Raw genomic sequence first — 115,343 nt, forward strand, 5'->3', positions numbered from 1 at the left:
GAAGAAGAGGACGATGACTGACCAGAAGCTCACCGCGACACCCGGCCAGACCGTCGGACCGTTCTACGGCTATGCCATGCCATGGCCTGGCGACAACGAAATCGTTCCTCCAGCAAAAGCCGAAGCAGTCCAGCTCCACGGCTATATCTACGACGGGGCGGGTGCGCCCGTCCCCGATGCGATCCTCGAGATCTGGCAGCCCGATGGCAACGGCAACGTCTCCCGCAATTCGGGCTCCCTGCGCCGTGACGGATTCACCTTCACCGGTTTCGGCCGCAATGAGGTCGACCCGGAGGGCCGATACGTCTTCTCCACCCTCAACCCAGGGGCGACCGAGGCAGGCAAGGCACCGTTCATCAGCGTCGTCATCTTCGCCCGTGGACTGCTGAACAGGCTGTTCACCAGGATCTATCTCCCCGAGGACACCGAGGCTCTGGCGGCCGACCCGCTGCTGTCCTCCCTCGATGCGACAGAGCGGGACCGTCTCATCGCGACTCGCGGGGCTGACGGATCGCTGCGTTTCGACATACGGTTGCAGGGTGAGAACGAGACCCCATTCCTGCGGTTCCCCAGCCACGAAGACTGACAGGACTCACGAAGACCGAGTCACCGCTGCCGCCACCGGAGAGGACACACAATGACTGACACCGCTGCCCATACGCGCCTCCTGTTCGCCCCGGGCGACCTGCGAGGCGCCGAGGCCATCGACGATGTCGCCCTCGTGTCTGCACTCGGCGATGTGGAGTCGGCGTGGATCAATGCTCAGGCACATGCCGGGCTGATCTCCTCCGATGACCGCGCCGAGGCGGTGGAGGGCATCGAAGCCACCACACGGTCGCTGCTCTCCGACTCCGCCGAACTCGAGACACTGGCCGCTGACGCCGAATCCGGCGGCAACCCGGTCATTCCGTTCCTCAAGACCGTGCGCACACGACTCGGTCCGGATGCGTCCCGCGCATTGCACAAGGGCCTGACCAGCCAGGACGTCATGGATTCGGCGCTAGGGCTGCTCATGGCCCGAGTCGCCCGCCAGACTCATGCACGCCTCGACGTCATCGCCGAGGTGCTCGTCGGGCTCTCCGAGGATCATGCCTCGACCGTGTGCTTGGCTCGCACCCTGACTCAACCGGCGCTGCCGACGACCTTCGGGCTCAAGATCGCCTCCTGGGCCGCCGAGGTCCACGAGGTCCAGAGCCTGACCCCGCGCATCGACTACGTGCAGGTCGGAGGAGCCGCGGGCACTCGAGCCGCGATCCGCGAGTTCGCGGGAGCCCAGACCGAGGCGCTGCTGCGCGAATTCCATGTGCAGCTGCGCGGACCCGACGCCGCACTCACCAGCATTCCCGCGCCCTGGCACACCGACCGCGTACGGGTCCTCAACTGGGCCTCTCACCTCACCCAATGTGTGACTGTCGGGGCCTCAATCGCCCGAGATGTCCTCATCGGCACCCGCCCGGAGGTCGGCGAACTGAACCTGGCTGCGACCGGTGGGTCCTCGGCGATGCCGCAGAAGCTCAACCCCACCTCGGCGGTGCTGCTTCACCGCAACGGCATGCGCGCTCCCGGGCTCATGGCCACACTGACCTCGACCGCGGCCGAGGCGATCGAGGAGCGCTCCGACGGAGCCTGGCACGCCGAATGGCCTGCCCTCTCCGAGCTCATGGGCCTGGCCGTGTCCTCCCTCATCATGCTCCAGACGATGGTCGAAGGACTGAGCGTCAAGCCTGATGCGATGCGCAAGAACGTGGACGCAGCCAGCCCCGGCATCTTTGCCGAACGCCTCAACACCGCCTTCGGCGACCGGCTGACGAAGACTCAGGTTCAGGACATCATCGCCCCTGGTGGTGACCCTGTGGCCGCGCTCAAAGCAGCCCTGGGCCAGAACCCGGATGCTGAGGACGATGCCTCGGCCGACGAATTGGAGAGCTTCTTCTCTCCGGAGAACTACCTCGGCGACGCCGAAGACATCCGACAGACCATCATTGCCGCCATCAACGGACCCGAGCCCGTATCGCCGGGGCTCCTCCCCTTCGCCTCAAGAAAGTGACCTGACGTGGAACTCACCGCAACCGTCCTTGCCGCACCGACCGCCCCTGCCACAGCGAACCCGCGCGTCCTCGTCGTCCTGCCCTCACTGGGCACATCGGTGAGCGCGCTGTGGCAGACGGCTGCCACCCACCTCGGCGGCGTGGATCCTGAGACGACGGTCATCGGCATCGACCTGCCCGGCCACGGCCGCTCGACGCCGGTCAACGTCCCCGCGGGCACGTCCGAGGTGCCCAGACTGACGATGAGCGACCTCGCCGAGGCGGTCCTGACCACCATCGACCGAGTCCTTCCCGACGTGGCCGGTTCTGCTGCTGCCCGCATCAGCCTGGCCGGTGACTCGATCGGCGGCGCGATCACCCTGCAGCTGGCCCTCGACCACGGTGATCGCTTCGATCGTGCCGCCGTATTCTGCACCGGAGCCAAGATCGGTGAGGTCAGCGGTTGGGAGGAACGCGCGGAGGTCGTCGCCACCTCGGGCACACCCACACAGGTCATCGGTTCGGCCCAGCGCTGGTTCGGTGAGGGCTTCATGGATCGCGAGCCCGATGCTTCGGCTGCCCTGCTGCACTCGCTGCAGGACGCGGACCGCTTCTCCTATGCCGCGCTCTGCCACGCACTGGCCTCCTTCGACGTCCGCTCGCGCCTATCGGAGATCACCCTGCCGGTTCTCGCCGTCGCCGGGTCCGAGGATCAACCGACCCCACCGACCAAACTCGCGGAGATCGCCAACGGCATCTCCGGTGCCCTCCTCGAGGTCATCGAGGGCGCCGCCCACCTCGTGCCTGCCGAAGCGCCGGCGGTCGCCGCGGGTCTGCTCCACGACTTCCTGCATGGAAACGGCACGGGCGGAAACACTGCGAACACTCAGGGCTCGGACGCCGCCTCGGCGGACCTGCCCACTGCCTCCGGTCCACGTGAAGCCAGCCGGGACGAGGTGCGCGAGGCCGGAATGACCGTGCGCCGCCAGGTCCTCTCCGATGCTCACGTCGACCGCGCGAATGCGAAGGTCGATGACTTCACCGCCGACTTCCAGGACCTCATCACCCGCTACGCCTGGGGTGAGATCTGGACCCGCCCGGGCCTCGAGAAGCGCATGCGATCAGCGATCACACTGACCGCGATGATCGCCGGCGGCCACGAGGCCGAGCTCGCGATGCACGTCAAGGCCGCAGTGCGCAACGGGTTGAGCCGCGACGAGATCAAGGAAGTCCTCCTCCAATCCGCCATCTACTGCTCCGTTCCCAGTGCGAACACCGCATTCTCCGTGGCTTCGCAGGCATTGGCAGAGATGGACGAAGAAGGCTGACGCTGTTCGAATCGTCACATTGCGTCTGCGGGGCTATCGGTGGCCGTCGATGGGCAATAGGCTTGTTCGGTTGCAGTGAATCGCCCGCGTGAGTCTCCGACCTCGGGCGTCACAGCGGTCCAGATCATTCACTTCGCCCGAAGGAACTCCATGAGCGACGCTCCGGTGCCACGCCGCGTCTACAAGTTCGCCGTCTTCGCCTTAGCGATCGGCGCATTTGCCATCGGTGTGACCGAGTTCGCCACGATGGGCCTGCTGCCCCATATCGCGCGCGAACTCGGCATCACCGTGCCCCAGGCCGGCCACGCCGTGTCGTTCTACGCCATCGGCGTCGTCGTCGGGGCACCACTGATCACCACGATCGCTGCGCACATGGACCGCAAGAACCTGCTGCTGGGCCTCATGGGTCTCTTCGCCCTCGGCAACGTCGCCTCGATGCTCGCACCCGACGCGACCCTGTTCAATATTGCGCGCTTCGCCAGCGGACTGCCCCACGGCGCCTACCTGGGCATCGGCGCCATCGTCGCCTCCTCGCTCGTGCCCCCGAACCGCCGCGGGCGAGCGATGGCACGCGTGATGTTGGGTCTGACGATCGCTAACATCGTCGGCGTCCCCATCGCCACGGCCCTTGGCAACATGCTCGGCTGGCGCAGCGCCTACGCCCTCGTCGCCGCTCTCGGCATCCTCACCGTCATCATGGTCGCCGTCGGCGTACCCCGCGTGAAGCTTCGCGGCGTGCCCTCGGCTCGCGGTGAGATGAAGGCCCTGGCCCGACCGCAGATCATCCTCACCCTCGTTGCCGGCTCCGTCGGCTTCGGCGGCATGTTCGCCGTCTACACCTACATCGCCCCGACCATGACCGACGTCGCCGGCGTCCCGGAGGTCGCGATCCCCTGGGTTCTCGCCGTCTACGGACTCGGCATGACCGCCGGCTCCCTCATCGCCGGGCCCCTCGTCGACAAGTCCATCGAACGCTCTGGCATCGGCGGCATGATCCTCTCCGCCATCGTGCTCTCCGCGTTCGGCGCCTTCACCCAGATCCCGGCCGTCGCGATCATCGCTCTCTTCCTCATCGGCATCGCCGGCTCGATGATCACGACCGCGCTGCAGATGCGCCTGCTGCGCGACTCCCACGACGCACCGAGCCTGTCAGCGGCCATGAACCATGCCGCGTTCAATCTCGCCAACGCCCTCGGCGCCTGGCTCGGCGGCATCGTCATCACCGCGGGCCTGGGCTACCGCGCCCCGGCCTGGGTGGGCGTGGGCCTGTGTCTGCTCGGGCTCATCGTCCTCGTCATCGCGATCTCCCTCCGCCGAGGCGGCACGACGAACCGCTCGACCGTCGAGCTCTGAGGCCGGCTTCACGTCCTGGCGTGACGTGGGGTCTGAGTCGTGCAGATCACTCGGACGTACAAGTAATCTCAACTTCTGGTACCTTCGGGTCGCATTGTGTGAGACAAGAGTAGTGTCTAGCAGTCGCCTTTCACGCCTGTGTCCGGCGACTTTCATCTGACACGAGCACCATCCCGCCCGTGCCTTCGTATCTCGACAACAGCGGAGCACAAAAGAACATGTCCACCGATACACAGCCGGGAAACCCGAGCGCTCAGCCGGGCCCGGAGTCCGAATCCGATGTCATCGCAGCGACTCGGAAGAACAACACCCGGGGCAAGGTTCTCACCGCCTCGATGGTCGGCACCACGATCGAATTCTTCGACTTCTATGCCTATGCGACCGCCTCGTCGCTGGTGTTCCCTGCCCTCTTCTTCCCCAATCAGACGTCGACGACCCAGCTGCTGAGCTCCTTCGCGATCTTCGGCGTCGCCTTCGTCGCCCGACCCCTGGGTTCCATCATCTTCGGCCACTTCGGCGACCGCATCGGCCGCAAGAAGACACTCATCGCGTCCCTGCTCATCATGGGCATCGGCACCTTCCTCATCGGCCTCCTCCCGACCGCGAGCACTCCGGGCTGGATCGTCCTGGCCCCACTGCTCCTCGTCCTCCTGCGCTTCTGCCAGGGCGTCGGACTCGGCGGCGAATGGTCGGGTGCGGCTTTGCTGGCCACCGAGAACGCGCCGAAGGGCAAACGTGCCATCTGGGGAACCTTCCCGCAGCTGGGCGCCCCTGTCGGCTTCATCATCGCCAACCTGCTCTTCGTCGGCCTCAACAAGTGGACATCCCCCGAGGCGTTCCTCGCCTGGGGCTGGCGCATCCCCTTCCTGCTCTCGGCGCTCCTCGTCGCCGTCGGCCTCTACGTTCGCATGTCCCTCATGGAGACTCCCGCCTTCCAGCTGGTCGCCCAGAAGCAGCAGATCTCCAAGGCCCCGCTCGCTGCCGTCTTCAAGACGAGCTGGAAGCCGCTGATCCTCGGCACCTTCATCATGTTCGCGACCTACGTGATCTTCTACTTCATGACCGCGTTCACCCTCACCTACGGCACCTCACCAGCCACCACCGGTCAGGCGAAGACCGCCGCCGAGGCTGCCGGCACGAGCTTCGATCCCGCCGGATTCGTCGCTGGGCTGGGATATACGAAGAGTGAGTTCCTCACCTACCTCATCATCGGCGTCGTCTTCTTCGGCATCTTCACCGTGGTCTCCGGACCGCTGGCCGAAAAGCTGGGGCGACGCACGATGCTCATGGGGGTCACGGTTCTCATCGCCGCCTATGGCCTCGTCGTCAATGTCCTCTTCAATGCAGGAACCCCAGGCGTCATCATCGCCCTGATCGTCGGCTTCATCCTCATGGGACTGACATTCGGTCCGATGGCCGCGTACCTGCCGGAGCTGTTCCCTGCCAATGTGCGCTACACGGGCTCAGCGATCTCCTACAACATGTCCAGCGTCATCGGTGCGGGTCCGGCGCCGTTCGTCATGGTGGCCCTGTGGCAGGCCGAAGGCGGAACGATCTTCTACTGCGGCCTCTACATCATCGGTGCGGCGATCCTCACGCTCATCGCCCTGTTCCTGGCCAAGGACACCTCTGACCTCGACATGGAAGCTCAGCTGAGCTGAGACCTCATGCCCTAGGATCGAGACGAAGGCAACCGATCCTGGGGAGGACGACCATGGCACTTTCACCGCAGCTGAGGCCCTTGATCGGCACTTGGCGGGGCCCGGGATCGGGCCACTACCCTACGATCGACCCGTTCAACTACAGCGAAGAACTGATCTTCCGCGACGTCGCCAAGCCCTTCCTGGTCTATCAGCAGCGCACCTGGTCACCCGACGGACGGCCCCTGCACATGGAAACGGGGTTCCTGCGCAGCCCCACGCCCTCGACCGTCGAACTCGTGCTGGCCCAACCGACCGGGCACGCCGAACTGGCCGAAGGAACCCTGACTGCAGCTGAGAACGGACTGGTTCTCGAGCTGCAGTCACCGCAGGTCCTCGTGGCAGCCTCGGCGAAACCCGTTGCAGCAACCGCTCGAACCTACCGTCTGGTGAAGAATCAGCTGTCGGTCGACTTCTCAATGGCCGCAGTTGGTGCGGCCATGACTCATCACCTTCATTCGGACCTCATCAGGGCCGAAGACTGACGCTGCCCCAGGCTGATACGGAATTTCAACACTACGATTTGGCAACGACCGCCTCGGCGAGGCTCCGTTCGTCATGCGTGTGATGCAAGACACGGTACGATTCCTTTCAGACGTTGCTCGGACTTTTCCCGCGCGAGCGACACTTTTCTATGACATCGATGTCACTGACTCTCCTGGAGGAACTATGAAACGACGCTTGACTCTGGCCACGGTGGCCGTCGGCGCCATGCTCGCTCTGTCCGCGTGCGGCGGCGGAGGCGAATCAGAGCCGGCAGCGACCGGCGAAGGTGGAGTTCCTCTGGTCAAAGAGGGCAAACTGACGACCTGCACCCACCTGTCCTACCAGCCCTTCCAGTTCGAGAAGGACGGCGAGGTGGTCGGATTCGACGTCGACATCGTCGATGCCGTGGCGAAGAAGCTCGGCGTGGAGCAGGAGATCATCAACACCTCGTTCGAGACGATCACCTCAGGCGCGGAATTCAACCAGCAGAAGTGCGATGTCGCGGCAGCCGCGACGACGATCACTCCCGAGCGTCAAGAGGCCACTGACTTCTCAGAGGGGTACTTCGCTGCCAACCAGGCGATTCTGACCAAGGGCGACAAGAAGGCAGAAGACGAGGCAGCGCTCAAGGGCTTCAAGATCGCGGCCCAGGCCGGCACCACGGGACTCGAGTACGCAACCGAGAACTTCAAGGACTCGGAAGTCATCACCTACGAGGACCTGCCGCTGTCCCTCGAAGCGCTCAAGACCGGACAGGTCGACGCCGTGATCAATGACAACGGCGTGCTCTACAACTACAACACCGAGAACAAGGGCTTCGCGATCGGCTTCGATATCAAGACCGATGAGCACTACGGCATCAGCATGAAAAAGGGCAACACCCAGATGAAGAAGGCCGTGGACGACACTCTCAAGGAGATCAAGGACAACGGCGAGTACGACAAGATCTACAAGAAGTGGTTCGGCGAAGCTCCCAAATAGAGATCGCTGACCGGGCGGTCGGCCACGACTTTCACGTCTGGGCCGGCCGCCCGTTGACCTGAGCAGACTCGGCACACCACGCCACCATCGTTGAAGGACTCACCCATGTCACCAACACCCGCGACCGGAGGCAACGGCCCAACCGGCCCCGCAGTCCCTCTCGCCACTGCCACCCCCAAGGCCAAGATGAGCAAGCGTCAGAAGGCCAAGCTCTCCCGTGGCATCCAATACGCGATCCTCATCCTCATAGCCGTCGTCATCGCGCTCGTCGCCGACTGGCCGACGCTCATCGATTCCTTCGGCCGGGTCGACATCGCCGTCGACATGTTTCCTGAGGTCATCACCGGTGCGCTGAAGAACACCGTTATCTTCACGGCCCTCGGCTTCGTCCTCGGGCTGGCCATCGCTCTCGTCGTCGCCCTCATGCGGCTGTCCTCGGTCGGCGTCTATCGCTGGCTCGCGACGATCTACATCGAATTCTTCCGCGGACTGCCGGCTCTCGTCGTCTTCCTCGTCATGGGATTCGGGCTTCCCGTCGCGTTCCCCGGTTTCCTACTCCCCCAGCTGGTCATCATCATGATCGCCCTCGGCCTCGTGTCCTCGGCGTACATGGCGGAGACCATCCGCGCCGGCATTCAAGCGGTGCCCAAGGGACAGGTCGAGGCAGCACGCTCGCTGGGCATGTCGTCCTCGCGAGCGATGATCACGATCGTGCTGCCCCAGGCGATGCGCATCATCCTCCCGCCGCTGACCAATGAACTCATCCTGCTCACGAAGGATTCCTCACTGGCCTACATCCTCGGGTCCTCGGTCGACGGGCGCGAACTCGCGGCACTCGGTCGAGCCGAGATCGTCAACACAGCCAACCTCACCCCGTTCATCGTCATCGCGGTCTGCTATCTCATCATCACGATCCCGCTGTCGTATCTCTCACGTGTCCTCGAACGCAAATACGGTTCCGCCGAGCCAGGAGCGAAGTAATGTCCAGATCAGCCACCACCTCGGCGCGGGAGACCGCGACTCCGATCATCGCGATTCGGAACCTCAAGAAGAGCTTCGGGTCCAACCAGGTCCTCACGGACATCAACCTCGACGTCGACAAGGGCGAAGTCGTCTGCGTCATCGGCCCCTCGGGTTCCGGCAAGTCGACGATGCTGCGCTGCATCAACACGCTCGAGACCCCGACTGGCGGCTCGATCGTCGTCGACGGCATGGACATGATGGACCTCGATCTCGACATCGATGCCGCGCGCACCCGCATCGGCATGGTGTTCCAATCCTTCAACCTCTTCGGCCACCTCACCGTGCGAGAGAACCTCACCATCGCCCAGACCAAGGTCCTGGGGCGCTCGAAGGCTGAGGCGAACACCGTCGCCGAGGCGAACCTGGCGAAGGTGGGACTGTCTGAGAAGATCGATGCCAAGCCCTCGTCCCTGTCCGGGGGCCAGCAGCAGCGAGTGGCGATTGCGAGGGCCCTGAGCATGGACCCCGATGTGATGCTCTTCGACGAGCCCACATCGGCACTCGATCCAGAGACCGTGGGCGATGTCCTCCAGGTCATGCGCAACCTCGCCGAGGCGGGCATGACGATGGTCGTCGTCACGCATGAGATGGAGTTCGCCCGGCAGGTCGCCGACCGCGTCCTGTTCATGGACGGCGGGTACGTCGTCGAGTCCGGACCCGCCAGGGAGGTCATCGGCAACCCGCAGGAGCAGCGGACGAAGGACTTCCTCGCCCGCGTCCTCAATCCCGGGCAGCTGGGGTAGGGGCGCCTGCCCCAGCCTGGGGCGCCTGCCTCACCAGTCCTCCGCGTCGGCTGCACACTCGTCTCGAAGCTTGATGAGAAAGCCGCATCGTCCTTGTTGGGCGATCTCGCCATGCTGGTTGTACAGGGTGAACTGCCGGTCGAGGAATCCCTTGTCCTCGGCCGAGACCAGCCGCTTACCGAGGATCTCCATCTCCATGGTCACCGTGTCTCCGATGTGGAGCGGGCGCTTGAACTTCCAGTCGTCGATGCCGGTCATCGCGATCGCGGAACTGGTGAACCAGCCGGCCCGGTCCATCAGCCCGGTAATCACCGCGATCCCCAGTACTCCGTGGAGGAGCCGACCACCGCCTGCCTCCATGTACTCGGCGTCGGAGTGCACCTGGTTCCAGTCGCCGGAGACCATGGAGAACAGTGTGAGGTCGGCCTCCGAGAGAGTTCGTGAGGAGGACCGATAGATCTGGCCGACGTCCATGTCCTCGAAGTAGAGGCTGTGATCGGTGGAGATGGACCTGCCCAGGGACGGTCCGGACTGCGCGGGATCTTGCGTCATTGCCGACTCCTTCGTTCTTCTGGGCCGGAACGGTCCTTTGCGGACCCCCTATTGCCAGCCCTCATGTGACCTGCCATACTCACTATACAAGAACGAACGTTCTTCCCTGCTCAAAGGAGAGTGCTATGGCCTCAACAATCGAACCACCCGTCGACCGATCTGGGCCTGACGCCGTCGATCTTGACCTCCCTGAGGAGAGCAAGATGACGAAGCTGGCGAGTGCCTCGGTCCTCGCCACAGCCCTCGAATGGTTCGACTTCCTCATCTACTCCACCGCCTCGGCGCTGGTGTTCGGGCACATCTTCTTCCCCTCCCTCGACGGCGCATTGGGCACCATCGCCTCGTTCGGCACCCTCGCCGTGGGCTTCATCGCACGACCAGTCGGCGGCATCATCGCCGGAGCACTCGGCGATCGCTTCGGACGCAAGGGACCCCTTGTCGCTTCCATGGTCATCATGGGCCTCGCGACGGCTTCCATCGGCATGCTGCCCGGGTACGACACCATCGGCATCTGGGCACCCATCCTGCTCATCACCGCACGCCTGATCCAGGGACTTGGAGTCGGCGCCCAGTGGGGCGGCGCGACACTGCTGCTGACCGAGCACTCCCCCATCAAGCGTCGCGGCTTCTACGGCTCCCTCGTTCAGCTCGGCACCGTCGCAGGCATCATCATCGGCAATGCCTTCTTCCTCTGCATCCTGCTCTTCGTCGATGAAGAGGCCTTCATCGCATGGGGCTGGCGTGTGCCTTTCCTCTCCGGACTCCTTCTCGTCGCGGTCGGCATCTTCGTTCAGATGAAGATCGAAGAGACTCCGGTCTTCAAATCGATGCAGGCCAAGGCCCAGGCCGCGACCGCCGGCAAGGAGATGCCCAAGGTGTCACTGCTGGGCGCCGTGCGCAGGTACTGGCGTCAGATCCTCCAGGCAGCTGGAGCATTCTTCGTCGTCAACGGCACCTTCTACGTCATGATCTCCGGCATGCTCTCCTACGGAACGGCCAACGTCGGTCTTTCACAGACGACGATGATCATGATCGTCTGCCTCGCCGTTGCCACTCAGATCTTCACGATCCCCTACTTCGGGGCCTGGTCGGACCGCCACGGCCGGCGAAAGATCTTCCTTGTGGGCACAGTGCTCATGGCAGTCTGGGCATTCCCGTTCTTCTGGCTCGTCGACACCGGCAATCCTGTCCTCGTCGGTCTGTCTCTCATCGTCGGTCTCACACTGCATGCAATGATGTTCGGCCCGCAGGCGGCACTGTTCGCGGAGATGTTCCCCGCCGACGTTCGCTACTTCGGAGCCTCTCTCGGGTTCCAACTCGCCAGTGTCTTCGCCGGTGGACTCGCACCCATGATCATGGTCTCCCTCATCGAGTTCACAGGCACCTCGGCGAGCGTATCGGCCTACATCATCGTCATGGCCATCATCACCTTCATCGCCGTCTACACGATCAAGGAGCGCTTCCAGGCCAACCTGCACGAGACGACTCGTGACATCGAGGAGCGCGAAGCTTCGGAAGCAGCAGGTGTCGAACATGTCTGAGCACAATGCAGCACTCGAGGAGCGCATCGCCCGCCTCGAGGACATCCAGGCGATCGGACAGCTTCGCGCCCGCTACTGCCAGGCTCTCGATGACGGACACTGGAATGCTCTGGCCGACACATTCACCGAAGACGGGGCATTCGTCGGACTCTCGACCGCCCGCGGTCGAGAGGAGATGCTCGAGTTCTTCCCGAAGCTCAATTCGACGACCGTGACCTCGTGGTGGCACTTCAGCTCGAACGAAACCGTCGACCTCGACGGCGACTTCGCCACCGGCACGACCTGGCTGCTCCAGCCCTGCGTCGTCGAGGGCGAATCGCAGTTGGCCGCGGGTCGCTACGCCGACACGATGGTCCGCACCGCAGAGGGGTGGCGCTTCGCCGAACGCAGAGTTTCGTTCTTCTTCTGGTCCTCGCTCGAAGCCGGATGGGACGCAGCGCGGTTCTCATTCCCGCCCGCCAGCGGGGCCTCTGATGCGCGCACCATGGAACGAGTCGATCGTGGCCAGTCAGTCTGAGGTCTGCTACGGACTACCGACCGGCGCTGTCCGGTCGGTTCGCAGCACGCACGAGGCCGAACACCAGGTCGACCTGGAGATCGGCGAGTTCGACGGGCGAAAGTCTGCCGTCTGGCCGGTACCACGTGGACATCGAGTTGCACAGAGTCACAACACCCCGTGTGGCCGAGCCGATGTTGCGCACATCGCAGGCTCCGGCATCGAGGCCCTCGGCAATGGCGGTACGGAAGACCTTCTCCGTCCGATCACGCTGAGTAACCACCTCGGCGCGGTTCTCGCCTTCGAGGTAACGGAACTCGGTGATGCCCACCACCGAGGCGCGCGGCTTCTCCACGATGAAATCGACGTAGGCCCGCACTGCCGCATCAAGCCTGGCCAACGGCGCTTCACCGGCCGCAGTCACTGCCGCCTCGAGGGAGTCGGCGAGCGTGCGGGCAGTGTCCTCGAGGACGACCTCAAGGATCTCGCTCTTCGAACCGAAGTAGTTGTAGAGGTTCGACAGCGAGGTCCCGGCTGCCTTCGCGATCTCACGCGTCGACGCCCCGTGGAAACCCTTCGCTGCGAGCACTTCGAGCGCCGCATCGACGACCGTTTCGCGGTCGATGAAACGTGGCGCAGCCCGCCGCCTGCCTGACTTGTCCACATGTTCGTCCATTGCCACCAATCTTCTCATAAGCCCCCTCGGAAGGAATCTCAATGACACCGCCGCTCGCACCCGGACAGCGATTGCTCGCTGCCGCCCCCACTCTCGCACCGGGTTCGACATTGGCCTTGGCTGACGCTGTGGCGACTGCGCTTCGCACCGAGATCATCGACGCCTCCGACCTGGTCTCAGCGGACTTGGTCTCCGCACACCTCGAGCTGAAGGGGCCTATCGCCGAATCCCTGACACCGACGGCGGTCGTCACAGCGATCCTGTCCGATCGGGACGCAGGTGTGCGCGCCGAGGTGACTGCCTTCCTCGACGATGGCACCGGGGCCACTGCCGTCCTGCGGTTGGCCTTCACCGGCACGATGCCCGACACCTGGGCCCTCGACCGTTCCGGTTCCTTCTCCGGCCTGCTGTGCCCCGGCAGCAGGGAGTGGAACGCCGAGCTCCACCGTCGGCTGCGCGAGGACGAGTCGTTCGCCCGCCTCATCGAGTCCTACGACGGAACGATAGGGATCTCGATCGGCGGCCGCCCTGTGCACATCCGCTGCTACCGCGGCCAGGTCCTCGAGGTCGTGGCCCGCGCGATCAAGGGTGCCGATTTCGTCCTCGACATCCCCGGCGAGGTCTTCATCGATCTCATGACTTCGGGCGACAACAGCTTCATGGAGACCGCCATGTTGGGGAAGATGCGATCGGCAGGATCCGGCTACGAATACCTGCGCATGACAAGCGCGCTCATCCGCATCATCGACAACGCCCGCGCCCTCGCCGGCACCGCCGGATACGTCGGCGCACACACGACTTCCATCGAGACCCAGCAGGTGGCCTGATATGACAACACTGACCGAAACCACACAGCCAACCGACCCCACCGCCTCAACAGTGACCACGCTGCGTGCGCACCAGCTCGTCATCGACGGCCGCCTCGCCTTCGTCGAAGACTGGGGCGACATCCACGCGACCCCGCTGCTGGCTCTGCATACCGCCGGTCAGAGCGGCGTCCAGTACGCTCACGTCGCCGCCGATCTCGCGGCACTGGGCTACCGCGTCATCGTCCCCGACTTCCCCGGCCACGGACGCAGCGAACCCGCTGCTCACGGACCGGTGACCGACCTCGGCGAATATGCCCGATTCGCACTCACCGTCCTCGATCAGCTGGGCATCGACCGCTTCGTCGCCGTCGGATGTTCCATCGGCGGGAAGATCACGATCGACCTCGCTGTGCGGGCAGGGTCCCGCATCCGGGCCGCGGTCGCGATGGCCGCCGGGGCCAGCGGTGGCCACGTCTCCATCCGGGGACTGACCCGCGAACTCAACGACATCTCGACGCCCTCGCGAAGCGACCGCACCTACTGGGGCACACGCGCCGTCGTCGGCTCCGCCGTCAGCGAGGAACGTCGTTCGATCATCGCCCGCATGCACTGCCGCGAAGATCCCATCATCTCGAACTCGGACCTCATCGGTTGGGGCCGTCACGATGTCAGCGCAGGATTGCCCGACATCGCATGCCCCACGATCCTCGTCGCCGGTGAGGATGATCTCTGGATCGACGCCGAGGCGATCCGCCGTGATGCTGTGTCCATCCCTCGAGGATCGTTCACGTTCCTTCCCGGGATCGGGCATTATCCGATGGAGGAGATGTCTGATTTCGCCAGCCAGGTCGACGCATGGGTGCGCACCCTGGAAGCCAGTGACGAAGGAACGGAGACCACCCGATCATGACCGCACAGCCCAGCACTCTCTACGGCCATCTGAAGACGTGGGTCGAAACCGATCCGCAGCGACTGGCCCTCATCGACCCGGTGCCTGCCAGCGCTCAGACCGGCGGCCTCGACCACGGACACGTCCGTGTCAGGGTTGCCGATCTTCTGGCTCGTGCGAACCAGTTCGCCACCCTCCTCACCGAGCATGAAGTCGGCGAAGGCGACTGCGTGGCCGTCTGGCTGCCCAGTTGGGCAGACTCCTACGCCTGGCAGTTCGCGGCCTCGGCCCGCGGAGCCCACGTCATCGGCGTCAATACCCGCTACAACGTCGCCGAGGTCGGACATGTACTTAGCAGGGCACGGCCCAAACTCCTCGTGATGGCTCACGGATTCCGCGGCATCGACTTCCTCGCCACTGCGACGAAGGCCGTCGCCGAATCGCAGGACGACGCACCCACGGTTGCCGTCTGGGCCGTGCCGGGGGCATCGGAGGAACCTGTTGCTGCCGACTATGACCTCGGTTCAGGTGCAGTGGTCGTACCTGGCCTCGGTGCCACCACCTCGGCGCCGGAGCTGTCGGCTGTCGAACCCAGCGCGGACCGGCTGTCGGTCGCGTTCACGACCTCGGGGTCGACGGGCATGCCGAAGCTGGCCGCCCACAAAGAGACCGCTGTCGTCTCCCATTCGCAGCACGTGGCCTCGCGCGTGGGATTCGAGCCCGGCGACGTCCTCGTCGAGCCGCTGCCCTACTCCGGTGTCTTCGGATACTCGGCGGGCATGGGTGCGCTCTTCGGCGGTGCCGCGGTCCTCCTCCATCCCGTCTTCGACGAGCAGGAACTCGTGTCGGCCTGGGGCCACTTCAACGGCTCGCACTTCGTCGGCGCCGACGACATGCTCTCGCGGGTACGCCGTGTATGCGAAGAGACCGACACGACGATCGGCTCGTGGAAGTGGGCCGGCGTGGCCGACTTCCAGGGTATGTCCGCAGACATCGCGAAATGGGCCGCCGAAGAATTCGGAACACGGACCGTCGGCGTCTACGGCTCCTCCGAAGTCTTCGCCCTCACCTCGTTCTGGCCCGTCGACACTGCCGAGGAGCTTCGCTACTCCGGTGGTGGACGACTGACCGATCCCGCATACGAGTACCGCATCGTCGATCCGCTCTCAAACCTCGACGTCCCCGAAGGGTCAGAGGGCGAAGTACAGCTGCGCGGAGCGAACATCGTCGACAGATACCTCGGTGACAAGGGTGAAGGCGCCAAGAACTTCACAACCGACGACTGGTTCGCCACCGGCGACCTCGGCCGCGCTCAGGGACCCGACTCCTTCGAATACGTGTGCCGCATGGGCGACGTCATCCGTCTGCGCGGATTCCTCGTCGACCCGGCCGAGATCGAACTCCACCTCATCACCCACCCCGAGGTCGAGATCGTCAAGGTCGTCGGGCGCAACAGTGAAGCGGGAGCGCCTGAGGTGGTCGCCTTCGTCCAGCCCGTGCAGGGCACGAATCCGGATCCAGCGGAGATCAGGGCGTACTGCAAGGAGCGCTTGGCCAGCTTCAAGATTCCCACCGAGGTTCGCCTCGTCGAGACCATGCCCGTGACCGCCGGAACCAACGGGTCGAAGATCAAGGCAGCCGTCCTGCGCGAATGGGCGGCCAAGCCGCTCGGGACGCAGAAGTGACTTCAAAGCGAGGAGATACACCATGACGCACAAACCCAGGCCCAGGCCGAACACCCCGCACTTCATGACCGAGGACAGGCTCGAGATCCAGGCCTTGGCTCGCGAGTTCGCCCGCGACGTCGTCCTGCCGCTGGCCAATGAGCTTGACCCCATCGAAGGCCAGTTCCCCGATTGGTTCGTGTCTCAGATGGCCGACATGGGGTTCTTCGGCATTTTGATTCCCGAAGAATACGGCGGCCTGGGACTCGGCGTCTTCGAGTACTGCCTCGTCGCCGAGGAACTCTCCCGTGCCTGGATGTCCGTGGGTGGACTGCTGGCTCGGGGCAACGGGATGGGCGGTGGCTTCTCACCCGAACAGGAAGCCAGGCTGCTGCCGAAGGTCGCCACAGGTGAGTATTTGGGTGCCTTCGCCCTGTCCGAGGCTGAAGCGGGATCCGATGTCGCCAATATTCGGTGCAAGGCCAGTCGTGCCGAGGACGGTGGTTGGGTCATCAATGGCACGAAGATGTGGTGCACGTTTGCTGATCAGGCTGACTATGTGATTCTCTTTGCCCGCACCTCGACCGATGAGGCCAAGCGCCATCGCGGGATCTCGGCGTTCCTCGTTGAGAAGAATCGGGGTGAGTTCCCTGAGGGTATGTCGGGGACTGCGGTGAAGAAGATCGGGTACTTCGGATGGAAGACCTGGGATCTGGCCTTCGACGACTTCCACCTGCCCGCCGAAGCACTGCTGGGTGAGGAAGATCGGGGCTTCTACCAGGCGGTGTCGGGTCTTGAAGTGGGGCGTGCGCATACGGCGGCTCGCTCGATCGGTTTGGCGCAGGCGGCACTTGAGGACTCGATCGCGTATCTCAAGCAGCGGGTCCAGTTCGGCCACCCCTTGGCTGAGTTCCAGCATCTGCGGTTCAAGGTCGCTGACATGGCCGCCCAGATCGAGGCGTCCCGGGCACTGATGTATCACGTGTGCACGCAGATCGATTCTGGTGCACGCTGTGACAAGGAAGCCGCCATGGTCAAATACTTGGCCGCGGAGATGGCGGAGAAGGTCACTTCTGAGGCTGTCCAGATCCATGGTGGTGCCGGGTACACGAAGGACTTCGCGGTGGAGCGTCACTGGCGTGATGCCCGGTTGACGAAGATCTTCGAGGGCTCCTCTGAGATCCAGATGCGCATCATCTCCGATGAACTGTTAGGACGTTGAGCCACCCCTATTGAGACGCTGAGACCCACCAACCCTTCCGAGGAGGAAGAATGTCGAAGAACATCGTCATCTGTGAACCCGTGAGATCTGCCGTCGGCGGATTCGGCGGCCAATTCAAGAATCTGCCACCAGAGGAGCTTGGCCGTCAGGTCCTCGAGGCTCTCATCACGAAGTCCGGGCTGAACGTCGACGTCGTCGACGATGTCATCCTCGGCAACTGCTATCCCACGATGGAGGCCCCGGCCATCGGCCGCGTTGTCGCCCTCGACGCCGGACTGCCGATCACCACACCCGGCCGTCAGATCGACCGTCGCTGCGGATCCGGCCTTCAGGCCATCGCCGACGGCCATGCGATGATCAACGCCGGATTCGCCGACCTCGTCATCGCCGGCGGCGTCGAGACCATGAGCCGCGGTGCCTTCTTCAACGAAGAGATCCGCTGGGGAGTCAAGGGCTCCGGTATCGACCTCAAAGACAGCCTGGCCCGTGGCCGAGTCACCGCAGGCGGCACGAACTACCCGGTCCCCGGCGGGATGATCGAGACCGCAGAGAATCTGCGTGCCGAATACAGCATCAGCCGCCAGGAGCAGGACGAATTCGCCGTCGCCTCGCACCAGAAGGCAGCCAAGGCCCGTGACACCGGCCGCTTCGACGACGAGATCGCACCGATCACGATCCCGGCGACCCGGAAGGCCCCGGAGCAGGTCATCACGACCGACGAACACATCCGCCCGAACGCGAACGTCGAATCGCTGGCCAAGCTGCGCCCGATCCTCGGGTCCTCAGACGCCGAGGCGACCGTGACGGCTGGCAACGCCTCCGGTCAGAACGACGGAGCCGCACTGTGCATCATCACCACCGAGGAGAAGGCTCGTGAACTCGGGCTGCGCATCTTCGCCCGGATGGTCGGCTGGGCCGTCGCAGGCGTTCCGCCCAAGACGATGGGAATCGGTCCCGTGCCGGCAGTGGCCAAGGCACTCGAACGCGCCGAGCTGAGTCTCGCCGACATGGACCTCATCGAACTCAATGAGGCTTTCGCAGCCCAGGCGCTGGCTTGCACCCGCGAGTGGAAGCTGAGTGAGTCCGACTTCGCTGAACGCCTCAACGTCAACGGCTCCGGAATCTCACTGGGACACCCGGTCGGCGCAACCGGCGGTCGGATTCTGGCCACCATGCTCCACGAGCTGAAGCGCCGCGATTCGCACTATGGCATCGAGACCATGTGCATCGGCGGCGGCCAGGGCATGGCAGCAGTCTTCGAGAACCTCGCGAGCTGAGCGCCGGTCGGCGCGGCTGAAGACCTGCCGCGCACCGGCCGAGCATCGACAGCACACCTGAGCGTCGAGAGTCGACTCCCTGAAGTCTGCTCTCGGGGCTCAGCTGTACTCTCGACGAGGCGCCCGGGGCCAGGCGTGTGGACGTTCGCCTACTTCTTCGACTCGAGTACGTCCTTCGGAAGGATGACACGGTAGCCCAGCCGGGCGTCGTAGCCGTGGATCTCCCTGGTGTCGAGGGCGGACATGAAGTCGAGCACCTCGGCGGTGATGATCTGACCGGGCACGAGTACGGGGAATCCCGGCGGGTAGGGTGTGACGAACCCGGCAGAGACCGGCTGATCTCCTGATTCGACCCGCCGGCTCAACTCCTCCGGGAGGACGTGTTCGATGTTCCACCGGCGCAGCCCGGCGTAGTAAGCGGTGCGCAGATCACCGTCGGGCAGCTGCCTCGACGGATCCGCAGCCGGTACCTCGGCGGCGTATTCCGGGGCGAAGGCGCTGAAGTCCGGCAGCGGCGGCATGATCTCGGCCGGCTCCTCGAGGGAGTATTCGGCCTGGAGTTCGTGTGGGTCGTTGAACTTCTCAGCCATCTTGACGAGGACCTCGATGAGGTAGGCCACGGCCGACCGAGACGTGCCGATGTTCGTCATGAACAGCACCGTGTTGCGGCTCGTCTTGTTGACCTGGATGCCGTAGCGGTCCATGAGGAAGTCGTGTTTGAAGGTGTCCCCGTCGACTCCGGTGCCGCTGATCTCGATGGTGATACGGCTGGGATCGACGACGAACTCGTCGGTCGTCCACGCATGCCAGAACGTTGCCAGACCATCGCGCAGAGGCATCGTACGCTCGGTCTGCCGGTACTCCTCGGGGATGAGGTCGGCCGCGGTGAGCACCCGGAAGGTCTTCTTCAGCAGCGGATGGCGCGAGACGGCGGAGGCCAGGCTCATCGCCAGGTCCAGCTGCTTCTGCACGAGGGCGAAGCCCTCCATCTCGACCTGCCGGCGCCCCAAGTCCAAGGACGCGAGGATCTGGTAGTTCGGCGAGGTCGAGGTGTGCGTCATGTACGCCTCGTGGAACGAGTCCTCCGCTCCGTGGGAGAACTCCTGGTCGTAGACGTGGATCATCGACCCCTGCCGCAGCGAGGTCAGCGTCTTGTGCGTCGACTGGGTCGCATACACGCGCAGAACCGCGTCCGGCGGCGGCAGCAGCGACTCGTTCAGCCACACCTCGTCGGGGGCGGGCTCACCGGTCTCTGCATCGAAGAGACGCTCACGCTGCTCGCGATACGCCCTGCCATGGGCGTCGGTGTCGAGGATCGCTTCGAGCCGCTCGGCGGCGACCATGGCGGTGCGCTTGCGGGTGACCGGGTGGAACCGGGCGAAGGCGAACCACGCCTCGTCCCAGAGGAAGACGAGGTCGGGCTTGATCGCCAGGCATTCGGCCATGACCTTCTCCGGATCGTAGACGATCCCGTCGAAGGTGCAGTTGGTCAGCGTGATCATCCGGACCTCATCGAGGCGGCCGGCGGCCCGGTAGTCGAGCAGGAGCTGCTTGATCCGGTTCAGCGGCACCGCGCCGTAGAAGGCGACGTCGTTGAGCGGGTACGCTTCGAGGTAGGCGGTCCTGGCGCCCGTGAGCATGAGCGCATGGTGGTGCGACTTGTGGCAGTTGCGGTCGACCATGACGACCTCGTCGGGTGAGACGACGGCCTGGTGGACGATCTTGTTCGCCGTCGAGGTCCCGTTCGTCACGAAGTAGGTCCGCTTCGCGCCGAAGGCCCTGGCCGCCAGGGACTGCGCCTTCTTGATCGTGCCGACCGGCGCCAGCAGGGAGTCCAGCTCACCCGAGGTGGCACTGGTCTCTGCCAGCAGCAGGTTGAGGCCGTAGAAGTCGACGAAGTCACTGATCCACTTCGATCCCACGACCGAGCCGCCACGGGAGACGGGCAGGGCGTGGAAGACACCGGCCGGGCGGCGCGCGTGCTCCCTGATCGCGGTGAAGAACGGGGTGTCATAGAGGTGCTGGACGCGGCGCAGCAGGGACAGGTGGAGCTCGAACTGGTCCTCACGGCGGAAGACACGACGGAACCGATGGGTCAGGGCTCCGGCCAGGCTCTCGATGTGGGCACCGGCCATGAGGTAGAGGTCGAGCTCCGGGCGCAGACCGGCCAGAGTGTCTGCCAGTCGCAGCACTCGACGGACCGAATTGAGCGGACTCATCGGCATCGTCGGCGAGTCGGTTGTTCCCTGATGGGCCAGCTCGACGGCGCTGCGCAGATCGCGGCTGAGCACCTGTCGGGTCCGGTCGGTGAAGCCGGGGCGGATGACGCAGGCGAGCAGGTTCGGGTTCGTCAGCGCCGCCGCGACTGCATCGTCGGCGGTGGGGACGATGACGTAGTCGTAGATGAACTGGTCGGAGGAGTGGCGCAGCTTGAGCAGGTCGGTATGCAGCTCATCCCGGCCGCCCTCTGTGGTCTCATCGACGATGAGGACCTCGAAGCGGGGGCGCGAATCCTGGCGGTCCTTGTGCTCTGCGCGCTCGTCCTCGGTGAGGTCATCCTCGGCGACGTCGGGGACTGTGGTTCCGCGCAGGCGATTGACGGCACGCGTGATCATGTCATGGGCCTTGTCGAACTCACCGTTGGAGAGCAGCTCGGCGATGTCCTCGACGTAGCGCTGCCCGAAGCCGCCCCAGTACAGTTCGATCGTCTTCAGCGACCGCAGCGAACGCCAGACCTCACCGTCGGCGGCGATCATCGAGAAGTCCCCGCCGCTGATGGCCAGACGTTTGATCGCGAACTTCAGGTACTCCCAGGCATCCGAGCGCAGACGCCAGGTGCTCGCAGGCATTCCCGGATCGCGTTCGAGCTGCGACTTCTTCGGCCGAGACCGGAATCCCGTCTCTGTGGATCCCCCAGACGAGTGAGAGTCCAACCGTTTCCGGGGCGTCCCTCCGGCCGCTGCCGGTCCAGGCATGAATGATGCCTGTCCCGAGTGTTCGTCGGAGCCGATGCCGGTCATACTTGAGCCTCCTGGCGATGAAGTATCTCGATGTCGAGCGATCCCCTGCGGAATCCGTTGTGCCAAGATCATACGGCGTTGCATGACCGAATGTTCAACAGCCCACCCACATGAGACAAAAGAATGATAAGCATGAAGTCATGGACAACTCCGCGCCCCTTTCCGCCGGCCATCTCCTCGTCAAGGAGCTCGAAGCCCACGGCGTCCAGCGTGCCTACCTGGTCCCCGGCGAGTCCTATCTCGACGTGCTCGACGGCCTCCACGACTCGACCATCGCCCCCATCGTCTGCCGCCAAGAGGGCGGGGCCGGCTACATGGCGGTGGCCGAGGGACGCATGACCGGCATTCCCGGAATCGCCATGGTCACCCGCGGTCCCGGTGCCTCGAACGTCATGGTCTCCGTCCACACCGCCTACCAGGATGCGACGCCGCTCGTCGTGTTCGTCGGCCTCATCCCCACCGCCCAGCGAGGTCGCGAGTCCTTCCAGGAATTCGATCTGGGCGGTTGGTTCTCGACGACGGCCAAGAAGGTCCTGACCCTCGATGACCCGGACAAGGCCGCCGAGGTGGTCGCCGATGCCATGCACACCGCCGTGACCGGCAGGCCGGGTCCCGTCGTCGTGGGCCTGCCCGAGGAGGTGCTCGTCCAGACCAGCGGCGGTCGAGTTCTCGCCCCGCGCACACACGGTTCCGCCGCACCGTATGCCGGCGATGTCACCGAGCTGCGGGCCCGCATCCTCCAGGCCGATTCTCCTGTGCTCATCATCGGCGGCGAGGACTGGTCGCCGGCCACCTCCCGCAGGATCGCCCAATGGTCGCGCGATCGCGGCCTCGGCGTGATCGGCACCTTCCGTGCCTATGACGGCATCGACCACGACAGCCCCAACTTCCTCGGCATGCTCGGCTTCGGCGCTTCTGCGGTGGCCAAGAGAACCTTCGCTTCAGCCGACCTGCATATCTTCCTCGGCTGTGTCCGCACCGATGTGGCCACCGATTCGTTCACGATCGGCACCGAGGCCAAGACTGTCGTCATCGGCCCCGACCCGGACGCCCATGGACACTTCGGCAGCCTCGACCAGCACATCGTCACCTCGGTCAACCGCTTCGCCCAGGCCCTGTTCACCGAGGACGGTTCGCGTGCCTATTCGGTCTCCTCGGACGGGTCCATCGATGAACCCGCTGTCGGCGATGAACACCTGAGCGGCAACGATGAGCCCGTGCCGCTTCCGGACTGGATCCGCGATGCCCGCGCCGAACTCGAGGAATGGAGGGTGCCGGTCACCACCTCGGCGAGCTCTAGCTCTGATGATGCCGGTGACGGCTTCGTCGACATGGATGAGGCATTCGTCCATGTCAAGGAGCTGCTGCCGGACAACGCGATCATCACCTACGGGGCCGGGAATTTCTCGGGCTGGGCCACCAGGTTCCTGCCCACGCACGGGTTCCCCTCGGCGCTGGGACCGCGCAACGGCTCGATGGGCTTCGGGCTCCCGGCCGCCGTTGCCGCCGGTCTCGTCCATCCCGAGCGGCCCGTGTTCTGCATCGCCGGAGACGGAGACTTCCTCATGAACGGCCAGGAGCTCGCCACAGCCGCACAGTACGGGGTGAACCTCACCGTCGTCGTCAACGACAACTCGGTCTACGGCACGATCCGCGGCCACCAGGACCGCGAGTATCCGGGTCGCGCAACGGGAACTGCCCTGTCCAGTCCCGACTTTGCGGCCCTGGCCACGGCCTTCGGCGGTATGGGACTGACGGTCGAACGCACCGCTGACTTCCGGGACGCCTTCGAGAAGGCCCTGGCTCATGAGGGTCCAGCCCTCGTCCGCTGCCTCACGGATCCCGCGATCCGCGGTGCCCGGGTGTGAGCGGGCCGATGCGCACCCTCCCACCGGCTGCACAGCCACGGACCCAACGGTTGGTGACTTCTCGTCGAAAATTCGCCTCGGATCGACCAGAAGTGACCAACTGTTGGGCGCTCGGACCGCGTTCCGAGTTCTCCGAGGCCGCGACGACCTCGGTCTCCGCGAAATCACACGCTCTCTCGCTGTAGCCGATTCCCACGCTCCAACTGATTCTCACGCTGCAAAGGTGACTGACATGAACATCGACGCGATCTTCACCGATCTTGATGCCCATACGCTCGACCCGGCACGTCCGCGGGCGAAGAAGATCGGCGTCTTCGCCGGGCGCATCATCGGCTTCGACGAGGAACTCGACGGCGTCACCGCAGATCGGGTCGAATCGCTGGGCGGGGCCACCGTGCTTCCTGGCTTCAACGACGTCCACTGCCACACCGCATGGTTCGGACTCACCCTGGCATCCATCGACGTCACAGCGCTGCCCGGCGGTCTGCCCGATGTCTATGCTGCGCTCGAGAAAGCGGCCGCGACGACACCGGCCGGCGAGTGGATCAACGCCACCGGCTACGCCCACCGTGACTACGACGGACAGTACCCGGAGCTCTCCCGCCTCGACGAGATCACCGGCGACCGGCCTCTGTTCATGCGGCAGACCTCTGGGCATGCCGCGCTCGTCAACACCGAGGCGATGAAGCGAGCGGGGATCCTCGACCCCGGCTTCAGCGACCCCGTGGGCGGCAAGGTCGTCACCGATGCGGCGGGTCACCCCACAGGTCTGGTCGAAGAGACCGCGCAGGGCCTCGTCCAGGACCTCATCCGCCCCTATTCGCTTGACACGATCGTCGAGGCCATCGACCTTGCGACTGCCTACTACGCAAAGGAGGGCATCACATCCTTCGGTGACTGCGGCGTCGCCTACGGGTGGATCGGGCACTCCCCCATCGAGGTCAGCGCCTACCTGCGTGCTCGCGAAGAGGGCAAGCTGCGTGCCCGCGCCCAGCTCCTGCCGCAGGCCGATGGTCTCCACGAGATCGCAGCGAATTCCGCCGACGGCTTCGGCATCGGACTCGATGCGGGAGTGCGCACCGGCCTCGGCGATGACCTCGTCTCGCTGGGACCCGTCAAGTTCTTCATGGACGGGGCGCTGAGCGGCGAGACCGCGGCTCTCCGGGAGAACTACGAGGGCAAGGACCATCCCGGCTATCTGCAGGACGACGCCGAGGTGCTGCGCAGGCAGATCCTGGACACCTACGCCTCCGGGTGGTCCGTCGCGGTCCATGCGATCGGCGATGCGGCCGTGGATGCTGCGGTGGCCAACATCGTCGACGCCCAGGCCAAGTATGGTCGCCGGGCCGTTCCCAACCGGATCGAGCACGCTGCCCTCGTCCATGATGAGCACCTGTCCACCTTGGCCGACAACGGTATCGTCGTGACCCCGCAGTCAGCGTTCGCCGAAGGTATCGGCGACGGAATGAACGCCTCACTGGGACCTGCACGCCGCTCACTGATCTACCGCGCGAAGTCCTTCCTCAACGCCGGCGTGCTCCTGGCAGGCAGCTCGGATCGCCCTTGCGCCGACGGCAATGCGCTGCGCGGCATCGAAGCCTTTGTGACCAGGAAGACCCGCGACGGCGACATCATGGGCTCGGCCGAGGAATGCCTGAGCGCCGATGAGGCGATCGCCGCCTACACCTCGGTCGCGGCCGAGGCCTCCGGACATGGCGCAGACAAGGGAACCCTCTCACGCGGGAAGCTCGCGGACTTCGTGGCCCTCGATGCCCACCCCTCCGAGGTCGAACCCGAGCAGATCTCACAGATCACGGTCCGCGCCACCGTCCTCGGCGGAGATTTCACCCACGACGCCCGCTAAACCTCCCCGACGTCACTAATAGCGCCCGGCGCCGGGGGTATTCAGTGACGTCGGGGAGGTTTAGCGGGAGAAGTCGAGGTCGGTGAGGACCTTCTCGAAGACGCCCAGGCCGGTCTCGAGGTCCTCTTCGCTGATGTTGATCGGCGGGACGACGTGGAGGCGGTGGTAGTTGCTGAAAGGCACGACGCCGTGTTCCTTGAGTGCGGCAACCACCGAGGCGACTTCGGGCGAGCCCCCACCGTAGGGCGCCAGCGGTTCGCGGGATTCCTTGTCCCAGACCAGTTCGATCGCCCAGAAGGCGCCGACTCCGCGGACTTCGCCGACGTGCTTCGAGTTCTCGGCTATCTGGCGCAGCCGTGGCCCGATGATCTCCTCGCCGATACGTCTGGCGTGCTCCATCATGCCCTCTTCGTCCATCGCCTTCATCGTGGCCACCGCTGCTGCGCAGGCCAGCGGGTGGCCGGAGTAGGTGAGCCCGCCGGGGTAAGCCTTCTGTGCGAATGAACCATAGATCGCATCGTCCATGATCACCCCTCCCAAGGGCACGTAGCCGGAGTTCACGCCCTTGGCGAAGGTGATGATGTCGGGCACCACGTCGAAGTGCTCGAAGGCGAACCATCTGCCGGTGCGACCGAACCCGGCCATCACCTCGTCGGCGATGTAGATGATGTCGTGCTTGTCGCACAGCGCACGGACGCCGCGCATGTAGTCGCTGCCCGGGAGCATGATGCCTGCTGTGCCCGGAATTGTCTCGAGGATGATTGCGGCGATCGTCGACGGCCCCTCGAGTTCGATGGTGCGCTCGAGGTGCCGCAGCGCCCGCTCGGTCTCCTCCGCCTCTGTGGTGGCAGAGAACTCGGACCGGTAGAGGAAGGGCCCGAAGAAGTGGACGACACCTGAGTCACCGCGATCATTCGACCAGCGACGCGGGTCGCCGGTGACGTTGACGGCGGTCTCGGTGCCGCCGTGATACGAGCGATAGCGGGAGAGGACCTTATGCTTGCCCGTGTGCAGCCGGGCCATGCGGATCGCGTGCTCGTTCGCGTCGGCTCCGCCGTTGGTGAAGAACACATGGTCGAGTCCGACCGGGGTGCGATCGGTGATGAGGCGGGCGGCCTCCGAACGAGCGCCGTTGACATGGGCGGGACTGATCGTGCACAGCAGGTCCGCCTGATCCTTGATGGCCTGGACGACCTTCGGATGCTGGTGCCCGATGTTGGTGTTGACCAGCTGGGAGGAGAAGTCGAGGAATGACTGCCCCTGGCCGTCGATGATGGTCGATCCCTGCGCACGGGAGACGGTCATCGGCTCAAGCAGCTCCTGCGCCGACCAGGAGTGGAAGACGTGCGCCCGATCGAGCTCGTAGGCCCTGGCGGATTCGTCCTTGATCGCTGAGATGTCTGCCTCGCTGAGCTGCTGCACAACGCATCACCCTTTCACCATTGTTCAGGTTCGTCCGATCATCGTAGATCAGATTCCGGTGAAACGGTCCGCGTCCGTGGTTTTCGGTAGAGTGACCGGCATGCCTTACCGCACGCTCGCCGCCGTGTCCGAAGCCGAGATCGAGATCAAGAAGTCACGCTTCATCGGATTCCTCGCACCGGTCGCCGATGAGGCAGAGGCCAGGGAGGTCATCGCCGAGCGCCGCAGCGCCCATCCGAAGGCGCGCCATCATTGCACCGCGTTCGTCCTCGATCCGGATTCGCGCACGCAGCGCTTCAGCGATGACGGCGAACCGGCAGGAGCGGCAGGGGCACCGATCCTCGACGTCGTCTCCGGTCACCAGCTGACGTTCGTCGTTGCGGTCGTGACCAGGTACTTCGGGGGAACTCTGCTGGGTGCGGGAGGACTCGTCCGCGCCTACGGCCAGGCCACCTCGGCGGCATTGGAGACGGCACGCGTGGTGACCAAACATGAGCTGGTGCCTGTGCGCGCCGAGGTCGACTATGCCCAGGCCAATGCCCTGGACCGGGCGGCCGGGAACAGAGGATGGACGACGCGGTCGCGCTACGGTGCCGCCGTCGTCATCGACATGATGGTCCCCGTCGCCGAGGTGGACGCGGCCCTGGCGATCTACGCAGACGTCACCGCAGGGCAGGCAGAGCCCGCCGTCGGTGACGTCGAATGGACGTGATCAGTGCTGGACTGATCAGTCCAGGGCTGCGATCTTTCCGACCTGTGCATTGGTCAGCATGACGAGATCTTCGGGACGGATTTCGATCTCGAGGCCGCGACGACCTGCGGAGACGAAGACCGAGGAGTGCTCGAGTGCGGTGCGGTCGATGACGACCGGCACAGCATGGCGCTGCCCGAACGGGGAGACCCCGCCGACCGGGTAGCCGGTGCGACGCTCGGTCTCGGCCACGCCAGCCAGCTGAGCCTTCTTCGCTCCGCGTGCGGAGGCGAGGCCCTTGAGGTCGAGCTGCCCGGACACGGGAACCAGGGCGGTGACGGGTGCGCCGTCGACCTGGATCATGAGGGTCTTGAATACTTGGTCCGAGCCCACGCCGAGCTTGTCGGCTGCTTCGGTTCCGTAACGGCGTGTGCTCGGATCGTGATCGAAGCTGTGCAGGGTGTAATCGATGCCTGCCAGGTTGAGCACACGGACGGCCGGGGTAGCCGCGCTTGTCGGTTTGGATGCCACTGTCATAAAGGGGTCGTGCCTCCTGCCCGTAAATCTGCGAGGACACGCGGAGCATTTCTGCCCAGGGCATTCGCCCCTGTGTTCCCGCGTCGATACGGACGGAATGTTGTATCGAGTGCTGATGGGTACCCGCCCACAATAAGCGAAGTCCCGGCCCGAGCGCCAATCAATGACGGTTGCTGAAGAGTCAGATACCACCTACGACCTGGGGTGACGCCGGCGTTCACGGTCAACTGCGGAGGTTGTACAGCTCAGCCCCAGCCGATCTCGTGGAGCCGTTCGTCATCTATTCCGTAGAAGTGTGCGATCTCGTGGACGATGGTGATGACGATCTCGCTCCGCAGGTGGTCTCGGTCTTCTGCGAAGGCAATGAGGTTGTCGCGGTAGAGGAAGATATTGTCCGGCAGCTCGAGTCCGGAGATGCCGCGCTCCCCCACCGGCGTTCCGTCATAGAGGCCCAGCAGATGTGTATTGCCATCCTCAGGCCGGTCCTCGACGAAAAGAGCGACATTGTCGAGCTCATCGGTCACGCCCGCTGGAAGCTGGTCGAGTGCCTCGTCAAGGATCGCTTCGAACTCTTCTTCACTGAGGTCTTCCATGCCCACCAGCCTAACGGGACGATCTCAGAAGGGACTGTGGGCCGCTGTCCCGCGGGCCTCAAACCTTTGTCCTCCATGCCCTCTCGCGGAGCCCGGAAACAGTGTGACCGAGGACACGGGTTGCCGGTTTGCACTCTTCGAAATGGTTGGGATAAGCTTAACGTCGTTGCCCCGGGGAATCCGAGGTCAACCTGGGCCCCCATCGTCTAGAGGCCTAGGACACCGCCCTTTCACGGCGGCGACACGGGTTCGAATCCCGTTGGGGGTACGGTGTAGGATTGTAAAGTCCGACATCGGATCAGATGCAACATAGTAAGGCCCTGTAGCGCAGTTGGTTAGCGCGCCGCCCTGTCACGGCGGAGGTCGCCGGTTCGAGTCCGGTCAGGGTCGCGGAGCACGAGGCTCTTCTTCGGAAGGGCCTTTGTTTCTCTCAACATACTTGACGTATGTTTGCGGCCTGGCTCTGTAGCTCAGTTGGTAGAGCGTTCGACTGAAAATCGAAAGGTCACCGGATCGACGCCGGTCGGAGCCACCACACAAGAGAACCCCCGGATTTCCTCAGAAATCCGGGGGTTCTCTGCGATTCCGGGCTCAGCCTTCTGCGAGCACCGGCCGGGAGTCCCCGGGCACCTGCTGCCGATGGCGCGGAGGAAGAATTCTGCCGCGACGATGGGCTGTGACGATGAAGATGGCACCGGCAAGCGTACAGAGGGCAATGGAGAACACGCTGCCTTCGGGACCGAAGTCTCCCCCGGTGATGAGCACCGGTCCAGACATCGTTGCATCCAACAGTCCCTGCGGCGTGTTGGCTCCGGATACCTCAGTGCTGAAGATTCCACCGGCAGCCATGTTCCACCCGAAATGCAGACCGATAGGCACCCACAGTCGTCTCGTCGCCATGTATGCGGCAGTGAGCATGAAGCCGGCCTCGACCGCGATGGCGATCGCACCGAAGAAGGAGGCGTTGGGGTTGAGCAGGTGCATGAGGCCGAACACCAGACCGGTGACCGCCATGGCGATCCATGAGCCTGTCCGCTCTTCGATGACCCGGAACAGGACACCTCGAAAGATCACTTCCTCAGTGACTGCGACTGCTGCCATGAACCCGAGCAATCCCAGCAGTGCCCCCGGGGATCCGAGGCCGTCGACGGTGTATCCGCCGAGGAGCGCAATGATCACGATGACGAGAGAGAACAGGCCGATGCCGATGAGCGCTCCGAGGCCGAGCGACCGGGCTGCGCCTGCGTGGGACACCTCGGTGACAGTGCGATTCTCCGTGCGCGAAACGACTGCGTGATAGACAACGAGCGTCAGGGTCGCAGTGATGAGCCCGGCCACCAGGGCCAGCACCCCATTCCCTCCGACGAAATCTGTGGCGACGCTTCCGAGGACGGTGACTGCCACGACGGCGATGAGCTGTTTGATGAAACGCACGATACTGACTCCATTCGCAGGATGACCGGAAGCGTCTGCCTCGGCCATCCACGACGGTAGAGGGCACCCGTCCGGGCCGACATCACTCCTGAGAGTGAAAACGGATGCGACCAACTGGTTACGTATCGGTAACCATGGCATGTAATGTGATGTCTGCAACTGGGTTCCCAATCGAACCATGCGCTCAGACTCACGATGCAAAGGAGCAGACATATGACCCGCGGTACCCAAATCAGAGGTGCACGAGTACTGATCACCGGTGCAGGCAGCGGCATCGGACGCCTGATGGCTCTGGACGCTGCGGCACGTGGAGCCGCAGAGATTCTCATCTGGGACCTCTCTGCCGAGACCGGTCAGGCCGTTCGCGATGAACTCGTGGCAACCGGAGCGAAAGCCCGTTCATTTGCAGTCAACGTGGGCGACTCCAGCCAGGTCACAGCTGCCGCAGAGGAAACCGGACCGATCGACGTCCTCATCAACTGCGCGGGAATCGTCACCGGCAAGAAGCTGCTGGAAGCCGATGAGGACGCAGTTCGACGCGTCTACGACGTCAATGTCTTCGCCCTGTATTGGACGACACGTGCCTTCCTGCCTGGAATGATCGAACGGAACCGCGGCAGCGTGGTCACCATCGCCAGCGCCGCTGGCCTCACCGGTGTGGCCAAGCAGACCGACTACTCGGCCAGCAAGTTCGCAGCTCTGGGCTTCACCGAGTCCCTGCGCAACGAACTGCGCACCGACGGCAGCAAGGTCGGAACTCTCGTCGTGTGTCCCTTCTACATCAACACAGGCATGTTCGAGGGTGTCACGACGAAGTTCCCCCGTCTCCTGCCCATCCTCGAGGAGAACTACGTCGCCACCAAGGTCATCGACTCCATCGAAGCCGGACGTGAGCAGCTGATTATGCCCGCCCTGGTCCGTCTGCTGCCAAGTCTGCGTTTGCTGCCGACACGGGCATTCGACCGAACCTTGGACTTCCTCGGCGTCAACAAGACCATGGAGCACTTCACCGGCCGTCGTCCCGTGGCCGCGGAACCCAACACTGCCTCGCCGGCTGCGGAGCTCAATTCTGCCGACCCCGCCGCTGCCAGGGGCTGACGAGGGACACGAGCTCCTCCTTTCCTCGTCCGCACCCAGCCTGGGTGACAATGAGAGGAGGAGCATCGACGCGGAGTTCACAGGCGCACTGAGGCCGCTGAGAAGGAGGACGCTATGCCCCTCACCGATCTGGTCCTCGAAGGCGGAGGAGCAAAACTTCCCGGGCTCGTCGGCGCTGTCAATGCGCTGACCTCGGCCGACTACTCCATCCACCGCATCGCGGGAACCTCAGCCGGCGCGATCGTTGGCGCGTTGGCCACCGCGGGCATTCCACCTGAGCGCCTCACCGAGACGATCCTCGGCAAAGACTTCACCGACTTCGAGGACCTCAGCCCCGCCTTCCGATTCACGCCATGGCTCGGAAAGGTCCAGGGGCTGCTGTTCCACAAGGGAATGTACCTCGGCACTGCCCTCCACGACTTCCTTGACGATATCCTCACCGCACAGGGCATCCGCACATGGGCAGACCTCCGCCTGCACGACCCGGAAAGTGCCTTGCCTCCCGAACGGCAGTACCGCCTCGTCGTCATCGTCTCGGATGTCTCCCGCGGTCGAATGCTGCGTCTGCCCTGGGACTACCGCCCGGCGCTCGGCGTCGACCCGGACTCGCAGTCCGTCGCGGACGCTGTCTGCGCCTCGGCGGCGATGCCGTTCTACTTCCGACCCAGATCACTGCCGGCCGATCGCCGCATCGCCGGCGGCTCATCGGTGCTCGGCTCGGACGGGGGCCTGCTGTCGAACTTCCCCGTCGACCTCTTCGACCGAAAGGATCAGCGACCAGCGCGCTGGCCGACTCTGGGAGTGATGCTGTCAGCCAGGACGACGGCAGGCGCACAATGGCGACCGAATGCGAACACCTACCAATACGCCGTTTCTCTCCTGTCGACCATGATCAATGCCCACGACCGACGCCACATCGACGAACCTTCGATCACCGAGCGGACGATCTTCGTCGACACCGACCGCCACAGCAGCACCGATTTCGCCCTGTCACGGGGGGACAAACTCGACCTCATCGACTCGGGGGCGAACGCGGCTCGATCATTCCTCAAACGCTGGGACTGGCTTGAATGGAAGGAGCACCACGGGCGCCGATGAGCTGCGGCGCCTTTGAGCCGCCGCACCACAGGTATCGCCATGGACCCTATCGGCAAGGCCGAGCTCGCGTGCAACAATGTCCGTGAGAGTTATACTGATCGACCACACGCGAAGGAGAGATCATGAGCGACAATCCCAACGAACCGACGCAGTGGCAGGACGACCTGGAGGTCGAGGACCCGACGCTCGACGAGCCCACCGCTGATGACTTGGACGACCCAGAGCTCAACGCGGCTGAGGCCGACGCCCTCGACGTCGACAGTGATCTCGACGCTTCGTCCGCTCCCTCTGTCGAACCCGGCGCCGAAGGTCCGGAAGGAACCGGCATCGAAGGCGCCGATAACGAGCTGTTGGATGCCAAAGACATGGAATCGGGAAATGCAGCGCCCGACATACCGGACGAATTCTCCACCGATTCCTCACCTGCAGCCGAACAGGGGAACCGGCGCAGCGATCACATGGTCTCCGAGGACCACGACGATGCAGAGGTAGCCGAACTTTCCGGTGATGACCTCGATGTCGACGCACTCGCCGACGATGGGATCGAGCAACGGGGTCTATGAGTCCACGTCCGAGACCGCGAAATATGACAGGACGTTCGCGGTCTGTGCCGGGCGGCCAGAAGCCAGGCCTTCCAAGGACTGCAGAGCCATAGACACCGCAGTTCGATAGAGCAGCGACCCCGTGCTGATCCTCGCTACGCCCACGTCGGCCAACTGCTCAAGTGAGAAGCGAGGACTGGCGAGGACGTTGACCGGCAGCGGGCAGGCATCGACGATGCCGGCGATGACGTTCAGTTCGAGATCGCCGGGAACGAAGATCCCATCGGCTCCGGAATCAACGTAGCGCCGCATCCGGTCGAGGGTATCGCCGAGGTTGTCCTGCCCTGTCCAATAGGTGTCGATCCGAGCATTGACGAAGAGATCCGGAAATTCGTCCTTGATCGCGTTCACCTTGCCAGCAAGCGCCACCGCGGGGAGGAGTCGACCGCGAGCAGAATCCTCGATGTTGATGCCGTCGACGGCGAGGACACCCTCAGATGAGGCACGATGTCCACCCGGTGCAACCGCCGGGGCAGGCAGACTCGGGAAACTCCTTCGCAGAATATCGACGACGCCCTTCGGATCGTCGCTGTACCCATCTTCGAAGTCGCAGGTGAGCAGGCCCTCTGGCAGTGCTCGCCGCATGTTCGCGATGAGAGCGGCCATCGCAGTCAGAGTCTCGCGGTCCTCATCGGCGGCGCCGATGCCGGCCGCCACACCGAGACTGGTCGTGCCGACGGCAGGGTGACCAGCCTCGGCGAACAATCGGGCACTCGCCACATCCCAGGCGCAGGGCAGAATGAATGGCTCCCCCGGGCGGTGCAGACGGTGGAAGGTAGGGATCGGTGCGGACGGTGTGCTCATAGCTGTGTCACCTCTGTGATCAGGATCCAGTCGAGACGCTCCCGGCCGGCAGGTGTGAGTTTGAGAGCTCGACTGCTCGGTCGGCGCGTGATCCACGTGCGGTCGAGAAAGTCGCGGCACAGTTCGTCTCCGAGCCACCCGCCGAGGTGGGTCCGTCGTTCCGTCCAATCGAGGCAGCGGCGTGTGACCGGACGGGCAGATGTCGTTGTGGTCGGCACATCGATGCCCCACGCCTCCGCGATTGCCTCCCTACCGGAATCGGTCACGGTCACCGCCTCGTCGATCCACCCGTGTGCGCTCAGGGCTGCGAACAATCGGACGCCGAGCTTTCCTGCGATATGCCGGTAACAGGTCCTCGCCTCGAGGAGGTGACGGTCACGGGTCTTCGCAACCAGAGACGAGGCCGATTCGACCCGCTGGCTTGCGAGGGCTCCGGTGTGCTCGAGCCAATCGGCGATATCTGCCGAGGCGAGCTGGACATAACGGTGCCGACCCTGTCGGCGCTCCGCCAGGACTCCGCGGTCGATGAGGATGCTGACATGTTCCGAGGTCGACGACATCGGCAGCCCGAGTGCACGGGACAACTCGGTCAGCGTCCAGGCTCTGCCGTCGAGGACGCAGGTGCAGATCATCACTCGTGTGGGCTCGGCGATGGCCGATGCGAGTGCGGCGATGTCCGGCGCCGCTTCCTGGTGTGCCCTGCTCATGCCTCCATGCTAGGACTCCAACGGTTCGGGCAGTGCCGAAGTGACCTCGCGCTGTGGCATATGGTGGACAACGATGACAGAGACAGCGGATGTGAGGGGGCAGTCATGACAGACATGACGGTGGACGACTCGGCGGCAGACCGCCTGGAATCCGCACTGTCGGGACGAATCGACCGGTCGGCCATGGACACCGTCGCAAATCTCGCACACCAGGTCTCCCTCCCTGAGCTCACCCGGCTCGTCCACACGACGACCCCGCTGCAGTCGGCGGTCCTGTTCCGAGTACTGGACAAGGACGGGGCCCTGGCGGTGTTCGAGAATCTGACGCCGAGCTATCAGGCGGACCTGATCCAGAACCTCCGCGAACCCGAGATCGCCGATATCGTCGAGGGCCTGGACCCCGACGACCGTGCCGAACTCTTCGGTGAGCTTCCGGCCAATGTCACCCGACGGCTCATGAGCGGACTCGACGCCGAGGAACGGGAGATGACGACGGCCGTTCTCGGGTATCCGAAGTCGGCGATCGGCCGCTACATGTCCCCTGAGGTGCTCAGCCTCCACGAGGATTGGACGGCCGCCGAGGCGATGGAGGTCGTTCACTCCCGCATCGACGGACCCGAAACCGTCTACCTGCTGCCGGTGGTCGGCCCTGGCCGTGTGCTCCTCGGCGTCGTGTCGCTGCGCAATCTCATCGCCGCCGACGAGTCGACGGTCATCAGTGAAATCGTCCGCGATTCCATCAGCACCCATGCGCTCACCGACCGTGAGGAGGCATCCCGCCAGTTCCTCTCGCACCGGCTCATCGCGATGCCGGTTGTCGACGAGGAGGAACGGCTCGTGGGCATCTTGACGATGGACGATGTCCTCGACATCGTCGACGAGGAGGACGCGGAGGACATCGCTCGGTCCAGCGGTTCCGAACCCCTCGACCGTTCTTACCTGTCGAGCACCATCGTGCGCCTGGTCAGGAGCCGCATCGTCTGGCTGCTCGTCCTCGCAGTCTCCGCGATCCTCACCGTCCAGGTCCTCGAAGTGTATGAGGACCGGCTCGATCAGGTCGTCATCCTGGCCCTGTTCATCCCCCTGCTGACCGGCACGGGCGGCAACACCGGCAACCAGGCCGCGACGACAGTGACCCGGGCGCTGGCCGTCGGCGAGGTGAGGGTCCGCGATCTCGGCCGGGTCATCTGGAGGGAGCTGCGAGTCGGCGCACTGCTGGGAGCCGTTCTCGGCCTGTTGGGCTTCCTCGTCGCCGGCCTCGTCTACGGGTGGGCGATCGGCCTGGTCATCGGGCTCACCCTGCTGTCCGTGTGCATCATGGCCGCGACCGTAGGCGGACTGATGCCAATCATCGCGAAGAGGGTGGGCGCGGACCCTGCCGTGTTCTCCAACCCCTTCATCTCCACGTTCTGCGATGCCACTGGCCTCATCCTCTACTTCTCGATCGCGACGGCGGTGCTGGGTCTGAGCTGACTCGCAATCCTCGCTGACGCCCGAGGGCTCAGGCCGACCACGCCTCCCACAGCCGGGCGTAGCGGCCGCCCTGGGCGACGAGTTCCTCGTGTGGGCCCTCTTCGACGATCTGTCCGTGCTCCATGACGAGCACGCGATCAGCGGTCTCGGCCTGACTGAGGCGGTGGGCGACGACGAGGGCTCCGCGCCCGGCAAGTGCGGCCCTGGCCGACTGCTCGAGGGTATGGGCTCCGGCGGATCCCGCCTCGGCGGTGGCCTCGTCGAGGATTGCGAAGTCCGGATTCGCCAGTACAAGACGGGCGAGGGCGATCGTCTGCTCCTGCACCGCGCTCAGACGGGTTCCGCCGTCACCGACCTCGGTGTCGGAACCGTGTGCAAGTTCGCTCACCCAATCGGCTCCCACCATGTCCAAGGCCGCAGCGACCTGTTCGTCCGATGCGTCAGGGACGGGCAGGGCGACGTTGTCGCGCAGGGTGCCGTTGAAGGTATGGACCTCCTGGGCGACCATCGTGATGTGCGAGCGCAGCACGAATTCGGGCAGCGCGGTCAGAGGAGCCACCGACTGTTCATTTTCGGTGCGCTCTTTCGCCGAGGAGGCTGTGCCGGATTCGAGTCGCGCCGAACCGTGCGTGGGTGCGGAGAGTCCGGCCGCGATCCGTGCCAGCGTGGACTTCCCGGCCCCGGTGGTGCCGACGACGGCGACGACTTCGCCCGGCTCCAGTCGCAGATTCACGCCCTTGAGGACGTGGTTGCTCGATTCCGGATCCTCGTCGTAGGTGAACCACAGGTCTTCCAACACCACTGCGGGCCGGTCGATGCTGATGTCGGTCGTCCGCCTCGGCGAGCTGGCGGCTTCGTCGATGACGCCGACCATGCGGGTCAGCGAGGCACCCGCGGATTGGATCTGGTCGAAAAGGCCGACTAGGGCGCCGATGGGATTGAACAGGCGGTGGAAGACCAGGGCCGCGGTGGTCACGGCGCCTGCGGTCGTCTCGCCGGCGAAGACCAGGACGAATCCGGCGATGAGGAGCAGGGAGAGTACGACAGCCTCGGCGCGGTTATTGCGCGAGAAGGCGCGGGTGAGGAAGCTGAACACTCCGATCGACAGGTCCCTGGCCTGCCCGGAGGCCGAGTCGATACGAGCCAGCTCTCCTGACTCAGCTCGGTAGGCACGCAGGGTCTGTGCTCCTGTGAGCCCGCCCAGCAGCCGACCGGCGCGACGGCCGAACGCCGCCCGCTCCTCCTTGTAGATCGGCTCCGACCTTGGCAGATACCAGCGCAGGGTGAGCCAGTACATCGGCAGTGCAACGAGGCCCACCAGTCCCAGTCGCCAGTCGATCGCGCCCAGGCCCACGGCGGAGACGATGACGATGAGAAGTGATTCGACGACGAGTGGCAGTACCTGCGCGGCCGCCTCGCTGATCTTGCGGGAATCGTCGGCGACGCGGGAGACCAGGTCGCCGGTGCCAGTCTTCTCGATGCGCTGGGAATCCAGTCTGAGCGCGGACTCGACGACCTGAGTGCGCAGCTCGGCGACGACGGGCATGGCGATATGGGCCAATGACCAAGCGCTGACCCACGTGCCCAGTGCCATGACGATGCCGGCGGCCGCAACAGCGATCGCGCAGATCCAGACGAGATCCGAGCCGGCGCCGGTGGGCAGTTCGTCGACGAGGCGGCCGATCGCCCAGGGCCCGACGAGCCCGGCACCGGCGTTTGCCAGACCCGAGACGGCGAGCACAACAAGCCATCCGGTTCGCGCCCGCAACAGCGGTGCCAGGTGGGAGAAGGAGCGTCGCCTCGAGGCGATCGACAGAGTAGCGGGCGCGGGGGACGCGGTCATCGGGTCACCGCCTGACGGTAGGACTCTGCGGCCGCTGACTCCGCTGCGAGGAGTTCGGCGTGACCGCCGATGAGAACCTGTCCGTTCGCAGGGACGAAGACAACCGTGTCAGCGGCTGCCAAGAATGCCGGAGAGCTGGTGACGATGACGGTGGCAGCCGATCGGCTGGCTCGACGCAGATCGCTCACTCCGCTCGAGATGCGTGCCTCGGTGACGGCGTCGACGGCGGTGGTGGGTTCGTGGAGGACGAGGATGCTCGGGTCGGCGTTCAGCGCTCGGGCAAGGGCCACGCGCTGCCGTTGGCCGCCCGAGAGGTTGCCGCCGAGTTCCTGGATTCGGTGGTCGAGTCCCCCGTCGACGAGTCCGAGGAGTTCGTCGACCCCCGATGCGAGGAGCACCTCTGCGGGGACGGGGTGGTCGGTCGTGCCGACGACCATGGTGATGTTGGAGCGGATCGTGCCCTCGAAGAGGTCGACGGTGTGGGGCGAGACGATCATCTGGTCGGGACTCGTTCCGCGGGCATGGGATGCCAGCGCTGCGAGGAGTGCCGTCGTCGGCTCGGCGCGCTCGGTGACGATGCACGTCAGCGAGCCGAAGTCGGTTGTAAAGTCGACGCTGCGGTGCTCGCCGACTGCCCAATCGCGGACGTCGACCGCGGTGTCGCCGATGTGGATCCTTGTCGGCCTCCCGCCTCGGTGTGGGGCGCTGTTGTCGGATTCTGTCTCGTCGGATTCTGTCTCAGCGGCTGCGTCGGTCGAGGTGAGTGCCGTGGCCGAGGGAACAGCCTCGGAGGAGTCGATGTCGGTCAGGAGCCTGGCGATCCTGCCTGCCGCGCCGTGCGATTGGGCGAAGAGGCCGACGATGTCGGCGAGCGCGCGCATCGGCTCGGTGAGGAATGCGGTCATACCGAGGATTCCGATGAGTGCACCGACGCTCATCTGCCCTTCGACGAGCCGCAGGCTTGCGACGACGAGGACGACCGCGAGCACCATCGACATCACGAGAGCACCCAAGCCTGCGAGTCGGCCTGTTCTCTCACCGGTGGCGATGCCGGCTGTCGCGGCCTCGTCGGAGGTCTTCTCATAGCGGCGCACGGCCCAGGGCTCACCGCCCATGGCCTTGATCACGCGCAGTCCGTGCATGAGGTCGGATGCGGAACGACCGGCTCCGGCGACTGCTTCGAGCTGGGTTGCGGCCTTCGCAGACACGGAACGGCTGGGAAGGGCGACGATGAGCAGCCCGAAGGGTACGGCGATGAGGACGACGAGCCCGGTCACTGGGTCAGCGACGAGGAGGAATACTGCGGCAGTCACCATGCCCAGCACCGAAGCGATGCCGCGCCCGGCCTGGGCGAAGGACTGAGCTGCGGTGTCGGCGTCTGCCGAAGCGATCGAGAGGACCTCACCGGAGGCTCGGTCGGGTGGAAGGCTCGCCGAGGTGAGCGCGGCGTGGGTGATCTCGACGCGAAGGGCATGGGCTTCGTGTTCACGGGCGGAGTTGCAGAAGCGGGAGCCGAAACGATACCCGAGGCTGAGCACCGTGAACAGCAGTCCGATGCCGATGATCGAGACCGCGAGCATCGGAAGGGAGCGCGGGATGATCGCGACGTCGACGACGATTCCGATGGCGACGGGCACGAGCGCCTCACAGACCTGCCACAACGACAGGGTGATGGCTCCGGGCACGAGCAGCGCGAGTCGACGCCGGGCGGCCCTGCGCAGCAGCATCGAACCTGATGAGGGAGTCTTCGGCACGAAGGCTACCCTAACATTTTGCGAGGAGCCATGAACGGCTTGCTTGGGCTTACGATTGCCTTATGGGCAATAGGCTCGATGACAACATCTCCTCAGCGGCGAACCGCACCATCGTCGTCACCGGTGGCAACAGCGGAATCGGTCGGGCAACAGCGTCCATGCTGGCGGGCATGGATGCTCAAGTGGTGCTTGCCGTTCGCAACTTGGACAAGGGACGAGCTGCAGCTGACGCGATGCGTGGGACCGTCGACGTACGACATCTCGACCTCGCCGATCTCGCCTCGGTGCGCGCCTTCGCTGAGGAATTCACAGAGCCCATAGACATCCTCATCAACAATGCGGGGATCATGGCCCCGCCCTTGGGTCACACCGCCGACGGGTTCGAATCTCAGTTCGGCACGAACCACCTCGGCCATTTCGCCCTGACCAACCTGTTGCTTCCCCAGATCCGAGATCGGGTAGTCACCATCTCTTCGATCGGGCATCGGATGGGGACAATCGACTTCGATGACCTCAATTGGGAACGCAGACCGTATAAGCCGATGGCGGCCTACGGGCAGTCGAAGCTCGCCAACCTTCTCTTCACCTCCGAACTCCAGCGACGGCTCACCGAGGTGTCCTCCTCCGTCATCGCGGCCGCGGCCCATCCGGGCCTGGCGGCGACGAACCTCTACCGGCTGCAGGGAAACCGAACGCTCGCATCCGTCACCGAGGCCCTGATCGGTCTGATCTCGCAGAACGAGCAGCAAGGTGCTGTGCCGACATTGTGCGCAGCCACAGCCGACATCCCAGGCAACAGCTATGTCGGCCCACGCCGATTCAAGGAGACTTTCGGACAGCCGAAACTCGTCGGCCGCTCAGCTGCAGCCAAGGACGCCGAAGTTGCCCGACGTCTGTGGACGGTGTCGGAGGAGCTGACAGGGGTCGGGTTCCCGCTTTAGGTCGTGTGGTTCGTTGCGTGCCGCTTTTTCAGCACCCCATCCACTTGCCTCAGCGGCCTACCGAAACGCCTGTTCACCTGTGATGTGACGACCCAGAATCAGAGTGTGCACCTCATCCGTGCCTTCGTAGGTGCGCACCGATTCGAGGTTGTTGGCGTGGCGCAGCGGTGAGTATTCGAGCGTGATGCCGTTGCCGCCGAGCATGGACCTGGCCTCCCTGCAGATGGCGATCGCCTCACGGCAGTTGTTGAGCTTGCCGACCGAGATCTGGATCGGGTCGAGCGTGCCCGCGTCTTTGAGTCGCCCAGTCTGCACGGCCACGAGGATGCCCTTCTGGATCTCGAGGACCATATTCACCAGCTTCTGCTGGGTGATCTGATAGCCGGAGAGAGGTTTGTCGAACTGCATCCTCTCCTGCGCATACTTCAGAGCCACCTCATAGGAGTCACGGGCCGCACCCATCACACCCCACATGATTCCGTAGCGGGCTTCGTTGAGGCAGGAGAAGGGCCCCTTAAGGCCTTTTGCTTCGGGAAGGACCGCCTCGGCGGGAAGTTGGACGTCTTCGAGGGCGATGTCGCATTGGATGGAGGCTCGCATGGAGAGCTTCTGTTCGATCGGAGTCGCGGAGAATCCGGCAGTGTCGGTGGGGACGAGGAAGCCGCGGATACCGTCGTCGGCGGCGGCCCAGATGACCGCGATGTCGGCGATGGAGGCCAGGCCGATCCAGCGTTTGGCTCCTTTGAGGGTCCACGTGCCATCATCATTGCGTACTGCTGTGGTGGCCATCGATCCTGGGTCGGACCCGGCAGTGGGCTCGGTCAGGCCGAAGCAGCCGATGATCTCACCCTTGGCCATGCCCGGCAGGTAACGATTCTTCTGCTCTTCGGAGCCGAATTTGTGGATCGCGGACATGGCCAGGGATCCCTGCACGGACACGAAGGTCCGCAGTCCCGAGTCACCTGCTTCGAGCTCCATGGCCGCGAGACCGTATTCGACGGCGGATCGCCCCGGGCAGCCGTAGCCGTGCAGGTGCATGCCCAACAGTCCGAGGTCGCCCATCTCGGCCACGATCTCTCGGGGGAAGACGGCGTTCTCATACCAGTCGGCGATGTTCGGACGGAAACGCTCATCGACGAAGGCCCGCACCTTGTCGCGAAGTTCGATCTCGGACCTGCTGAAGAGTCCTTCGAGGTTGAGGAGGTCGGACTTGTCGAGGTCGGCGGCATCGTGCGCGGTGGCGGTCGTAGTCATTTCAGTCTCCTGTGGTGGCTGGGTGTGGGTGGACGGCGCCGCCGAGGATCTCGTGAGTATCTGCGCCGAGCTCCGGTGGCGCGGAACGCACGGGTGGCCGGACTCCGTTGAAGTTGACGGGGAAGGCCACCTGTCGCATCGGTCCGGCGGTGGGGTGCTCGACGGTCTGGACCATTCCCAGGGCCTCGGTCTGCGGATCGGCATAGACCTCGTCGAGGTGTTTGATCGGCGCAGCAGGAATTCCGGAGGTCGAGAACAGTGCACACCAATGGTCGACGGTATTCGTGCGCAGGGTGCGGGAGAGTTCCTCGTTGAGGTATTCGCGGTTCTCGACTCGACCGCGGTTGGCCGACAAGCGTTCGTCACCGCCGAGATCCGGCCGGTCGATGGCGGTGCAGAGGCTCCGCCACAGGGAATCGTTGCCGATTGCGATGACGAAGTAGTCATCGGCGGCAGGATAAGCCTGGTAGGGCACGAGGTTGGGGTGACCGGAACCCAGAGCGTGCGGGCGTTGGCCGTCGGCGAAGTAGTTCGTCGCCCAGTTCACGTGCAGCGCCAGCTGCCCTTCGTAGAGCGAAGTCGTCAGGTATTGGCCCTTGCCTGTTCGGCTGCGTTCGAAGAGCGCGGAGACGATGCCGATGATGCCGAACAGTCCCGCACCCAGGTCGCCCATCGCGAACCCGGCCTTCATCGGCGGTCCCCCTGCTTCTCCTGTCAGGGACATGAGCCCGCCGCGGGCCTGAGCGACCATGTCGTAGCCGGGTTCATCGCGCATCGGGCCGTGGTCCCCGTAGGCGGAGATGTGGAGGATGACGAGGTGTGGGAACTCCGCCGAGAGCTCCTTGTAGTCGAAGATCGTCTGCAGGGAGCTGCCGGGCCTGAAATTCTCGACGAGGACATCGGCCTCGGCTAACAGATCGTGGACCTGTGCCTGTCCACGGTCGGATTTGAGGTCGATCGTCACGGACTTCTTGCTGTGGTTGGCGGCGTGGAAGTAGGTGGCATCGGCGCCGACCATCGGCGGGCCCCAGGCTCGGGTCGGGTCTCCCCCATCAGGGTGCTCAACCTTGATCACCTCGGCACCGAGGTCGGCCAGTGACATCGTGGCATAGGGTCCGGCGAGGATCTTCGAGAGATCGATGACGCGCACGCCGGCGAGTGGTCCTTCGAAACTCCCGCCTGCCGCAGTGCTCGCATCGGGAGTGGATTCTGTTTCTGTGGTTCTCACGACTTGCTCCGGTGTTGTGCGTGGTTTCAGGCCACGGGTGCGGGTGTTGGGGCGACGTCGACTCGCATAGCGTCGCGGGGCACGGTCTTGCCATCGACGATGTCCTCGAAGTGGGACAGGGTGTCGACCACGGTGTGCTCATCGCCTGTGATGTTGCTGCCGATGAAGGTCCTGGCGACGAGCAGCTTTCGGAAGTTGGCATCGCAGGTGACTTCGGCATCGGCCTGTTCGAGCAGCAGGGACGCCATGATCAGCTGTGCCAGATCGTCGGCAAAGCCGCCGATGAGAGCCTCGCCCGCATCGGCCTCGGCATTCAGAATCGCGTCACCGCGATCGGCGATCGCGCTCCATCTGTTCAGAATCTCACGGATCTCAGGGCCCGCCTCGGCGAGGTTGATGGTGTTCAGCTTCTGCGTCATCGTCTCAGCCAGGAGCCTGTGGGTGTTCTGTTTGCGCATGCACCGCAGGACGTCGAGGGCGATGACGTTGCTCGAGCCCTCCCAGATCGAGCCCAGGTGGGAGTCGCGGACGAGGCGGGCATCGGGGAATTCCTCGATGTAGCCGCGACCGCCGCGGACCTCCATCGCCTCACCGGTGACGAACCGGGCGCGTTTGCAGATGTAATGCTTGGCCAGCGGGGTGAGTGCGCGGATCTGCGCGGCCGCATCCGCATCCCCGCCGTCGGCTCGTTGCAGCATGTCACCGCAGTAGAAGACGAGACCCAGTGCGGCCTCGGCTTCGGCCTGCAGCGGCAGGAGCGTCATACGCATCAAGGGTGCCTCGACGAGCGCCTTGCCGAAGACTACGCGCTGGCGGGCGTGGGCGAGCGCTTCGTTGATCGACCGGCGCATGAGGGCGGTGGCGCGCATCGCGTTGGACAGTCGGGAGGTGTTGACCATCTCCGCCATCTGTCGAAATCCGCGTTCAAGTTCGCCGACCTGAATGGCATAGGCACCGTTGAGGGTGACCTCGCCGCTGGGCATGGACCTGGTGCCGAGCTTGTCCTTGAGCCTGTCGATGACATAGGAGTTCTTCGTCCCGTCCGGACGGTGCTTGGGCAGCATGAACAGTCCGACTCCACGTGTGGTGTCATCGCCGCCGGGGAATCTGGCGAGGGTGAGGATGATGTCGGCGTCCGGGTTCGAGGCGAACCACTTGCGGCCGGACAGGGCCCAGTTCTCGCCGTCAAGTTCGGCCACGGTCGAAGTCTGAGCGATGTCGGTGCCGGCATGGATCTCGGTCATGAACATCGCACCGGTGAACCGACGCTCGGGGTCGGTCGAGATGAGACGATCAATCGCCTCGGCGATCTGCTCGCCTTCCCCGAACTTCCGCAGGGTCCGCGCCGCGGCGTCGGTCATCGACACCGGGCAGGCGAGGCCGAACTCGGCTTGGACGAATACGTAGGAGAGTATGTATTTGACCAGGTGAGGTGGTACGTCTGCCCAGCCGTGGAGGCCTCTGTGTGAGAGTGCGGAAAGTCCGTACTCTTCGTAGGCGGCCTTCTGCAGCTCCAGGTAGCTGTGGTGGTAGTCGATCATGTCGACGCGATCGCCCTCGCGGTTGAACTGCGCCAGCGTCGGCGGGTTCTTGTCTGCGACGTCTGCCAGTGGGGCGAGACGCTGTGCAGCGTCGGCGCCAAGTGCAGTGAGTACCGGGGCCAGCAGCTCCTGATCGCTCGTGTCGAGGTAGGACTCGATGAGGGGCCGCAGAGCGGGATCGAGGTCGATGTAGTTCATGGTTCCTTACTGTTCCACTTGTATTACACGGTGTCCAAGACGTAATTTCATGTGTATTAATTGGAGTTCTTTATTAATACTTAGCTGTCTGCGGAGACGGCCGAACAACAACGAAAGCGGGCACCATGGAGCTACGGCATTTCTCGGCTTTCCTCGCCGTGGCACAGGAGCTGCACTTCGGACGGGCGGCGGAGACACTGCACATCGCGCAGCCGGCCTTGAGCCAGATGATTCGCGCCCTCGAGAAGGACCTCGACGTGGCGCTGTTCGAACGGACAACGCGCCGGGTGCGACTGACTTCTTCAGGTGAGGCGCTGCTCGAGCCCGCTCGCGCGATCCAAGCCCAGGTTGAAGGTGCGCGACGTATCGCTCGCGCTGCCAAGGAAGGCGAGGTCGGCCGGGTGCGGATCGGGTTCGGCGGCACGAGCGGCTATTCGATCCTGTCCCTGCTCGCCCGGGAGGTCGCGCACCGACAACCCGGCATCAGCCTGGAGATGCACCCACAGACGTATTCCGGTGAGTCGGCCTTGGCCGTTCGCGACGGGACCATGGACATGGGGATCATCTCCCCGCCAGCACCAGCGGGCATCGCCGTGCACGTCATCCGGCAGGAGCGGGTCATGGTCGCAGTCCCCACCAGCCACGAACTCGCCGGGGCTAAGAGCGTATCAATGGCGGATCTGAAGGAGCAGCCATTCATCACCTACGCGCCCTCGCACGGTTCGCAGGTGCGGGAGGCGATGATGCGCCTGGCCGATCAGGCCGGCTATCTTCCGCACATCGCGCAGGAGGCGCCGGATCCGTACAGCCTGCTCGCACTTGTGGGAGCGCAGGTCGGGATCGCAATCGTCGTCGAGTCCTCGAATCACATCCGCATCGACGGGGTCACCTATGTTCGCCTCGCCGAGGGTGGGGATGCGTTCACCCTCGCGCTGGGATGGCGCCGCAACAATCCCTCGAAGGCCCTGGCTCGGGTAGTCGAGATCGTGCAGGAGATCATCCCCGCGGCGCGCACCTCCCGCTAAAACTCCCCGACGTCACTAAAACTCCCCGGCGCCACGCGTATTTAGTGACGTCGGGGAGGTTTAGTGGGGCGCGGACTACCAGCTGATCACGTGGGGAACGCTGACGTGCTTGAGGCCCTCGAGGCCGAACTCGAGGCCGAAGCCGGACTTCTTCACACCGCCGAAGGGAATCCGCGGGTCCACGGCGCCGTGTTTGTTGATCCACGTCGATCCTGCCTCCAAGCGGGCTGCGACCTTCTTGCATTCCTCAAGGTCACTGCCCCAGACCGAGGAGCCGAGGCCGACCTCGAGCTCGTTGGCCCACCCGATGGCCTGTTCCAGGTCTGTGTACCTGATGATCGGCAGGACAGGTCCGAACTGTTCTTCGGCGACCAAGGGGTTGTTGTTGTCGATATCTGCCACGAGCGTGGTCGGATAGAAGTATCCGGGCTGATCGGCAGCGGGGTCACCTCCGGTGAGGACTCGAGCTCCACCGTCCTTCGCCGCCTGGACGAGCTTGGCGACGATATCGTACTGCTGTCTGTTCTGCAGCGGCCCGAGCACGTTCTCCTCTTCGAGGCCCACTCCCATCGGTGACTGCTTGGCCACCTCGACGAGGGCATCGCAGACCTGGTCGTAGAGGGAGTCGGGCACGTAGAGGCGCTTCATCGCTGCACAGGTCTGACCGGTGTTGATGAATGCACCCCAGAACAGGTCGCCGGCGATGGCCGCGGGATCGGCGTTCTCGAGCACGATTCCCGCGTCGTTGCCGCCCAGTTCCAAGGTCAGCCGGGCCAGAGTATCGGCCGCCGAGGCCATGATCGCCTGGCCAGTCTTCGTCGAACCGGTGAACATGATCTTGTCGACATCGGTGTGGGAGGTCAATGCTGCACCGACGTCGCCACCGCCGGGAACCACGGTCAGCACATCGGCGGGAAGGACCTGATTGACCACCGCGACCAGTGCCTGCACCGACAGCGGCGTGTATTCGGAGGGCTTGAGCACTACGGTGTTGCCCATCTTCAGCGAGGGCGCGAACTGCCAGACCGAGATCATCATGGGCCAGTTCCAGGGCCCGACGGCGCCGATGACGCCCACCGGTGCGTAGTGAAGTTCGGCGTGGGTCTCCTCATCGTCGACGAGAGTTTCGGCGTCGAGCTCGAAGGCAGCATTCGCCCGCAGCCACGCAGCGCAGGCACCCACTTCGAAGCGGGCATTGGGTCCGTTGAGCGGCTTGCCCTGCTCACGTGAGAGCAGTTCTGCCAGGGCTTCGGCGGAGGCTTCGATCGCGTCGGCGGCCTGATTCAACAGGCCGCTGCGTTCCTGCGAGGTCCGCGCTGCCCAATCGGACTGGACCCTGCGGGCGGCAGCCACAGCGGTGTCGATGTCGGCGGGGCTGCCCTCACGGGTGCGGCCGACAACCTCGCCTGTGGCGGGGTCGAGCAGCTCACGACCGCTCGGGTCCTCGATGGACGACAGCAGTCCTGCGTAAGTGGTGACGTCGGTGCTCATGATTCTCCCTTTCTGGAGGTTGACTTGGCTGATCTCGGTGGTTGTCGATGGTTCATGGGGCGGATCGGCAGGGTCTTCATCCCAGGCTTCCACCAGTGCCGATGCCTGCATAGAGCTGCGGGCGACTCGACCTCAGGACGAGGGCCCAGATGGTGCCGAAGATCCCGGGCACAAGCACGATGGCCGGCAGCAGCCAGGAGAGCACCGAGGCGCCCTCGAGGCCGATGAGGACGTTGAAGTTGATGACGATGGCTACGAAGAGAACGATCAGTCCGATGGCGGAGAGCCCAGGTGCGATCACGCGCGTCCACAGTGGGTAGTCGCTCGAATGCGACCGTAGGAATCCGACGACGGCCAACGCCGTGAGCGCCATGAGGAGGACAAGGCCGAAGGCGCCCATATTCGTCAGCCAGGTGAAGAGGGTGACGACCGGAAAGAGCGGGTCGTCACTGCCGGAGCCGACGATGGCGAAGATGATGATGACGATGAGAGCGAGTCCCGACTGGGCCAGAGAGCCGGCGACTGGAGCACCGGTACGCCGCGAAGTCGTGGCCAGGATCGTCGGCAGCACCCGATCGCGGCCCAAGGCGAAGAAGTAGCGCGAGACGATGTTGTGGAAGGCCACGAGCGCGGCCAGCAGCGAGGTGAGGAAGAGCAGGTTCGACAGGTCGACGAACCAGACCGGGGTATGTTCGCTAAGGAAGACGAACATCAGGTCGGGACCGAACTCCTGGGAGCGTCTGACGACGTTCGAGGCGCCTTCACCCACGGTCATCGCCCAGGCTGAGAGGGCGTAGAAGACGGCGATGATGCTCACTGCGATGATCGTCGCTCGTCCGGCCGTGCGCTTAGGGTCCTTGACCTCTTCGTTGTAGATCGCGCCCGACTCGAAGCCCATGAACGCCGCGATCGAGAACGCCAGCGCGGCCCCGACTCCGGGAGCGAAGAGCTGGTCGGGCAGCAGCCCGTCGGCAGTGATGCCTTCGGGGCTGTGGGCGAATCCGATGACGTCGAAGACGATGACGATGAGGAATTCGGTGCCGACGATGATGCCGAGGACCTTCGCGGAGAAGTCGACGCGGCTGATGCCCATGAGACCGACGATCACCCAGGCGATGAGCGCGCAGATCCACCAGGCCGCCTGCAGACCGAACAGCGAATCGAGGAAGGAGGAGAAGACGAAGCCGAACATTCCGGCGATGCCGATCTGCATCGAGTTGTAGGCGACCAGCGCGGTGATGGCAGCGCCCATCCCGACGGGTTTGCCCAGACCTTTGGCGATGTAGGCGAAGAAGGCACCGGCATTGTGCACGTGCCGGCTCATCGCTGCGTAGCCGATGGCGAAGAGAATGAGAATGACGCCGAGGACGATGAAGGACAATGGGATGCCGAGCAGTCCGGTGACCGCAAAGTTGCTGGGGACGCCGCCGGCAACCACGGTCAGCGGCGCCGAGGCGGCAATGATCATGAAGACGAGAGCGAGAGTGCCGATGCGGCGGGAGTCGAGTCCCGAACTGATCGGTTGATGGGATGCGCTGTCAGGTTCGCTGCCAGTGCCGAGATTCACGCCCATGTGATCCCCCTTGCGATAGTGGCTGTATCGTCAGGTTCTCTCATCAGCCTTGCCAGTGTCTTGGCTCTGGAAGCAGGCCTCTTGACTTTCGGCGCAGAGAAAGCCGCGTCGCGGATTGCTCGAGTCAGCGCAATGCGCTGCGGCGGAACTGCGCCGGAGGCGATCCCACCAGGCTGCGGAAGAGTCGGGAGAAATGGGCAGGGTCGCTCAGGCCCCACCGAGCTCCGATCGCTGCCACGGGAACCTGCGACTTCTGCGGATCGGCGAGGTCTTGTCGGCAGGCCGCGATTCGGCGACGACGGATTTCCCCGGACACCGTCTCCCCGCTGCCCTCGAATACCTGATGCAGTGTGCGTACCGACATGAAATGAGCGGCGGCGATCGTTGAGGGTGTCAGCTGCGGGTCGGCGAGATTGGCGTCGATATAGGAGGTGACCTCCGTCCAAAGTCGCTGCCTCTCCCCCGGTGCATCTTCTGACTCTGCGAGCTCATCGGCCATGACGGTGGTGAGCAGGTCGACGACGTTTCCGGCCAACCTGATTCCGATGGACCGGTTGAGTGTGGGCAGCATGGCTCCCGCTTGCGTGATGATCTGCGTGGCAACGGCGCCGAGCTGATGATCGGCGCCGATCGAGGTGGCCGTGAGCTGACCTACGGTGTCGGTGGGCAGGTTCACCCGCGATTGCGGGAACATCATCACGTAGGACGAGAAGTCGCAGTCGAAGCTCAGGGTATAGGGACGCGAGGTGTCGTAGATCGCCAAGGAACCGGGTGCCAGAGACACTTCTCGACCATCTTGGATGAGCAGTCCATGCCCGTTGAGCTGGAGCGAGACCTTGTAATAGTTCGTCGACGAGCCCACCTTGAGCCCACCCGCGTCGCTGGGCCCGGTTGCGTTGCTGAGTGAATCCGCCCCGATGAGCTCAGGGGTTCGCAGCACAGCATGAGGGTTGGCGCTGATGTGGGACATGACGACGGAGTCATAATCGCGGGCGCTGATCGCTCCCCTGAATCCGCCGCGGCGCGCAGGCTCGGTGTCCAGTGGCACGAACGAGTCCGAGACGAGGGCTTGCCACCCGTCGAAATCAGAGGCTGTGCTCTCAAGTAACATCTTCGTCCTTCTCAGAAACATCCGACGACCGACTGCTGTGTCGACGGTCACTTGGCGCCACTCTATCCCCAACCACGCGGGGAGTCACGGCTTCCCAGGCATTTACCGACCACATGGTCATGATTACGTGGAAAGTTGCGCAACCACATGGTCGAGCTGCCTGCGAAAGCCTGCGAAGTCGAACGATTCGCCTCCGATGATGGCTGCGGTCTGGGCACCGAGCAGATACGTGAGGAGAACATCGGCTGCAGTCTCAAGCTCGACCTCGGCGGCCAATTCTTCATCGTCGTCGGCCTGGCGAAGCCAGCCTCGGATCCAGGTCCGCCACTGAGCCATGGTCTCGCGGGTGGTCCGGGCATGATCGGGACTCTGGGCCACCTCGGCGAGGAATGAGAGAACGACGCGGGCCTCATCGTGAAGCTCGGGCGTGACCGGGAGGACTTCATTCGCGAAGGCCCGCAGGGCAGCGAGACCACGCAGGTGGGAGGTGGAGAGCTCGACGCGGCGGTTCGTGGCTTCGTAGACGAAGAGGTAGGTAGCGGCCAGCAGGTCCGATTTGGAGGCGAAATAGGACTTGATCACCCCATTGGCGAATCCGGACTCCGCGGCGATGTCACGCATCGTCGCTCCGGCCAGCCCCTGGTCGACGATGATGCGCAGGGTCGCTTCGACGAGCTCGCGCCGACGCTGATCGTGATCGACGATCTTAGGCATTCTTCCTCCGGTCCCGGCCTTGACTTTATTTTCTACAAGCGTAGGTTATTAAGTGAATCAGCACACATCAATGACGTTGCGAAGGTGCACACATGTCTTGCCATTCCACTCCCGCCGATCCCTCCACACCGACCGCGCTCACACCGTTTTCACTCCCGACCGAGGCAGAGATCGCGACCGTGACCTCGGTGCTGCGCGAAGCCGGGCACTTCCCTACCGAGGCGCGCCTGTCCTACGTCGGGCTGCTCGATCCTGTGCGCGGTCACGCGCGCACCGTTGCGGAGGCGGACCGCCGTTTCCGTGCCCTCGTCATCGACAAGTCCGCTGGCACATCCCGCGACATCATCGTGTCCGCAACACATGCCCGAATCGATTCCGTCGCCGAGGTGGATTCGACGGCCGAAGGTGAGTTCCCGGTCATGGAAGAGGAGTTCGAGATCGTCGAGAACGTCCTAGCCGCGGATCCGAAGTGGCAGCAGATCCTCGCCCGTCGTGGCCTGCCGATCGAACAGGTTCGGGTCGCACCGCTATCGGCCGGTGTCTTCGAATACCCTGAGGAGTCGGGGCGCAGGATCCTGCGAGGGCTCGCCTTCCTCCAACCGCACGAGACCGATTCGGCCTGGGCGCATCCGATCGACGGCCTCGTCGCGTACGTCGATGTGACCAACCGGACCGTCGATCAGATCCTCGACCTCGAGGATGTTCCGGTTCCCGCCGAGCACGGAAACTACACAGATCCGGAGCTCACCGGCCCGGTGCGCACCACGCAGAAGCCGATCGAGATCACTCAGCCGGAAGGGCCGAGCTTCACCCTCTCAGAGGGCAACCACATCGAATGGGAGAAGTGGTCATTCGACGTCGGCTTCGACATGCGCGAAGGCCTCATCCTGCACAACATCGCCTTCAAAGACGGCGAGGCCAGCCGCACGATCCTCGACCGGGCCGCGATTGCAGAGATGGTCGTGCCCTATGGTGACCCGTCCCCGGTGCGGTCCTGGCAGAACTACTTCGACACGGGTGAATACCTCGTCGGGCAGTGGGCGAACTCGCTCGAGCTGGGCTGCGACTGCCTCGGCGACATCACTTACCTGTCCCCGTGGGTGGCGAACAACCTCGGCGAACCCCGGCAGATCAAGAACGGCATCTGCATGCACGAGGAGGACGCCTCGATCCTGGCCAAGCATTCGGATCTGTGGTCGGGAGTGGACTACACCCGGCGCAACCGGAGGTTCGTCGTCTCCTTCTTCACCACTGTCGGCAATTACGACTACGGCTTCTACTGGTACCTCTACCTCGACGGCACGATCGAGTTCGAGGCCAAGGCCACCGGGGTGGTCTTCACCTCGGCGCTGCCGAACGGATCAAGCGACTTCGCCTCAGAGATCGCACCCGGCCTGGGTGCACCGTTCCATCAGCATCTGTTCGGGGCGCGTCTCGACTTCGCCCTCGACGGCGGCAGATGCCGGGTCGAAGAGGAGGACGTCGTGCGCCTGCCGGTCTCGGAATCCAATCCGCGCGGCAATGCCTTCAGCCGCAAACGCACCGTACTGGGTACGGAACTGGCCGCCAAGCGCGACGCAGATCAGTCGAAGGCTCGGACCTGGGTGGTGACGAACCCGGACTCGGCCAACCGCCTCGGCGAACCCGTGGGTTACAAGCTCCACCCCACGGGACTGCCGACCTTGCTTGCGGCCGAGGACTCATCGATCCACAAGCGGGCGACGTTCGCATCAAAGGCCCTATGGGTCTCGCAGTATCACGAGGACGAGCGCTATCCGACCGGCGACTTCCCGAACCAGCATCCCGGTCACGCAGGGCTGCCCGCATGGACCGCCGCCGATCGCAGCGTCGACGGTGAGGACATCGTGGTGTGGCACAGCTTCGGCCTCACGCACTTCCCCCGGGTCGAGGACTGGCCGATCATGCCCGTGGACACCGTCGGGTTCAAGCTGCGCCCTGAGGGATTCTTCGACCGCTCCCCCGTCCTCGACGTCCCCGCTCCGGAGCCCGGTAGACACTGCGGAGGATCCGACGGAGGCTGCTGCGAGAGCTGAAGCTCTCACTCACGACTGCGGCTTCAGAGGTGCGCAGCGCGCAGAGAGCGCAAACGGTCCTCAAGACTGCCGGGGCCCTCGGCGGCGAACGCGGGAGCATTCCCGGCACGCTGATCCCTTCATCGCTGCCTGCGACCAGTTCCCGAAACGAACGACGATCGCGCATCGCGATATCGCGCAGAATCAACAGACTCCACTGGTCTCCGAGCATCTCCAAAGCGCGGTTGATCGGACAATTCGATGGTGGGGTGGTGAGCATGGGAACTCCGAATCACGCTGATCGAAAGTTTCGCCGAGGTGGGGTGAACTTGATTTTCCACGCAGTTCGGCCCCCTCGGCTTGCCAGTTCGCGCACAGTTGCGACCAGGCTGTGTCGCGACCCGAGTCGTGTCACTAGCCTGTCGACATGACCACACTCATCGTCACCAACGGCCCCATCTACACCAGCGACCCCGAACGCCCATGGGCCGAAGCCTTCTCTGTCGAAGACGGCAGGATCGGCACGGTCGGAACCCTCGACGAGGTTCGTTCATCGGTGACCGCCGACGCCGGGGTCGTCGATCTCAATGGTCGGTTCGCCATGCCCGGTCTGGTCGACGTCCACGCTCACCTCGGCCTCGGCGGGCGCCAGCTCGCATTCGAACTCCAGGTGCTGCCCAGCGACGATGTCGCCGCGATTGCGGCAAAAGTCAGACAGTGGCGAGCGGAGCTTGAGCCCGGCCAATGGGTGGTCGGCGGAATCGTCGGCTCAACTGTCATGGACGATCTCACCCACCAGGATCTACTGACCCTCGATGACGCGGCAGAAGGGCATCCCGTACTGCTGCGCGATGACACGATGCACAACCGATGGGTGAACTCGGCCGCGTTCGAGATCCTCGGCATCACCGAGGGGTCACCGAATCCAGAGGGCGGAACGTATGTCCGGGACAGCGACGGTCTGCTCAATGGCGTCCTCACCGAGCTGGCCTGCAGCGCAGCCGAGGCCGCGGTGCTGGAGTCGATCGGCGACGTCGCGAACTTCCATGCACGGGCTATCGGCACTGCGGTGCAGACTCTCAATTCGTTCGGAGTCACTGCTGTACAGGAATCTGCAACGATGGACTACGCACTGACAACGCTGCGCGTCCTCGACGAAGCCGGAGAACTGACCGCCCATGTGGTGGCCTCGATGCCTGCACAGCCTTTTCTGGAAGAGGGCATCACCGGCGAAGAACTCTATCGGGTCGGAGACGCGAACCACACGGCTCATCTGCATCCGACCTTCGCCAAATACGTGCTCGACGGCGTTCCGATGACTCGCACCGCGGCACTGCTCACTCCGTACCAGTGCCACCACCCCGGAGATGATCCGACCTTCACCGGAGAACCGCTGTGGGGCCGCGAAGAGCTCGTCGCTTCGCTGCTCTCTCTGGCCGACCGTGGCCTCAGCGCGAAGCTGCATGCCACCGGCGATGGTGCTGTCCGGTTGATCCTCGACGCCGTGGAGACCGTGAGACGTGAACGGGGCTGGAAGACGAAGTTCCACATTGCACACGTGGAGTATGTCCACGACGATGATCTGGCTCGTTTTGCCGAGCTGCAGGTTGTCCCCGACGCGTCTCCGTACCTGTGGTTCCCCTCGGTGATGCAAGAATCGATGGCCAAGCAGGTGTCGGCAGAGACCTTCGAACGTTCCTGGCCGCTGCGTCGGCTCATCGACTCCGGCGCACAGGTCTCCTGTGGTTCAGACTGGCCCTGCGCTGCTCCGACTCCGGATCCGTGGACCGGGCTGGCAACCCTGATCACCCGAGCCAACCCGGACCCTGCGGTGACAGGAGAACTCAACCCCGGCGAGGCGCTCTCCGTCGAACAGGCGATCTCAGCATTCACCCGCAACCCGGCTCACGCAATGGGCTTGGGTGAGGTCACCGGAATGCTGCGCCCCGGAATGTCCGCCGACTTCATCGTCCTGGACCGGAACCTGTTCTCCGCCGACCCTGCCCATCTGCATGAGACCACGGTCCTCACAACCTATTTCGAGGGTCGCCTGGTTCACCAAACGTGAGCCTCAGAGTTCGCGGAAGAAATCATCCGTGGTTGCGTTGGGGTGCTTCGCCAAGGGCGTGACCTTGACGTTCATATAGGCGAACATCGGGAAGCCCTGAAACGTCGCGTGCAGGAAGTCGAGGTCATCGACCTCGTACATCGAGTAGTTCGAGTATTCCCCAACCACGCGCCAGATGCCCTTCATGATTCCGCGTTCCTGAAGATCGGCAGAATAGGCCTTCTCCCTGACCTGGAAATCGGCTTTGGTCTCGTCGGTCATCGATTCGGGGAATACGACGTCCATGCGTGCCAAGAAAAGCATGTGTTCCTCCTGCCCTGCGGGTCAGAGCTGCGCTGAGTGAGTGGATGTTCCGAACGCCACTATAGGTGCTCACGGCAGAAGGCGGTGAGGGCGTCCGCGCTTCGCGGTCCGAATTGACCCTCCGCGCACACGCAGTGTCCCGGCTTGCCTGTGCGCGCAGAGTTCCGCTCCGCCCCCTGTTGCGGCGTGAGGCAGGTCTCTATTCTGACATCATGAATACCACCGCAGCAGGCAACGCAGTCAGCCCTACAGGTTCGATCACCGAGCACAGCGAGACCTTCCCGACCGACCTGCCCGACGAACGCTTCGACTATGTCGTAGTCGGTGCCGGATCTGCCGGGTGCGTGATCACCCGCAGACTCATCGATGCGGGCAAGAAGGTCTGCCTCATCGAGGCCGGCGGAGATGAGACGAACCCGAACATCGATCACCTCAACACCCTCGGTCTGATCTGGCATTCGAAACAGGACTGGGACTACTACACGACCCCACAGCCGGCGGCCATGAATCGCAAGATCCACCTGCCCCGCGGAAAGGTCCTCGGCGGATCGAACGCACTCAATGCGGTGATCTGGGTTCGCGGCGATGCCTGGGACTACGAGCAGTGGGTGGAATCGGGCTGCCCTGGCTGGTCCTGGGACGAAGTCCTGCCCGTGTTCAAGGCCATCGAGAACTATGACGGCGAACTCACGGACAATCGGGGCACGGACGGGCCTATGGACGTGCGCATCGGCTACGAGCGCAATCCCATCCAGGAGGACATGGTCACCGCCGGTGAGCAGACCGGTCTGAGCTACAACCCGGACTACAACTCCGGCAGCGTCGAGGGCATCTCCCGGATCCAGCTCAATGTCCGCGACGGCAAGCGATTGAACACCTGGCGCGCCTACCTCAAGCCCTGCCTCGGCGATGGGAATCTCACGATCCTGACGTCGACGCACGCACGTCGGCTCCTCGCCGACGACAAGCAGATCACGGGAGTCGAGGTGGACTTCCGCGGCCGTGTCGGCACGATCACCGCCGAAGAGGTCATCCTCACGTCCGGTGCGCTGGCCTCACCGGAGCTGCTCCTGCGTTCGGGAATCGGCCCTGCCGAAGAGCTGCGCGAGGTCGAAGTCGATCCGATCCACGACCTGCCAGGGGTGGGCAAGAACCTCCAGGATCATTGGCTCTCCCCGGTCATCTTCACCACCGGATCCGAGCCCGTGCCGATGGGTGAGGTCGCCCCCGCCGAGGTGCATCTGTTCTGGAAATCGAAGCCTGACCTTCCGGTGCCCGACACCCAACCCCTGTTCTTCTCGGTACCGATGTATGCCCAGGATTCCGCGCCGAATGTGCAGTCGGGTCCGGACAACGCGTTCACCCTCCAAGGTGGGATCGTTCGTCCCGAGTCCCGTGGCGAGGTCACGCTCAGCGGACCGAATCCGCAGGACCCGACGCTGGTCAACCCGAATGTGCTGGCCGAGCAGGCCGATGTCGACGCCCTCGTGGCTTCGGTGAAGCAGTGCCGGGAGATCGGACGCGCCGAGGCGCTGGCAGCGTGGGAGCCGACCGAGATCTTCCCCGGCCCCGAGGTCGCCGATGAGGATCTCGAAGACTATGTCCGAGGATCTGTGGTGACCTACCACCACCAGGTCGGGACCTGCCGAATGGGCCAGGACGAAACCGCCGTCGTCGATCCGCAGTCGTTCAAGGTCCACGGGCTGGCCGGCCTGCGGATCGCCGACGCTTCGATCATGCCGCAGGTGCCCACCGGCAACACGAATGCGCCCACGATCATGATCGCCGAACGTGCTGCCGCCGCACTGATCGGCTCCACGGTCGAGGGAATCACTGCGCCAGGACAGTAGCGGATAGGCACGTACGCCCTCCTCGCGTTGCGGCTCGGATAGGATGAACGTCCGAGGCCGTCGAGGAGGGCAGACGCGTGAGCAGCAACGAAACCAACCCCGCGCCCAAGCCCGGCCGCGGAGTCCGATCCCAGACGCTGGAGCGAGCCCTCGATGCTCTCCAGCTCCTTGCTGATGGACGACAGCGCACCAGCAGGGAACTCGCCGCGGAGCTCGACCTGCACAGGTCCATCGTCTATCGAATTCTGCGCACGCTGGAGGACTATTCTCTCGTCACGCGCAACGAAGACGGGCGGTTCCGGGTCGGACTGGGCATGACTGCCCTGGCAAAATCTGGAATCGGCGACGTCGAAATGGAAATCGCGGCGGTCCTGCAGGAACTGTCGAATGTCACCTCGGCGACGGCGATCTTCTGCGCGCGACAGCGCAATGATGCCGTCGTCCTGTCATCGACCCGACCGGGGCAGAGCCCGGCCTCTGTCGCTGTGCGAACGGGCAGTCGCTTCCCAGTGGACAACAGCGCGCCCGGCCTGGCGATCCTGTCCCTGCAGGAGCACAGTGAGCACGATGTCGATGAGGTGGCACTGGCCAGACAGACGGGCTACGTTCACACCAAGGGTCAGCCGTTCATCGGACTCGAAGCCGTCGCCGCTCCTGTGAGAATGCCCGACGGGCAGGAAGCCAGTCTTTCCCTCCTGTTCCCTGTGGGCGACAAAGATGTGCAGCTCATGGTCAACGAACTGCGGATATACAGCGAACGCCTGATCTCTCCCGCGAACGACTGGCAGCTCTGACTGCTCGCATCCTTGGCCGATGGCCGCGTCGACGGCCTGAACCTCCACTATCCGTTTTGCGAAAAATCCCAGCTTTATCCCCGGCACCATTGTGTGCGGTACGCCACTTTCGGTAGATTCGTTGCTCACATAGAGAGCAGAAGTTACTAATGTGCTCGATATGCGAACACGCATGAATCTACAGTCGGACATCGACGTCCATCCGAGAGGAACGAATGATGAAGAGCATCGGGATCATCGGCGCAGGAGTCGCCGGACTCCACCTGGGTCTGCAACTGCGTCAGCATGGAATCGCCACGACCATCTACACCAACCGCACACCCGAAGAGGTTGCCGATGGCAAGGTGATGAACAGTGTCGCCCATATGCACGTGACTCTCGAGCTGGAGGAGGACCTCGGGATCAACCATTGGACCGAGGACCAGTACTACTACACCCACCACTACCACTACAACGGCTGGGGCGAGGAGCGGACTTTCCAGGGTCAGTTCGCGTCACCTTCACGGACGCTGGACTATCGAATCTATCTGCCCCAGCTGATGAAGGACTTCACCGACCGCGGCGGCGTCATCGAATATCGTGATCTTGCAGTCGCCGACATCCAGGACCTCAGCGAAGTCCACGATCTCGTCGTGGTCTCGACCGGCAAAGGGGAAATCGGCGCAATGTTCCCCAAACGCGCGGACAAGTCACCTTACGATCGCCCTCAGCGCAAACTTGCTGTGGGGTTCTGGAAGGGCGTCGAACGCTGCGATCCGAACGGCGTCGGAGTCAGCGTCGTTCCCGGCGTCGGAGAACTCCTTGCCATTCCGATGTGGTCATTCTCCGGCGATGTCATGGCCCTCTTGTTCGAAAGCGTGCCCGGCGGCGTACAGGAACCGCTCACCGATCAGCGCTATGCGGATGATCCTGAGGCCTACCGCCAGCTCACGCTCGACATGCTCAAGGAGCACCACCCCACCGTCTACGACCGAGTCAACCACGACGAATTCCGCCTCCAGTCCGACTCAGACAAAGACATCCTCCAGGGTGCCTTCACTCCAGTGATGCGCGAAGACTACGCCCGCCTCCCCAACGGCAAATTCCTCCTGGCATTGGGTGACGTGCACCTGACCATGGACCCTGTACAAGCACAGGGCGCGAACTCAACCGCCTATTCGGCTCGAGTCGTCGGCGATGCGATCATCGAAGACGATGTCTTCGACGAACGTTTCATGAAGAAGGTGGCAGCCCGTCGCAATGAACGCCTCGAGGCCGCCAACGACTGGCTCAATACAATCATCCACACTCCCACCCTTCCGCAGATCCCGAAGCTCTTCAGCGCCATGGTCGACAACCAGGAGCTGACGGATGAGTTCACCGAGAACTTCAACCACCCCATCCATCAGATTGACCTGCTGGCCAGCGAAGAGCGTGTGGACGCGGCCATTGAGCGCACATCTGCCTGAGCCCCGCACTCACCGAATCGAACTCAAGACTGGAGCCGACCATGCACAAACTGCTCGTTCTCTACCCCGAGCCCACCGACCGCGCCACGTTCATCGACTACTACACCACGACCCACCTGCCGCTCGCCAAGCGCCTGCCCGGAATGCTGAGCTGGACGTACTCGGTCGATATCACCACGGATAAGGACGGCAACTCGCCTTACTTCGCGATCTTCGAAGCAGCATTCCCCGACCAGGACACATTCGCAAGCGCAATGGCTTCACAGGTGGGCCAGGATGTCGCCGCAGATGTGGGCAACTACGCCACCGGCGGGGCCACCATCGTCGATTTCGCAGTATCAGGAGGAGAAGAATCATGAACGAACTCAATGACGTTCAACAGCAATTCCGTCAGGCGATGGCCCACCTGGCCGCGGCCGTGAATATCGTGACCACCGAAGGAGACCACGGAAAACTCGGCATCACGGTCAGCGCGGTATGCTCGGTCACAGACTCTCCGCCCACGGTGCTCGTGTGTGTCAACCAGCGCAGTGCTGCCCATGACGTCTTCACGAACAACGGAGTGGTGGCGATCAACGTCCTGGCCGCAGAGCAGTGCGAACTGGCTCGTCACTTCTCCGGGGCGACCAAGGTTCCGATGGAGGACCGGTTCGCGTGGGACATCTGGGATGACGACACCACCGCACCGACTCTCAAAGACGCTCGGGTCGCCCTCGTCGGCCACATCCAAAGCACAATGACACAGGGAACCCACTCCGTGCTCTTCGTCGAAATCGACTCGATCCGAGTCAGGGATGAAGCAGAGGGGCTGGTCTACTACGGTCGCGGCTTCCACCGGATCAGCGAGCTGACAGCGATCTGAGATGAACGACAGCTCAGCCGACCGCAGCCCGGAACTCGATCTGTCGCCGAGGCGGCTGCGCGGGCAGTCACCTGAAGAGGCACTGGAAGTCGGCACCGAGCTCTACTACCCGCACCAGCTGCGCATTCGGGGAATCGGCTCTCGATTCGAGATGCGGGCAACGGCGATCAAGGTGGGCCCATTGTCGATCGGGACGCTGAAGTACACGGCTCCAGTCACGGTCAAGACCGGCCCCTACGAAGACGCCTACCAGGTGAATATCGCGCTGAACGGTTCGTTCCGGACGTCCGCAGGGTCAGACGTCGTCGTGGCAGACCGCTCACGGTGCGCCGTCTACAGGCCCGATGTCGATACGGCATTCAGCGGTTGGGACTCTCCCTGCACAATGTTCACCGTCAAGATCGAACGATCCGAGTTCGAACGCATCGCCGCACAGTATCTGGGTGCGGAGGTGCCCTCCCCGATCGACTTCGAACTTCCGATGACGGTTGCCAGCGGCGACGGCTCCGCATGGATGCGTTCGGTGCGGCTCCTGGCCAACCTGCACCAACAGGGCGATGCCGGTCCGCTGCTCATCGATCGAATGGTCGAGGAGGTGGTGGTCGGCCTGCTCTGGGCAGCCGAACACTCATTTCATCGACATCTGGACAGACCATCTCCGGCGTCTGCTACCGCCCTGCGCCGCAGCAGAGATCTCATCCACGCGATCCCCGAAGAATCCCTCACCCTCGATGTCGTTGCTCGATACGCAGGGGTCAGCGGACGATCGCTGCAGATGGCGTTTCGACGAGAACTCGGTTCCTCACCCATGCAGTACCTCAAGTCAGTGCGCCTGGACAAAGCTGCCGAAGCTCTGCGGGAGTCGAACCCACGCGATCATTCCGTCTCCGAAGTGGCCCGGCGCTTCGGCTTCTCCCACCTCGGCCGCTTCTCCTCCGACTATGCCGACCGGCATGGTGAGAGACCCTCGGAGACGTGCAGAAAGAGCTCGCACCTCTAGTCTGTTGGCCTCGAGTTCTCGGTCCTCCCAGGAGCTGCTGGTCATCTCGATCGCCATCGGCACGGTCATCGGTGCAGCGGTCGAACCCAGGGACGAGATCGTCGCCTGAGCCACCTCACCACTCAGGGGCAGTGAACGAAGCCTCGTAGTCCTGCCGCTGATTCTTGCGCGCCAGCAGTTGGTTAGGCACCATCGCTCCGAAGAGTCGGTCGCGGATCGCAATCGGCAGCAGATTGGCCACTGTGACTGCCGGACCGATGAAACCGGGAACAGTGAGCTCGAACCTGGGCCGGGCAGCGGCCTTGACAACGCTTCGGGCCACCTCGGCGGGCGTGAGTCGTCTCGCAGCACCACTCGAGGTTCCTGCTGCCAGCGCCGTGTCGACGACTCCGGGCATGATCGCGGTGACCAGAACGCCGGTGCCGCGCAACTCCGCGCGGATGGCTTTGAGGTAGCCGAGCACGCCGTGCTTGGTGGCGGCATAGGTCGCCTCCCCCGGTGTCGGCAGGATAGCGCCCGCTGAGGCCACGGTGATGAGGTGGCCCCGCCCTCGCGCCAGCATGCCCGGTGCCACGGCCTTGATGCCGTTGATGACTCCGAGCAGGTTGACCTCGAGCTGTGCCCGGGCCGCTGAATCCGGCTCCTGTGCGAAGGGACCGACCCACATCAGGCCCGCATTGCTGACGAAGATGTCGATGGTGCCGAGCTCACGGGTCACATCTGCGAGGAATGCATTCAGACAATCCTGGTCCGTGACGTCGAGCCTGCTGGCGTGGGCTCTCAGCTCCGCGGCAGTCTCTTGGGCGGCGTGCAGGTCGATGTCGCCGATGGCAACCTTCGCCCCGGCAGCGCTGAACTTCGCCGCAATCTCTCGGCCGATGCCGCGGGCTCCGCCGGTGATCGCCACGACCTGTCCTGTCAATGCCTGTGTCCGGTTCATGCCGTCACCTTTCCTCTGCGCATTTCGCGTTCCAGTTCCAACAGATAGTGGTCGAAGTCGACCTGCATCGTGTGCCGGGGCGAATCGTAGAACGCTCGTTTGTTCCGCCGATCGTCCTCGTGCATTCGCCGGGTCACGTCTCGCCGGCTCGGCAGTTCGTACTCGCCTGTGAGAGCTTTGACGACCAGTCTGCTCTGGGCTTCGGCCAGCGGCATGACGGCACCGATCGGTTGGAGGAGACCGATGAAGAACAGGCCGGGGTGATCGGGATGGATCATGCGCTTGAACAGCGGCAGGTCATTTCCCTCGGCAGAGATCAGGTCCGGATCGAAGAAGGGAAAATTCACCCGATATCCCGTCGCCCACACGATGAGATCGGCCGGTGCCTGGCTTCCATCGGTGAACACCACCCGGTCACTCTCGAGTCGTTCGATGCCCGGTTTCACCGCGATCGCACCTGCGCCGAGGCGGTCCCTGATTGCGTCCGACTGCACCGGATGCGATTGGCCCGGGGTGTGCCCCGGGGCGGGCAGACCGTATCTGCGCAGACCTCCGGAGAGCAGGGCGGCCACACGCAGGCGAATGCTCGTGGCCCACCAGGGCGCCCAGCTGGGTAGGGCGATCTGATCGGCGGCCATTCCGAAGAGAGTCTTCTTCAGCACCCATTGGCCGCGGCGGATCGAGAGGTTGACGCTGCGTGCCCGCTGGGATCCCTCGACCGCGATGTCCATCGCGGAGTTGCCTGCACCGACGACCACAACATCGCGGCCCTCGAGCTGGTCTCCGCTGCGGTAGTCGTGGGCGTGGATCTGCTCGCCGTCGAAGTGGCCCGGATACTCGGGCTCGGGCCAGCGCGCATCCCAGTGGTGGCCGTTGGCGACCATCACAGCGTCGTAACGGCGGGTCTCGGTCGACGCAGTCTCGCAAGACTCTGCGGAGGTGCCGGCGCCGGTGGAACGGATGTCGACATCCCAACCGCCGTGTTCACCTCGGCGGACATGGGTCACCTCGGTGTCGTAGGTGATCGTGTGGCCGAAGCCGAAGTGCTCGACGTAGTCGCGGAAGTAGGCATGGACCTGGTCGTGACTGGCGTAATCGGGATAGTCGGCTGGCATCGGGAAATCGGAGAAGGCCATGCGGGGACATGAGGTGTTGATCTGCAGGGTTTCGTAGCAGGCGCTGACGCCGTTGGGGTTGTCGTAGAGCCAGTTGCCGCCGAATTCGCTGCCTTTCTCGAAGCAGTCGAAGGGAACGCCAGCTGTGTATAGGGCCTTGGCGGCGGCGAGCCCCGAGGCTCCGGCACCGATGACGCACACCCGCGGCAGTGCGGGGTTCGGTGGGATCTGGGCGCTGACCCTGGGGGCGCGATGCTTCTGTCTAACTATGTAAGGCATGTCACATAGTCTGTCATCTAAAATCGAAATTTTCACTATAATGGGAAAATGACTGATCGAGCGTCCGCGGATTCCCCTCCCACCACCTCGACGAAGCTATGGCGTGGAACCTCGCGCGCCGACCGTGATGGGGCACGCCGTCAACGCCTCCTCGAAGCTGCCCTCGAGTTGTACGGGACTCTCGGTTTCCGCGCCACCTCGATCCAGGCGCTGTGCCACGAGTCCGGGGTCTCGAGCCGCTCCTTCTACGAACTCTTTCCTTCCCGGGGCGCGAAGTCGGGGCTGGAGGCACTGTCGGCCCAGGAGGCACTCCTCGAGCAGCTCTACGTCATCCTCAATGAGGAGATCACCGAGGCCCTGGCAACGCTGACGTTTCCCGCGCATGCGACCCTTCTCGACACCACCGTCCACGTGGTGTCCGCAGCGCTCATGCCGATGCTGAGCGACGAGCGCAAGGCTCGCGTTCTCGAGATCGAGACCGTCGGGGTCAACGATTCGCTCGAGGCAAGGCGGCGGGAGACGATGCGCACGATTGCGACCGCCGTCGATGCCGCGGTCGCCCATCTGCGCAGCGTCTATGACCTGCCGATCCGCGACACGCCCTCGGTGGCAGGTGGTGCGGACCTCACCAGCCTCATCCTCGTCGGTGGGATCACCGAAGCACTGGTCCAGCGTGTGCACACTCCCGTTGAGGAGCGAACGTCGACCGCCGAATTCCTCACCCACATCGCCGAGGTTGCTCTGCGCGCCCATGGGGTGTCTGCAACCAGCGGGGCATGACATCATGAGACCTTGATCGAACTGAACGGGCGAGAGTGTGGCCCGACCATGGGCTGGTGATCGGGGAGACAATGGCTGTTTCGCAATCGCGGCTGGGGCGGGGCGCAGGCGTCGCCATCGTGGCTATCGTCTTGGCCCAATGGTTCGGAACCTCCCTGTGGTTCAGCCCCAGCGGCGCAGTCGACGGGCTCTCGGCCTGGCTCGGATCGACGCCGGGACAGTTCGGGTGGCTGATCGCGGCGACCCAGATCGGCTTCATCGCGGGAACTCTGCTGAGCGCGGCGACCGGGGTGGCCGATCGCTTCACGCCGGAGAGGATCTTCATCGTCGCCAGCCTGGCCGGTGCTGCGCTCAACTTCGCCTGGACGCTCGGGCCCTCAGATCTCGTGCTCGTCTGGATCTCTCGCTTCTTCGTCGGCGTCAGCCTCGCTGGGATCTACCCGATGGGGATGAAGATGATCGTCAAGCGGGCTCAGGCGAAGTCCGCCCAAGCATTGGCCTGGCTCGTGGCCATGCTCACACTGGGCACCGCGATGCCTCAGTTCCTCTCTGCCGTCGGTGCTTCGTTGCCTTGGCAGTCGATCATGTGGGGGTCGTCGGCTCTGGCGGTCGTGGGGGCACTGCTCATCGGGGCAATCTCCGGGCGCAGGGCCACGCAGCCGCCTCAGTCGGCACAGCCGGCGAGCGCACGGTCTGTGTCTGCGACGGCCGCCGACGATGCTCCGCTGCGCAGATTGTTCCGGGACAGGATGTTTCGCGCCGCCGTCTTCGGGTATCTGGGCCATATGTGGGAGCTCTACGCCTTCTGGGCTGTGGTCCCCACGCTCGTCATCTCAGCACTGGCCGATCCGAGCAGCCCCACAACGCTCGCCGCCACCAGCTTTCTCGTCATCGCCGCCGGGGTCATCGGCTGTGTGGCCGGCGGAATGGTCAGCCGCAGAACCGGCAGCGCCGCAGTGGCCGCATTCGCGCTCGCCGGCTCGGGGCTGATGTGCCTGATCTATCCCCTGCTGCCCGACGTCGGCACTCTCCTCATCGCAGCCCTGGCGCTATGGGGTCTCCTCGTCATCGCAGATTCTCCGCAGTTCTCGGATCTCGCCGCAGGTCATGCTCCACCGGAGCTGACCGGAACGGGGCTGACGGCGATGAATTCCCTCGGCTTCGCCGTCAGCGTCATCAGCATCGTCATTCTGCAGAGCCTCATTGCCGACATCGGAGTGGCCGCCGTGTGGATTCTGCTGCCGGGTCCGATCCTCGGCCTGGTGGCGATGCGACCGCTCCTGTTCAGGCGAAGGGAGACGAAACCCGATCGAGGCGCGAGAGGTCCTCGGGACTGAACTCAAGGTCCGGGGCCGCCATCAGGGCATCGAGCTGTTCGGGTGTGCTCGCCGAGACTATCGGGGCGGTGACTCCCTTGGCCAGCAGCCAGGCGAGCGCAACGGTTGCCGGTGCGACGTCATGGGCTTCGGCCACAGCATTCAGCTCATCGACGGCTGTGAGGCCATCGGCGTTGAAGTAGCCCTGCACCATGCCGCCGCGGCTGGCTCCCTCAAGGTCTGCCTCTGTGCGGTACTTTCCGGTGAGGAATCCGGCAGCCAGGCTGAAGTAGGTGAAGACACCGAGGTTGTGCTCATCGGCCAGCGGCTGCAGCTCGGCCTCGTAGTCGCGGCGGAACACGAGGCTGTACTGAGGCTGGATCGCCACCGGCCTGGCCAGGTTCTCCTGCTCTGCCACGGCCAGCCACTCGGCGAGACGGTCCTTGGAGTAGTTGGATACGGCGACATGCTTGGCCTTACCGGCACGCACGATCTCATCGAAGACTCGGGCCACCTCGGCGATGGGGGTCACCTCATCATCGCGGTGGGCGTAGTAGAGGTCGACATGATCGGTCTGCAGTCGCTCGAGGGAAGCATCGATCGCGGTGCGGATGTACTCAGGGTCCTGCGTCTTGTGATCCGGATGGTCACCGACCTTCGTGGCGATGACGACCTTGTCCCGGTTGCCGCGGGTGGCGAGCCAGGTGCCGATGATGGTCTCGGACTCTCGCCCGGTGTTCCCGGGCACCCATGCCGGGTAGGACTCGGCTGTGTCGAGGAAGTTGCCGCCGGCGGCGACGAACGTGTCGAGCACGGCGTGTGATCCGACTTCGTCGGCGGTCCAGCCGAAGGTGTTCGTGCCCAGGTTGATGGGGAAGATGGACAGCTTAGTGCCGGGGATCTGTAGCTGCTGCGTCATCATGCTCCTGTATCTGCGAGAGTCGGATTGCCTGCTCCTTGCAACGATGATCGCGGGAGGATTATTTCCCCTGGTCGGCCCACCGCACCTGCGGAGGTGCTGCTCAGCTGCGGACTGCGTCGAGGGCCGCGAAGACGATCGATTCGGTGTCGATCCCGTGATAGCGGTAGACGTCGTCTATGTCGCCCGACTGTCCGAAGGTGCTCACGCCCAGCGCCACATGTTCGACCTGATTGATCGTCGCGAGGAATGACAGCGTGTGCGGGTGGCCGTCGAGGACCGTGACCATGGGAACCGCGTTCGAGGCAGGGAACACCTGATCAAGGATCCATCCACTCCCACCAGCGGACCCCAGCGCCGGCGAACGGCGCTGCCCGGATCTCAGTGCACGGTAGAGCAGTCCGGGGCTCGTCACGCACACGACCTCGGCCTCAATTCCCATCTCCGCGAGTCGATCGGCGGCCGCGAGCACCTCGGTCATGAGCGCGCCCATTCCGACGAGCTGCACAACCGGTCGGGTCGAGGATCTGAGCCGGTAGGCCCCGGCGATGACCTGCTGCCGGCGACGCTCCCGTGCGGCAGGATCCGCGGGAACGCGGGCCAAACTCTGGTCGACGGCGCGGGTGGACAGGCGCAGGTAGGCCGACTCGCCGCCAGGCTTTCCTATGAGCGACATCGCGTGCAGCAGCGACCATTCGACGTCCTGCGCGAAGGCCGGCTCATACGTGACCAGCCCCGGCACCTCGATGCCCGTCGACGGAGTGGTGATCGACTGGTGCGCCCCACCTTCCGGTGCCAGCGTCACTCCGGATGGAGTGCCGACGAGGATCGACTGGCCACCGGCATAGATGCCGAATGTCCACGGTTCAAGCGCACGATTGACGAACGGGTCGTACATCACCCCGATCGGGAACAGCGGCTCGCCCCAGCGGCTCCACGTCGCACCCAATTCGCCGAGAAGTCCGACGAGGTTGGTCTCGGCGATGCCGAGCTCCATGTGTTGGCCCTGTGCCGATTCGTTCCACTGCAGGATCGTCTCCGCATCGTCGGCGAACCAGTTCTGGGCCGCATCCGCGCTCCACACACCGACCTTGTTGACCCATCCGCCGAGGTTGGTCGTCGATGACACATCGGGACTGACGGTCACGACTCGGCGGGCTGTCTCCGGCGATTGCCGACTGAGGTCCATGAGGACCCGACCGAGCGCCGACTGCGAGGACGAGGTCCCTTTGTGCCTCCGTTCCAGGTCGCGGGGAAGCTCGACCGGTGCGGCGGGCGCGAATTCGGGGCGGGTCAGTCGCTGTGCGGCCTCGGCCACGACTCGACCGGCGGGGGTGTCGGGGTCGAACCGCGACCACGGTGACTGCGGATCCTGGCCGCTGAGCTCGGCCAATGCCGAGTACTCGGCCGCGTCGATGAGCGCCGAGTGATTCTGGGGATGACCGGAGCTCGGCAGCCCGAATCCCTTGATCGTGTAGGCGATGACCGCGGTGGGACGAGAGTCGTCGATCTGTGCGAAGGCCTCGAGCAGGGTCGGAATGTCATGACCGCCGAGGTTCCTGATCGCGGCCAGGAGCGTGGCATCGTCGAGATCGGAGATGAGGGCATGAAGCGCTTGAGGGCTCTCGCTGTCACCGTCGCCGTCGCTTCCTCCTTCTCCGGGCAGACGAGTGCGCAGTTCATCGGCGCTGCAACGCAGGATCCGCTGATACTCGGGGTTGGACATCGTGAGGATGCGCCGGCGCAGCGCGTCCCCGCCCTCACGTGCGAAGAGATCTTCGAGCAGACGCCCGAACTTCACCGTGATGACCTGCCACCCGGCGGCCTCGAACGTCGCCTCGATCCGTCCGGCGGCGATGTCGGGGACGACGCGGTCAAGCGACTGCCGGTTGAGGTCGATGATCCACACGATTTCGCCGAGATGCTTGACTCCGGGATCGTTGACGGCTTCCCAGACGGCTCCTTCGTCGAGTTCGGCATCGCCGACGAGTGAATACTGGCGTCCGGTGCCGATGTCGCGCAGGCTGGAGTCGACGTAGCGGCGGGCAACGGCTCCCCAGATCGGGGCAGTGGCACCGATGCCCACTGATCCCGTCGAATAGTCGGCCGGGACCGGGTCCTTTGTGCGACTCGGGTAACTCTGGAGGCCGCCGAACTCCCGCAGCGTCGTCATCTGCTCGTCATCGAGTTCCCCGAAGAGATAGTTGATGGCATGCCACACGGGACCAGCATGCGGTTTGATGCTCACGCGGTCCTCGGCCCGAAGTTCGTGGAACCACAGCGCGGTCATGATCGAGGCGATCGATGCGCATGAGGCCTGATGGCCGCCCACTTTGAGGCCGCTCAGGCTGGGCCGGACTCGGTTGGCGTGGTGGATGATCGAGGTCGAAAGCCACAGGATGCGGTCATGGATCTCATCGAGGGCCTCGAGAGCAGAGCGGTCGGACACGTATTCCTCCTTGAATGAACTGTCTGGCGCGTGCGCCGGTCCATGTCGCCGTTGGGCGAATGGACCGGCGCACGCAGGGCAGTTACGCCCGAGGGGTGCCGACGGTGTATGTCGAACCGCAGGTCGGTCCAGATCCGGTCCGACTCACAACGATCCAAGCAGGTCTGATCGGAGTGCTCAATATGTCTATTCGAAATTGAGCAGAATGCTCAGTCTAGGGTTATAGAATTGAGCAGCTGGTGAGCATTTCGCTGAGGAAAGATGGTGGTGTCATGACCGAGGGACGACGGCGACGAATCGCAGATGTGCTGGATGCGAGGATCCTCCTCGAACTCATCCGCGAGCCGCGAGCGACGATCGCGGGACTGGCCCATCGCCTGCAGGTGGCCAGGAACACCGCTCAGGCACGGCTGGGCAGGCTCGAGTCCGAGGGGCTGCACCCGTTCGGACATCGTGTCGACACGTCTGGGCTCGGCTATCCGATCCGGGCACATGTGCTGGCCAACCTCAAACAGTCACGACTCGACGAGGTCGGTGCGGCGCTGAGCCGGATCCCCGAAGTTCTCGAGGTCATCGGCGTCAGCGGAACAGCCGATACCCTCATCCAGATCGTCGCCCGAGACACCGATGACCTCTATCGCGTCGCCGGGCAGATCCTCGGAACTCCCGGCGTCAAACGCACACGCACCCTCGTGTCGATGAAGCAGATGGTCGAATACCGCGTCACTCCCCTGCTCCAGAGGACAGTCGAGAACGGCTGAGCCAACATCTCAGGAGTCCGCAGCTATTTGAGCAGTCGGTCCATACGGCGATCGCTGAGCTTCTTCCCGCCGGTCTGACAACCGGGGCAGTACTGCAGTGACTTGTCGGCATAGGAGACCTCGGCGATGGTCGAACCGCACACCGGGCAGGTCTGACCGGTTCGACCGTGGACCCGAAGCCCGCGCTTCTTCATTGTCTTGACCTTCGCCGGCGACAGGTTGTTCAGCGCCTCGCGGGCAGCGCCGAGAACCCCACGGATCACCTCGAGCAGCGCCTGCGCATCGACACCGTCGGCCGGGGCGAAGGGAGAGAGCTTGGCCGTGTGGAGGATCTCGTCGGAGTAGGCGTTGCCGATGCCGGCGATGAGCTGCTGATCCTCGAGCACGGTCTTGATCCTTGAGCTCGAGTCCGCGAGCAACGCGGCGAACTGGTCGTCATCGATGGACAGGGCATCGGGGCCGGTATTCGCGATAGCCGGAACCTCGATGCGGTCATGGACGAGAGCCACCGAGGCGTTCTTCTTCGTTCCCGCTTCGCTGATGTCGAAGCCGGCACCGGAAGCCAAGTGGACGCGCAGGCCCAGCGGCCCCTTACCCATCCTCACCGGCCCGGTGGGCACTTGATCGTGCCAGATCAACCATCCTGCGCGGGCGAAACGACACATCAGGTCGAGTCCGTCGAACTCGATGATGAGGGCCTTGCCCACCCGGGAGGCACCGCTGATCTCGAGCCCGCTGATCGCCTCCAAGGGCGGATCGGCCGTCTTGAGGATGCTCAGCTCACCGATATCGGTTCGGGTGATGAAGTCCCCGACGATACGGGAGCCCACGAAGTGGACGAGTGCGTCGACCTCGGGCAATTCCGGCATGGGTCCAGTATGCGCCCTCGCGCGCGGGGCCGCACTGCTCTCGGAAAAACCGCCCTTGTGAGTTTCCTGAACGAGGACTACCGTGGACAGACCACGTGAGAGCGTGCTGCGCCAGCAATTCGACCACTTCATCAGGAGGGTGACGATGGCTGAGAATGTCGCTCAGAAGCTCATCGGCTCACATCTGGAATCCGGGACACTTGAGCCCGGAAACGAGATCGGGGTCCGCATCGATCAGACGCTGACTCAGGACGCGACGGGAACGCTGGTGATGCTCGAGCTCGAAGCGCTGGGCATCGACCGGATCCGCACAGAGACCTCCGTCCAGTACGTCGACCACAACCTTCTGCAGACCGATGAGAAGAACCCGGAAGACCATATGTTCCTGCGCTCTGCTGCGCAGCGATTCGGCCTGTGGTTCTCCCCCGCCGGCAACGGTGTCTCCCACCCGGTTCACCAGTCGCGGTTCGGCAAACCCGGCGCCACCCTCATCGGCTCGGACTCCCACACCTGCGCGGCCGGTGCCCTGGGAATGCTGGCCATCGGCGTCGGCGGTCTCGAGATCGCGATGTCAATGGTCGGCGAACCGCTCTACATCAGCGCGCCCCAGATCATGGGCGTCGAGCTCACCGGCACACTGCCGCCGTGGGTCTCGGCCAAGGACGTCATCCTCGAGATGCTGCGCCGTCACGGCGTCAAGGGCGGGGTCGGCAAGATCATCGAGTACTACGGTGAGGGCCTCAAAGACCTCACCGCGATGGACCGCCACGTGATTGCGAACATGGGTGCCGAACTCGGCGCCACGGCCACGGTCTTCCCCGCCGACGACGCGGTCCGGGACTTCCTCGAAGCCAGCGACCGGGGCGAGGACTTCACTCGGATCGAAGCAGACGAGGGCGCGCAGTACGATCTCCACGACGCCATCGACCTCTCGCAGCTCGAACCGCTCATCGCCGCACCCTCTTCGCCGGGCAATGTCCGCCCCGTGCGTGAGGCTGCTGGTGAGGACGTCTTCCAAGTCGTCATCGGTTCCTCGGCCAACCCGGGGCTGCGGGACTTCGCCGTCGTCGCCGAGGCACTCGAAGGTCGCCGCATCCACGAGCAGATCTCACTCGACGTCAACCCGACATCGCGAGAGATCCTCGCCGACCTCATCGCCGGCGGTTGGCTGACCTCGCTGGTCGGGTCCGGCGCCCGCATCCACCAGTCGGGCTGCATGGGCTGCATCGGCATGGGCCAGGCCCCGGCCGTGGGCCGCAACAGCCTGCGCACCATGCCGCGGAACTTCCCCGGTCGCTCGGGCACCGACGAAGACGCTGTGTGGCTGTGCTCTCCGGAGACTGCCGTGGCCGCAGCACTGACGGGCAAGATCACGGACCCTCGCGAGCTGGGCATCGAGTATCCGCAGGTCAAGTTGCCGGAGAAGTTCTCCGCCAATCGGTCGATGCTGGTCCCACCGCTTCCACTCGAAGAGGCGCGGCAGGTCGAGTTGGTCAAAGGGTCGAACATCTCCTCATTGCCTGACTTCGATCCGCTGCCCGAGGACATCGATCTCGAGATCATGCTCAAGGTCGGCGACAACGTCTCCACCGACGAGATCATGCCCGCCGGCTCCCGAGTCCTGCCCTATCGGAGCAACATTCCCAAGATCTCCGAGTTCGTCTACATCCAGGTCGATCCGAGCTACGCCGAACGTGCAGCGGGGCATGCCGGCGGCCATGCGATCATCGGCGGGGAGAACTACGGCCAGGGCTCATCGCGTGAGCACGCCGTGATCGCCCCGCGCTATCTGGGACTGCGCATCGTCGTCGCCAAATCCCTGGCGCGCATCCACTGGCAGAACCTCGCGAACTTCGGCGTCCTCGCCCTCGAATTCTCAGATGAGAACGACTACGAGTCCCTGTCCCAGGGTGATGTCCTCGAGTTCCGGGGACTGCGCGATCAGCTGACCGACGGCAGGACCGTGAGCGCCGAGGTGGGCCGACGACAGTTCGAATTCCGCCATACGCTCTCGCCCCGGCAGGTCGAGATGGTCCTGGCCGGAGGTCGCATCGCCCAACGCGCCCAGCAGGAGGCGGCCCGGAAGATCTGAGCTCGGCTCGAGACCACTCGTGATCAGGGCTCGGCGAGGAAGCCGCGCAGCAATGCGGCGGTGCCGTCGAGATGCTCGGCCATGGCTGTGCGGGCCGCGGCTGCGTCTCCGGCGAGGATCGCGTTGTGGACCCGTTGATGCTGTTCGTGCGAATGGGCCAGATTGGGTTCGATCATCGGGATCCGCTCGAGCAGTTTGTTCGCCCGGGTCCGACTCTCGACCATCGAGCGCACGAGGCTCGCTGACCCTGTCACCTGCGCCCAGGTCAGGTGCAGCTGGGAGTCCAAACGCCGGTACTCGGCCAGGCTCGACTGCCGACTGGCGTCCATGGCTCCAGCCAGCTGACCTCGTTGGGGTGCGGTGAGATCCTGCCCGGCAGCCACCTCGGCGACTCCCATCTCGATCACACGACGCCAGGTCAGGGTGTCTTCGACCTCAGCTGCGGAGAACCCGGACCCGAGGCCGGTGTCAGCGTCATGAGTCGGATTGGGCGCCCAGCCGCCTGCGGGAGTGCGGGAGACGAACGTTCCGCCACCACGACCTCGTCGGACATTGACCCAGCCGGCGGTCTGCAGCTCCGAGATCGCCTCACGCAGGGTCGCCCGGGAGACCCGCAGCTGCTCAGCGAGCTCGCGTTCGGGTGGGAAGTGCTGACCTGGCGGAATGATTCCGAGACGGATGATCTGGAGCAGGCATTCGATCGTCTCCTCGAAGATGTTGCCCGAGCGAGCGGGAGCGATCGCCCGCAGCGCAGTCACCTGGCTGCCCGCGGCCTGGCTTGCCGTCATGCCATCGCCACTCACAGCGGGGTCGTGTAGGCGTTGGTCAGTCCCCCGTCGACGGTGAACGACTGTGCGGTGACGAACGAGGCATCATCGCTGGCCAGGAAGGCCACGGCGGCAGCCATCTCGTCAGCCTCGGCGAAGCGTCCCATCGGCACGTGCACCAGGCGTCTGGCCGCCATCTCCGGGTCCTTGGCGAAGAGTTCCCGGAGCAGCTCGGTGTTGACCGGTCCCGGGCACAGGGCGTTGACGCGGATGCCTTCCTTCGCGAACTCCACGCCGAGTTCCCGCGACATGGCCAGCACACCGCCCTTCGATGCGGTGTAGGAGATCTGGGAGGTCGCCGATCCCATCAGCGCCACGAACGAGGCCGTGTTGATGATCGAGCCGCGTCCCTGCCTGCGCATGTGCTTCAGGGCTGCCTGGGAGCACAGATACACAGACGTCAGGTTGATGTCCTGGACCTTGCGCCACACGTCGAGGCTGGTCTCCGTGATCGAGGCGTCCGCCGGTGGGGAGACTCCTGCATTGTTGAAGGCGACATCCACGCTGCCGTAGGTGTCGAAGGCCGTCTGGAACAGATGCTCCACCTGGTCAGCATCGGTGACGTCGGTGGAAACGAAGAGTCCCCCAACCGCCTCGGCGGCGGCTGTCCCCGAATCTGCGTTGGTGTCGGCGATGACGACGTTCGCGCCTTCGGAGGCGAGGCGCTTCGCAGTGGCCAACCCGATGCCGCTGGCACCTCCGGTGACGACTGCGGTTCGCCCCGGGAGGCGCCGGCAGATGATCTGGGTCGAGTCCGTCGCTGCTGTCTCGGTCATGGTGTGTCCTTTGCCTGCTGGTGGTGTTCGCGTGGGTGGGTAGTTGGTTGCGGTGGCCGGTCGCTCAGTCCGTGGCGATGAAGAGGTTCTTCGTCTCGGTGAATGAGTCCATCGCGTGAGGTCCGAGTTCGCGGCCGATGCCGGAGCGTTTGAACCCGCCGAAGGGGGTCGAATAGCGCACCGCGGAATGGGAGTTCAGCGACAGCGCCCCCGAGTCCACGCCGCGAGCGACCCGCAGTCCGCGACCGACATCGCGCGTCCAGATCGATCCCGACAGGCCGTAGGGCGAATCATTGGCCATGGTGATCGCCTCTGCTTCGTCGCGGAAACGCTGCACGGTCACGACGGGCCCGAATACCTCCTCGGTGACGATGCGATCACGCGGTGACGTCGGCAGCACGACCGTCGGCGCCATCCAGTACCCGGGACCCTCGGGTGCGCTGCCGGTGAACGCGATGTCCACTCCGTCGAGGAATCCGGCCACGCTCTCGTGGTGGCCTGCGGAGATGAGCGGTCCCATCTCTGCCTCCTCGAGGCTGGGATCGGTGACGACCACTCCGGAGACCGCTGGTTCGAGGAGTTCCAGGAAGCGGTCGAAGACAGAGTCGTGGACGAGGATGCGCGAGCGGGCGCAGCAGTCCTGGCCGGCATTGTCGAAGACGCCGTAGGGTGCGGTGGCCGCGGCGAGTTCGAGGTCGGCGTCGTCGAAGACGATGTTCGCGGACTTGCCGCCGAGTTCCAGCGTTGTCCGTTTCATCGTCTTCGCCGCGTCGGCCATGATCGCCTCGCCCACCGCGCTCGAGCCGGTGAAGACGATCTTCGCAACCCTGGGATCATCGGTGAAGGTCTGGCCGACGACGGATCCTTTGCCGGGGATGACCTGGAAGACATCGGCGGGGAGCCCTGCCTGCAGGGCCAATTCGCCGAGGCGGATCGCCGTCAGCGGGGTCAGCTCGGCGGGTTTGAGGACCACGGTATTGCCCGCGGCGAGCGCCGGTGCGAAGCCCCAGCCGGCGATCGGCATCGGGAAGTTCCACGGCACGATGATTCCGACGACCCCGAGCGGTTCGTTGAACGTGATGTTCACTCCCCCGGCCACGGGAATCTGATCGCCGAGGTGGCGCTCGACTCCGCCGGCGAAGTAGTTGAGGACATCGCGGACGTTCCCGGCCTCACCCCGGGCATTGCCGATGGTGTGCCCGGCCTCGGCAACCTCGAGCGCGGCAAGGTTCTCAATGTCGGCATCGACGGCGCGGGCGAAGGCGCGCAGCAGTTCGGCCCGCTCGGCCGGCGCCGTGGCCCGCCACCGAGCGAAGGCCTCGGCGGAACGGCCGATCGCGTCCTTCGTCGCCTCGGCGCTGTGGGCATCGACCGAGGTGATGAGTGCCTCGGTCGCGGGGTTGATCACTTCGGTCATCGGTGGGCCTCCGCATTCGTCTCGGGTGTCGCGGTTTCGGGTGTCGTCCGTGGTGTGCTCATGCGCTGGGTCGCAGCCGCCACAAGGCCTGCGAACAGCCGCAGATCCTCCAAGGTCTCCTCGGGGTGCCACTGAACAGCGAGCATCGACCCGTCCGGAGTCTCGAGGGCCTCAATGCAGCCGTCCTCGGAGCGTGCGCTCACGATCAGTCCATCGCCGAGGCGGTCGATGGCCTGGTGATGATGGCACCTGACCGTGGCACCGGTTCCGAGCAGATCGGATACGGCGGTGTCGGGTACGATTCTCACGGCCACCTCGGCGAATTCGTCCTTCTTCTCTGCCTCATGAGCACCGTAGCCGCCGACATCGGGCAGGTGCTGGTGCAGGGAGCCGCGGTGGACGGTGTTGACGATCTGCGCGCCGCGGCAGATCGCGAAGACCGGCACATTCGCGGAGCGGGCATGACGGTACAGGGAGGTCTCGAAGGAGTCGCGACGCACGTTGGGCACCTGGGTGCGAGGGTGGGCCTGCGCATCGTAGAGTGCGGGGTCGACGTCGTCACCGCCGGTGAGGATGATGCCGTCGAGTTCGGCCACCTCGTTCAGAGTCCAGGGGTCTTCCGGGGGCAGGAGGACGACTCTGCCACCAGCTCGGGTCACAGCGGTGACGTAGACGCTGGGCAGGAACGCCGCGTCCCTGTCCCAGACTCCGAACTGGCCGCGGCCGTAGTAAGTGGGCAGGCCGATGAGCGGGCGGCGCATCGTCGGGTCGAGGGCCGCGTTGCCGAGCGCCGAGTCAGAGTCGTTCGAAGCCACGCCGGACCTCCCAATCGGTGACTGCGGCGTCGAAGGCCGTCATCTCCACGCGACCGGCGTGGGTGTAGTGGTTCACGACCTCGTCGCCGAAGGCATGGCGGGCGACCTCGGAGGATTCGAAGGCCGCCACGGCATCGTGGAGGCGGCGTGGGATGGTCGGGGCATTCTGGGTATAGGCGTTGCCGGCGAGCGCCTCGGGCAGTTCGAGTTGGTTCTCGATTCCGTGGATTCCGGCCGCGATGAGGGCTGCACTGGCAAGGTAGGGGTTCGCGTCGGCACCCGGGACTCGCTGTTCGAAGCGCAGAGCGGGGCCGTGGCCGACGATCCGCACGGCACAGGTTCGGTTGTCCCACCCCCAGCCCACTGCGGTGGGTGCGAAGGAGCCGTCGGCGAAGCGTTTGTAGGAATTGACGTTCGGGGCGTAGAGGTAGGTGAAGTCATGTTGAGTGGCGACTACTCCGGCGACGAAGTGCTTCATCGTCTCTGACATCTCTGTGCCGTGGCCGGTGGGGAATACCGGTGTGCCGTCCGTGTCGCGCAGGCTCATGTGGATGTGGCAGGAGTTGCCTTCGCGGTCGTTGGGTTTGGCCATGAAGGTCACCGACTTACCCTCTTGGTCTGCGATCTCCTTCGCACCGAGTTTGTAGACCACGTGGTTGTCGCAGGTGGCGAGCATGTCGGTGTAGCGGAAGCCGACTTCGAGCTGGCCGAGGTTGCATTCGCCCTTCGCGCTTTCGGTGTAGAGGCCGGCCTCGTCCATCTCGTTGCGCAGACGACGCAGGTAGCCTTCGACCTGGCCGGTGCCGAAGAGGGAATAGTCGATGTTGTAGGTGCTGGCGGCTTCGAGATTGCGGTAGTCCTTTGCCATCGCCTCACGGTAGCCGGTGTTGTAGAGGGCGAATTCGAGTTCTGTGGCACCGATGGGCGAATAGCCCAGCTTCTCGAGTCGTTCCAGTTGAGCCTTGAGGACTTGACGTGGGGAGACGCTCAGTGGTGAGCCGTCGATGAATGCCAGATCGCATTGCACCATCACGGTCGCAGGGTGCCAGGGGATGCGGCGCAGGGTTGAATAGTCGGGAACAAACATGAGATCGCCGTACCCGCGCTCCCAGGAGGTGAGTTCGTACCCGTCGATGGTGTTCATCTCAACATCGGTGGCCATCATATAGTTACAGCCTTCAGTGCCGTGGTCCATCACCTCATCGATGAAGAATCGGGCCGTGATCCTCTTGCCTTGGAGTCGGCCCTGCATGTCTGTGGCGGCGACGAGCACTGTGTCAACGCGGCCGGCGGCAATCTCTGCCTGCAGCTGTTCCATGGTCATATCTGATGAAGTCACGCTCATGATTCCTCTTCTCGGTAGCCCACCCAGGCGATGTGTTCGCATCCTTGCGACGGACTGCATCCCTACGGTGGTCACGCATCGTTGCGGGGCTGGTGCTGTGCGGCAGCGGTGGTTTGCAGGGTCGGCGGCTCGCAGCGGTTCAGGAAAACTCTCCTAATTAAGGTATGCCACCGAACCATTTATGCGCAATAGCTGGGTCCAAATTGAGGAGAATGAGGCTTTGAGGTCTGCATAAATACCTATTGACAAACCATTTGCACGGTGACAAGCTCAACGACAATACAGAGTTGTGAACTGCATCACGCACTAGTTATGAGACGTCCGCAGGCGTTCCACGCTCGTGTTCCACACGAACGTGCACGTGTCTGCATCGGCGTCGGTGTCTGCTCAACGGCCGGATTCCGACGATGCCGATCGGTCAGCGACGACCGAGCCCGCCAGCGGACGCAATCATTTCGAGAAGAACGGTGTTCTCCATGAGCAATGAATCCTCTCCACCCAACGATCCGGCTTCCGGGCCGACACCGCACGATGGCACGGTCCCTCGCGAGGCCGCAGCCCCGGCCCTCAGCGCTGACGAGGCCAGTCTTGCCGAGCTCGGCTACAAACAGGAGCTCAAGCGCGGCATGTCGGGCTTCGGCAACTTCGCGGTCTCCTTCTCCATCATCTCGATCCTCGCCGGCTGCATCACCTCCTACAGCATTGCGCTGGGATCGGGCGGCCCGGCAGCGATCACGATCGGGTGGCCTCTGGTCGGCATCTTCGTCCTCTGCGTGGCACTGGCCATGGCCGAAGTCTGCTCGAAGTACCCCACGGCAGGTGGCCTGTACTTCTGGGCCGGTCGCCTGGCCAAACGCAACAAGCGACATTGGGCCTGGTACGTAGGATGGTTCAACTTCCTCGGCGAGGTGGCGGTGACCGCAGCCATCGACTTCGGCGCTGCCACGACCATGATGGCCTTTGCAGCACTGACCTTCGGGGTCGTGCCCACTGCGCTCAACACCTTCATCCTGTTCCTCGTCATCATCACCCTGCATGGTCTCCTCAACACCTTCGGCGTCAATCTGGTCAACCTGCTCTCCGGCGTCTCTGCCTGGTGGCACATCGTCGGTGTGCTCGTCATCGTCGCAGCCTTGTGGATCATGCCCACGAAGCACCAGTCGTTCAGCTGGACCATGACGGCCTGGCACAACGAAACCGGGTTCACGTTCATGCCGTTCGTCTTCCTCATGGGTCTGCTCATGGCTCAGTACACCTACACCGGCTATGACGCTTCGGCGCACGTGGCCGAGGAGACCAAGAACGCTTCGACCGCAGCGCCCAAGGGCATCGTCATGAGCGTCCTGATCTCGATCATCGGCGGCTGGATCCTGCTGTACTCGATCACGGCCGCGATCCAAGACGGCTCTGAAGCCGGGCTCACCGCTCTCAACGCCACAGCAACTGGCCTGCCGCCAGCGCAGGTGTTCCTTGATGCCCTGAACAACCCGACGATGGCGAAGTTCCTGCTCTTCATCGTCTGCGGCGCCCAGTTCTTCTGCGGCATGGCCTCGGTGACGGCGAACTCGCGGATGAGCTACGCATTCTCCCGCGACGATGCGATCCCCGGATCCAAATACTGGAAGAAGGTCAACCCACGCACCGGCACACCCACGAACTCGATCTGGCTGTGCATTGTGCTGTCCTCAATCCTGACAGTTCCGGCACTCTTCAATGAGACCGCTTATCTGGCGGTGACGAGTGTGGCGGTGATCGGGCTCTACATCGCCTACGTGGCACCCGTGCTGCTGCGCCGACTCAAGGGCGATTCGTTCAAGCCGGGTCCGTGGAATCTGGGACGGTGGAGCGCAGTCATCGGGTGGATCGCCGTCGTCTGGGTGATCTTCATCTGCATCCTGTTCGTGCTGCCACCGACTCTGCCGATCACCATCTCGACCTTCAACTACTCCCCCATCGCGGTCCTTGCTGTGCTCGTCCTCAGCGTTGTGCTCTGGTATGCCCGAGGCAAGAAGCACTTCATGCAGCACCTCGACAAGGAGCAGCTGGCCATCGACGAGAAGAAGCTTCTCGACGAGATCGACGACTGAGCGCGCAGGCCGGACCAGTCACAGAGAAACTCTCCGGGTGCTCGGCAACCTGTCATGATTGCTCAGCACCCGGAGAGTTTCTGAATTCTCGGACAATCGGTCAGGGCATCAGTGCTGTGCCGATGCCCGCACCAACTCGCGACTTACGCGGTCTCGGACCTGTACTTGTCCTCGATCGCCTGGCCCACCTCGGTGTCGATATTGCGCCAGTACTGGAAGGTGTTGGTCAGCACGGGCTCTTCCACGCCGTCCTTGAGCGCACCGACGACGGTTTCGATGAGGCCCTGGCGCTCCTCTTCGGAGTAGACCTCGCGGATCAGGGTGTGTGCCTGACCGAAGTCGTCGTCCTCTGCGTGGAGAGTGGCGGCGCTGCGGACCAGTTCACCATCTGCTTCCCAGCGTGCTTCGACCTGAGTCTCCTCGGCCTGGTAGGACCTGCTGTAGGAGTTCGGTGCGTAGACAGGAGCATCACCTGAGTGGTGGTACTCCATCTGACCTTCCTTGTCATAGGAATTGGTCTTCGTGATGGGTGCGTTGACCGGCAGCTGATTAAAGTTCGTGCCGATGCGGTTCCGCTGTGCGTCCGGGTAGGAGAAGACACGGCCCATGAGCATCTTGTCGGGCGAGATTCCCGTGCCCGGCACGGTGTTCGAGGGGCTGAATGCGGCCTGCTCGATCTGCGCGAAGTGGTTCGACGGGTTCTTGTTGAGCGTGAACTTGCCGATCTCCATGAGCGGGTAGTCCTTCTTCGACCACGTCTTGGTGAGGTCGAAGGGATTGAAGCGGTAGGTCTTGGCCTCTTCGTACGGCATGATCTGGACGTGGACGGTCCACGACGGGTAGTCGCCGCGTTCGATCGCGTCGAACAGGTCGCGACGATGGATGTCGGCGTCTTCGCCTGCGAGCTGGCCGGCCTCTTCGTTGCTCATGTTCTCCACGCCCTGATCGGTGTGGAAGTGGTACTGGACCCAGAAGCGTTCGCCGGCTTCGTTCGCCCACAAGTAGGTGTGCGAGGAGTAGCCGTTCATGTTCCGCCAAGTCCTGGGCAGGCCACGCGGTCCCATCAGGTAGGTGACCTGGTGTGCCGATTCCGGCGAGAGCGACCAGAAGTCCCACTGCATGTTGTTGCTGCGCAGTCCCGAATCGGGGGTGCGCTTCTGCGAGTGGATGAAGTCGGGGAACTTCATGGGGTCGCGAACGAAGAACACGGGGGTGTTGTTGCCCACCATGTCGAAGTTTCCGTCTTCAGTGTAGAACTTGAGAGCGAATCCGCGCACGTCGCGCCAAGAGTCTGGTGAGCCCAGCTCACCGGCGACGGTGGAGAACCGTGCGAGCATCGGGGTCTTGGCGCCCTGCTGCAGGAACTTCGCCCGGGTGTAGGCGGAGACGTCTGCAGTGATCTCCAGTTCACCGAAGGCACCGGATCCCTTGGCGTGCGGGCTGCGCTCGGGAACGCGTTCGCGGTCGAACCGGGCCAGCTTCTCAACGAGTGCAACATCGTGGAGAAGGAGCGGGCCGTCTGCTCCGACGCTCAGCGAGTGAGCGTCGGACTCTCGTGGGGCACCTGATTCGGTCGTCGAGGGCTTCGTACCGTCGAATCCTGGATGTTCATGATCAGCGTGTTTGGTCATTGCTTCTCCTTCAACCGATTGAGCGACGGGGAGTCATACTTCCCGGTCCACTTCAACCATCATAGGACGAACATCGCTCGCCTGTATGCGATGAAGCGAAGGCCGATCACGGCTCCCCTGATATCGAGTTCCTGGCAGCGTGCTAAAGACTGGCGCAACCGATTTTCACGCTATCCAGGTTCCCTGCTCGGTACAACCAAGGCCACCCTGTTCAATATTCCTGCCCCTCAGCCTTCGGCAGTCGCGGTGCTTCCACCGCCTGCAGAGCTCGAGCCGGAACCGCTGCCCACACCGTCACCCGAGCCTCCGCCGGAGCTGGATCCTCCACTCGAACTGCCGGAGCCAGAGCTGCCTGCTCCGCCCTGCGAGCCGGAACTCGAGCTCCCGTCCGTCGAAGTTGTGCCCCCGCCCGAGGTGTCCGCTTCGGCACTGCTGGATCCGCTCGAATCGCTGGCGGCTCCTGCGGTCTCGTCGCCGGTGGTTGTGGTCGAACTGACATCGGTACCCTGGTCGGTCCCCGTCTGATCTGCAGTCGAGGAGGTGGTGGAGCTGCCCTCGTTCGCCGAGGTGGACTGTCCTTCGCTCGTCGTCGAGCTCTCGGTTCCGCTACCCTGATTCGGGTTCTGGCCGGGTTGGGAGTCGTCCCCGGAAGAGCTGGATTCGGCAGTGCCGCCGCCGTCGTGCGATGTTTCGGAGTCATCCCCGGTGCCGGAATCTCCGGTCACTGACCGTGAGATCTGTGAGGTCCCTGGCGAGATATCGGCGGCAGTGAATGATTCGGCCATGACCACGGCACCCAGCCCGATTCCGAATGTCGCCACCCCGATAGCCACCGGGTAGAGGACGCGTTTGCGGCGCAGCTTCTGCCACCACGATTTCGGTTCATCGTTGGCCGCATCGGTGGTATCGGGTGACGGGTGCTGCGCTGACGGGGCGTCGACGGTCGTGGCGAAGTCCGCCTCGTCGCTCAGGCTCCCGAAGGTGCTGGTGGTGCGGGAGGGTCCGGTTGACGAGACAGCAGAGGATCGCTGGGTCTTGGCACCGATTGACTTCGCCTTCACTGCCGGGGCGAGCTTCGTGCCGACTTCTTTGATCTTCTCTTTGCCCTTGTCGAGGCTGCTGGTATAGAGCGTCACCGCGAGTCCGGTGATGATGCTCGCGACTCCTGCACCGACGACCGTTCCGGCCACGCCCAGCTGCCCGCCGATGACCGAGGAGGTAGCTGCGGCTGCGGCACCGGCGACGAGCTGGGTCGCCGAGACTCTGCTCTCGCTCTTCTCCTTCTTCTCACCGACGTCGCCTTTCGCGTTCTCGACGACGTCAGTCGATTCACCGACGGCAGTGGTGTTCTCCTGCATCATCCGAGTCGCCGACCTCGCTGGCACCGGCTGTTCTTCGCGTCGGATCGGATTCGGCGGCATCACCGGCGTGGTCACGTGCGAGGTCGTCGTCGGTGTCGACTGGGTGTTCCTGGCGTGTGTGGCGGCGAGTTCTTCGGTGATCAGAGGCAGGGTCTGTGATGCCTGCACGGTCGTTTCGGGTCCGCCGCCTCCCGATGCTGATCTGTCCTGATCGGACGCTGCGACGTTCTGCCCGTTCAGTCTGCCTGACTCATTCTGATTCGACACCAAAATACCTCCGATGGCTGGTCTCTGAGTTCAGTATGGGCCGTCCATTTTCGGAGTTCCTGACCCGCGCCCTCAGAAGCTGGGACAACACTGTGAGAAGCCACCGCCCTCATTGCGTTTGACCTGCAACGATGCGGATTTGTGTGACGCGCAGGACATGCGCTTGGCAGGATACTCGCAGGTCCGAATTCGGCCTCTGCCAGGACCGCCGTCTCAGCGCAGGATGGCCACGTCGAGGTGATCCGGAAGTACGTCCGACTCCTCGAGTTCCAGCACCTGGAATCTCGGGTAGCCGGCACCCGATTCCAAGGTCACTGCAAACAGGTCGGAACCGGTGTTTCGCGTCGACATCTCCAACCCGACGTGTTCCGATTCTGCCCCGTCGTCCGACTCGACCATGAGGTTGAGGGCGAAGCACGGTGCGCCCAGTTCGAGGAGGGAGACAATCTGGTCCCCACGGAATCTCTGAGGTTCAGCGTGGGCGACGCGGTGCACCTGTCCGTCGATCTCGAGGACAACCTCGGCGCCGATAGGAAGGAACGTGCGTGCCAAGCCCGGCAATGGGGAGAACGCAGCCGGACGGTCCAGACGCGCGATGCTCAGGCGCCACCGTAATCGACTCGGGGTCAGATTCTGGGATTCGGTGAGCGAGACGAGCTCGGTCGTCTCCCCCGCACCATTGGCCCATGGGACCGGTTCGAGGTCATCGAATGAGGTGATCACGCGCATGTGATCACTCTAGTGCCGCGTCTGCACCGGCCAGAACCTCAGTTCAGCACGAGACAGAACGGGTGGCCGGCAGGGTCCAAGAAGACGCGGAAGGTCTCACCCGGCTGTTCTGCCGCCTTTCCTGCACCGAGTTCGACCACGGCCGTCTCGGCGACATCAAGGTCATCGACGACGACGTCGAGGTGCATCTGCTGCGGGTGGGCCTGGCCCGGCCAGCTGGGTGCGTGGTAGTCCTCGACCTGCTGGAAGCAGATCGGCGGCCAGGAATCGGATGTGATCTCTGCCCAGGTGCCGTCGTCATCGACTCTGACCTGCCAGTCGAGGAGCTGACCATAGAACTCCGCGAGTTCGCGTGCGTCAGGAGCGTCGAGAACGACGACGGGCTGCTTTGCGATTGCCATGCTGGAAGTCTACGCGCCTTTCGATGCTAGGCTCGAAACACCACAGGGGAGCGCTATGAGATTGGCGCTGAGAGTGCGCAAGCAGACCCTTCGAACCTGATCCGGTCAGCACCGGCGGAGGAAGTGAGCTCGGACACTGATGACCGATGTCGACACGAAACACACGACCACCAGCGGCATTCGGCTGACCCCAGAGGGGCTCGTTGCGACCCTGAGAGCGCAAACGGCTCCAACCTGGGAGGCCGCAGTCGGGCACAGGTTCGTCACCGAACTGTTCGCCGGCACGGTCGATGACTCCGTGATGAGTCGGTACCTGGTCCAGGACTACCAGTTCTTCGAATCGTTCCTCTCGATGCTCGGCGCGTGCGTCGCTCACGGCGATGCGCTCGGGCCCAAGCTGCGATTCGCCAAGCAGCTCGGCTTCCTCGAAGCCGACGAGGATTCGTACTTCCTCATGGCCTTCGCCGAGGTGGGTGTCCCCGCCGCCGACTACGCTGACCCCCAGCTGGCTGAGCCGACCGAGGACTTCCGTGACCTCATGGACGAAGCCGTCGTCTCGGCATCCTACGCAGAACTGCTCGTCGTGCTCGTCATCGCCGAGTGGCTCTACCTCGATTGGGGCGTGCGCTCGGATCCGATGCCTCCACGACAGGTCCATTCCGGGTGGATCGACCTGCACCGCGGTGACGCCTTCCGGGCCTGGGTGCAGTTTCTCGTCGACGAACTTGAGCGGGTATTCCCCACCGGCGAGGACGCAGAATCCACCGCGGTGCGAGGCCGACTGACTCACATCTGGCACCGTGGCGTCGACCTCGAACTGGCATTCTTCGACGAGGCGTACGCTGAGAACGATAGCCGGTGAAGCTGAAGCGCTCGGCTCATATTCTGCGTGCCTCGCCTCAACGAGGTCGCTCGGATTAGGATTGTTGAGCAGAACAGGTGTGCGGGTGCGTCCAGTCGCACTCCGCCGTCGCTGCAGGATGCGAGGTAATACAGATGAGTACACAGCTGCTTCCCGTCACGGACGTTCCGGCGGTCTACATCATTCATGACAATCCCGAATGGATCGCGCCGTTTGCGCAGGCCCTCGATCGATCAGACATCCCCTTCGTCGAATGGCTGCTGCCTGAAGTCTCGATCGATCTCACCACAGAGCCGCCGCAGGGCCTGTTCTGGTCGCGGCTGTCCGCTTCGGCGCACACTCGCACGGATCCGCACGTCAAGGACTACGGGCGTGCGGTGCTCGCCTGGCTCCAGACAGCAGGACGCACCGTCATCAACGGCGCAGACGTCTACGAGCTCGAAGTGAGCAAAATCCGCCAAAACCGCGAGCTCGCCATGCGCGACTTCGACACCCCGCGCACCTCGGCGGTCTTCGGCAGTGCTGCGCTGTCCACGGCGGCACGCGATTTCGTCCCACCCTTCATCACCAAGCACAACCAGGGCGGCAAGGGACTCGGCGTGCGCCTTTTCGAGTCTCATGCCGAACTCGATGCGGCTGCGAGTGACTTCGCCGTGGGTGGTGCAAACGAGCCGATCGACGGAATCACACTGGTCCAGGAATATGTGCGGCCTGCGCAGCCGTTCGTCACCCGTGCCGAGTTCATCGGCGGCCGGTTCCACTATGCGGTGCGAGTCGATGTCTCCGATGGGTCCTTCGAACTGTGCCCCGCCGAGGCATGCGAGGTCCCCTCCGCGCCTGCGGCACCACTCGACCCGTTCTCCGTGCGTGAGGACATCACCGCGCGCACGCCCCTCATCGGCAGGTTGGAGATGCTCCTGACCGAACTGCACATCGACATCGCTGGAATTGAGTTCATCGAGACTGCCGATGGCCGCCAGGTCGTCTACGACATCAACACCAACACGAACTACAACCCGAGCGTCGAAGATGGCGAGCGCACGACCGGGCGCACCGCTGCCGCGGACCGGATCGCCGAGTACATAGCCGCTGAGATCGCCGCGATCTCTGTGTCCCACACTTGATGCCTGACCGTCGCGTGGTTCTCCACCAACTGCTCTCACTGCTGCGCGAGGTCAATATAGGCAAACGAGCTCTTGTCGCCATTGATGGACTCGACGGTGCAGGCAAAACAGTCTTGGCCGAAGAACTCGTTGAGGTGGCTGACCAGGACGGATTGCGCCCCATTTCGTCACTGAGCATCGACGGATTCCATCAACCCCGCTCGGTTCGGTACGCGAACGGCCAGGGCCCCGATCCCTTTTATCGGGATTCCTATGACTACGATGCCTTCATTCGGTCCGTCGTGACTCCGTTCAGACATGGTCTGTCGATCACGCCAGCGGTCTGGAATGTTGATGCCGACCTAGCCGTCTTACCGAAACAAGTCTCCCTGCCAGAGGACTGCGTCCTCCTCGTGGATGGGATTTTTCTCCACCGGCCCGAACTTCGAGACCTGTGGGATGCAAGTCTGTGGGTGCAGGTTCCCTTCACGGTGTCTGTCCCTCGTGGGAACTCACGCTTCGCCGGGCAGTTCGATTCTGATCCCGAGGCGCAGTCCAACCATCGTTATGTCGGCGGACAGCGACTCTATTTCGCGCAATGTTCGCCCTGGGACCACGCCACGTGGGTCCTCGACAACGAAGATCTGGCTCATCCCGCGATCAGAGGCATCCGCACACCGGGGTCGTCTCCCCTCTCCCCTAGACTGAACCCATGAGCAACGCTGAGGTAGACGCCGTCGTCGTCGGATCCGGCCCCAACGGCATGGCCGCCGCCGTGACCATGGCTCGAGCGGGTCTGTCCGTGCAGGTGTACGAGGCCCAGTCGACCATCGGCGGTGGCGCCCGCACCCTTGACCTGGGCCTGGCTCCGGGCATCACCCACGACATCTGCTCTGCCGTGCACCCCTTGGCGATCTCGAGTCCCTTCTTCGTCGACTTCGACCTGCGTGCTCGGGGGCTTCAATTCACCACTCCAGAGGTCTCCTACGCCCAACCATTGGACAGTCAGCCCGCTGCGCTGGCATTCCACGATCTCGAAACTACGGTCGACCACCTCGGCGCGGCCGGACCCGAATGGCGACGGTTCTTCGCCCCGCTCCTCGAACGTGTCGATGACGCGATCTGGCTCTCCCTCGGTGACAAACGCTCCGTTCCGGAGACCCTGCGCGATGTTCCCGGGATCGCCAATGTGGTGAAATTCGGACTGCGGCTGCTGTCCCAGGCAAGCCCGGCTTGGAACATTCCGCTCTCACATGAGACGTCTCAGTCGCTGTTCACCGGTGTTGCCGCGCACGCAATCGGCGGGCTGCCAGCCATGGGCACGGCCGCCACGGCCACCATGCTCTCGACCATTGCCCACGCCGGTGGCTGGCCATCCCCTGTGGGTGGTTCGCAGGCGATCATCGACGCCATGGTCGCCGACCTCGAGGCCCATGGCGGCACAATGACGACGAATGCGCGCATCGATCACGTCTCCGATATGCCGCCCGCCCGGGCCTATCTCCTCGACACCTCGGCGCTGAATGCGGCTCAGATCTTCTCCGGCCTCCTCCCGGCAAAGGTCGACAAATCGCTGCGCAGCTTCAAGCAGGGCAATGCCGCAGCCAAGGTCGACTTCGTCCTCAACGGGCCCGTGCCCTGGGCCGATCCCAACATCAACCGCGCCGGCACCATCCATGTCGGTGGAACTCGGGCGCAGATGGCCGCCGCCGAGGCCGACGTCATTGCCGGACGCATGCCGGCCGACCCTGTCTGTTTGGTCTCCGACCCAACCGTGTTCGACCCATCACGTGAGGTGAATGGTCTGCGGCCGCTGTGGACTTATTGCCACGTACCCTTCGACTGCCCGATCGATCCGGCCGAGTACATCATCAGGCAGATGGAACGTTTCGCCCCCGGCTTCCGCGACACCATCGTCACCTACAACTCGATCCCCGCATCCGAGATGGCGGGCCACAACCAGAACTATATCGGCGGCGACATCGCCACCGGGCTCGTCTCCTTCTACCGAATGATGGCCCGGCCGCGCACGAGCTGGGACAACTACAGCCTCGGCGTCCCCGGCGCCTACCTGTGTTCGGCAGCGACCCCACCGGCACCCGGCGTGCACGGCATGAACGGCTGGTTCGCCGCCCAGCGAGCGCTGAAGACACGATTCTCAATCACAGCGGCGCCGAGCCTGGCGCCCTGAGCTCGTCCCCTGGACGCCGAGCGGCGTGGGACCTCCTCCGCAGTCGCCACACCCCGTTGGCCACGGCCACCGCGAGAACAACGAGGCCCGCACCGATCGCCTGCCCCAGGGTGAGCATTTCGCCGAGGATGAGCGCCGCGAGCACGAGTGCGAGCACGGGCTGGATGAGCAGCAGACTCGCCGTCATCGTCGGCACCAGTCGGACGCTGCCCCTGTTGATGAGCAGCCACGCAACCACTTGCCCGAGCAGAGCCAAGGCAATGAGATACATCCATGACTTCGGGCCGATCCCGGTGAGGTGGAGGCCGCCAGTGAACTGCGCGATGATCGCCGAGGTCACCGCCGCCGAGGCTGTCGCCCAGGCCAACGGCTGAAGTGTCCCCTCGGCCTTACGCCTGGTCCCACGGCGGGTGAGGAACATGTACACCCCGTAGCCGATACCCGCGATCAGACCGAGAACGGTGCCGAGGACGGCACTGTCCCCCACCTCGGTCAGCGTGACGATTCCTCCCACCAGGCCGACGCCGATGAGCATCAGCGGAAGTGCGATGAGGAAACGTGCGCTCACACGCTCACGATCGACGAGCAGCGCGAGCAATGGCAGGACGATGACCTGGACATTGACGAGCACGGTCGAGACGCCCGCGCCCACGAGGTAGATCGACGCCGTCCACGCAATGTAGTCGATGCCCAGCGCGATGCCGGCCGCGATCGCCCAGAGGATCCCTGCTCGAGAGAGCCCACCGTGGCGTCGGCGCTCGAACAGAGCCAGGGGCACGAGGGCGATGACGGCGATCGCACACCGCAGCACGGCCGTCGTCGCCGCATCCACGCCCGCGAGCTTGACCAAGATCGCCGAGATCGACAGGCACAGGGCACCCGCGAGCACCGCCGAGACGGCGAGCGCGGTCGGCGGCTCCGGCGTTGGAGCGGCCCTGGGTATGACGGCCATGAGACGACACTATGCCCACGGAGGCGATTTGGCACCGCTCGTGGGGTGAAGCGACCAGTTCGGCAGTGGGGTGCACCTCTGTGCTGACTCACGAACGCGCACATGATTGAATCGGGCAGAGATTGTCGGGCGGTACACACCGCCTGCGCGGAACCATTGATGAGTGAAGGGAGACACTGTGATCGCTGAACTCAATACGCTCATCGACCTCATCGAGTCGGACCTCGCCGATACCGGCAGCACTGTCGGAGCCGAAGGGGTTTCGCATCTCGATGTCGAATCGTTGGCGCGGACACTCGGCACGAGCGAATACCATCTGCGGCGCATGTTCTCGTCCCTGGCAGGGATGTCGCTGTCGGAATACGTTCGACGTCGCCGGATGACCGTGGCTGCCGCCGATGTGGCGGCCGGCCGGGGCCTGTTGGGCATCGCGGTCCGCTTCGGATACGGATCGGCTGAGGCCTTCGGGCGAGCGTTCCACTCCGTCCACGGAGTGAGCCCGTCAGCGGTTCGGCGCGACGGTGGCCCCCTTCGCAGTCAATCAACAATCAGGTTCCGCCTGACGATCGAAGGGAGTTCTTCCATGGACACTCGAATCACCGACAAACCGGCGTTCTCACTCATCGGCTACGCCAAGCGTGTGCCCCTCATCCACGAGGGAGAGAACCCGCACATCCGCGAGCACATCGAATCTCTGCCTGCGGATGAGCACGCTCGCCTCAAATCCCTCAGCGATGCAGAGCCCACCGGACTGCTTCAGGTCACAGCCGATGTCGACCCGGACTACCGGGAAGGCACCGAGCTCACCTACCTGCACGGCGTCGCGGTCGGGACACCCGATTCGGCGCCTGAGGACCTCGACGTCATTGACGTCGAGGCGGGAACTTGGGCGGTCTTCACCACTGCCGGCCGCTTTCCCGAAGCACTGCAGACGACCTGGGCGGCGACGGCAACTGAGTGGTTTCCGTCGAATCCGTGGCAGCTGCGGCCCGGGCCCTCGATCGTTGCGATCATCGACCGGGCAGCGGACCTCAGCACGGCCACCACCGAGCTCTGGCTGCCGATCGAACGCGCGTGACACGATGCCACTGCCCAAAGCAGCGTCCGCCGTCACCTCGTGGTTCTCGCTCAGATGTGTTCGTTGAGGATCGCGCCCAGCCGAGTCAGGGCATCGACCATCTCATCATCGGACTGACCCGAGTAGCTGAACCGGGCATAGTTGCTGCGTTGTTCGGTGGGGAAGAACGACCCACCTGGAACGTAGGCGACCCTCGCCTCGGGCAGGGCATGTTCGGCCATGAATGCGGTCGCGTCGAAGCCTTCGGGGAAGGTCACCCAGGTGAAGAGCCCACCTTCGGGCCTGGTCACGGTCACCTCGGCGGGGAAATGTTCGGTCATCGTCGATACCATGAGGTCGCGCTTGGCGCGGTAGACCCCACGCATCGCTGAGACGTGGGCATCAATATCGAAGGTGTCGAGGAATCGCGTCACCGCTGTCATGTTCAGCGTGGACGACTGGGTGTCGGCGGCGAGCTTGAGCAGACCGAGCTTGTCGAGGATCTCCGGTGCCGCGCTCACCCAGCCCAGCCGCACTCCGGGGGCGAGGATCTTTGAGAAGCTGCCGAGGTGGATGACCCGGTGCTCGGTGTCGAGTGAGGTCAGGGTCGGCAGCGCTTCGCCCTCGAAGCGCAGCTCACGGTAGGGCGAATCCTCAAGCACGAGAACGTCGTATTCGTTGGCCAGCTCGATGATGCGCCTCCGGCGTTCGAGGCTGAGGCTGACACCGGTCGGGTTCTGGAAGTCGGGGATGACGTAGATGAACTTGATGTTCTCGGTCGTGGCCAGGGTCGTCTCAAGGGCGTCGACGTCCATGCCCTCGGAGTCCATGTCAACGGCGGCGTACTCGGGCTGGCAGGGGTTGAAGGCGATGAGGGCACCGAGGAAGGTCGGGTTCTCCGTGACGATGACATCGCCCGGGTTGATGAGCAGCTTCGCCACCAGGTCCAGGCCCTGCTGGGCGCCGTGGAGGATGAGAACATCGTCAGCATCCGTCGCCGAACCCGCGCTCGACATGCGTTCGGCGATCTGGCCCCGCAATCCGGGCAGTCCCGCCGAGGCGGTGTACTGCAGTGCGGTCGCACTCTCCTTGCCCAGGATCTCGGTGTAGATCTGCTGGAGTTCGGCCGCGGGAAAGAGTGCGGCATCCGGGTACCCGCCGCCGAAAGAGGTGATGGAAGGATCGTCACCGTATTTGAGCAGCTCACGGATAGCGGACGGCTGAACGCGAGCGATGCGATCGGCGAACTTCGATGACACTGCTTCTCCTTTGAGAAATATTTGCGAGCGCGATCGTTCTGCCTTGTTTCCGCGACTCACCGCTGGTGGTGAAGTGATCGTAGCGTCGAATCATCCGCGCCATGAACTGTGTCCGTTTGGCGGTCTCTGGTCAACATCGCGTCCCCGCGGGGACGTCGGCCACGTCTTCGACGCCTGTGGGCACCACCTCGGCGCGGATCTTCGGTCCTATCGCCGCACGCATGCCTGCCCCGAGGACGCCGATGATGACCAGCACAGCTCCGCACATCTCCCCCAGTGACACCGTCTCGCCGAGAACGAACCACGCGCCACTCATACCGACGATGGGGACGAGCATCGAGAAAGGTGCGACAACTCCGGCGGGGTTGCGCGACATCAGCCACGACCAGATGCCAGAACCGAGGATGGTCGCGATGACAACGGTATAGGCGAGTCCCGCGAGGCCCAGCCATCCAGTGGGAGTCATGAGCGTCGTCAGCGACTGGCCGATAGTGCCTGGCCCTTCGACAACCAGGGCAAGAAGGAGCATCGGCACCGGCGGAACCACCGACATCCACATCGTGAACTTCACCGGCTCGACCGAGTGCGCCTGACGGTTGCAGATGTTGCCGACCGCCCACCCGAAGGCACCGGCGAGAGTCAACAGGAACGGCAGGAAGCTCGCGCTCGAGTCCAGTCTCTGCCAGCCCACGACGCTGAGCCCGGCCATGGCCACGATGAGGAACGCCATCTGTGATCCGCGGACCCGCTCTCGCAGGACCGTCATCCCCAGCAGCACCGTGAACGGTCCCGAAGCCTGGAGCACGAGTGAGGCCAGCCCCGCAGGCATCCCCGCCGCCATCGCCCAGTAGAGGAACAGGAACTGCAGGAGTCCGAACCCCATCCCGTAGCCCACGATCCAGCGAAGCTTCACGTCTGGCTTCGGCACGAACAGCAGCGCCGGAATGGCCAGTACGGCGAAGCGCAGGGCGACGAGGAAGAAGGGCGGAAACTGTTCGAGCGAGAAGTCGATCGCCAGGAAGTTCAGTCCCCACATCACGGCCACCGAGGCGGCGAGCAAACAGTGTTTGAATGACATGACTTCATTCTCGAGTCGCCAGACAGTTAATACAATCGAAATGTTCTACAGAGACTTTGAAGTTCAGCTTCATAGTTGTAGCATTGGCGCATGGACCCCCGGCATCTTGAGCTGCTGCGCCGGCTTGACGAACTCGGCAGCGTGACTGCTGTGGCCAGGGCGACGTTTCGCACGCCTTCGGCGATATCGCAGCAGCTCAAACAGGCCACACGGGAACTCGGACACACCCTCGTCGAACCCGAGGGCCGTGGGCTGAAGCTGACCAGCGCGGGCAGACTGCTGGCGGCAGGCGGCAAGGACGTGGCCTCAGCGATCGCCCGCGTGCAGGCTGACTGGGAGGACTACCTCGGCGATCCCTCCGGAGTGGTTCGGGTTGCCGGGCTACCCAGCGCCCTGGCCTACCTTGTGCCTTCTGCATTGCGACGGTTGCGGGAGACCAGCCCGAGGATCACCCTGCGCACCGTCGATGTGGATCTGGCCGAGCACGAGTTCGCGGGCCTGACCTCCGACGTCGACATCGTCATCGCCCACAGCCTGATCTCCGAACGTCCGGCCGGGACCGAAGGGCTGAGCGTCGAGTGCCTGGCGACCGAACCCATCGACGTCGCCGTCGCGAACGCCCATTCCCTGGCTTGCCGGGACCAGCTGAGACCAGAGGACCTCGTCGACGCTCAGTGGATCGGCGTTCCCCACGGATTCCCATTCACCACAATCCTGACGTCGATCGAACACGTCACAGGACGAGAGCTCGAGGTCACCCAGCGCATCCGGGACAACCGACTCATCGAGGCGATCGTGGCCTCAAGCGATCAGGTCGCCCTGCTGCCGCGATTCACGACCCCGAAAGACGCCGGGCTCACGCTCCTCCCACTGACAGGGGTCGCAACCACACGTTGGGTCGTGGCGGTCATGGCTCCCGACACGGCCGAGCGCGCAGCCGTCAAACGAGTGCTGGACGCCCTGCACCGGAACTCTTAGCCCCAGTGGCTGCGAACCGCTTCGGGATCAGCTTCTCCAATGGCAGGAACGCCGCCCAGCAGATGACCGTCGGCAGGAAGTGGATGCCCAGTGCGATGTAGGTCATGAGGTGGAAGAGCATGAAGAAGATGACGGCACCATAGAGCCATCTCCCCTTGAGGAACAGCACGATCGGTGAGAGGAACTCGAACACCAGAGTCGCCCACTGCCCGGCAATGAGCAGGCCCGGCATCTCGAGGAACGGCTTCGACCATTCGGCCCCGCGGCGCATCAGCGCCCAGATGATCACGGCCCCATTGGCCCAGTGGGTGATGTTCCCAGAGGCGATCCACTTCATCACCACCGAATAGAAGTAGGTGAGGACGACGGAGATCTGCACGACTCGCAGTGCCCACCCTGCCTTCGCCGAGGTGGTCCTCACTTCCCTGAACCGTGCGATTCCGACCGTCGGCAGCACCACGACGGCGATGACGAGCGCCATGTGGTCGTGGGCGACATAGCCATAGCCCTGGGTGTAGAACATCCACAGCCCGAAGGTGATCGCGACCATCCAGCCGCTGATTCGCTGGAGGACGCCGGCGGCGGCCATGAGAGCGAAGACGATGATCGCGGCGAGTAGGATCTGCGCACCGAGGACGCTGACCGGTGGGATGTGGAGGAACCTGGCCAGCCACAGCGGTTGATAGAGGTCGGGAGTCCAGCCGTGCGGGATGACGTCGGCGGAGATCGTGAGCACGTCGATGATGACGAAGATGTAGACGATGACGCGGAAGACCGCGACGCGGGCCAGGGAGATCTGGGGCGTGAACCAGGCGATGATCGGATTGCCGACCTTCGCCTCGGCGGAGGTGGAAATGCTCACTGCACCTCCCACGTCGCCAGGATCTTGTGTTCGGGTTCGCCGACGCTGCGGCCGTTCTCCAACTGCGTCACGGTGCGGCAGAGGATCATCTGCTCCGGCTTCGGCTCGTCGGGATGGAGGCGCTCAAAGGAGTCGGCCATGGTCTGCATAAGTTCCGGGTTGGCGATGACCCGATCGAGCTGGGATTCGATGTCCCCGCGTTCGATCCCGACGGTGTCCGTGTTGAAGCCGAGCCGGCGTGGTTCATCTTCACCGGGGAACTGCGCTTCGATGCACGTCGCGTTCACCGTGCCGTTGAGGTCCTTGGCGGTCGCGTACTGAGTGAGTGACCCGAGCGGGAAGAAGTCGTTGGTGTTGAGGAACTGTCCGCAGGTGAGAATGACGAGGGCCATGGCAGTTGCTCCGAGACGCCATACGATCGACCACGTCGACATCGGCTTCGACTTCGTGGCGGTCGCAGACGCGGCGGCAGTCATCGGTTCGTCGGCGGTCATTGACTCCTCAGCGGGCCCCGACGGCGGTTTCCTATTCGTCACAAGTCGACGCTTCTTCTCATCCATGCGCTGTGTGGTTCATTCTCTCGACGCCGCGGGTACGCAGACTATCGTAGCCGCCGCACACGTACTGGAGACTCAGGAGTTGAACGGCTCAGCTCAGGAACTGCGCGCGTAGAGATTGAGCTGTTCCCACATCGCCGCGTACTTCTGGAAGGATGCGACCGCGGTTTCAGGATCGTCGTTGCTCAGCGCGGTCACCCACGAATCGACGAGCTCCGGTGCCTCGTTGGGCCAGAGCACATCGCTCATCCCGCCCAAGTCGAGTTCGAGCACGGAGTTCATGTCGAAGCCGTCGACCCACTGGGCCAGAATCGATGTCTGCTCGACCATGTCGACGACCTTGGACTTATCGGCCACAGTCTCCGCTGCCCATTCCATCCTCGCCGAGGCTGCCAGAATGTCCGTACGGATGAGCACTCTCAGCCCGGCATCGGTTTCATTTGTGATGATCTGGTCTTCGCTCAGCGAGAAGAACAGCCACCATGATGGCGGCACATCCCACGCCGAGACGCGCGTGAAGACGCGAGTATCCTTGGTGTCCTGGAGCCACTCGGCGCGACGACTGGCCGCACGCCTGCGCGCCGACTTCGGAGCGATGATGTCCAGCGTCGCCTTCGAGGTGTGCTCGCTCAAAGCTTCGAGCGCCTCCCACCCGCGAATGTCCTCCTGCGCGGGGCAGTACCGATCCACGCCGTCCGAAGTCTGAGACGCCGGGAGGAAGATCGGCGTGTTGCGAAAGGACTCGGCCACAGGGCTCGGCGGCAGTGAGATCAAGCGCTGATCCGCGTCTTCGGAGATCTGCTCCTCAACACGAGAACGGTTGTCTTCCACCTGCTCGTCTTGCAATACGGAATGAACTACGGTGGGTTCGAAGATCCGCAGAGAGACAACATAATCGCGACTGTAGGACATGGGTTCACCCTATCCAAGGTCGGGCCTCAAAATGGAACTTCCTACTACGAACAGGTAGGATTTAAGCGCATAGCAGAGATCTAGTCCGGGGCGCTTCGCCCCAAATGACGACGGAGGGGGTCACGCCAGTGGGTCGCGGCCGCGCAAAGGCAAAGCAGATCAAGGTTGCCCGGAAGCTGAAATACTACAGCCCGGACACCGACCTGAATAGACTCCAGCAGGAACTGGGTTCCGAGTCGCAGGCGTCCGGTTCGTCAGATCCGTACGACAACGAGCCGGACTATTCGGATTACGCCGACAAGTACAACGTCGACGATGACGACGAAGAAGACGACTATACACAGCGCGAATCTTGACCGATCAGCACTGATGTGATCGACGCTCAGATACGCCGGGCATCGGATTCGCTCAAGCAAGAAGGCGGAGGCTGCGGCCTCCGCCTTCTGCTTTGCCTGATTGCCCCATGGACTACTCATTGCAAAAGATGTCTGCCCTGACTTCGTTCGCCCGCAGTGAGCAGCAACTCATACTCTTGCGCGCCAACTCCTACAGGTACTCGACCACCACACCCCGGCAGCCGCACTGACAACCTCAGCAACGAGACGCTTCAGAGCTGACGGGACGTTTCAGGGCGAACGGGGCATTTCAGGGCCGGCTGGCCGTTGCACCGACGGCGGCTGCTCCCACAGCGCCTTCAGCCTTGCGCTCACAAAGCCTTAAGCGAGGATTGAGGCTCCGCCGTCGACGCCCTTGGCGCCCTGGACGTAGTCGAGTTCGGAGGCCAGTGAACCGTCATCGACCCTGACTTCACCGAGCACCCATGAGCCTGGTGAGGCTGCGAGCACACTGTCAACGGACTCAGCAGAGGCCACGAGGACCATGCCGACGCCGAGGTTCCAGGTCCGTTCACGGTCTTCCTGCGGGACTCCGCCCAGATCGCCGAGGGTGGAGAAGACCGGAGGGATCTCCCACGAAGCTCGGGACATCTTCGCCACGAGGCCCTTCGGCAGCACGCGCGCCACATTGGCAGACAGTCCCCCGCCGGTGACATGCGAGACCGCATGAACGGCATCGGGCAGAGCAGAGAAGAGGGCGTTGAGTTCGCCGGTGTAGACATGGGTGGGGACGAGGAGCTCTTCACCCAGGGTGCGGCCGAATTCCGGCACGTTGCGATCCAGACCCCAACCCGCCTCGGCGATGATGTGCCTGACCAGGGAGTACCCGTTCGAGTGGATGCCAGAAGATGGCAACCCGATGAGCACGTCACCGGCGGAGACCTTATCAGGTCCCAGCAGTTTGGAGGCCTCGACGACACCTGTGGCGGCTCCGGCGACATCGTAGTCGTCGACCCCGAGCAGGCCCGGGTGTTCGGCGGTCTCCCCGCCGACTAGGGCGACGTCGGCACTTGCACACGCCTCGGCGATGCCCCGGACGATGTCCGCGATGCGCTCGGCCACGACTTTGCCGCAGGCGATGTAGTCGGTCATGAACAGGGGCTTGGCACCGCACACGATGATGTCGTCGACGACCATGCCCACCAGGTCATAGCCGATGGTGTCGTGCTTGTCGAGGGCCTGTGCGATCGCGACCTTCGTGCCGACGCCGTCGGTCGATGAGGCCAACAGCGGGCGTTCGAAGTCCTTGAGCACTGAGACGTCGAAGAGTCCGGCGAAACCGCCCACTTCGCCGACGACATTCGCGTTGTGTGTGGCACCGACCGCGGACTTCATCAGTTCGACGGCGCGGTCACCTGCCTCGACGTCGACGCCGGCAGCGGCATAGGTGGTGGACTTAGCTGGATCGGTGCTCAACTCAACATCCTTTGTCGGCGGGGGTGTTGTTGACAGGAATCGGGTATTCGCCTGAGAAGCAGGCGGTGCACAGCTGGCTGCGCTCCTGCTGGGTGGCCTCGACCATCCCGTCGAGGGAGATGTATCCCAGGGAATCGGCGCCGAGGTTGTCACGGATCTCGTCCATGTTCAGGCCGTTGGCGATGAGCTCGGCCCGGGTCGCGAAGTCGATGCCGTAGAAGCAGGGCCACTTGACCGGTGGAGAGGAGATGCGCACATGGATCTCCTTCGCTCCCGCCTCGCGGAGCATTCGTACGAGCGCGCGCTGAGTGTTGCCGCGCACGATCGAGTCGTCGACGACGACGAGGCGTTTGCCCTCGATGTTCTCGCGCAGCGGGTTGAGTTTGAGTCGGATGCCGCGCTGTCGCAGGGTGTCCGAGGGCTGGATGAATGTGCGGCCGACATAGGCGTTCTTCATCAGCCCCTGGCCGAAGGGTATGCCTGACTGCTCGGCATAGCCGACGGCGGCTGGTGTTCCCGATTCGGGTGTGGCGATGACGAGATCGGCATCGACGGGGTACTCGTCGGCCAGCTGGCGGCCCATCTGAGTCCTGGCCGCATGCACGGTCTTGCCGTTGAGCACGCTGTCGGGCCGGGCCAGATACACGTACTCGAATACGCAGCGAGCCTGGTCCTGTTCGGCGAAGCGGAAGGAACGCAGACCGTCTTCGTCGATGGCGATGAGTTCGCCCGGTTCGACGTCGCGCACGAAGGAGGCACCGACGATGTCGAGAGCCGAGGTCTCGGATGCCACAACCCAGCCGTTCTCCATCCGGCCCAGCGACAGCGGCCTGACCCCGTGACGATCACGCGCGGCGTAGAGGGTGTTCTCGTCCATGAAGGCCAGGGAGAATGCACCGTCGACCTTGGGTAGGAGATTGAGCGCGGCCTCAGTGAGGTTCTCGCCCTCTTCGGTGGCGAAGAGCTCGGTGACCAGGGAGGTGTCATTGGAGGAGTCGCGGAAGGGTCGAGTCCGACTGACCTTCTTCGTCGCGTCCTTGACGACCTGGTCGGCGTCGTCGCGACGGCCGTCAGCCAGAGCCTCGAGCTCATCGAAGTTCGTCAGATTTCCGTTGTGTGCCAGTGCCACTGTCCCGAACGGGGTGGGTCCCAGCGTGGGCTGGGCGTTCTCGAACGAGGGTGAGCCCGTCGTCGAATACCGCGTATGCCCGAGCGCGATGTGTCCCTGCAGAAGTTCGAGATCCCGCTCATGGAAGACCTGCGAAACCAGGCCCATGTCGCGGTAGATCAGGATCTGCTTGCCATTGCTGGCAGCGATGCCCGCGGACTCCTGTCCGCGGTGCTGCAGAGCGTAGAGCCCGAAGTAGGTGAGTTTGGCTATTTCCTCGCCCGGCGCCCAGACTCCGAATACTCCACAAGCATCCTGAGGTCCGCGATCCAGGGGGTCGATTTCGTGCGTTAGTTGCCCGTCTCCTCTTGCCACGTGAAAGATTGTCTCACATCGGTGAGCTCTGCTTCACAAGAGGATCAGACTCCGGAACTCGGGGCTTCGTTTCGGGGCTCGTCCTCGGCACTGTCACTGTCAGGGCGGTTGCCGTCAGCTGCTTCCCCCATCGAGGTGTCGACCGAGGTGACACCGGCATCGGGGTCTTCGCCGTTGGCTTCGGCGATGCGACGACGCGCGATCTCCTTCGGATCATCGACCATGTCGATCTCCGCGTCGACGCGATACTTGCGTGACTTCCTCCGACCTATCCAGTCGAGGAGCACTGCCAGCAGACCGCCGAGGAACAGTCCGCCCACGGCGAGGACGAGCAGCAGCAGCCCCGCTCCCTTGGCCACTGTGTAGCCGGTGGGCATCGCTGCGGGATCAACGAAGAGCGTGAGCACGCCCGCGACGAGTACGCCGAGGATCGCGCCGAGTCCCATGAATACCGAATACTTGGGGCTGCGACGAACGGCGACGTCGATCTGGTCCTTCATGATCTCCTTGGGCAGCAGTGTCGGTGGCGGGTCGATGGCGCCCGCATTTCACGTCGCGGACAGTCTAGTCGAGAACTCTTTCGCCGACTCCCAGGCAGTTATGCGGCCGATCCCATAAGGTGGAAGCAGACACAGCAAGGCTTCTCACATAGGGGTGGACATGTCTCATACGATCATCGTCGGAGTCGACGGCTCCGCCAACAGTCAATGCGCACTGCAGTGGGCGATCAAACACGCACAACTGACCTCTTCCGAGATTCGCCTCGTGGCGGCGTACACCGTTCCCGGCGTCAATATGACCCAAGCGGACATCGTCTACCCGGCCGATTTCGACGCGGAGGTCAAGAGGTCGGTGCAGAAGCTCGTCGATGACAACGCACGAACCGTCACCGATGCCTCGGTGCCGGTGTCGACCGTGGTTTTCCCGGGAGATGCATCTGGGGCGTTGGTCGACAACTCGAAGAATGCCGATCTCGCGGTCATCGGCGCTCGCGGTCGCGGTGGGTTCGCCGGCCGCTTGTTGGGGTCGGTGGCCTTGGCGATGCCCGCGCACGGTCATTGCCCCACCGTGGTCATCCCCAGCACCTGGCCCCAACGACCGATGCCCGAGCGGCCCCTGCCGATCGACCTGCCTGTGCGTTCCTCCGACGCGCAGACGACCACCGCCGAATCCGGCGACAGGCGCCCCGACTTCACCGGTGAGATCGTCGCCGCGATCGATCCGTTCGAGACCGATGGGCCGGTCCTGCGTGAGGCCGCGCTGCAGGCTCGGATCTATGGTCTGCCGCTGCACCTGGTCGGCATCACCGCGGCCCACGTGCTCTCGCCGGAATGGATGCCCAGCGAAACACATCTCGAGAAGATGTACGACGAAGCCGTGACCTCGCGTGAAGAAGCGGTGCAGTCCCTCCAAGAGGAGTTCCCCGATGTTGACGTTCGCTGGTCGATCTTCGATGCCCCCGCCACCGAGGTGCTCATCAGTGCCACCTACACCGCCGAACTCATGATCATCGGCTCCCGCGGCCGCGGCGGTTTCGTGTCGACGATCCTCGGGTCGACTTCCCAGGCCGTCCTCTCACACGCTGTGTGCCCAACACGAGTGGTCCGCGTGCTCCGCCGGAAGGCGGCGAAGAAGCGCTGAAGCTGCGCCTCCAACTGCATTAGCGCTGGGTAAAAGTGCTGGCGTAGGGCACAAGTGCTCAACGTCAGCACTTTTGCCCAGCGGTGGCCCGGGGTGGGAATCTGGGAATCTTACCCGAGGGCGATGAGGCCGATGCCGGCGACGACGACCACCGCGCCGGTCAGCTTCATGCCGATGTCCTTCTCTCCGAAGAGCCACCAGGCCAGCAGTGTGCCGACGATGATCGAGGTCTCCCGCACGGGAGCGACAAGGGACACCGGCGCCTGCTGCATCGCATAGAGGACGAGCAGGTACGCCAGCGGGGAGAGGATGGCGACGGTGAGCAGAGCCCTTCTGTGCCCGGCCAGGATCGATGTGAAGTCCGCGCGACGTCCTGCACCGCCTGGGATCGTCACGATGCCCAACGCCATGATGGTCGCGACGCAGATTTCGGAGAGGGCGAAGTAGAGCAGCGGTGAGTCGGTGATGTGGTTGACGGAGAAGTCGTCCCACAGTGTGTACGAGGCGATGAAGGTTCCGATCAAGCCGCCCCAGGCCAGACCACGACCCACGCCGTGGCTGTTTGTCCCGTGACCTCCGTCTGCCGTCCGGCTTCCGCCCGCCCGCTTTGGGTGCACGGTCACGACGGCGATGCCAGCGAGGACGATGAAGGCGCCGATGATCTCAGGTGCCGTGGGCCGCTCACCCAGGAACAGCACTGCGACGATGATCGTGATGATCGGTCCGACCCCGCGCGCCGTGGGATAGACGACGCCCAACGGGGCATGGTCATAGCCGGACTGCAGGGAGACCGAATAGGCGATGTGGAAGACCGCGCTGAGTGCGGCGGCGCCCAGCAGGCCCAGACTGAACTCATGTGTTCCGGAGGCGAGCAGCCAGATCGCGATCGGGGTCAGCAGGATCGCCGACAGCCCGTGATAGGCCAGCACGAAGGCGTACCCCTTGCCGGACACCGACTTCGCCGCGATGTTCCACAGGGCATGGGCGAGCGAGGCGAAGAGCACCAGTCCGAGGACGGCAGGTGTCATCGACGACCGTGACCAGTCCGCTTCACAGCGTCAGGACCTCACAGCTTCACGACAACGGTCTTCGTCTGCGTGTACTCGTCGAAGGCTTCGATGGACTTCTCACGGCCGTAGCCGGACTTCTTGAACCCGCCGAAGGGCAGCTCCACTCCCCCGCCGGCTCCGTATGTGTTGATGAAGACCTGCCCGGCTTCGACCTCGGCGGCGACCCGATGAGCCCGGGAGATGTTCTGCGTCCACAGGGCCGAGACCAATCCGTAGTCGGTGCCGTTGGCCAGGGAGATCGCCTCCTCTTCGTCGCCGAAGGTCATGGCCACGACGACGGGGCCGAAGACCTCCTCCTGCGCGATCCTCGAGCCCGGGGACACGTTGTCGACGAGCGTCGGGGTGATGAAGGCACCGCCGGTGAGGTCCTCGGCGAGACCTTCGGGCCTGGTCCCTCCCGTGATGATCTGGGCGTTGCCGATGTCGGAGAGGAACCCTTCGACACGGGACTGCTGCTTCTTCGAGATCAGGGGTCCGAGCATCGGGTCGTCGATGCCGTAGCCGATTGTGACCTTCTCCATCGCGGCCGCCATCTTCTCCACCACCTCGGCGTGGATGTCCTGGGCGACGATGAGTCGGGACCCGGCCGAGCAGGTCTGGCCGGCGTTCTGGATGATCGAACGCACCAGGGACGGGACTGCCGCGTCGACATCGGCATCGGAGAAGACGACGTTCGCGGACTTTCCGCCCAGTTCGAGCACCGTCGGGATGACCCGATCTGCGGCGGCGTGGGCGATCTGTGAACCGATCTGAGTCGAGCCGACGAAGCCCAGGTGAGCGATGCCCGGGTGGGCTGCCAACGCAGCCCCCGCCTCGGCGCCCAGGCCTGTGACCACATTGAACGCACCGGCGGGGAAGCCAACGGAATGGATGAGTTCGGCCAGGCGGACCGTGGAGCGCGGCGTCTCGTCGGCGGGTTTGGCCACCGCGCAGTTGCCGGTGGCCAGCGAGGTCGCGGCGGCACGTCCGATGAGTTGGAGCGGGTAGTTCCAGGCCACGATGTGCCCGGTCACGCCGTAGGGTTCGCGGCGGGTGTAGACATGCATGTCCTCGGCCATGGGGATCGAGTGCCCGTAGTAGGACTCGATGGTGTGGCCGTAGAACTCGAAATAGCGGGCGCAGACGTCGACATCGGCGTAGGCCTGGGTCAGCGGTTTGCCGGTGTCCTCGGATTCCAGTGCGGCCATCTCATCGCGGTTGGCTCGGATCACTTCGGCGGTAGTGACCAGCAGCTTCGACCGCTCCTCGGTGCTCGAGCGCCTCCATTCCCTCTGCGCCCGGGCCGCTGCCTTGACCGCACGGTCGACCTCGTCGGCTCCGCCGCGGGAGACATCGCCGAGGTGTTCGCCGGTGGCCGGGTCGACGTTGGCGTAGGTGGTCAGGGAGGGGACATGGCGTCCGCCGATGAATGAGGTGGTCTGGGTGATCTGGGCGTTCATCGCCGACCTTCCAATTCTGCTGAGGTGTACAAGGGGACGAAGTCGCTGATGTCGGCGCGCGTGCCCGAGGCGTCAACCGAGCCTTCGGCGAGCGCGGCGGAGAATTCGGTCTTGCCGGTCACGATCTCCAGCCACACCTGTGCCGAGGTTTCGACGACGTTGGGCGGTGTGCCGCGGGTGTGCCGAGGACCGGGAATGCACTGGGTGACGCCGAAGGGCGGGACGCGGACTTCGACGCTGTTGCCCTCCGCCCGTGACGCGAGCTCCTCTAACGTGAACCGCACAGCCGTGGCCAGGGTCGACCGGTCTGCCGGTGCCGCGTCAGCCTTGGAGTGCGCCACCCACATCTCGAGCGCGTTGCGCCCCTCGTCTGTGTCAATCCTTCTGCGAATCGCCATCAGTGACCCTCTCTCTTACCTGATCTTCGCTACATCTTCGCCCAGCCCGAGCCTGCCCACAATGCTCGTCCGTCCCTCGGAATCGGTGCCGCCGGTGATCGGGTCGACGATGTGCGGGTACAGATCCTCGAGTGTGCATTCGTGCATCGCGGAGACCCGGTATTCGTCGTCGAATGCGCCAGCCAGCTCCAGCAGGTTGAGCGCGACCCACGTCGTCGGTCGGGAGGATCCGTCGAGACATTTCAGTGCGACCGAGTACCCGGATTTCGTCGACATCGCGATCACGCCTTCGGCCCCGCCCTTGGCGAAGACCCCGAGGCTCTCGATGACCGTCGTATTCGGCTTGCCGTGACCTTCGATCGCCCACGGGTCTGCGAATACGCCGCCCATGACCGTGCGAGCCTCGCTCGCGTAGGAGACATACGGTTCCCACGCCGAGGTGGTCCTCGGGTCCTCCTCTGCTGTGGAAGCGTCTGCACTGCCCAGTCGCACCACACGGCCGATCGCCCGGGCCAGCCCGGTGAGGCTGAGTGCGAAGACGGGAGCACCGCAGCCGTCGGTGCCTACTGCTGCCGGCGCCTCACCGGCGAAGGCTTCGACCACTTCGGCGACCCTCTTCTGCACGGGATGGTTCGGGTCGAGGTAGCTTGCGGACTCCGCACCGATGGCCGCCGCGGCCATGAGGAACGCCGCATGCTTGCCGGAGCAGTTGAAGTACAGGGGCGAAGCCGGATCGGTGTCGTCTCGCCCGAGACGACGCGCGGTCTCCTGGAGGCTGCGACGGAAGGCACCGTCGGCGGGGTGAGTGGACGGGCATTGCAGGTCATCTACGCTCAAGCCGGCGGATTCGAGCATCCCGGCAACCGCCTCGGCGTGGCCGGCCTCGCATTTGTGGGACGCGGTCGCCAGTGCCGCCCAGGTGCCGGACACCTGCGCTCCGAGACTCATCGCGGCAATCGCCTGCAGCGGTTTGAGGCTCGACCGGGTGAACACGGGAGCCCCCGGCGCACCCAGACTGATCAGGGGTGATCCATCCGGGTCGAGGACGACGGCGGAACCGATGTGGCGGGATTCGACGAACCCGCTGCGCTCGACGAAGGCCAACTCGGCGGCGTCGGCGGAAACGAAAGTGGAACGAGTCACGCACTCAAGCCTACGACCTTATAGGCTGGTGGGGTGAAGGTTCTTGTCATCGGTTCGGGCTCCCGCGAACACGCCCTCGTCCTTGCTCTCAGTCGCGACCCCCAGGTCGACGCCGTCATCGCAGCACCCGGCAACCCGGGAATCGCAGCGATCGCGCACACCGAAGCCGTCGATATGAACGACTCCACCGCAGTCACGGCGCTGGCGGAGGCACTCGACGTCGATCTCGTGGTCATCGGCCCCGAAGCGCCACTGGTCGCCGGGGTCGCCGACGCCCTGCGTGAGTCCTCGTTCCCGGTCTTCGGACCCAGCTCCGAGGCCGCGGTCCTCGAAGGCTCGAAGGCGTTCGCCAAGGAGGTCATGGAGTCCGCGAATGTGCCCACCGCACGCACCGTGGTCGCCTATACCTCCGAGGAGGCGGCCGCCGCCCTGGATGATTTCGGTGCTCCGTACGTAGTCAAGGCCGATGGCCTGGCCGCGGGCAAGGGCGTCGTCGTGACCTCGGACCGTGCCGAGGCGCTGACTCATGCCAGTTCCTGCCTCGAGGTCTCAGACAGGGTCGTCATCGAGGACTATCTCGACGGCCCCGAGGTCTCCCTGTTCGTCCTCTGCGACGGCCAGCACACTCTGCCGCTGGCTCCCGCTCAGGATTTCAAGCGCATCGGCGATGGTGACAGCGGCCCGAACACCGGGGGCATGGGCGCCTACTCGCCGCTGCCGTGGATCCCGGCCGGCACGGTCGACGACATCGTCAACACCGTCGCCCAGCCGGTCGTCGACGAGATGACCCGCCGCGGCACCCCGTTCGTCGGGCTACTCTACTGCGGACTCGCCCTGACATCGAAGGGCATGCGGGTCGTCGAGTTCAACGTCCGCTTCGGCGATCCAGAGACCCAGTCCGTGCTCTCACGTCTGCGCAGCCCGCTGGGCCAGACCATGCTCGCCGCCGCCGAGGGGCGCCTCGACGAGGTCGGTGAACTCGACTGGGATCCGCGGACCTCGGTGACCGTGGTCATGGCCGCCGAGAACTACCCGAACACTCCGCGCACCGGCGACATCATCCGCGGCCTCAACACGGCCGATGGGCTCGAGGACGTCCACATCCTCCACGCCGGGACCGCTCGTGCCACAGACACGGGAGCCGGATTCGCCCCCGAGGACACCGTCATCTCCGAGGACGTCGCCGAGACCGGAGACATCGTCACCGCCGGCGGACGTGTGCTCTCCGTCGTCTCGCTGGGCACCGGACTCCACGAAGCCCGGGCCAAGGCCTATGCCGCTGTGGCCGAGGTCAAGTGGGACGGTGAGCAGCATCGCACCGACATCGCCGAAGTGGCCGCTCGTGGGCAGATCACCGTGGCCGACATCTACCCTGCGCCCGAAGAGGCACCGGCTGCGGCGGGGCTCGACTCCGCGGCGCCCGAACTTCCGGGTTGGACGCACGTCTACTCGGGCAAGGTCCGCGACCTCTACATTCCCGACACGGCCGCCGATGCGGCTTCGGCGAAGCAGCTGCTCATGGTCGCCTCGGATCGCATCTCCGCCTATGACTGGGTCCTCGACTCCGAGATCCCGGACAAGGGGAAGGTGCTGACCGGGCTGAGCCTGTGGTGGTTCGACCAGCTCTCCGAGGTCATCGGCAACCATGTCATCAGCTCCGATGTCCCTGAGGCAGTGGCCGGTCGCGGCCTCATCGTCAAGAACCTGTCGATGCTGCCCATCGAATGCGTGGCCCGCGGCTACCTCACCGGCTCCGGGATGGCTGACTACAAGGCCACAGGCTCCGTGTGCGGGATCCAGCTGCCGGCGGGCCTCATCGAAGCCGACCGCTTGGAGCCCGCGATCTTCACGCCCGCGACCAAGGCCGATCTGGGAGACCACGACGAGAACGTCAGCTTCGCCCAGATCACAGAGACCATCGGCACCGAAGCAGCAAAGAAGGTCCGCGACCTGACGATCGAGATCTACCAGCGGGCCGAAGCGATCGCCCGTGAACGCGGCATCATCCTCGCCGACACGAAGTTCGAGTTCGGGACACTGCCTGACGGGACGATGGTCCTCGGCGACGAGGTGCTGACCCCGGATTCCTCGCGCTTCTGGGATGCGGCGAGCTACGAAGCGGGTCAGCCGCAGGCGAGCTTCGACAAGCAGTTCGTCCGCGACTGGCTGACTGGTGAGTCCGGCTGGGACAAGTCCTCGGACACTCCCCCGCCACCCCTTCCCGCCGAGGTGGTCGACAAGACCCGTGCCCGCTACATCGAGGCCTTCGAACGGCTCACCGGCCAGAAGTTCCCCGGCTGAGGCTGGTCACAGCCGGGCAGCCTCTCACACCGAGACAACGCCGCACCGCCGATACAACGCTGCACGAACAGTGGTATCGGCGGTGCGGCGTTGTCTCGAGACGCGCGCTGACCCCGGCCGCAAGCAACGACATAGCGCGAAAATCGCAGGCGCGACCACTGATTCAGCAGGGGAATATGCTGGGTGGTAATTGTTTTCACCTCGAAACCGTCTCACACAACGGAATCGGTGGATTCAACCCACTGATTCCGATACTGTGTGTGACCAGGCCCACACTGCTCCGCGCAGGCTCACACACAGACGTGCAAACTCGGTTGGAAGTGACGACATGCATTATTGGAACGGCACCTATCACGAAGGCAGCGGTGACAGCTTCACGCTCATCAATCCCGCCACCGGTGAGACGATCGGTGAGTACACGCTCGCCAACGCCGAGGATGTCAATGAAGCCGTCGCCTCGGCGAAGGCCGCCTATCCCGCCTTCAAAGCACTCACCCCTGGCGAGCGCGCGGAGCTGATGCTCGGCCTCGCCGCCCAGCTCGAGGCTCGCGCCGACGAACTCGCCGAACTCGAGTCGCAGCAGACAGGCAAGTCCATCCGCCTGGCCAAGGAATTCGATGTGCCCGGCTCAATCGACAACGCGAAGTTCTTCGCCGGGGCCGCCCGGCAGCTCACCGGTTTGGCCGCCGGCACCTATTGGGAGAAGTCGACGTCGATGACCAGGCGCGAACCCCTCGGCGTGGTCGGCTCCATCGCGCCGTGGAACTACCCGCTGCAGATGGCCGCATGGAAGATCTTCCCCGCCGTCGCAGCCGGCAACACGATCGTGCTCAAGACCTCGGAGATGACTCCCGGGACCTCACTCATCCTCGCCGAGGCTGCCACCGCCGCTGGCTTCGCCCCTGGTGTTATCAACATCATCGCCGGTGACGGGCTCGAGGCCGGTGAAGCACTCATCACTCACCCCGATGTCGTCATGTCCTCGTTCACAGGATCGACGAAGGTGGGCCGACGCATCATGGAACTCGCCGCGGCGAAGGGCTCTCGCGTCCACCTCGAACTCGGCGGCAAGGCCCCGTTCGTCGTCTTCGACGATGCCGACATCGAAGCCGCCGCCCGCGGTGCCGTGGCCGGTTCGCTCATCAACTCCGGCCAGGACTGCACCGCGGCGACCCGGGCCATCGTCGCCCGCGAACACTTCGAGGCCTTCACTACCCGCGTCACCGAACTCATGGAAGGCGTCCGCTTGGGCAACCCGTCGAACCCCGCCACTGACATGGGCTCCCTCATCTCGCTGACCCACCGCTCACGCGTCGCCGAGATGGTCGACCGCGCCCGGGCAGCCGGGGCCACGATCCACTGCGGCGCAGCGATCCCGACGACGAACCACCTCGGCGAGGCTCTGCCCGGAGACATCGACTCAACGGCGTACTACACACCCACCCTCATCAGCGGAATCGACACCGACGCCGAGGTATGGCGTGAGGAGATCTTCGGACCCGTCCTCGTCGCGATCGCCTTCGACACCGATGACGAGGCCATCGAACTGGCCAACGACACCCCTTACGGGTTGGCGGCGAGCGCCTGGACGACGACCACGAACCGGACGCTGCGTGCTGCGGCCGACATCGAAGCCGGATGCGTGTGGATCAACGAGCACATCCCGATCGTCTCCGACATGCCTCACGGCGGATATAAGGCCTCCGGATTCGGAAAGGACATGAGCCAGTACTCGCTCGATGAGTACACACAGGTCAAGCACGTCTTCATCGACCAACACGAGGGCCCGCACCACGAATGGCAGGACACCATCTTCACGTCCTGACACTCTGCCGCGGGCTGCCGGTCACGGGCTCGGACACGAACGGATAACAGCCGGTCCGAGCCCTGTGGCCCGATGCCTCGGCGGACATACAATGACATCCTGCCAAGCGCCTCCAGCGCGCTCGGCCTCACCTTCGACAAGGAAGTCGGGAGGAACATGAACCTCGACGTACTCGACGTCAGCATCTTCGACGGACACTCGGTCCTGCCTGCGAACCGCATCAGCATCCGCGATGGAATCATCACCGAGATCGGCACCGGAGCGGCCGCCGACCCTTCCGAACACACCATCACGGCCACGGGAAAGCTGATCACACCCGGGTTCGTCGACGCCCATGTGCACACCACCTTCGGCGGACAGGAGTCCCTGGCCTGCGATCTCAGCGAAGCACAGGACCTCGAGGCCTCACTTGAGATGATTCGCGGCTATGTGACCGCGACCGCCCCCGGCACCGGCACCGCCGCCGGAACGACAGACGACAGCTGGGTCACCGGCGGCGGCTGGTCGATGGCCGACTTTCCCGGCGGTGCACCGACCGCTGTGCTCCTCGACGAACTGAGCCCGGACCGGCCCGTCATCCTGCTCAGCGCGGACCACCACTCGGCGTGGGTGAACACGCGGGCCATGGATCTCGCTGGCCTCGATGCCTCCACACCCACCCCGCCCGGTGGCGTGATAGAGAAGGACGCAGCGGGAGCACCGACCGGGTGCCTGCACGAATCTGCCATGGATCTCGTCTCCGCCCATGTCCCGGCCGCCTCCGACGCCGACATCCGCGCCGGACTCCTCGCCGGACAGTCCTACCTCCATGCGTTCGGCGTCACCGCCTGGATGGACGCCATCGTCGGCGACTACTCCGGCCACCGCTCCCCCTTCGACGCCTACATCGAAGCAGAGGACACAGGCGATCTGAGCGCCGAGGTCGTCGGCAGCCTGTGGTGGCCCCGTGACGTCGACGACATCGACGCCCAGGTCGCAGCCCTGCTCGAGCAGCGGCGAACTCACGGGGCTTTCCGCACCACCTCGGTCAAGTTCATGCTCGACGGCATCGTCGAATCCCGGACCGCCGCGATGAGTGCCGAATACAGCTGCGCCTGCGGCGGATTCGGCACCAGCTACTTCACCCGTGAGCACCTGCACCAAGCCTTCGCCGCCCTCGACGCGGCAGGCTTCGACATCCACTGCCATGCGATCGGTGATGCGGCGAACAAGGCGGCCCTCGACGCCTTCGAGTCCATCGGGAACAGTGTTCGCCGGCACCACATCGCCCACGTTCAGGTCGTCGATCCCGTCGACATCGGCCGATTCGCTCAGCTCGGAATCACCGCGAACCTGCAGGCGCTGTGGGCCTGTCACGACCAGCAGCTGCTCGACCTCAACCTTCCCTACCTCGGGACCGAACGCTCCCGCTGGCTCTATCCCTTCAAGTCCTTCGCCGATGCCGGCACACACTTGGCGATGGGGTCGGATTGGCCGGTCTCGACGCCGAACCCGTGGGAGGCCATCCACGTGGCAGTCAACCGCTCGCATCCGGACGCCGGCGATCCGGCTCCGCTGCTGCCCGAGCAGGCCATCGACCTGTCGACGGCGCTGCGTGCCTACACCTCCGGTTCCGCGCATCTGCTGCGTTCAGAAGCCAACGGAACGATTCGCCCTGGCCAGATCGCGAACCTCGCACTGGCCAGCGCCAACCCCTTCGCCCTCGACCCCGGCAGGCTCGCCGAGGTGCACAACGAAATGACGATCGCAGGCGGCCGCATCGTCCACGACGCCATCGCCGCTGAAAGGCAATCATGACCACAACAGCCACTCCCGATGCAACGACGCCCACACAGCTTCAGCACTTGGAAGTTCAAGGGGTGAAGAAGGTCTTCGGCAACAACACCGCGATCGAAAGGCTCGATCTGTCGGTGCGCAAGGGCGAGTTCCTCTCACTGCTGGGGCCCTCCGGCTGCGGCAAGACGACCCTGCTGCGCATGATCGCCGGGTTCGAAGCTCCCACCGACGGGGCGATCCTGCTCTCCGGCAAGGACATCGTCAGCCTCCCGCCGCACCGCCGGCCGGTCAATACGGTGTTCCAGTCCTATCTGCTGTTCCCGCACATGAACATCGCCGACAACATCGCCTACGGCCTCAAACAGTCCAAGGCTCCGAAGTCGGAGATCGCGGAGAGGGTCCGTGAGGTTCTCGCCCTGGTCCAGATGGAGGACTTCGCCGGGCGCAAACCCGAACAGCTCTCCGGCGGCCAGCAGCAGCGCATCGCGCTGGCCCGAGCCCTGGTCAACCGTCCGCAGGTCCTCCTCCTCGACGAACCGATGTCGGCTCTGGACCGGAAGCTGCGTGAGGAGATGCAGCTCGAGCTCAAACGCCTCCACACTCGCCTGGACACGACCTTCGTCTTCGTCACCCATGACCAGGACGAGGCGCTGGCGATGAGCGACCGGATCGTCGTCATGTACAACGGCGTGATCCAGCAGATCGGCTCCGGCGAAGACATCTATGCCAATCCTGTCAACGGCTTCGTGGCCGGCTTCATCGGCAAGCAGAACTTCGTCCCCGCCGAGGTGACCGACATCAACGGATCCACCGCGACGTTGAGAACGGCGAACGCTGTCATGGAAACGACGACCCTCGACATCCGACCCGCCTCGGCGTCGGGGACGGCTTCGACGCTGAGCGTCGGAGACAAGGTGCGGGCTGCCATTCGGCCCGAACGCATGCGCGTCGCCCCTGCCGGGACCGATGGATTGGCCGCGAACTCCGCTCGTGGTCGGGTCCTGTCTGTGTCATTTCTCGGCGACGTCATCCAATACATGCTCGTGGCCGGGGACAACGATGAGCTCCTGGCTCGGGTGCCGGCCGCCGGCAACGAAGTGCTTTCCGCCGACGCCGAGGTGGACCTGAGTTGGAATGCCGACGACGTGGCCGTCTACGACTATGAGAGCGGTGTCTGAGATGGCGGGCAGGATCCCCGATGTGCATTTCCTGGCGCCCCGGGCCGCCTCTACGAGGCTGAGCAGGCGAGCGCTCTTGGCCGGATTCGGTGTCGTCGGCCTGGGCGCGCTGAGCGCCTGTGGCCGCAACACGACGATGGCCGCTTCACCGCCCACGGACGGTGAGCTCGAGTCGAAGCTCAACCTCTATTCCTGGGGCGACTACGACAACCCCGAACTCATCGAAGCATTCAAAGCGAAGAACGACGTGCTCGTCCAAGTCGACTCCTACGGGTCGAACGAGGAGCTCATCGCGAAGCTCTCCACCTCGCGCGGAACCTCGGGCTATGACGTGGTGGTGCCGACGGGATCGAACATTCCGCAGATGCTCAAACACGATCTGCTCCAGGAACTCGACCTCGATCTCATCCCGAACTTCACGCACATGGACCCGAACTTCACGCACCAGTACTTCGATCCCGACAACACGTACTCGATCTGCAAGGCCTGGGGGACCACGGGGTTCGTCTACAACACGAAGAAGATCACTCACGAGATGACGAGTTGGCAGGACTTCATCGACACCGCACAGAAGGAAGCGGCCGGGACCACCTCGCTGCTCGAGGACCCGTGGGAAGTCTCCGCCATCGCACTGGCGGCTCTGGGCTACAGCCTCAACACCCAGGACGAGAAGGAACTCGAGGAGGCACGCCGCGTCGTCCTCGACAAGCTCGCACCGAACACGAAAGCCTATATCGGCAATGTCGCCACGGGCATGATCCAGGGCAGCTTCACCTTGCTGCAGGCCTTCAACGGCGATGCCCGACAGGGATTGTCAGAGGCGGCCGATCCTGAGAACTGGAAGTTCGTGTTTCCGACTCCCTCGGCGAACCTGTGGATGGATTGCTGGGCCATCGCCACCGGCGCTCAGCATCCCGACTCCGCCCATGCCTTCATCAATCAGATGATCTCTCCGGAGACCGCGGTCGAACAGCTCGACTACATCGGCTACCCGATCGGCACGAAGGGCCTGGCGGAGCAGGCGAAGAAGGCCGAACTCGACGAGCAGGACCTCATCTTCCCGGCTCAGAAGGTCCTCGACCGTCTTGAACCCAGCAAGCAGACCCCGGCCGATCAGATCCGCACGAAGATCTACGCCGATGCGCAGGCAAGGAGCGGAGCATGAGCACGCAGGCAGCCAGATCAACGCCCGATAAGAAGCCCGGAGGCATGTCCGCGAGGTTCTTCGGCGCCTCGGCCATGTCGTTCCCGACCTGGGCGTATGCGCTTTTCTTCTTCATCATTCCCGTGGCGCTGGTCATCTTCTACAGCTTCGGCTACAAACCCGACGAGTTCACGGCCGTGGCCACCGATCGCCTCTCCTTCGACAGGTACCCCGAGGCCATGTCGGCCAGCTTCGTGTCGACGTTCTTCGCGACCCTGCGGATCTCCATCGTCGGCACTATCCTGTGTCTGATCATCTCCCTGCCCTTCGCCTACTGGCTGGCCATCAAGGTTTCGCCGGCCCGCAGATCCTTGGCTCTGGCCCTGGTCATGGTTCCGTTCTGGACGAACTTCCTCGTCCGCACCCTGGGGTGGCAGATCATGCTCTCCCCCGATGGCTTCCTCTCGAAGTGGATGCAGGGTCTGGGGATGCTCGACGGACCGCTCGACATCCTCTACACGCGATCGGCGGTCCAGATCGGCGTCGTCTACAACTATCTGCCGCTGATGATCCTGCCGCTCTTCGTCGCCATCGATGCCTCGGGACAGAAGCTGCGCGAAGCCAGCTACGACCTCGGCGCTGGCAAGGTCACGACGTTCCTGCGGGTGACGCTGCCGATGGCGATGCCAGGTGTCGTCTCGGGGTGCCTGCTCGTATTCATCCCACTCAACGGTGACTACGTCACGGCGACCGTCCTCGGCGGGGCCAGTGGATCCATGGTCGGGCAGCTCATCGCCAACCAATTCAATACGGCCCAGAACTGGGCAGTCGGCGCGGCCATGGCGGTGATCTTGATCCTCGCGACTCTGGCGGTCGTCGGGGTCGGATTCGGCCTGCTCAAACTGGGGCAGGCGATCGCGGCCCGACTGAACAGTGTGCCGCTGAAAGATGGGAGGGCCTGAGATGTCGAAGAAGAATACGTTCGCCCGCCGAACCCCGACAGACATCGGACTCCACGTCTGGGGGATCCTGGTCTTCGCCTACCTGTTCCTCCCGATCGCAGTCATCATTGCGTACTCGTTCAACACCGGCAAGGTGCTGGCGAACTTCCGCGGCTTCGGCCTCGACGCCTACATCTCCGGGATCAACAACGACATCATCATCTCCTCGGTCGTCACGAGCCTCCAGGCCGCTGTGGGTGCCGCACTCGTCTCAACGATCTTCGGCACTCTCGGCGGTGTGGCTTTGGCCAGGGCACCGAAGGGCGCGTGGTGGGCGCTGGGCCTGACCGCGATTCTGGGCCTCACCTTGGTCACCCCTGAGATCGTCGACGGCATCTCATTCCTCCCGTGGTTCGTCACCGTCGGGGTCGACTGGGGCATCACACCGCTGAACAACGGTCTGGTCAGGCTCATCATCTCGCACGCGATGTTCTCCATGGCGATCGTGACGTTCATCGTGCGCGCCCGACTGGCCGGCATCGACTCCCAGCTCGAAGATGCAGCCGCGGACCTGGGGGCGACGCCGTGGAATCGGTTCAAGGACATCACTTTGCCGATCGCGGCTCCCGGCATCCTCGCCGGTGCGCTGATGTCGTTCACGGTCAGCCTCGACAACACGATCCTCTCGAGCTTCGTCCAGCAGCCCGGCTACACCCCGTGGCCGGTCTACATCTTCTCTGCCGTCAGGGTGGCGCTGCGTCCAGAAGTCGCGGCGATCTCGACCCTGATGTTCCTCCTCACCCTCCTGGCCTTGGCCTTCGTCGGCTTCGTGCTGCGCAAGGCGGGTGGAAGTCCGACAGAGATCATCAAGACGATGGCAGGGTGAACCCCGCCGAGGCAGGCGGGTGGCCTCGCCGAGGTGGGTCCTGGGACCCGAGGGTTGCCACCCCTGCAATGATTGCCGCAAGGCAGAATACGAATGCCGACAGTTGGCAGACGATTGCCGTCGGGCCGCAGACGATTGCGGTCAGACAGAAGGAGAGATGACATGGACGTCAATGCCGCACTGGCCGACGCCTCCACCGTGCCGTTCTGGCTCGATTCCGCGCGCCGCCCGGAGCCCCTGCCGCCGCTGACTCACGACATCGAGGCCGATCTCGTCATCGTCGGGGGAGGTTTCACCGGGCTGTGGACGGC

101 protein-coding genes, 3 tRNA genes and 1 riboswitch (2 of these 105 running past the window's edge) are annotated in these 115,343 nt (G+C 64.2%); of the genes, 58 read left to right on the plus strand and 46 right to left on the minus strand.

Features of this window, described 5'->3' with window-relative positions:
- From pcaH to FO013_RS09245, 10 genes are all read left to right on the plus strand, one after another.
- A protein-coding gene (pcaH, locus tag FO013_RS09200; protein ID WP_143922233.1) for a protocatechuate 3,4-dioxygenase subunit beta crosses the window boundary here: on the plus strand, positions 1-21 show its 3' end. Its footprint begins 780 nt before the window's first position; only the last 21 of its 801 coding nucleotides appear in the window; its start codon lies off the left edge, out of view; the stop codon is at positions 19-21.
- Complete coding sequence (gene pcaG, locus FO013_RS09205; protein ID WP_143922234.1) at positions 14-586, plus strand: protocatechuate 3,4-dioxygenase subunit alpha; 573 nt, start codon at positions 14-16, stop codon at positions 584-586. The genes pcaH and pcaG overlap by 8 nt, the downstream gene beginning before the upstream one ends.
- A gap of 51 nt (positions 587-637) precedes the next feature.
- Positions 638-2,047 (plus strand): lyase family protein, encoded by a 1,410-nt coding sequence (locus tag FO013_RS09210; RefSeq protein WP_143922235.1) that lies wholly within the window; start codon positions 638-640, stop codon positions 2,045-2,047.
- 6 nt (positions 2,048-2,053) lie between these two features.
- The gene (pcaDC, locus tag FO013_RS23245) at positions 2,054-3,355 is read left to right on the plus strand and encodes a bifunctional 3-oxoadipate enol-lactonase/4-carboxymuconolactone decarboxylase PcaDC (protein WP_143922236.1); all 1,302 of its coding nucleotides are present in this window, start codon (positions 2,054-2,056) and stop codon (positions 3,353-3,355) included.
- Positions 3,356-3,505: 150 nt separating this feature from the next.
- A complete protein-coding gene (locus FO013_RS09220) occupies positions 3,506-4,708 on the plus strand; it encodes an MFS transporter (RefSeq protein ID WP_143922237.1) in 1,203 nt (400 codons plus the stop codon).
- Between the two features lie 218 nt (positions 4,709-4,926).
- Positions 4,927-6,369, plus strand: a complete 1,443-nt coding sequence (locus FO013_RS09225) for an MFS transporter (protein ID WP_143922238.1) — start codon at positions 4,927-4,929, stop codon at positions 6,367-6,369.
- A gap of 53 nt (positions 6,370-6,422) precedes the next feature.
- Positions 6,423-6,893, plus strand: coding sequence for a heme-binding beta-barrel domain-containing protein (locus tag FO013_RS09230; protein ID WP_143922239.1), 471 nt, complete (start codon positions 6,423-6,425; stop codon positions 6,891-6,893).
- Between the two features lie 184 nt (positions 6,894-7,077).
- Positions 7,078-7,875: a transporter substrate-binding domain-containing protein gene (locus FO013_RS09235; RefSeq protein WP_186293031.1), complete on the plus strand. Its 798-nt coding sequence runs from the start codon at positions 7,078-7,080 to the stop codon at positions 7,873-7,875.
- Between the two features lie 186 nt (positions 7,876-8,061).
- On the plus strand, positions 8,062-8,856 hold the full coding sequence (locus FO013_RS09240; protein ID WP_143922360.1) for an amino acid ABC transporter permease: 795 nt from the start codon (positions 8,062-8,064) through the stop codon (positions 8,854-8,856).
- The gene (locus tag FO013_RS09245) at positions 8,856-9,641 is read left to right on the plus strand and encodes an amino acid ABC transporter ATP-binding protein (protein WP_313900580.1); all 786 of its coding nucleotides are present in this window, start codon (positions 8,856-8,858) and stop codon (positions 9,639-9,641) included. Before FO013_RS09240 ends, FO013_RS09245 begins: the two co-directional genes overlap by 1 nt.
- Before the next feature lie 30 nt (positions 9,642-9,671).
- Here the strand turns inward: FO013_RS09245 and FO013_RS09250 are convergent, their stop codons facing one another.
- The gene (locus FO013_RS09250) at positions 9,672-10,193 is read right to left on the minus strand and encodes a MaoC/PaaZ C-terminal domain-containing protein (protein ID WP_143922240.1); all 522 of its coding nucleotides are present in this window, start codon (positions 10,191-10,193) and stop codon (positions 9,672-9,674) included.
- 125 nt (positions 10,194-10,318) lie between these two features.
- Here FO013_RS09250 and FO013_RS09255 point away from each other — a divergent pair, with 125 nt between their 5' ends.
- On the plus strand, positions 10,319-11,734 hold the full coding sequence (locus FO013_RS09255) for an MFS transporter (protein ID WP_143922241.1): 1,416 nt from the start codon (positions 10,319-10,321) through the stop codon (positions 11,732-11,734).
- On the plus strand, positions 11,727-12,251 hold the full coding sequence (locus FO013_RS09260; RefSeq protein WP_143922242.1) for a nuclear transport factor 2 family protein: 525 nt from the start codon (positions 11,727-11,729) through the stop codon (positions 12,249-12,251). Before FO013_RS09255 ends, FO013_RS09260 begins: the two co-directional genes overlap by 8 nt.
- Before the next feature lie 13 nt (positions 12,252-12,264).
- Here the strand turns inward: FO013_RS09260 and FO013_RS09265 are convergent, their stop codons facing one another.
- A complete protein-coding gene (locus FO013_RS09265; RefSeq protein WP_186293032.1) occupies positions 12,265-12,906 on the minus strand; it encodes a TetR/AcrR family transcriptional regulator in 642 nt (213 codons plus the stop codon).
- A 41-nt stretch (positions 12,907-12,947) separates the two neighbouring features.
- Here FO013_RS09265 and FO013_RS09270 point away from each other — a divergent pair, with 41 nt between their 5' ends.
- The 5 genes from FO013_RS09270 to FO013_RS09290 are packed head-to-tail and all read left to right on the plus strand — an operon-like array spanning position 12,948 to position 18,767.
- A complete protein-coding gene (locus FO013_RS09270) occupies positions 12,948-13,733 on the plus strand; it encodes a hypothetical protein (RefSeq protein ID WP_186293033.1) in 786 nt (261 codons plus the stop codon).
- Between the two features lies 1 nt (position 13,734).
- Positions 13,735-14,625 (plus strand): alpha/beta fold hydrolase, encoded by an 891-nt coding sequence (locus FO013_RS09275; RefSeq protein WP_143922245.1) that lies wholly within the window; start codon positions 13,735-13,737, stop codon positions 14,623-14,625.
- Entirely contained in the window at positions 14,622-16,289 is a 1,668-nt protein-coding gene (locus FO013_RS09280; RefSeq protein WP_143922246.1) for an AMP-binding protein, read from the plus strand. The genes FO013_RS09275 and FO013_RS09280 overlap by 4 nt, the downstream gene beginning before the upstream one ends.
- Before the next feature lie 22 nt (positions 16,290-16,311).
- The gene (locus FO013_RS09285; protein WP_143922247.1) at positions 16,312-17,490 is read left to right on the plus strand and encodes an acyl-CoA dehydrogenase family protein; all 1,179 of its coding nucleotides are present in this window, start codon (positions 16,312-16,314) and stop codon (positions 17,488-17,490) included.
- Positions 17,491-17,540: 50 nt separating this feature from the next.
- A complete protein-coding gene (locus FO013_RS09290) occupies positions 17,541-18,767 on the plus strand; it encodes an acetyl-CoA C-acetyltransferase (protein ID WP_143922248.1) in 1,227 nt (408 codons plus the stop codon).
- Between the two features lie 149 nt (positions 18,768-18,916).
- On the opposite strand, the gene FO013_RS09295 is transcribed toward FO013_RS09290, so the two are convergent.
- A complete protein-coding gene (locus tag FO013_RS09295; RefSeq protein ID WP_143922249.1) occupies positions 18,917-21,787 on the minus strand; it encodes an aminotransferase class I/II-fold pyridoxal phosphate-dependent enzyme in 2,871 nt (956 codons plus the stop codon).
- 140 nt (positions 21,788-21,927) lie between these two features.
- Here FO013_RS09295 and FO013_RS09300 point away from each other — a divergent pair, with 140 nt between their 5' ends.
- Together FO013_RS09300 and FO013_RS09305 are read left to right on the plus strand one after the other, a co-directional pair.
- Positions 21,928-23,655, plus strand: coding sequence for a thiamine pyrophosphate-dependent enzyme (locus tag FO013_RS09300; protein ID WP_143922250.1), 1,728 nt, complete (start codon positions 21,928-21,930; stop codon positions 23,653-23,655).
- A gap of 232 nt (positions 23,656-23,887) precedes the next feature.
- Positions 23,888-25,519 carry an amidohydrolase gene (locus tag FO013_RS09305; RefSeq protein WP_143922251.1) on the plus strand — a complete coding sequence of 544 codons (1,632 nt, stop codon included), beginning with the start codon at positions 23,888-23,890 and terminating at the stop codon, positions 25,517-25,519.
- A gap of 60 nt (positions 25,520-25,579) precedes the next feature.
- Here the strand turns inward: FO013_RS09305 and FO013_RS09310 are convergent, their stop codons facing one another.
- Entirely contained in the window at positions 25,580-26,941 is a 1,362-nt protein-coding gene (locus tag FO013_RS09310; RefSeq protein WP_143922252.1) for an aspartate aminotransferase family protein, read from the minus strand.
- Between the two features lie 100 nt (positions 26,942-27,041).
- On the opposite strand from FO013_RS09310, the gene FO013_RS09315 reads away from it, so the two are divergent.
- Entirely contained in the window at positions 27,042-27,653 is a 612-nt protein-coding gene (locus FO013_RS09315; protein ID WP_143922253.1) for a YigZ family protein, read from the plus strand.
- 15 nt (positions 27,654-27,668) lie between these two features.
- Here the strand turns inward: FO013_RS09315 and ybaK are convergent, their stop codons facing one another.
- Both ybaK and FO013_RS09325 read right to left on the minus strand, forming a co-directional pair.
- Positions 27,669-28,169 carry a Cys-tRNA(Pro) deacylase gene (gene ybaK / locus FO013_RS09320; RefSeq protein ID WP_143922254.1) on the minus strand — a complete coding sequence of 167 codons (501 nt, stop codon included), beginning with the start codon at positions 28,167-28,169 and terminating at the stop codon, positions 27,669-27,671.
- 245 nt (positions 28,170-28,414) lie between these two features.
- The gene (locus FO013_RS09325) at positions 28,415-28,762 is read right to left on the minus strand and encodes a metallopeptidase family protein (RefSeq protein WP_143922255.1); all 348 of its coding nucleotides are present in this window, start codon (positions 28,760-28,762) and stop codon (positions 28,415-28,417) included.
- 195 nt (positions 28,763-28,957) lie between these two features.
- Between FO013_RS09325 and FO013_RS09330 the strand changes: the two genes are divergently transcribed.
- From FO013_RS09330 to FO013_RS09340, 3 genes are all read left to right on the plus strand, one after another.
- Positions 28,958-29,030 (plus strand) — tRNA-Glu (locus tag FO013_RS09330).
- Between the two features lie 48 nt (positions 29,031-29,078).
- Positions 29,079-29,152, plus strand: a tRNA-Asp gene (locus FO013_RS09335).
- A gap of 69 nt (positions 29,153-29,221) precedes the next feature.
- Positions 29,222-29,297: transfer RNA gene (locus FO013_RS09340), tRNA-Phe, on the plus strand.
- 56 nt (positions 29,298-29,353) lie between these two features.
- On the opposite strand, the gene FO013_RS09345 is transcribed toward FO013_RS09340, so the two are convergent.
- The gene (locus FO013_RS09345; RefSeq protein ID WP_143922256.1) at positions 29,354-30,196 is read right to left on the minus strand and encodes a CPBP family intramembrane glutamic endopeptidase; all 843 of its coding nucleotides are present in this window, start codon (positions 30,194-30,196) and stop codon (positions 29,354-29,356) included.
- 213 nt (positions 30,197-30,409) lie between these two features.
- Between FO013_RS09345 and FO013_RS09350 the strand changes: the two genes are divergently transcribed.
- The 3 genes from FO013_RS09350 to FO013_RS09360 all read left to right on the plus strand — a co-directional run bounded on the left by FO013_RS09350 (position 30,410) and on the right by FO013_RS09360 (position 32,955).
- The gene (locus tag FO013_RS09350; RefSeq protein WP_143922257.1) at positions 30,410-31,294 is read left to right on the plus strand and encodes an SDR family oxidoreductase; all 885 of its coding nucleotides are present in this window, start codon (positions 30,410-30,412) and stop codon (positions 31,292-31,294) included.
- A 114-nt stretch (positions 31,295-31,408) separates the two neighbouring features.
- Entirely contained in the window at positions 31,409-32,392 is a 984-nt protein-coding gene (locus tag FO013_RS09355; RefSeq protein ID WP_143922258.1) for a patatin-like phospholipase family protein, read from the plus strand.
- Positions 32,393-32,514: 122 nt separating this feature from the next.
- Positions 32,515-32,955: a hypothetical protein gene (locus FO013_RS09360; protein ID WP_143922259.1), complete on the plus strand. Its 441-nt coding sequence runs from the start codon at positions 32,515-32,517 to the stop codon at positions 32,953-32,955.
- Here the strand turns inward: FO013_RS09360 and FO013_RS09365 are convergent.
- Together FO013_RS09365 and FO013_RS09370 are read right to left on the minus strand one after the other, a co-directional pair.
- Positions 32,950-33,798: an isocitrate lyase/PEP mutase family protein gene (locus tag FO013_RS09365; RefSeq protein WP_222103594.1), complete on the minus strand. Its 849-nt coding sequence runs from the start codon at positions 33,796-33,798 to the stop codon at positions 32,950-32,952. The two genes, FO013_RS09360 and FO013_RS09365, sit on opposite strands and share 6 nt — an antisense overlap.
- On the minus strand, positions 33,795-34,505 hold the full coding sequence (locus FO013_RS09370) for an ArsR/SmtB family transcription factor (protein ID WP_143922260.1): 711 nt from the start codon (positions 34,503-34,505) through the stop codon (positions 33,795-33,797). Before FO013_RS09370 ends, FO013_RS09365 begins: the two co-directional genes overlap by 4 nt.
- Before the next feature lie 105 nt (positions 34,506-34,610).
- Between FO013_RS09370 and mgtE the strand changes: the two genes are divergently transcribed.
- A complete protein-coding gene (gene mgtE / locus FO013_RS09375) occupies positions 34,611-35,978 on the plus strand; it encodes a magnesium transporter (protein ID WP_143922261.1) in 1,368 nt (455 codons plus the stop codon).
- A gap of 28 nt (positions 35,979-36,006) precedes the next feature.
- On the opposite strand, the gene FO013_RS09380 is transcribed toward mgtE, so the two are convergent.
- On the minus strand, positions 36,007-37,821 hold the full coding sequence (locus FO013_RS09380) for an ABC transporter ATP-binding protein (RefSeq protein WP_143922262.1): 1,815 nt from the start codon (positions 37,819-37,821) through the stop codon (positions 36,007-36,009).
- Positions 37,818-39,575, minus strand: a complete 1,758-nt coding sequence (locus FO013_RS09385; protein ID WP_260848072.1) for an ABC transporter transmembrane domain-containing protein — start codon at positions 39,573-39,575, stop codon at positions 37,818-37,820. Before FO013_RS09385 ends, FO013_RS09380 begins: the two co-directional genes overlap by 4 nt.
- Before the next feature lie 62 nt (positions 39,576-39,637).
- On the opposite strand from FO013_RS09385, the gene FO013_RS09390 reads away from it, so the two are divergent.
- Positions 39,638-40,516 (plus strand): oxidoreductase, encoded by an 879-nt coding sequence (locus tag FO013_RS09390; RefSeq protein WP_143922263.1) that lies wholly within the window; start codon positions 39,638-39,640, stop codon positions 40,514-40,516.
- Between the two features lie 57 nt (positions 40,517-40,573).
- Here the strand turns inward: FO013_RS09390 and FO013_RS09395 are convergent, their stop codons facing one another.
- From FO013_RS09395 to FO013_RS09405, 3 genes are read right to left on the minus strand one after another with little or no spacing between them, the layout of a single operon-like run.
- Positions 40,574-41,770 (minus strand): acyl-CoA dehydrogenase family protein, encoded by a 1,197-nt coding sequence (locus tag FO013_RS09395; protein ID WP_143922264.1) that lies wholly within the window; start codon positions 41,768-41,770, stop codon positions 40,574-40,576.
- A 1-nt stretch (position 41,771) separates the two neighbouring features.
- Entirely contained in the window at positions 41,772-42,998 is a 1,227-nt protein-coding gene (locus FO013_RS09400; protein WP_222103595.1) for a CaiB/BaiF CoA transferase family protein, read from the minus strand.
- Positions 42,999-43,024: 26 nt separating this feature from the next.
- Positions 43,025-44,737 (minus strand): acyl-CoA dehydrogenase family protein, encoded by a 1,713-nt coding sequence (locus tag FO013_RS09405; protein WP_143922265.1) that lies wholly within the window; start codon positions 44,735-44,737, stop codon positions 43,025-43,027.
- A gap of 125 nt (positions 44,738-44,862) precedes the next feature.
- Between FO013_RS09405 and FO013_RS09410 the strand changes: the two genes are divergently transcribed.
- Positions 44,863-45,762 (plus strand): LysR family transcriptional regulator, encoded by a 900-nt coding sequence (locus FO013_RS09410; protein ID WP_143922266.1) that lies wholly within the window; start codon positions 44,863-44,865, stop codon positions 45,760-45,762.
- A 75-nt stretch (positions 45,763-45,837) separates the two neighbouring features.
- On the opposite strand, the gene FO013_RS09415 is transcribed toward FO013_RS09410, so the two are convergent.
- The 4 genes from FO013_RS09415 to FO013_RS09430 form a co-directional block, all read right to left on the minus strand.
- A complete protein-coding gene (locus FO013_RS09415) occupies positions 45,838-47,253 on the minus strand; it encodes an aldehyde dehydrogenase family protein (protein WP_143922267.1) in 1,416 nt (471 codons plus the stop codon).
- Positions 47,254-47,329: 76 nt separating this feature from the next.
- Entirely contained in the window at positions 47,330-48,826 is a 1,497-nt protein-coding gene (locus FO013_RS09420; RefSeq protein WP_143922268.1) for an APC family permease, read from the minus strand.
- Between the two features lie 124 nt (positions 48,827-48,950).
- Positions 48,951-49,937 carry an AraC-like ligand-binding domain-containing protein gene (locus FO013_RS09425; RefSeq protein WP_186293034.1) on the minus strand — a complete coding sequence of 329 codons (987 nt, stop codon included), beginning with the start codon at positions 49,935-49,937 and terminating at the stop codon, positions 48,951-48,953.
- Between the two features lie 123 nt (positions 49,938-50,060).
- Positions 50,061-50,651: a TetR/AcrR family transcriptional regulator gene (locus FO013_RS09430; RefSeq protein WP_143922269.1), complete on the minus strand. Its 591-nt coding sequence runs from the start codon at positions 50,649-50,651 to the stop codon at positions 50,061-50,063.
- A 92-nt stretch (positions 50,652-50,743) separates the two neighbouring features.
- Between FO013_RS09430 and FO013_RS09435 the strand changes: the two genes are divergently transcribed.
- Complete coding sequence (locus FO013_RS09435) at positions 50,744-52,705, plus strand: primary-amine oxidase (protein ID WP_143922270.1); 1,962 nt, start codon at positions 50,744-50,746, stop codon at positions 52,703-52,705.
- A gap of 406 nt (positions 52,706-53,111) precedes the next feature.
- Positions 53,112-54,752 (plus strand): amidohydrolase, encoded by a 1,641-nt coding sequence (locus FO013_RS09445; protein WP_143922271.1) that lies wholly within the window; start codon positions 53,112-53,114, stop codon positions 54,750-54,752.
- Between the two features lie 3 nt (positions 54,753-54,755).
- Here the strand turns inward: FO013_RS09445 and FO013_RS09450 are convergent, their stop codons facing one another.
- A complete protein-coding gene (locus FO013_RS09450; RefSeq protein ID WP_143922272.1) occupies positions 54,756-55,055 on the minus strand; it encodes a muconolactone Delta-isomerase family protein in 300 nt (99 codons plus the stop codon).
- Positions 55,056-55,267: 212 nt separating this feature from the next.
- Here FO013_RS09450 and FO013_RS09455 point away from each other — a divergent pair, with 212 nt between their 5' ends.
- The 6 genes from FO013_RS09455 to FO013_RS09480 all read left to right on the plus strand — a co-directional run bounded on the left by FO013_RS09455 (position 55,268) and on the right by FO013_RS09480 (position 61,009).
- On the plus strand, positions 55,268-56,905 hold the full coding sequence (locus FO013_RS09455; protein ID WP_143922273.1) for a GMC family oxidoreductase: 1,638 nt from the start codon (positions 55,268-55,270) through the stop codon (positions 56,903-56,905).
- Positions 56,906-56,982: 77 nt separating this feature from the next.
- Positions 56,983-57,699 (plus strand): IclR family transcriptional regulator, encoded by a 717-nt coding sequence (locus FO013_RS09460; protein WP_143922274.1) that lies wholly within the window; start codon positions 56,983-56,985, stop codon positions 57,697-57,699.
- Positions 57,700-57,914: 215 nt separating this feature from the next.
- Positions 57,915-59,147 (plus strand): styrene monooxygenase/indole monooxygenase family protein, encoded by a 1,233-nt coding sequence (locus FO013_RS09465; protein ID WP_222103596.1) that lies wholly within the window; start codon positions 57,915-57,917, stop codon positions 59,145-59,147.
- A gap of 41 nt (positions 59,148-59,188) precedes the next feature.
- On the plus strand, positions 59,189-59,506 hold the full coding sequence (locus FO013_RS09470; RefSeq protein WP_143922275.1) for an EthD family reductase: 318 nt from the start codon (positions 59,189-59,191) through the stop codon (positions 59,504-59,506).
- Entirely contained in the window at positions 59,503-60,009 is a 507-nt protein-coding gene (locus FO013_RS09475; protein ID WP_143922276.1) for a flavin reductase, read from the plus strand. Before FO013_RS09470 ends, FO013_RS09475 begins: the two co-directional genes overlap by 4 nt.
- Position 60,010: 1 nt before the next feature.
- Complete coding sequence (locus FO013_RS09480) at positions 60,011-61,009, plus strand: AraC family transcriptional regulator (RefSeq protein ID WP_143922277.1); 999 nt, start codon at positions 60,011-60,013, stop codon at positions 61,007-61,009.
- Positions 61,010-61,124: 115 nt separating this feature from the next.
- On the opposite strand, the gene FO013_RS09485 is transcribed toward FO013_RS09480, so the two are convergent.
- Together FO013_RS09485 and FO013_RS09490 are read right to left on the minus strand one after the other, a co-directional pair.
- Positions 61,125-61,949 carry an SDR family oxidoreductase gene (locus FO013_RS09485; RefSeq protein WP_143922278.1) on the minus strand — a complete coding sequence of 275 codons (825 nt, stop codon included), beginning with the start codon at positions 61,947-61,949 and terminating at the stop codon, positions 61,125-61,127.
- Positions 61,946-63,343: a flavin-containing monooxygenase gene (locus FO013_RS09490; protein ID WP_143922279.1), complete on the minus strand. Its 1,398-nt coding sequence runs from the start codon at positions 63,341-63,343 to the stop codon at positions 61,946-61,948. The genes FO013_RS09485 and FO013_RS09490 overlap by 4 nt, the downstream gene beginning before the upstream one ends.
- A gap of 48 nt (positions 63,344-63,391) precedes the next feature.
- Between FO013_RS09490 and FO013_RS09495 the strand changes: the two genes are divergently transcribed.
- Entirely contained in the window at positions 63,392-64,123 is a 732-nt protein-coding gene (locus FO013_RS09495; protein ID WP_143922280.1) for a TetR/AcrR family transcriptional regulator, read from the plus strand.
- A gap of 71 nt (positions 64,124-64,194) precedes the next feature.
- Positions 64,195-65,460 carry an MFS transporter gene (locus FO013_RS09500; protein ID WP_143922281.1) on the plus strand — a complete coding sequence of 422 codons (1,266 nt, stop codon included), beginning with the start codon at positions 64,195-64,197 and terminating at the stop codon, positions 65,458-65,460.
- Here the strand turns inward: FO013_RS09500 and FO013_RS09505 are convergent.
- A complete protein-coding gene (locus tag FO013_RS09505) occupies positions 65,408-66,358 on the minus strand; it encodes an aldo/keto reductase (protein ID WP_143922282.1) in 951 nt (316 codons plus the stop codon). The genes FO013_RS09500 and FO013_RS09505 overlap by 53 nt on opposite strands.
- Positions 66,359-66,461: 103 nt before the next feature.
- Complete coding sequence (locus FO013_RS09510) at positions 66,462-68,807, minus strand: transketolase-like TK C-terminal-containing protein (RefSeq protein WP_143922283.1); 2,346 nt, start codon at positions 68,805-68,807, stop codon at positions 66,462-66,464.
- 272 nt (positions 68,808-69,079) lie between these two features.
- Between FO013_RS09510 and FO013_RS09515 the strand changes: the two genes are divergently transcribed.
- Positions 69,080-69,568 carry an Lrp/AsnC family transcriptional regulator gene (locus FO013_RS09515; protein WP_143922284.1) on the plus strand — a complete coding sequence of 163 codons (489 nt, stop codon included), beginning with the start codon at positions 69,080-69,082 and terminating at the stop codon, positions 69,566-69,568.
- Positions 69,569-69,591: 23 nt separating this feature from the next.
- Here the strand turns inward: FO013_RS09515 and FO013_RS09520 are convergent, their stop codons facing one another.
- Positions 69,592-70,437: a DNA-formamidopyrimidine glycosylase family protein gene (locus tag FO013_RS09520; RefSeq protein ID WP_143922285.1), complete on the minus strand. Its 846-nt coding sequence runs from the start codon at positions 70,435-70,437 to the stop codon at positions 69,592-69,594.
- A 145-nt stretch (positions 70,438-70,582) separates the two neighbouring features.
- Here FO013_RS09520 and FO013_RS09525 point away from each other — a divergent pair, with 145 nt between their 5' ends.
- Positions 70,583-72,529 carry an aconitate hydratase gene (locus FO013_RS09525; RefSeq protein WP_143922286.1) on the plus strand — a complete coding sequence of 649 codons (1,947 nt, stop codon included), beginning with the start codon at positions 70,583-70,585 and terminating at the stop codon, positions 72,527-72,529.
- A gap of 23 nt (positions 72,530-72,552) precedes the next feature.
- Here the strand turns inward: FO013_RS09525 and FO013_RS09530 are convergent, their stop codons facing one another.
- The 5 genes from FO013_RS09530 to FO013_RS09550 form a co-directional block, all read right to left on the minus strand.
- The gene (locus FO013_RS09530; protein WP_143922287.1) at positions 72,553-73,317 is read right to left on the minus strand and encodes a FadR/GntR family transcriptional regulator; all 765 of its coding nucleotides are present in this window, start codon (positions 73,315-73,317) and stop codon (positions 72,553-72,555) included.
- Positions 73,318-73,328: 11 nt separating this feature from the next.
- Positions 73,329-74,132, minus strand: a complete 804-nt coding sequence (locus FO013_RS09535) for a 3-oxoacyl-ACP reductase (RefSeq protein WP_143922288.1) — start codon at positions 74,130-74,132, stop codon at positions 73,329-73,331.
- Between the two features lie 64 nt (positions 74,133-74,196).
- Entirely contained in the window at positions 74,197-75,549 is a 1,353-nt protein-coding gene (locus tag FO013_RS09540; RefSeq protein ID WP_143922289.1) for an aldehyde dehydrogenase family protein, read from the minus strand.
- A complete protein-coding gene (locus FO013_RS09545) occupies positions 75,546-76,364 on the minus strand; it encodes a gamma-glutamyl-gamma-aminobutyrate hydrolase family protein (protein ID WP_260848073.1) in 819 nt (272 codons plus the stop codon). The genes FO013_RS09540 and FO013_RS09545 overlap by 4 nt, the downstream gene beginning before the upstream one ends.
- A complete protein-coding gene (locus FO013_RS09550) occupies positions 76,345-77,709 on the minus strand; it encodes a glutamine synthetase family protein (RefSeq protein WP_143922290.1) in 1,365 nt (454 codons plus the stop codon). The genes FO013_RS09545 and FO013_RS09550 overlap by 20 nt, the downstream gene beginning before the upstream one ends.
- Positions 77,710-78,185: 476 nt before the next feature.
- Here FO013_RS09550 and FO013_RS09555 point away from each other — a divergent pair, with 476 nt between their 5' ends.
- Positions 78,186-79,796 (plus strand): amino acid permease, encoded by a 1,611-nt coding sequence (locus FO013_RS09555; protein ID WP_143922291.1) that lies wholly within the window; start codon positions 78,186-78,188, stop codon positions 79,794-79,796.
- A gap of 143 nt (positions 79,797-79,939) precedes the next feature.
- Here the strand turns inward: FO013_RS09555 and FO013_RS09560 are convergent, their stop codons facing one another.
- From FO013_RS09560 to FO013_RS09575, 4 genes are all read right to left on the minus strand, one after another.
- On the minus strand, positions 79,940-81,427 hold the full coding sequence (locus FO013_RS09560) for a catalase (protein ID WP_143922292.1): 1,488 nt from the start codon (positions 81,425-81,427) through the stop codon (positions 79,940-79,942).
- A 227-nt stretch (positions 81,428-81,654) separates the two neighbouring features.
- Positions 81,655-83,055 carry a hypothetical protein gene (locus tag FO013_RS09565; RefSeq protein WP_143922293.1) on the minus strand — a complete coding sequence of 467 codons (1,401 nt, stop codon included), beginning with the start codon at positions 83,053-83,055 and terminating at the stop codon, positions 81,655-81,657.
- 213 nt (positions 83,056-83,268) lie between these two features.
- Positions 83,269-83,784: a HutD family protein gene (locus tag FO013_RS09570; protein WP_143922294.1), complete on the minus strand. Its 516-nt coding sequence runs from the start codon at positions 83,782-83,784 to the stop codon at positions 83,269-83,271.
- A gap of 38 nt (positions 83,785-83,822) precedes the next feature.
- Entirely contained in the window at positions 83,823-84,185 is a 363-nt protein-coding gene (locus tag FO013_RS09575) for a VOC family protein (RefSeq protein WP_143922295.1), read from the minus strand.
- Between the two features lie 34 nt (positions 84,186-84,219).
- Positions 84,220-84,325, plus strand: a riboswitch (TPP riboswitch).
- Here FO013_RS09575 and FO013_RS09580 point away from each other — a divergent pair.
- The 4 genes from FO013_RS09580 (at position 84,325) to FO013_RS09595 (ending at position 88,341) form a co-directional block, all read left to right on the plus strand.
- Positions 84,325-85,047 (plus strand): TenA family protein, encoded by a 723-nt coding sequence (locus FO013_RS09580; RefSeq protein WP_143922296.1) that lies wholly within the window; start codon positions 84,325-84,327, stop codon positions 85,045-85,047. Its footprint overlaps the riboswitch before it by 1 nt.
- Positions 85,048-85,181: 134 nt before the next feature.
- Positions 85,182-86,171 carry an ATP-grasp domain-containing protein gene (locus tag FO013_RS09585; protein WP_143922297.1) on the plus strand — a complete coding sequence of 330 codons (990 nt, stop codon included), beginning with the start codon at positions 85,182-85,184 and terminating at the stop codon, positions 86,169-86,171.
- Positions 86,171-86,866 carry a nucleoside/nucleotide kinase family protein gene (locus FO013_RS09590; protein WP_143922298.1) on the plus strand — a complete coding sequence of 232 codons (696 nt, stop codon included), beginning with the start codon at positions 86,171-86,173 and terminating at the stop codon, positions 86,864-86,866. The genes FO013_RS09585 and FO013_RS09590 overlap by 1 nt, the downstream gene beginning before the upstream one ends.
- Entirely contained in the window at positions 86,863-88,341 is a 1,479-nt protein-coding gene (locus tag FO013_RS09595; protein WP_143922299.1) for a phytoene desaturase family protein, read from the plus strand. The genes FO013_RS09590 and FO013_RS09595 overlap by 4 nt, the downstream gene beginning before the upstream one ends.
- Here FO013_RS09595 and FO013_RS09600 read toward each other — a convergent pair.
- Complete coding sequence (locus FO013_RS09600) at positions 88,313-89,293, minus strand: DMT family transporter (RefSeq protein WP_260848074.1); 981 nt, start codon at positions 89,291-89,293, stop codon at positions 88,313-88,315. The genes FO013_RS09595 and FO013_RS09600 overlap by 29 nt on opposite strands.
- Positions 89,294-89,471: 178 nt before the next feature.
- Here FO013_RS09600 and FO013_RS09605 point away from each other — a divergent pair, with 178 nt between their 5' ends.
- Entirely contained in the window at positions 89,472-90,371 is a 900-nt protein-coding gene (locus FO013_RS09605) for an AraC family transcriptional regulator (RefSeq protein ID WP_143922369.1), read from the plus strand.
- Between the two features lie 50 nt (positions 90,372-90,421).
- Here the strand turns inward: FO013_RS09605 and FO013_RS09610 are convergent, their stop codons facing one another.
- Both FO013_RS09610 and FO013_RS09615 read right to left on the minus strand, forming a co-directional pair.
- The gene (locus FO013_RS09610; RefSeq protein WP_143922300.1) at positions 90,422-91,609 is read right to left on the minus strand and encodes an aminotransferase-like domain-containing protein; all 1,188 of its coding nucleotides are present in this window, start codon (positions 91,607-91,609) and stop codon (positions 90,422-90,424) included.
- Between the two features lie 130 nt (positions 91,610-91,739).
- Complete coding sequence (locus FO013_RS09615) at positions 91,740-92,687, minus strand: EamA family transporter (protein ID WP_143922301.1); 948 nt, start codon at positions 92,685-92,687, stop codon at positions 91,740-91,742.
- 90 nt (positions 92,688-92,777) lie between these two features.
- Between FO013_RS09615 and FO013_RS09620 the strand changes: the two genes are divergently transcribed.
- A complete protein-coding gene (locus tag FO013_RS09620; RefSeq protein WP_143922302.1) occupies positions 92,778-93,665 on the plus strand; it encodes a LysR family transcriptional regulator in 888 nt (295 codons plus the stop codon).
- Here FO013_RS09620 and FO013_RS09625 read toward each other — a convergent pair.
- From FO013_RS09625 to FO013_RS09635, 3 genes are all read right to left on the minus strand, one after another.
- Entirely contained in the window at positions 93,628-94,527 is a 900-nt protein-coding gene (locus FO013_RS09625; protein WP_143922303.1) for a hypothetical protein, read from the minus strand. The two genes, FO013_RS09620 and FO013_RS09625, sit on opposite strands and share 38 nt — an antisense overlap.
- Positions 94,524-95,021 (minus strand): hypothetical protein, encoded by a 498-nt coding sequence (locus FO013_RS09630; protein WP_260848075.1) that lies wholly within the window; start codon positions 95,019-95,021, stop codon positions 94,524-94,526. The genes FO013_RS09625 and FO013_RS09630 overlap by 4 nt, the downstream gene beginning before the upstream one ends.
- Positions 95,022-95,180: 159 nt before the next feature.
- On the minus strand, positions 95,181-95,996 hold the full coding sequence (locus FO013_RS09635) for a DUF8083 family protein (RefSeq protein WP_143922305.1): 816 nt from the start codon (positions 95,994-95,996) through the stop codon (positions 95,181-95,183).
- 128 nt (positions 95,997-96,124) lie between these two features.
- On the opposite strand from FO013_RS09635, the gene FO013_RS09640 reads away from it, so the two are divergent.
- Positions 96,125-96,352: a DUF3073 domain-containing protein gene (locus FO013_RS09640; RefSeq protein WP_009881540.1), complete on the plus strand. Its 228-nt coding sequence runs from the start codon at positions 96,125-96,127 to the stop codon at positions 96,350-96,352.
- Positions 96,353-96,712: 360 nt separating this feature from the next.
- Here the strand turns inward: FO013_RS09640 and purM are convergent, their stop codons facing one another.
- Genes purM through FO013_RS09655 form a run of 3 tightly spaced genes read right to left on the minus strand, consistent with a single transcriptional unit; the run spans position 96,713 to position 99,790 of the window.
- Positions 96,713-97,807 carry a phosphoribosylformylglycinamidine cyclo-ligase gene (purM, locus tag FO013_RS09645; RefSeq protein ID WP_143922306.1) on the minus strand — a complete coding sequence of 365 codons (1,095 nt, stop codon included), beginning with the start codon at positions 97,805-97,807 and terminating at the stop codon, positions 96,713-96,715.
- 1 nt (position 97,808) lies between these two features.
- Entirely contained in the window at positions 97,809-99,290 is a 1,482-nt protein-coding gene (gene purF / locus FO013_RS09650; RefSeq protein WP_143922307.1) for an amidophosphoribosyltransferase, read from the minus strand.
- Positions 99,291-99,334: 44 nt separating this feature from the next.
- Positions 99,335-99,790: a hypothetical protein gene (locus FO013_RS09655; RefSeq protein ID WP_260848076.1), complete on the minus strand. Its 456-nt coding sequence runs from the start codon at positions 99,788-99,790 to the stop codon at positions 99,335-99,337.
- Between the two features lie 160 nt (positions 99,791-99,950).
- On the opposite strand from FO013_RS09655, the gene FO013_RS09660 reads away from it, so the two are divergent.
- Entirely contained in the window at positions 99,951-100,931 is a 981-nt protein-coding gene (locus tag FO013_RS09660; protein ID WP_143922309.1) for a universal stress protein, read from the plus strand.
- A 110-nt stretch (positions 100,932-101,041) separates the two neighbouring features.
- On the opposite strand, the gene FO013_RS09665 is transcribed toward FO013_RS09660, so the two are convergent.
- Genes FO013_RS09665 through FO013_RS09680 form a run of 4 tightly spaced genes read right to left on the minus strand, consistent with a single transcriptional unit; the run spans position 101,042 to position 104,981 of the window.
- Entirely contained in the window at positions 101,042-101,959 is a 918-nt protein-coding gene (locus FO013_RS09665; RefSeq protein ID WP_143922310.1) for a DMT family transporter, read from the minus strand.
- Between the two features lie 38 nt (positions 101,960-101,997).
- Complete coding sequence (locus tag FO013_RS09670; RefSeq protein ID WP_143922311.1) at positions 101,998-103,440, minus strand: aldehyde dehydrogenase family protein; 1,443 nt, start codon at positions 103,438-103,440, stop codon at positions 101,998-102,000.
- Entirely contained in the window at positions 103,437-103,838 is a 402-nt protein-coding gene (locus FO013_RS09675) for a sterol carrier family protein (RefSeq protein ID WP_143922312.1), read from the minus strand. Before FO013_RS09675 ends, FO013_RS09670 begins: the two co-directional genes overlap by 4 nt.
- Before the next feature lie 15 nt (positions 103,839-103,853).
- Positions 103,854-104,981: an asparaginase gene (locus FO013_RS09680; protein WP_143922313.1), complete on the minus strand. Its 1,128-nt coding sequence runs from the start codon at positions 104,979-104,981 to the stop codon at positions 103,854-103,856.
- A gap of 33 nt (positions 104,982-105,014) precedes the next feature.
- Here FO013_RS09680 and purD point away from each other — a divergent pair, with 33 nt between their 5' ends.
- The 8 genes from purD to FO013_RS09720 form a co-directional block, all read left to right on the plus strand.
- On the plus strand, positions 105,015-107,282 hold the full coding sequence (gene purD / locus FO013_RS09685; RefSeq protein WP_143922314.1) for a phosphoribosylamine--glycine ligase: 2,268 nt from the start codon (positions 105,015-105,017) through the stop codon (positions 107,280-107,282).
- 328 nt (positions 107,283-107,610) lie between these two features.
- On the plus strand, positions 107,611-109,107 hold the full coding sequence (locus FO013_RS09690) for an aminobutyraldehyde dehydrogenase (protein WP_143922315.1): 1,497 nt from the start codon (positions 107,611-107,613) through the stop codon (positions 109,105-109,107).
- Between the two features lie 156 nt (positions 109,108-109,263).
- A complete protein-coding gene (locus tag FO013_RS09695; protein WP_143922316.1) occupies positions 109,264-110,904 on the plus strand; it encodes an amidohydrolase in 1,641 nt (546 codons plus the stop codon).
- Positions 110,901-112,061: an ABC transporter ATP-binding protein gene (locus tag FO013_RS09700; RefSeq protein ID WP_143922317.1), complete on the plus strand. Its 1,161-nt coding sequence runs from the start codon at positions 110,901-110,903 to the stop codon at positions 112,059-112,061. Before FO013_RS09695 ends, FO013_RS09700 begins: the two co-directional genes overlap by 4 nt.
- 1 nt (position 112,062) lies before the next feature.
- Positions 112,063-113,226: a polyamine ABC transporter substrate-binding protein gene (locus tag FO013_RS09705; RefSeq protein WP_260848081.1), complete on the plus strand. Its 1,164-nt coding sequence runs from the start codon at positions 112,063-112,065 to the stop codon at positions 113,224-113,226.
- Positions 113,223-114,167 carry an ABC transporter permease gene (locus FO013_RS09710; RefSeq protein WP_143922319.1) on the plus strand — a complete coding sequence of 315 codons (945 nt, stop codon included), beginning with the start codon at positions 113,223-113,225 and terminating at the stop codon, positions 114,165-114,167. Before FO013_RS09705 ends, FO013_RS09710 begins: the two co-directional genes overlap by 4 nt.
- A gap of 1 nt (position 114,168) precedes the next feature.
- Positions 114,169-115,032, plus strand: a complete 864-nt coding sequence (locus FO013_RS09715; RefSeq protein WP_143922320.1) for an ABC transporter permease — start codon at positions 114,169-114,171, stop codon at positions 115,030-115,032.
- A gap of 162 nt (positions 115,033-115,194) precedes the next feature.
- Positions 115,195-115,343 carry the start of an NAD(P)/FAD-dependent oxidoreductase gene (locus FO013_RS09720; RefSeq protein WP_143922321.1) on the plus strand. The gene runs 1,273 nt beyond the window's last position, so 149 of the gene's 1,422 nt are visible here — the first part of the coding sequence; the start codon lies at positions 115,195-115,197; its stop codon lies beyond the right edge, outside the window.

It is taken from the genome of Brevibacterium aurantiacum, from assembly GCF_007558825.1.
Taxonomy (GTDB): domain Bacteria; phylum Actinomycetota; class Actinomycetes; order Actinomycetales; family Brevibacteriaceae; genus Brevibacterium; species Brevibacterium aurantiacum_A.

What these genes read in the sequence shown, in the direction of transcription:
- FO013_RS09505 (WP_143922282.1), bottom strand. Translation starts at nt 66,358, where the DNA reads ATGACGCAGCAGCTACAGATCCCCGGCACTAAGCTGTCCATCTTCCCC.
- FO013_RS09435 (WP_143922270.1), top strand. Translation starts at nt 50,744, where the DNA reads ATGTCTTGCCATTCCACTCCCGCCGATCCCTCCACACCGACCGCGCTC.
- FO013_RS09500 (WP_143922281.1), top strand. Translation starts at nt 64,195, where the DNA reads ATGGCTGTTTCGCAATCGCGGCTGGGGCGGGGCGCAGGCGTCGCCATC.
- FO013_RS09280 (WP_143922246.1), top strand. Translation starts at nt 14,622, where the DNA reads ATGACCGCACAGCCCAGCACTCTCTACGGCCATCTGAAGACGTGGGTC.
- FO013_RS09690 (WP_143922315.1), top strand. Translation starts at nt 107,611, where the DNA reads ATGCATTATTGGAACGGCACCTATCACGAAGGCAGCGGTGACAGCTTC.
- FO013_RS09395 (WP_143922264.1), bottom strand. Translation starts at nt 41,770, where the DNA reads ATGACTACGACCGCCACCGCGCACGATGCCGCCGACCTCGACAAGTCC.
- FO013_RS09380 (WP_143922262.1), bottom strand. Translation starts at nt 37,821, where the DNA reads ATGACCGCGTCCCCCGCGCCCGCTACTCTGTCGATCGCCTCGAGGCGA.
- FO013_RS09590 (WP_143922298.1), top strand. Translation starts at nt 86,171, where the DNA reads ATGCCTGACCGTCGCGTGGTTCTCCACCAACTGCTCTCACTGCTGCGC.
- FO013_RS09355 (WP_143922258.1), top strand. Translation starts at nt 31,409, where the DNA reads ATGCCCCTCACCGATCTGGTCCTCGAAGGCGGAGGAGCAAAACTTCCC.
- FO013_RS09580 (WP_143922296.1), top strand. Translation starts at nt 84,325, where the DNA reads ATGACCGATGTCGACACGAAACACACGACCACCAGCGGCATTCGGCTG.
- FO013_RS09300 (WP_143922250.1), top strand. Translation starts at nt 21,928, where the DNA reads ATGGACAACTCCGCGCCCCTTTCCGCCGGCCATCTCCTCGTCAAGGAG.
- FO013_RS09290 (WP_143922248.1), top strand. Translation starts at nt 17,541, where the DNA reads ATGTCGAAGAACATCGTCATCTGTGAACCCGTGAGATCTGCCGTCGGC.
- FO013_RS09405 (WP_143922265.1), bottom strand. Translation starts at nt 44,737, where the DNA reads ATGAACTACATCGACCTCGATCCCGCTCTGCGGCCCCTCATCGAGTCC.
- FO013_RS09360 (WP_143922259.1), top strand. Translation starts at nt 32,515, where the DNA reads ATGAGCGACAATCCCAACGAACCGACGCAGTGGCAGGACGACCTGGAG.
- FO013_RS09490 (WP_143922279.1), bottom strand. Translation starts at nt 63,343, where the DNA reads ATGCCTTACATAGTTAGACAGAAGCATCGCGCCCCCAGGGTCAGCGCC.
- FO013_RS09370 (WP_143922260.1), bottom strand. Translation starts at nt 34,505, where the DNA reads ATGAGCAGGGCACACCAGGAAGCGGCGCCGGACATCGCCGCACTCGCA.
- FO013_RS09275 (WP_143922245.1), top strand. Translation starts at nt 13,735, where the DNA reads ATGACAACACTGACCGAAACCACACAGCCAACCGACCCCACCGCCTCA.
- FO013_RS09520 (WP_143922285.1), bottom strand. Translation starts at nt 70,437, where the DNA reads ATGCCGGAATTGCCCGAGGTCGACGCACTCGTCCACTTCGTGGGCTCC.
- FO013_RS09600 (WP_260848074.1), bottom strand. Translation starts at nt 89,293, where the DNA reads ATGGCCGTCATACCCAGGGCCGCTCCAACGCCGGAGCCGCCGACCGCG.
- FO013_RS09585 (WP_143922297.1), top strand. Translation starts at nt 85,182, where the DNA reads ATGAGTACACAGCTGCTTCCCGTCACGGACGTTCCGGCGGTCTACATC.
- FO013_RS09350 (WP_143922257.1), top strand. Translation starts at nt 30,410, where the DNA reads ATGACCCGCGGTACCCAAATCAGAGGTGCACGAGTACTGATCACCGGT.
- FO013_RS09535 (WP_143922288.1), bottom strand. Translation starts at nt 74,132, where the DNA reads ATGACCGAGACAGCAGCGACGGACTCGACCCAGATCATCTGCCGGCGC.
- FO013_RS09525 (WP_143922286.1), top strand. Translation starts at nt 70,583, where the DNA reads ATGGCTGAGAATGTCGCTCAGAAGCTCATCGGCTCACATCTGGAATCC.
- FO013_RS09710 (WP_143922319.1), top strand. Translation starts at nt 113,223, where the DNA reads ATGAGCACGCAGGCAGCCAGATCAACGCCCGATAAGAAGCCCGGAGGC.
- FO013_RS09695 (WP_143922316.1), top strand. Translation starts at nt 109,264, where the DNA reads ATGAACCTCGACGTACTCGACGTCAGCATCTTCGACGGACACTCGGTC.
- FO013_RS09675 (WP_143922312.1), bottom strand. Translation starts at nt 103,838, where the DNA reads ATGGCGATTCGCAGAAGGATTGACACAGACGAGGGGCGCAACGCGCTC.
- FO013_RS09240 (WP_143922360.1), top strand. Translation starts at nt 8,062, where the DNA reads ATGAGCAAGCGTCAGAAGGCCAAGCTCTCCCGTGGCATCCAATACGCG.
- FO013_RS09255 (WP_143922241.1), top strand. Translation starts at nt 10,319, where the DNA reads ATGGCCTCAACAATCGAACCACCCGTCGACCGATCTGGGCCTGACGCC.
- FO013_RS09325 (WP_143922255.1), bottom strand. Translation starts at nt 28,762, where the DNA reads ATGGAAGACCTCAGTGAAGAAGAGTTCGAAGCGATCCTTGACGAGGCA.
- FO013_RS09705 (WP_260848081.1), top strand. Translation starts at nt 112,063, where the DNA reads ATGGCGGGCAGGATCCCCGATGTGCATTTCCTGGCGCCCCGGGCCGCC.
- FO013_RS09270 (WP_186293033.1), top strand. Translation starts at nt 12,948, where the DNA reads ATGACACCGCCGCTCGCACCCGGACAGCGATTGCTCGCTGCCGCCCCC.
- FO013_RS09430 (WP_143922269.1), bottom strand. Translation starts at nt 50,651, where the DNA reads ATGCCTAAGATCGTCGATCACGATCAGCGTCGGCGCGAGCTCGTCGAA.
- FO013_RS09420 (WP_143922268.1), bottom strand. Translation starts at nt 48,826, where the DNA reads ATGGGCGTGAATCTCGGCACTGGCAGCGAACCTGACAGCGCATCCCAT.
- mgtE (WP_143922261.1), top strand. Translation starts at nt 34,611, where the DNA reads ATGACAGACATGACGGTGGACGACTCGGCGGCAGACCGCCTGGAATCC.
- FO013_RS09575 (WP_143922295.1), bottom strand. Translation starts at nt 84,185, where the DNA reads ATGGCAATCGCAAAGCAGCCCGTCGTCGTTCTCGACGCTCCTGACGCA.
- FO013_RS09295 (WP_143922249.1), bottom strand. Translation starts at nt 21,787, where the DNA reads ATGACCGGCATCGGCTCCGACGAACACTCGGGACAGGCATCATTCATG.
- FO013_RS09620 (WP_143922302.1), top strand. Translation starts at nt 92,778, where the DNA reads ATGGACCCCCGGCATCTTGAGCTGCTGCGCCGGCTTGACGAACTCGGC.
- FO013_RS09480 (WP_143922277.1), top strand. Translation starts at nt 60,011, where the DNA reads ATGAACGACAGCTCAGCCGACCGCAGCCCGGAACTCGATCTGTCGCCG.
- FO013_RS09450 (WP_143922272.1), bottom strand. Translation starts at nt 55,055, where the DNA reads ATGCTTTTCTTGGCACGCATGGACGTCGTATTCCCCGAATCGATGACC.
- FO013_RS09630 (WP_260848075.1), bottom strand. Translation starts at nt 95,021, where the DNA reads ATGACCGCCGACGAACCGATGACTGCCGCCGCGTCTGCGACCGCCACG.
- FO013_RS09220 (WP_143922237.1), top strand. Translation starts at nt 3,506, where the DNA reads ATGAGCGACGCTCCGGTGCCACGCCGCGTCTACAAGTTCGCCGTCTTC.
- FO013_RS09265 (WP_186293032.1), bottom strand. Translation starts at nt 12,906, where the DNA reads ATGGACGAACATGTGGACAAGTCAGGCAGGCGGCGGGCTGCGCCACGT.
- FO013_RS09700 (WP_143922317.1), top strand. Translation starts at nt 110,901, where the DNA reads ATGACCACAACAGCCACTCCCGATGCAACGACGCCCACACAGCTTCAG.
- FO013_RS09670 (WP_143922311.1), bottom strand. Translation starts at nt 103,440, where the DNA reads ATGAACGCCCAGATCACCCAGACCACCTCATTCATCGGCGGACGCCAT.
- FO013_RS09260 (WP_143922242.1), top strand. Translation starts at nt 11,727, where the DNA reads ATGTCTGAGCACAATGCAGCACTCGAGGAGCGCATCGCCCGCCTCGAG.
- FO013_RS09230 (WP_143922239.1), top strand. Translation starts at nt 6,423, where the DNA reads ATGGCACTTTCACCGCAGCTGAGGCCCTTGATCGGCACTTGGCGGGGC.
- FO013_RS09470 (WP_143922275.1), top strand. Translation starts at nt 59,189, where the DNA reads ATGCACAAACTGCTCGTTCTCTACCCCGAGCCCACCGACCGCGCCACG.
- FO013_RS09475 (WP_143922276.1), top strand. Translation starts at nt 59,503, where the DNA reads ATGAACGAACTCAATGACGTTCAACAGCAATTCCGTCAGGCGATGGCC.
- FO013_RS09550 (WP_143922290.1), bottom strand. Translation starts at nt 77,709, where the DNA reads ATGAGCGTGACTTCATCAGATATGACCATGGAACAGCTGCAGGCAGAG.
- FO013_RS09570 (WP_143922294.1), bottom strand. Translation starts at nt 83,784, where the DNA reads ATGCGCGTGATCACCTCATTCGATGACCTCGAACCGGTCCCATGGGCC.
- FO013_RS09315 (WP_143922253.1), top strand. Translation starts at nt 27,042, where the DNA reads ATGCCTTACCGCACGCTCGCCGCCGTGTCCGAAGCCGAGATCGAGATC.
- FO013_RS09495 (WP_143922280.1), top strand. Translation starts at nt 63,392, where the DNA reads ATGACTGATCGAGCGTCCGCGGATTCCCCTCCCACCACCTCGACGAAG.
- FO013_RS09595 (WP_143922299.1), top strand. Translation starts at nt 86,863, where the DNA reads ATGAGCAACGCTGAGGTAGACGCCGTCGTCGTCGGATCCGGCCCCAAC.
- FO013_RS09210 (WP_143922235.1), top strand. Translation starts at nt 638, where the DNA reads ATGACTGACACCGCTGCCCATACGCGCCTCCTGTTCGCCCCGGGCGAC.
- FO013_RS09530 (WP_143922287.1), bottom strand. Translation starts at nt 73,317, where the DNA reads ATGACGGCAAGCCAGGCCGCGGGCAGCCAGGTGACTGCGCTGCGGGCG.
- FO013_RS09410 (WP_143922266.1), top strand. Translation starts at nt 44,863, where the DNA reads ATGGAGCTACGGCATTTCTCGGCTTTCCTCGCCGTGGCACAGGAGCTG.
- FO013_RS09305 (WP_143922251.1), top strand. Translation starts at nt 23,888, where the DNA reads ATGAACATCGACGCGATCTTCACCGATCTTGATGCCCATACGCTCGAC.
- FO013_RS09425 (WP_186293034.1), bottom strand. Translation starts at nt 49,937, where the DNA reads ATGTTACTTGAGAGCACAGCCTCTGATTTCGACGGGTGGCAAGCCCTC.
- FO013_RS09540 (WP_143922289.1), bottom strand. Translation starts at nt 75,549, where the DNA reads ATGACCGAAGTGATCAACCCCGCGACCGAGGCACTCATCACCTCGGTC.
- FO013_RS09245 (WP_313900580.1), top strand. Translation starts at nt 8,856, where the DNA reads ATGTCCAGATCAGCCACCACCTCGGCGCGGGAGACCGCGACTCCGATC.
- FO013_RS09285 (WP_143922247.1), top strand. Translation starts at nt 16,312, where the DNA reads ATGACGCACAAACCCAGGCCCAGGCCGAACACCCCGCACTTCATGACC.
- FO013_RS09250 (WP_143922240.1), bottom strand. Translation starts at nt 10,193, where the DNA reads ATGACGCAAGATCCCGCGCAGTCCGGACCGTCCCTGGGCAGGTCCATC.
- FO013_RS09660 (WP_143922309.1), top strand. Translation starts at nt 99,951, where the DNA reads ATGTCTCATACGATCATCGTCGGAGTCGACGGCTCCGCCAACAGTCAA.
- pcaG (WP_143922234.1), top strand. Translation starts at nt 14, where the DNA reads ATGACTGACCAGAAGCTCACCGCGACACCCGGCCAGACCGTCGGACCG.
- FO013_RS09225 (WP_143922238.1), top strand. Translation starts at nt 4,927, where the DNA reads ATGTCCACCGATACACAGCCGGGAAACCCGAGCGCTCAGCCGGGCCCG.
- FO013_RS09635 (WP_143922305.1), bottom strand. Translation starts at nt 95,996, where the DNA reads ATGTCCTACAGTCGCGATTATGTTGTCTCTCTGCGGATCTTCGAACCC.
- FO013_RS09555 (WP_143922291.1), top strand. Translation starts at nt 78,186, where the DNA reads ATGAGCAATGAATCCTCTCCACCCAACGATCCGGCTTCCGGGCCGACA.
- FO013_RS09445 (WP_143922271.1), top strand. Translation starts at nt 53,112, where the DNA reads ATGACCACACTCATCGTCACCAACGGCCCCATCTACACCAGCGACCCC.
- FO013_RS09560 (WP_143922292.1), bottom strand. Translation starts at nt 81,427, where the DNA reads ATGACCAAACACGCTGATCATGAACATCCAGGATTCGACGGTACGAAG.
- FO013_RS09465 (WP_222103596.1), top strand. Translation starts at nt 57,915, where the DNA reads ATGATGAAGAGCATCGGGATCATCGGCGCAGGAGTCGCCGGACTCCAC.
- FO013_RS09715 (WP_143922320.1), top strand. Translation starts at nt 114,169, where the DNA reads ATGTCGAAGAAGAATACGTTCGCCCGCCGAACCCCGACAGACATCGGA.
- ybaK (WP_143922254.1), bottom strand. Translation starts at nt 28,169, where the DNA reads ATGACAGTGGCATCCAAACCGACAAGCGCGGCTACCCCGGCCGTCCGT.
- FO013_RS09515 (WP_143922284.1), top strand. Translation starts at nt 69,080, where the DNA reads ATGACCGAGGGACGACGGCGACGAATCGCAGATGTGCTGGATGCGAGG.
- FO013_RS09615 (WP_143922301.1), bottom strand. Translation starts at nt 92,687, where the DNA reads ATGTCATTCAAACACTGTTTGCTCGCCGCCTCGGTGGCCGTGATGTGG.
- FO013_RS09485 (WP_143922278.1), bottom strand. Translation starts at nt 61,949, where the DNA reads ATGAACCGGACACAGGCATTGACAGGACAGGTCGTGGCGATCACCGGC.
- FO013_RS09455 (WP_143922273.1), top strand. Translation starts at nt 55,268, where the DNA reads ATGAATACCACCGCAGCAGGCAACGCAGTCAGCCCTACAGGTTCGATC.
- FO013_RS09415 (WP_143922267.1), bottom strand. Translation starts at nt 47,253, where the DNA reads ATGAGCACCGACGTCACCACTTACGCAGGACTGCTGTCGTCCATCGAG.
- FO013_RS09655 (WP_260848076.1), bottom strand. Translation starts at nt 99,790, where the DNA reads ATGAAGGACCAGATCGACGTCGCCGTTCGTCGCAGCCCCAAGTATTCG.
- FO013_RS09365 (WP_222103594.1), bottom strand. Translation starts at nt 33,798, where the DNA reads ATGAGCACACCGTCCGCACCGATCCCTACCTTCCACCGTCTGCACCGC.
- FO013_RS09390 (WP_143922263.1), top strand. Translation starts at nt 39,638, where the DNA reads ATGGGCAATAGGCTCGATGACAACATCTCCTCAGCGGCGAACCGCACC.
- FO013_RS09235 (WP_186293031.1), top strand. Translation starts at nt 7,078, where the DNA reads ATGAAACGACGCTTGACTCTGGCCACGGTGGCCGTCGGCGCCATGCTC.
- FO013_RS09665 (WP_143922310.1), bottom strand. Translation starts at nt 101,959, where the DNA reads ATGACACCTGCCGTCCTCGGACTGGTGCTCTTCGCCTCGCTCGCCCAT.